General features: G+C 68.4%; 90 protein-coding genes, 2 tRNA genes and 1 pseudogene (1 of these 93 only partly in view). 36 read left to right on the top strand and 57 right to left on the bottom strand.

What is annotated here, in order from left to right; all coding sequences use genetic code 11:
* Positions 1-29: 29 nt before the first annotated feature.
* Together CRP45_RS34075 and CRP45_RS29270 are read right to left on the bottom strand one after the other, a co-directional pair.
* A complete protein-coding gene (locus CRP45_RS34075) occupies positions 30-185 on the bottom strand; it encodes a hypothetical protein (protein ID WP_179831051.1) in 156 nt (51 codons plus the stop codon).
* The gene (locus CRP45_RS29270) at positions 185-400 is read right to left on the bottom strand and encodes a helix-turn-helix domain-containing protein (protein WP_097247873.1); all 216 of its coding nucleotides are present in this window, start codon (positions 398-400) and stop codon (positions 185-187) included. Before CRP45_RS29270 ends, CRP45_RS34075 begins: the two co-directional genes overlap by 1 nt.
* A 211-nt stretch (positions 401-611) precedes the next feature.
* On the opposite strand from CRP45_RS29270, the gene CRP45_RS29265 reads away from it, so the two are divergent.
* Together CRP45_RS29265 and CRP45_RS29260 are read left to right on the top strand one after the other, a co-directional pair.
* A complete protein-coding gene (locus CRP45_RS29265) occupies positions 612-1427 on the top strand; it encodes a GntR family transcriptional regulator (RefSeq protein WP_097247922.1) in 816 nt (271 codons plus the stop codon).
* A 2-nt stretch (positions 1428-1429) separates the two neighbouring features.
* Positions 1430-2668: a beta/alpha barrel domain-containing protein gene (locus CRP45_RS29260; protein ID WP_097247872.1), complete on the top strand. Its 1239-nt coding sequence runs from the start codon at positions 1430-1432 to the stop codon at positions 2666-2668.
* Positions 2669-2699: 31 nt separating this feature from the next.
* Here CRP45_RS29260 and CRP45_RS29255 read toward each other — a convergent pair whose 3' ends face one another.
* Positions 2700-3536: a hypothetical protein gene (locus CRP45_RS29255; protein WP_097247871.1), complete on the bottom strand. Its 837-nt coding sequence runs from the start codon at positions 3534-3536 to the stop codon at positions 2700-2702.
* A gap of 911 nt (positions 3537-4447) precedes the next feature.
* Between CRP45_RS29255 and CRP45_RS29250 the strand changes: the two genes are divergently transcribed.
* Complete coding sequence (locus CRP45_RS29250; protein ID WP_067790586.1) at positions 4448-5413, top strand: acyl-ACP desaturase; 966 nt, start codon at positions 4448-4450, stop codon at positions 5411-5413.
* A 72-nt stretch (positions 5414-5485) separates the two neighbouring features.
* Here CRP45_RS29250 and CRP45_RS29245 read toward each other — a convergent pair whose 3' ends face one another.
* Positions 5486-6139 carry a hypothetical protein gene (locus tag CRP45_RS29245; protein WP_097247870.1) on the bottom strand — a complete coding sequence of 218 codons (654 nt, stop codon included), beginning with the start codon at positions 6137-6139 and terminating at the stop codon, positions 5486-5488.
* 234 nt (positions 6140-6373) lie between these two features.
* On the opposite strand from CRP45_RS29245, the gene CRP45_RS29240 reads away from it, so the two are divergent.
* From CRP45_RS29240 to phoU, 4 genes are all read left to right on the top strand, one after another.
* A complete protein-coding gene (locus CRP45_RS29240) occupies positions 6374-7216 on the top strand; it encodes an SDR family oxidoreductase (protein WP_097247921.1) in 843 nt (280 codons plus the stop codon).
* Positions 7217-7441: 225 nt separating this feature from the next.
* The gene (gene dusB, locus CRP45_RS29235; protein WP_097247869.1) at positions 7442-8584 is read left to right on the top strand and encodes a tRNA dihydrouridine synthase DusB; all 1143 of its coding nucleotides are present in this window, start codon (positions 7442-7444) and stop codon (positions 8582-8584) included.
* Positions 8585-8837: 253 nt separating this feature from the next.
* Positions 8838-11474 (top strand): LCP family protein, encoded by a 2637-nt coding sequence (locus tag CRP45_RS29225; RefSeq protein WP_245910544.1) that lies wholly within the window; start codon positions 8838-8840, stop codon positions 11472-11474.
* 159 nt (positions 11475-11633) lie between these two features.
* Positions 11634-12296 (top strand): phosphate signaling complex protein PhoU, encoded by a 663-nt coding sequence (gene phoU, locus CRP45_RS29220; RefSeq protein WP_097247868.1) that lies wholly within the window; start codon positions 11634-11636, stop codon positions 12294-12296.
* A gap of 261 nt (positions 12297-12557) precedes the next feature.
* Here the strand turns inward: phoU and pstB are convergent, their stop codons facing one another.
* The 6 genes from pstB to CRP45_RS29190 form a co-directional block, all read right to left on the bottom strand.
* On the bottom strand, positions 12558-13334 hold the full coding sequence (gene pstB, locus CRP45_RS29215; protein ID WP_067790438.1) for a phosphate ABC transporter ATP-binding protein PstB: 777 nt from the start codon (positions 13332-13334) through the stop codon (positions 12558-12560).
* An 18-nt stretch (positions 13335-13352) separates the two neighbouring features.
* Entirely contained in the window at positions 13353-14258 is a 906-nt protein-coding gene (gene pstA / locus CRP45_RS29210) for a phosphate ABC transporter permease PstA (protein ID WP_179831050.1), read from the bottom strand.
* Positions 14258-15232 (bottom strand): phosphate ABC transporter permease subunit PstC, encoded by a 975-nt coding sequence (pstC, locus tag CRP45_RS29205; protein WP_097247867.1) that lies wholly within the window; start codon positions 15230-15232, stop codon positions 14258-14260. The genes pstA and pstC overlap by 1 nt, the downstream gene beginning before the upstream one ends.
* A gap of 91 nt (positions 15233-15323) precedes the next feature.
* Positions 15324-16436, bottom strand: a complete 1113-nt coding sequence (gene pstS, locus CRP45_RS29200) for a phosphate ABC transporter substrate-binding protein PstS (RefSeq protein ID WP_097247918.1) — start codon at positions 16434-16436, stop codon at positions 15324-15326.
* 496 nt (positions 16437-16932) lie between these two features.
* Complete coding sequence (gene mshD, locus CRP45_RS29195) at positions 16933-17826, bottom strand: mycothiol synthase (protein WP_097247917.1); 894 nt, start codon at positions 17824-17826, stop codon at positions 16933-16935.
* 331 nt (positions 17827-18157) lie between these two features.
* Complete coding sequence (locus CRP45_RS29190) at positions 18158-18919, bottom strand: winged helix-turn-helix transcriptional regulator (RefSeq protein WP_067790574.1); 762 nt, start codon at positions 18917-18919, stop codon at positions 18158-18160.
* A gap of 175 nt (positions 18920-19094) precedes the next feature.
* Here CRP45_RS29190 and CRP45_RS29185 point away from each other — a divergent pair, with 175 nt between their 5' ends.
* The 6 genes from CRP45_RS29185 (at position 19095) to CRP45_RS29160 (ending at position 23265) form a co-directional block, all read left to right on the top strand.
* Positions 19095-19907 (top strand): LmeA family phospholipid-binding protein, encoded by an 813-nt coding sequence (locus CRP45_RS29185; protein ID WP_097247866.1) that lies wholly within the window; start codon positions 19095-19097, stop codon positions 19905-19907.
* Positions 19904-20350, top strand: coding sequence for a thioredoxin family protein (locus CRP45_RS29180; protein ID WP_097247865.1), 447 nt, complete (start codon positions 19904-19906; stop codon positions 20348-20350). Before CRP45_RS29185 ends, CRP45_RS29180 begins: the two co-directional genes overlap by 4 nt.
* Before the next feature lie 278 nt (positions 20351-20628).
* Positions 20629-21201 (top strand): DUF4395 domain-containing protein, encoded by a 573-nt coding sequence (locus tag CRP45_RS29175; RefSeq protein ID WP_097247864.1) that lies wholly within the window; start codon positions 20629-20631, stop codon positions 21199-21201.
* Between the two features lie 29 nt (positions 21202-21230).
* Positions 21231-22064 carry a sulfurtransferase gene (locus tag CRP45_RS29170; RefSeq protein WP_067790425.1) on the top strand — a complete coding sequence of 278 codons (834 nt, stop codon included), beginning with the start codon at positions 21231-21233 and terminating at the stop codon, positions 22062-22064.
* Positions 22065-22069: 5 nt separating this feature from the next.
* On the top strand, positions 22070-22375 hold the full coding sequence (locus CRP45_RS29165; protein ID WP_067790422.1) for a DUF1416 domain-containing protein: 306 nt from the start codon (positions 22070-22072) through the stop codon (positions 22373-22375).
* 185 nt (positions 22376-22560) lie between these two features.
* Positions 22561-23265, top strand: coding sequence for a heme-binding beta-barrel domain-containing protein (locus CRP45_RS29160; RefSeq protein WP_067790420.1), 705 nt, complete (start codon positions 22561-22563; stop codon positions 23263-23265).
* Positions 23266-23551: 286 nt separating this feature from the next.
* Here the strand turns inward: CRP45_RS29160 and CRP45_RS29155 are convergent, their stop codons facing one another.
* The 5 genes from CRP45_RS29155 to CRP45_RS29135 all read right to left on the bottom strand — a co-directional run bounded on the left by CRP45_RS29155 (position 23552) and on the right by CRP45_RS29135 (position 30767).
* Entirely contained in the window at positions 23552-25213 is a 1662-nt protein-coding gene (locus CRP45_RS29155) for an ATP-binding cassette domain-containing protein (protein ID WP_097247916.1), read from the bottom strand.
* Between the two features lie 77 nt (positions 25214-25290).
* The gene (locus tag CRP45_RS29150) at positions 25291-27171 is read right to left on the bottom strand and encodes an ABC transporter ATP-binding protein/permease (RefSeq protein ID WP_097247863.1); all 1881 of its coding nucleotides are present in this window, start codon (positions 27169-27171) and stop codon (positions 25291-25293) included.
* Between the two features lie 6 nt (positions 27172-27177).
* Positions 27178-28209: a cytochrome d ubiquinol oxidase subunit II gene (cydB, locus tag CRP45_RS29145; protein ID WP_097247862.1), complete on the bottom strand. Its 1032-nt coding sequence runs from the start codon at positions 28207-28209 to the stop codon at positions 27178-27180.
* Between the two features lie 11 nt (positions 28210-28220).
* On the bottom strand, positions 28221-29717 hold the full coding sequence (locus CRP45_RS29140) for a cytochrome ubiquinol oxidase subunit I (protein ID WP_097247861.1): 1497 nt from the start codon (positions 29715-29717) through the stop codon (positions 28221-28223).
* Positions 29718-29846: 129 nt separating this feature from the next.
* Positions 29847-30767 (bottom strand): aminodeoxychorismate lyase, encoded by a 921-nt coding sequence (locus CRP45_RS29135; protein WP_097247860.1) that lies wholly within the window; start codon positions 30765-30767, stop codon positions 29847-29849.
* Positions 30768-30925: 158 nt separating this feature from the next.
* Here CRP45_RS29135 and ygfZ point away from each other — a divergent pair, with 158 nt between their 5' ends.
* The 4 genes from ygfZ (at position 30926) to CRP45_RS29115 (ending at position 34141) form a co-directional block, all read left to right on the top strand.
* Positions 30926-32041, top strand: a complete 1116-nt coding sequence (gene ygfZ, locus CRP45_RS29130) for a CAF17-like 4Fe-4S cluster assembly/insertion protein YgfZ (protein ID WP_245910542.1) — start codon at positions 30926-30928, stop codon at positions 32039-32041.
* A 66-nt stretch (positions 32042-32107) separates the two neighbouring features.
* Entirely contained in the window at positions 32108-32806 is a 699-nt protein-coding gene (locus CRP45_RS29125; RefSeq protein WP_097247858.1) for an MOSC domain-containing protein, read from the top strand.
* Positions 32803-33753 carry an asparaginase gene (locus CRP45_RS29120; protein WP_067790400.1) on the top strand — a complete coding sequence of 317 codons (951 nt, stop codon included), beginning with the start codon at positions 32803-32805 and terminating at the stop codon, positions 33751-33753. Before CRP45_RS29125 ends, CRP45_RS29120 begins: the two co-directional genes overlap by 4 nt.
* Positions 33754-33928: 175 nt before the next feature.
* Complete coding sequence (locus CRP45_RS29115) at positions 33929-34141, top strand: DUF3073 domain-containing protein (RefSeq protein ID WP_067790397.1); 213 nt, start codon at positions 33929-33931, stop codon at positions 34139-34141.
* A 345-nt stretch (positions 34142-34486) separates the two neighbouring features.
* On the opposite strand, the gene purM is transcribed toward CRP45_RS29115, so the two are convergent.
* From purM to purF, 6 genes and pseudogenes are all read right to left on the bottom strand, one after another.
* A complete protein-coding gene (purM, locus tag CRP45_RS29110) occupies positions 34487-35563 on the bottom strand; it encodes a phosphoribosylformylglycinamidine cyclo-ligase (protein ID WP_067790394.1) in 1077 nt (358 codons plus the stop codon).
* Positions 35564-35996: 433 nt separating this feature from the next.
* Positions 35997-38015 (bottom strand): dipeptide ABC transporter ATP-binding protein, encoded by a 2019-nt coding sequence (locus tag CRP45_RS34790; RefSeq protein WP_097247915.1) that lies wholly within the window; start codon positions 38013-38015, stop codon positions 35997-35999.
* Positions 38016-38283: 268 nt separating this feature from the next.
* A pseudogene (locus tag CRP45_RS29100) lies at positions 38284-39144 on the bottom strand (ABC transporter permease); the annotation flags it as partial.
* Between the two features lie 83 nt (positions 39145-39227).
* Positions 39228-40220 carry an ABC transporter permease gene (locus tag CRP45_RS29095; RefSeq protein ID WP_097247914.1) on the bottom strand — a complete coding sequence of 331 codons (993 nt, stop codon included), beginning with the start codon at positions 40218-40220 and terminating at the stop codon, positions 39228-39230.
* A 113-nt stretch (positions 40221-40333) separates the two neighbouring features.
* Positions 40334-41950 (bottom strand): ABC transporter substrate-binding protein, encoded by a 1617-nt coding sequence (locus CRP45_RS29090; protein WP_097247913.1) that lies wholly within the window; start codon positions 41948-41950, stop codon positions 40334-40336.
* A gap of 557 nt (positions 41951-42507) precedes the next feature.
* Positions 42508-44088, bottom strand: a complete 1581-nt coding sequence (gene purF, locus CRP45_RS29085; RefSeq protein WP_067790386.1) for an amidophosphoribosyltransferase — start codon at positions 44086-44088, stop codon at positions 42508-42510.
* A 142-nt stretch (positions 44089-44230) separates the two neighbouring features.
* Here purF and CRP45_RS29080 point away from each other — a divergent pair, with 142 nt between their 5' ends.
* Entirely contained in the window at positions 44231-45574 is a 1344-nt protein-coding gene (locus tag CRP45_RS29080) for a YhgE/Pip domain-containing protein (protein WP_425436984.1), read from the top strand.
* 366 nt (positions 45575-45940) lie between these two features.
* Here CRP45_RS29080 and CRP45_RS29075 read toward each other — a convergent pair whose 3' ends face one another.
* The 4 genes from CRP45_RS29075 to CRP45_RS29060 form a co-directional block, all read right to left on the bottom strand.
* Positions 45941-46321 carry a sterol carrier family protein gene (locus tag CRP45_RS29075; RefSeq protein ID WP_097247855.1) on the bottom strand — a complete coding sequence of 127 codons (381 nt, stop codon included), beginning with the start codon at positions 46319-46321 and terminating at the stop codon, positions 45941-45943.
* A 178-nt stretch (positions 46322-46499) separates the two neighbouring features.
* A complete protein-coding gene (locus CRP45_RS29070; protein WP_067791347.1) occupies positions 46500-46922 on the bottom strand; it encodes a PPOX class F420-dependent oxidoreductase in 423 nt (140 codons plus the stop codon).
* 28 nt (positions 46923-46950) lie between these two features.
* Positions 46951-47625: a CPBP family intramembrane glutamic endopeptidase gene (locus CRP45_RS29065; protein ID WP_179831048.1), complete on the bottom strand. Its 675-nt coding sequence runs from the start codon at positions 47623-47625 to the stop codon at positions 46951-46953.
* The gene (locus CRP45_RS29060) at positions 47622-49355 is read right to left on the bottom strand and encodes an alpha/beta hydrolase (protein WP_097247854.1); all 1734 of its coding nucleotides are present in this window, start codon (positions 49353-49355) and stop codon (positions 47622-47624) included. The genes CRP45_RS29065 and CRP45_RS29060 overlap by 4 nt, the downstream gene beginning before the upstream one ends.
* A gap of 157 nt (positions 49356-49512) precedes the next feature.
* Between CRP45_RS29060 and CRP45_RS29055 the strand changes: the two genes are divergently transcribed.
* A complete protein-coding gene (locus CRP45_RS29055; protein WP_097247853.1) occupies positions 49513-49800 on the top strand; it encodes a YiaA/YiaB family inner membrane protein in 288 nt (95 codons plus the stop codon).
* A 58-nt stretch (positions 49801-49858) separates the two neighbouring features.
* Here CRP45_RS29055 and CRP45_RS29050 read toward each other — a convergent pair whose 3' ends face one another.
* The gene (locus CRP45_RS29050) at positions 49859-51592 is read right to left on the bottom strand and encodes an alpha/beta hydrolase (protein ID WP_097247852.1); all 1734 of its coding nucleotides are present in this window, start codon (positions 51590-51592) and stop codon (positions 49859-49861) included.
* An 18-nt stretch (positions 51593-51610) separates the two neighbouring features.
* Positions 51611-53905 carry a phosphoribosylformylglycinamidine synthase subunit PurL gene (gene purL, locus CRP45_RS29045; protein ID WP_067791338.1) on the bottom strand — a complete coding sequence of 765 codons (2295 nt, stop codon included), beginning with the start codon at positions 53903-53905 and terminating at the stop codon, positions 51611-51613.
* Positions 53906-54032: 127 nt separating this feature from the next.
* Between purL and CRP45_RS29040 the strand changes: the two genes are divergently transcribed.
* On the top strand, positions 54033-55358 hold the full coding sequence (locus CRP45_RS29040) for a glycosyltransferase 87 family protein (protein WP_097247851.1): 1326 nt from the start codon (positions 54033-54035) through the stop codon (positions 55356-55358).
* 8 nt (positions 55359-55366) lie between these two features.
* Here CRP45_RS29040 and CRP45_RS29035 read toward each other — a convergent pair whose 3' ends face one another.
* Both CRP45_RS29035 and CRP45_RS34070 read right to left on the bottom strand, forming a co-directional pair.
* Positions 55367-56842, bottom strand: coding sequence for an AAA family ATPase (locus CRP45_RS29035; RefSeq protein ID WP_245910540.1), 1476 nt, complete (start codon positions 56840-56842; stop codon positions 55367-55369).
* Positions 56843-56888: 46 nt separating this feature from the next.
* Entirely contained in the window at positions 56889-57041 is a 153-nt protein-coding gene (locus CRP45_RS34070) for a hypothetical protein (protein WP_179831047.1), read from the bottom strand.
* A gap of 330 nt (positions 57042-57371) precedes the next feature.
* On the opposite strand from CRP45_RS34070, the gene CRP45_RS29030 reads away from it, so the two are divergent.
* From CRP45_RS29030 to CRP45_RS29020, 3 genes are read left to right on the top strand one after another with little or no spacing between them, the layout of a single operon-like run.
* Positions 57372-58601 carry a helix-turn-helix domain-containing protein gene (locus CRP45_RS29030; RefSeq protein ID WP_245910539.1) on the top strand — a complete coding sequence of 410 codons (1230 nt, stop codon included), beginning with the start codon at positions 57372-57374 and terminating at the stop codon, positions 58599-58601.
* Between the two features lie 11 nt (positions 58602-58612).
* Positions 58613-59083 (top strand): NUDIX domain-containing protein, encoded by a 471-nt coding sequence (locus tag CRP45_RS29025; RefSeq protein WP_097247849.1) that lies wholly within the window; start codon positions 58613-58615, stop codon positions 59081-59083.
* Between the two features lie 21 nt (positions 59084-59104).
* Positions 59105-59578 carry an NUDIX domain-containing protein gene (locus CRP45_RS29020; RefSeq protein ID WP_097247848.1) on the top strand — a complete coding sequence of 158 codons (474 nt, stop codon included), beginning with the start codon at positions 59105-59107 and terminating at the stop codon, positions 59576-59578.
* Positions 59579-59587: 9 nt separating this feature from the next.
* On the opposite strand, the gene CRP45_RS29015 is transcribed toward CRP45_RS29020, so the two are convergent.
* Positions 59588-60871: a M18 family aminopeptidase gene (locus CRP45_RS29015; protein WP_097247847.1), complete on the bottom strand. Its 1284-nt coding sequence runs from the start codon at positions 60869-60871 to the stop codon at positions 59588-59590.
* Between the two features lie 133 nt (positions 60872-61004).
* Between CRP45_RS29015 and CRP45_RS29010 the strand changes: the two genes are divergently transcribed.
* Entirely contained in the window at positions 61005-62078 is a 1074-nt protein-coding gene (locus tag CRP45_RS29010; protein ID WP_097247846.1) for an ABC transporter substrate-binding protein, read from the top strand.
* 60 nt (positions 62079-62138) lie between these two features.
* On the opposite strand, the gene CRP45_RS29005 is transcribed toward CRP45_RS29010, so the two are convergent.
* On the bottom strand, positions 62139-62564 hold the full coding sequence (locus CRP45_RS29005) for a MarR family winged helix-turn-helix transcriptional regulator (RefSeq protein WP_067791327.1): 426 nt from the start codon (positions 62562-62564) through the stop codon (positions 62139-62141).
* 51 nt (positions 62565-62615) lie between these two features.
* On the opposite strand from CRP45_RS29005, the gene CRP45_RS29000 reads away from it, so the two are divergent.
* Positions 62616-63692 carry a substrate-binding domain-containing protein gene (locus tag CRP45_RS29000; protein ID WP_097247845.1) on the top strand — a complete coding sequence of 359 codons (1077 nt, stop codon included), beginning with the start codon at positions 62616-62618 and terminating at the stop codon, positions 63690-63692.
* Between the two features lie 189 nt (positions 63693-63881).
* Here CRP45_RS29000 and purQ read toward each other — a convergent pair whose 3' ends face one another.
* Positions 63882-64559 carry a phosphoribosylformylglycinamidine synthase subunit PurQ gene (gene purQ / locus CRP45_RS28995; RefSeq protein WP_067791323.1) on the bottom strand — a complete coding sequence of 226 codons (678 nt, stop codon included), beginning with the start codon at positions 64557-64559 and terminating at the stop codon, positions 63882-63884.
* On the bottom strand, positions 64556-64792 hold the full coding sequence (gene purS, locus CRP45_RS28990; RefSeq protein WP_067791321.1) for a phosphoribosylformylglycinamidine synthase subunit PurS: 237 nt from the start codon (positions 64790-64792) through the stop codon (positions 64556-64558). Before purS ends, purQ begins: the two co-directional genes overlap by 4 nt.
* Before the next feature lie 112 nt (positions 64793-64904).
* On the opposite strand from purS, the gene CRP45_RS28985 reads away from it, so the two are divergent.
* On the top strand, positions 64905-65549 hold the full coding sequence (locus CRP45_RS28985) for an MBL fold metallo-hydrolase (protein ID WP_097247844.1): 645 nt from the start codon (positions 64905-64907) through the stop codon (positions 65547-65549).
* A 53-nt stretch (positions 65550-65602) separates the two neighbouring features.
* Here CRP45_RS28985 and CRP45_RS28980 read toward each other — a convergent pair whose 3' ends face one another.
* Positions 65603-66964, bottom strand: coding sequence for a dipeptidase (locus CRP45_RS28980; RefSeq protein WP_097247910.1), 1362 nt, complete (start codon positions 66962-66964; stop codon positions 65603-65605).
* A 374-nt stretch (positions 66965-67338) separates the two neighbouring features.
* Here CRP45_RS28980 and gad point away from each other — a divergent pair, with 374 nt between their 5' ends.
* Positions 67339-68733 (top strand): glutamate decarboxylase, encoded by a 1395-nt coding sequence (gene gad / locus CRP45_RS28975; protein WP_097247909.1) that lies wholly within the window; start codon positions 67339-67341, stop codon positions 68731-68733.
* Between the two features lie 323 nt (positions 68734-69056).
* On the opposite strand, the gene CRP45_RS28970 is transcribed toward gad, so the two are convergent.
* From CRP45_RS28970 to CRP45_RS28960, 3 genes are all read right to left on the bottom strand, one after another.
* On the bottom strand, positions 69057-69758 hold the full coding sequence (locus CRP45_RS28970; RefSeq protein ID WP_097247908.1) for a DUF2334 domain-containing protein: 702 nt from the start codon (positions 69756-69758) through the stop codon (positions 69057-69059).
* Positions 69759-69857: 99 nt separating this feature from the next.
* Positions 69858-72008: a S9 family peptidase gene (locus tag CRP45_RS28965; RefSeq protein WP_097247907.1), complete on the bottom strand. Its 2151-nt coding sequence runs from the start codon at positions 72006-72008 to the stop codon at positions 69858-69860.
* A 10-nt stretch (positions 72009-72018) separates the two neighbouring features.
* Entirely contained in the window at positions 72019-72426 is a 408-nt protein-coding gene (locus CRP45_RS28960) for a MerR family transcriptional regulator (protein WP_067791315.1), read from the bottom strand.
* A gap of 54 nt (positions 72427-72480) precedes the next feature.
* Between CRP45_RS28960 and CRP45_RS28955 the strand changes: the two genes are divergently transcribed.
* A complete protein-coding gene (locus CRP45_RS28955; protein ID WP_097247843.1) occupies positions 72481-73569 on the top strand; it encodes an alkene reductase in 1089 nt (362 codons plus the stop codon).
* Between the two features lie 15 nt (positions 73570-73584).
* On the opposite strand, the gene CRP45_RS28950 is transcribed toward CRP45_RS28955, so the two are convergent.
* The 5 genes from CRP45_RS28950 to CRP45_RS28930 form a co-directional block, all read right to left on the bottom strand.
* Complete coding sequence (locus CRP45_RS28950; protein WP_097247842.1) at positions 73585-74544, bottom strand: alpha/beta hydrolase; 960 nt, start codon at positions 74542-74544, stop codon at positions 73585-73587.
* A gap of 135 nt (positions 74545-74679) precedes the next feature.
* Positions 74680-75114 (bottom strand): HIT family protein, encoded by a 435-nt coding sequence (locus tag CRP45_RS28945; RefSeq protein WP_097247841.1) that lies wholly within the window; start codon positions 75112-75114, stop codon positions 74680-74682.
* Between the two features lie 250 nt (positions 75115-75364).
* A complete protein-coding gene (gene purB, locus CRP45_RS28940) occupies positions 75365-76786 on the bottom strand; it encodes an adenylosuccinate lyase (RefSeq protein WP_097247840.1) in 1422 nt (473 codons plus the stop codon).
* Positions 76787-76792: 6 nt separating this feature from the next.
* Complete coding sequence (locus CRP45_RS28935) at positions 76793-77431, bottom strand: TetR/AcrR family transcriptional regulator (RefSeq protein ID WP_067791303.1); 639 nt, start codon at positions 77429-77431, stop codon at positions 76793-76795.
* Between the two features lie 129 nt (positions 77432-77560).
* Positions 77561-78730 carry a pyridoxal phosphate-dependent aminotransferase gene (locus CRP45_RS28930; RefSeq protein WP_179831046.1) on the bottom strand — a complete coding sequence of 390 codons (1170 nt, stop codon included), beginning with the start codon at positions 78728-78730 and terminating at the stop codon, positions 77561-77563.
* A 128-nt stretch (positions 78731-78858) separates the two neighbouring features.
* Here CRP45_RS28930 and CRP45_RS28925 point away from each other — a divergent pair, with 128 nt between their 5' ends.
* The gene (locus tag CRP45_RS28925) at positions 78859-79818 is read left to right on the top strand and encodes a M23 family metallopeptidase (RefSeq protein WP_097247838.1); all 960 of its coding nucleotides are present in this window, start codon (positions 78859-78861) and stop codon (positions 79816-79818) included.
* Positions 79819-79939: 121 nt separating this feature from the next.
* Here CRP45_RS28925 and purD read toward each other — a convergent pair whose 3' ends face one another.
* Positions 79940-81217, bottom strand: a complete 1278-nt coding sequence (gene purD / locus CRP45_RS28920) for a phosphoribosylamine--glycine ligase (RefSeq protein ID WP_097247906.1) — start codon at positions 81215-81217, stop codon at positions 79940-79942.
* A 225-nt stretch (positions 81218-81442) separates the two neighbouring features.
* On the opposite strand from purD, the gene CRP45_RS28915 reads away from it, so the two are divergent.
* The 3 genes from CRP45_RS28915 (at position 81443) to CRP45_RS28905 (ending at position 84590) form a co-directional block, all read left to right on the top strand.
* Positions 81443-81820, top strand: a complete 378-nt coding sequence (locus CRP45_RS28915) for a PH domain-containing protein (RefSeq protein ID WP_067791298.1) — start codon at positions 81443-81445, stop codon at positions 81818-81820.
* 31 nt (positions 81821-81851) lie between these two features.
* The gene (locus CRP45_RS28910; protein WP_097247837.1) at positions 81852-82277 is read left to right on the top strand and encodes an HIT family protein; all 426 of its coding nucleotides are present in this window, start codon (positions 81852-81854) and stop codon (positions 82275-82277) included.
* Between the two features lie 573 nt (positions 82278-82850).
* Positions 82851-84590 (top strand): glycoside hydrolase domain-containing protein, encoded by a 1740-nt coding sequence (locus tag CRP45_RS28905; RefSeq protein ID WP_245910535.1) that lies wholly within the window; start codon positions 82851-82853, stop codon positions 84588-84590.
* 61 nt (positions 84591-84651) lie between these two features.
* Here the strand turns inward: CRP45_RS28905 and CRP45_RS28900 are convergent, their stop codons facing one another.
* The 6 genes from CRP45_RS28900 to CRP45_RS28880 all read right to left on the bottom strand — a co-directional run bounded on the left by CRP45_RS28900 (position 84652) and on the right by CRP45_RS28880 (position 88304).
* A complete protein-coding gene (locus CRP45_RS28900; protein ID WP_342747048.1) occupies positions 84652-85710 on the bottom strand; it encodes an XRE family transcriptional regulator in 1059 nt (352 codons plus the stop codon).
* A 37-nt stretch (positions 85711-85747) separates the two neighbouring features.
* On the bottom strand, positions 85748-86422 hold the full coding sequence (locus CRP45_RS28895) for a hypothetical protein (protein WP_067791294.1): 675 nt from the start codon (positions 86420-86422) through the stop codon (positions 85748-85750).
* Between the two features lie 340 nt (positions 86423-86762).
* Positions 86763-86834: transfer RNA gene (locus CRP45_RS34065), tRNA-His, on the bottom strand.
* Positions 86835-86892: 58 nt separating this feature from the next.
* Positions 86893-86964, bottom strand: a tRNA-Thr gene (locus tag CRP45_RS28890).
* Between the two features lie 111 nt (positions 86965-87075).
* Positions 87076-87318, bottom strand: coding sequence for an MbtH family protein (locus CRP45_RS28885; RefSeq protein WP_011207082.1), 243 nt, complete (start codon positions 87316-87318; stop codon positions 87076-87078).
* Positions 87319-87470: 152 nt separating this feature from the next.
* Positions 87471-88304: an alpha/beta fold hydrolase gene (locus CRP45_RS28880; protein ID WP_097247835.1), complete on the bottom strand. Its 834-nt coding sequence runs from the start codon at positions 88302-88304 to the stop codon at positions 87471-87473.
* Positions 88305-88485: 181 nt separating this feature from the next.
* On the opposite strand from CRP45_RS28880, the gene CRP45_RS28875 reads away from it, so the two are divergent.
* The 4 genes from CRP45_RS28875 (at position 88486) to CRP45_RS28860 (ending at position 92975) form a co-directional block, all read left to right on the top strand.
* Positions 88486-88677 carry a hypothetical protein gene (locus CRP45_RS28875; protein WP_067791289.1) on the top strand — a complete coding sequence of 64 codons (192 nt, stop codon included), beginning with the start codon at positions 88486-88488 and terminating at the stop codon, positions 88675-88677.
* Positions 88678-88847: 170 nt separating this feature from the next.
* Entirely contained in the window at positions 88848-90428 is a 1581-nt protein-coding gene (locus tag CRP45_RS28870; RefSeq protein WP_245910559.1) for an alpha,alpha-trehalose-phosphate synthase (UDP-forming), read from the top strand.
* A gap of 64 nt (positions 90429-90492) precedes the next feature.
* Entirely contained in the window at positions 90493-91227 is a 735-nt protein-coding gene (locus CRP45_RS28865) for a response regulator transcription factor (RefSeq protein ID WP_097247834.1), read from the top strand.
* Positions 91228-91520: 293 nt separating this feature from the next.
* A complete protein-coding gene (locus CRP45_RS28860) occupies positions 91521-92975 on the top strand; it encodes a sensor histidine kinase (RefSeq protein ID WP_342747050.1) in 1455 nt (484 codons plus the stop codon).
* Between the two features lie 34 nt (positions 92976-93009).
* Here CRP45_RS28860 and CRP45_RS28855 read toward each other — a convergent pair whose 3' ends face one another.
* The 8 genes in view from CRP45_RS28855 to CRP45_RS28820 are tightly spaced (at most 2 nt apart) and all read right to left on the bottom strand, a layout consistent with a single transcriptional unit that may run on beyond the window.
* Positions 93010-93498 carry a h domain protein gene (locus tag CRP45_RS28855; protein WP_097247833.1) on the bottom strand — a complete coding sequence of 163 codons (489 nt, stop codon included), beginning with the start codon at positions 93496-93498 and terminating at the stop codon, positions 93010-93012.
* Complete coding sequence (locus tag CRP45_RS28850) at positions 93495-94439, bottom strand: hypothetical protein (RefSeq protein WP_143861568.1); 945 nt, start codon at positions 94437-94439, stop codon at positions 93495-93497. Before CRP45_RS28850 ends, CRP45_RS28855 begins: the two co-directional genes overlap by 4 nt.
* Positions 94436-95854: an MCE family protein gene (locus CRP45_RS28845; protein WP_097247831.1), complete on the bottom strand. Its 1419-nt coding sequence runs from the start codon at positions 95852-95854 to the stop codon at positions 94436-94438. Before CRP45_RS28845 ends, CRP45_RS28850 begins: the two co-directional genes overlap by 4 nt.
* The gene (locus CRP45_RS28840; protein WP_067791282.1) at positions 95851-97098 is read right to left on the bottom strand and encodes an MCE family protein; all 1248 of its coding nucleotides are present in this window, start codon (positions 97096-97098) and stop codon (positions 95851-95853) included. The genes CRP45_RS28845 and CRP45_RS28840 overlap by 4 nt, the downstream gene beginning before the upstream one ends.
* Positions 97098-98354 (bottom strand): MCE family protein, encoded by a 1257-nt coding sequence (locus tag CRP45_RS28835; RefSeq protein ID WP_425436986.1) that lies wholly within the window; start codon positions 98352-98354, stop codon positions 97098-97100. Before CRP45_RS28835 ends, CRP45_RS28840 begins: the two co-directional genes overlap by 1 nt.
* Before the next feature lie 2 nt (positions 98355-98356).
* Positions 98357-99421, bottom strand: a complete 1065-nt coding sequence (locus CRP45_RS28830; protein WP_067791277.1) for an MCE family protein — start codon at positions 99419-99421, stop codon at positions 98357-98359.
* Complete coding sequence (locus CRP45_RS28825) at positions 99418-100443, bottom strand: MCE family protein (protein WP_084483398.1); 1026 nt, start codon at positions 100441-100443, stop codon at positions 99418-99420. The genes CRP45_RS28830 and CRP45_RS28825 overlap by 4 nt, the downstream gene beginning before the upstream one ends.
* Positions 100440-100840: the 3' portion of an MCE family protein gene (locus tag CRP45_RS28820; RefSeq protein ID WP_097247829.1), read on the bottom strand. It continues 769 nt past the right edge of the window; 401 of the gene's 1170 nt are visible here — the last part of the coding sequence; its start codon lies off the right edge, out of view; it ends in the stop codon at positions 100440-100442. Before CRP45_RS28820 ends, CRP45_RS28825 begins: the two co-directional genes overlap by 4 nt.

The following is a 100840-nucleotide window of genomic DNA, read 5'->3' as shown; positions in this document are numbered from 1 at the left end:
GACCGGATCGTGAAACGGCTCAGGCGCGCTCATCGCCGCACCCCCAAACGCGACCGTCCGGCCACGCGCCACAGCGCGAAAACGGCCAGCAGCATCACCGTGAACCCGACCAACTCCGGCGCGGCCAGGACGAAGTAGCCCACGGCAACGGCCGCAAAGGCCAGATAGATCGTCCGCAGTCTCATCACGCCGCCCCGCCCTGGTGCAGCGGCCGGACCAGCGCGAGGACCTGATCGCGGTCGACCTTGATGAGGCGCGGGCCGACCTGAAAGCCCTCCAGCAGACCGCCGTCGACCCAGCGGCGGACGGTCCTCGGGTGGACCCCGCCAGCCAGTTCGGCTGCGTCGCGAAGGCTGATCAGGGTCTTGCGTCCACTGATCGAACTGCCTCGTCTGCTCATGATTGCCACTCCTTCGACGATTGATGAGACATCAGATGGCGTATCTGATGTCTTCAACAGTAAATCTGATGCCTTCTGATGTCTAGATATTCGCGCGTTTTTCGTCACAAATGAGCGGCGAGTGGAAGACCGTCCGACCCGCACAGGTTGTGTGGGTATCAACTGATAGGTTCGGTGGACCACGACGGGCGAAGGAGGCCATGTGGACGCCATGGGAGAAGCGCGGCATCGTCAGATCGCCCGCGAGATCCGCAACGAGATCGAAGCCGGGCGGCTCCGGCCCGGGCAGAAGTTGCCCAGCACCCGAGCGCTGGCGGAGCAATTCGGAGTGAGCGTCGCGCCTGTCAACGACGCGATGGCCATCCTGGAGGAGGAAGGATTGGTCGTTAGCCGACCGCGCTCGGGGCGAATGGTCAGCGACACCGCAACGCCTGGAGCTCCACGCCCGCGACGAGGACGTCCCCAAGTGATCTATGTCGGCGGCTACGCAGGTAGTGGAAAGACGGAGTTCGGGTGCGTTCTGGCGAGACTGACTGGGTGGGCAATGCTCGATAAAGACACCATCACAAGGGCTGTGGTCGACACCGCCCTGGTGCAGCTGGGTAGCACCGTTGCAGACCGGGAATCCCCGATCTACCTGGATCTTGTGCGGCCCGCCGAGTACGAGTGCCTTGCTGCGGCGGTTCGAGAGAACGTCCGTTGCGGAGTCTCCGTCATCGCGACCGCACCTTTCATCAGAGAGTTCGGCTCAGAAGCATGGTTTCGCCGGACAGCTGTCGAACTGGACACCATGGGCGCCGATATGGAGGTTGTCTGGATCCGTTGCCAGCCAGATTCGATGCACTCATACATCACCCGGCGTGGCGCCGCTCGAGACTCCTGGAAGCTCGCCAACTGGGACGACTACGTACGCGGCATCGACATCACATTCGAACCGCCCTGGCAGCACACCATCATCACGAACGACCCAGACTCGCCGCCGCTGCGCGAGCAGGCGCAGGCGCTGATCAAGTCGTTGAAGGACTGAACATGGACACGGCGATCGTGATGTACGGCCCGCCCGCAGCGGGCAAGGACACGGTGACGACCGCTCTCTGCGAACTCGGCAAGGAGTTTCGCCACTATCAGCGCATGAAGGTCGGCGTCGGCCGCACAACGGGGTACCGGATGGCCTCGACTACTGACCTCGCGCAGCTGGTCGCCGCCGATGAGGTCATCTACTCGAACAGCCGATATGGCTCGACCTACATCATCGACAGGCCTGAGCTGACCAGGATCATCGCCGCTGGCGAGATTCCGGTTCTGCATGTCGGCCAGCCGGAGGCGATAGACGCACTGCTCTCCGCGGCGCCGAACATTCGATGGGTCGTAGTAGAGCTGTGGTGCCCGCGTGACATCGCTGCGGCGCGGGCCGCTGCTCGAGGTACCGGCGACACCGTTGAGCGCCTAGCGGTCTGGGACGCGACTCCACGACTCACCGTCGCCGACATCCGGATTGACACGGCAACAGTCGATCCGGCTGACGCTGCTCGTCAGATCGTTGAGGCCGTCCACGCTGCACGGTGCGCCGTTGTCGTACCCACGATGCACCTCGTACATCCAGACGGATCACTGGATCTGGCCGCTACGCGCCGCTATGCAACCGCGGCTGCCGCCGGGTGGATCGACTTCTTCCTGATCAATGGCTCAACTACGGCGGGTGATGAGCTAACCGGTTCCGAGCGCACCGACGTCCTCGATATTTGGCTGGAGGCGGTCGACGCCAGCCGACTGCTCGCCTGTGCTTGGTCTGCCAACGACCTCGCCACCGCGGCCGATCGTCACGTAACGCCGATGGCAGTGCTGCGGGCCGATACTCGCTCCGCGGCCGAACAGTTTCTCCAAGCTCTGCCGGGCGAATCCACGATCTACAGTCACCCGATGTTCGGCTACACGTTCGACGCCGAGATGGCAGCGTGGGCCAAAACCGCCGGCCATCTCCCGGCCGGTGGGAAGCTCGCCAAGATCCAGCTGACCGAAATCGCCGAGATCCGACGTGCTGCGCCCGAGTTCGCGACGTGGGACGGTTCGTCCCGACGAATCCAGGAATCGATAGGCGCCGGTGCGGCTGGCGTGGTCGCTACGCCGCTCGCTGCCTTGCTCACTGACTTACCACCGCGCAGCCTTGCGCAGATTCAGTCCGCCATCGACACCGTTCAAACCGAGCTTGACCGGCTCCCGGATCGGGCAGCGAAACGCCGGTGGTTGCTCGATCAGATCGAGAACTGATCCACTGTCGACACCCGGTCAGTCGTCCCCCTTACCGTCGACGCGACCAGCATTGTGCATGGTCCTGCAAGTTCCACCATGCGACGAATTGAGCATCTTCGTCTTCGAGATTCCATTCAGTCGCGAGTTTGTCGAAAAAGGCGTCAGTGCCTGTCTTCCCGCCGCGCGGCTCGCCGATATAGATCAGCCGATCCCCGCCAGCACGCTCGTAGGACTCGAGCGCCTCGAGCGCCATCGGATCGCCCCAGCCCGGCGGCCAGCAGAGGAACAGCACCCGGTCGGACTCGACACCCTCTGCGCGAGCCGCTGCGAGTTCGTCGAGGTCGCCGACGTGACCCCAGACGGCGCCCCCGCGGAACGAGACGTTATCCACCTGGTCGGGCGGCTCCGAATCGTAGGCGAGCACGTCGACGCCGAGTCGCCGCAGTTGACCAGCCCAGTAGCCACGACCGGCGCCGACCTCGAGCAATCCGCGGCTGTCGCGAACTCGGTCGACCCACGCCAGCGTTTCGGGCGACGGGATCGCGTACGCGTACGCCTCCTGGAGGACGGTCTGCGCGAATCCGAGACGCGCGCTACCGCTTGGCCTACCGCCATCGACTCTCCGGCCCGACTGTGCAGCAATCGGCAAGCCAGCGGACGGGGCGACGATGTCCCAGTAGGGGTTATCACTCTCGCCGCCCGTCATGTAGTGGACCAGACGCAGATCGAATGCACGGTCGGCATCGTCGTCACCAGTTCCGGGCAGTCGCGGAGCGGTGTCGAGATATTCAGCAACCTTGGGATACGAAGTGCGAAAACGTTTTTCGTCGCCGAGAAGGTCGGCCAACTCGGCATGTCGCTCAGGCGTCAGCAGGAATCCCGTCACCCCTCGATTGTGACCATCGGTGCGTGCCGCCGTGGCTGGAACAGCGGAGCCCGGGACAATGCCTGTACGTGCCACGTGGGGCAGAACTGTCTACCGTGTGGGGCACTCGTGGGGCAGACAGCTGTACTCACATGTCCTCGGAGTGCGTTCATGCCACACGAACTCGACCTCTATTTATGCTGGCAGTGTGTGGTTTAATGTCCGCAATGTTGACGAATGTCCTGCGGGTTTGGTATAGAGGTTGAGCACGGACTTTTAATCCGCAGGTCGTAGGTTCGAGCCCTACTGGGGGCACACCGCCGCAGGCGCCCGGATCCGTCCGGGCGCCTGCGGCGTTTCCGGGGCCTGTCGCTTGCCGGAGCCGCTTGCGAGAAGGTTCTCGTCGCGGCCGATCAATTCCACGCTCACCCCGTCGCGGCTGGTGGTCGCGGTCACAGCGGTCGCGTCCGCGCGGTTGAAGTTCTGGTAAACCCCGCTGAAAACCTTTCCTCGACGCCCGAGGCATGGCGAAGGCGCCGGCGACGCGGATGGGCGCTTCGGTGCGACGGTGCCGGAGCCGGCGCCCGAGCAGATCGGTTGCGGCACAGCGTCCTGCGGTCGCATAGCGCCTGCGCGGGCGGCGGCGCAAGAGGACAGTGTCACCCGGCGCTAACGCCGAAGGCCTCGCGACGATAGACCAGACGCTGCGGGCCGACGTGTCTTCTGTCACCGGACGCCAGGCTCGACGCGGCTTACACTCGGGGGGTGCGCGGAGCGTCGACGACGACGTATGAAGTGCATCACCGGGCGCCGATAGTCGGCTGGATGCGTTTCGCATCACACCTACGGTGCCGTAAGGTATGGCCGCATCAGCACGGTCTACCCGGGGGGACGACCTGCAAGCGTGCACGCACTCAATGAAGGGCTATTACATGGCAAGGGATCTGACTCAACTCGAGCTGCTCACGGAGTTGGAGCCGGTTGCCGAACAAAACGTCAACCGGCACCTCTCCCTGGCAAAGGAATGGCATCCGCACGACTACGTCCCGTGGGACGAGGGCCGCAATTTCGCGGCACTCGGCGGTGTCGACTGGGACCCGGAGCAGTCTCGACTGAGCGAGGTCGCCAAGGCGGCCATGATCACGAACCTGCTGACCGAGGACAACCTCCCCTCCTACCACCGTGAGATCGCCGAGAACTTCTCACAGGACGGCGCGTGGGGCACCTGGGTGGGGCGCTGGACCGCCGAGGAGAACCGGCACGGCATCGTCATGCGTGACTACCTGGTGGTCACCCGCGGCGTGGACCCGGTCGCCCTCGAAGAGGCCCGCATGGTCCACATGACCAACGGCTTCGCCTCCCCCACCGAGGCGGACGCGGGCTTCCTGCACTCGGTGGCGTACGTGACCTTCCAGGAACTCGCCACCCGCGTCTCGCACCGCAACACCGGCAAGGTCTGTGACGACCCGATCGCCGACCGCATGCTGCAGCGCGTCGCCGCCGACGAGAACCTGCACATGATCTTCTACCGCAACATGTGCGGTGCGGCCCTCGACCTGGCGCCCGACCAGACGCTCGAGGCCATCACGCTGATCCTGGAGAACTTCCAGATGCCCGGCGCGGGCATGCCCAACTTCCGCCGAAACGGCGTGCTGATGGCCAAGCACGGCATCTACGACTTGCGCCAGCACCTCGAGGACGTCGTGGAGCCCGTGCTGAAGAAGTGGAACATCTTCGAGCGCGACGATTTCACTCCGCGCGGCGAGGCCGTCCGTGAGCGGCTCGGCAACTTCCTGGAGAAGCTGAGCAAGGACGTCGTGAAGTTCGAGGAGCAGCGCGACCGGATGCTGGCCCGGGAAGCCAAGAAGCGCGAACTCGCGGGTGCCGCCGCGATCTGATCGCACCCGTAAAAGCAAGCGCCGCCGCCGGAATCATTCCGGCGGCGGCGCTTGCTTTTGTCCGACCCGTATTCAGTTCAACGGCAATGCGCCGTCGGTGCCGCCGACATCGGTGATCTTCCAGTCGGAGTTCTCGTCCAGCGTGACGTTGTAAGTGACCGTGGTTTGCGCGCCTTCCGGGCTCTGCGCATTCGTGGAACTCACGTTCACGAAGACATTCACCTTGTAGACGCCGTTGTCCTCGGAAACGACCTTCGCGGAAATGGGCGAGGCGGTGGACGTCCACTTCAGCGGAACCAGAATCTGCTCCAGCTTGGGCGCTGTCGCGTCGAATTTGTTCGCCAGCTGCGGGGTGGTGTTGGCCTTCAGCTTGCCGATCCACGCGTTGATGTCCTGATAATTCACCGTCGCCGCGCCGACCGCGTAATCGGTGGCGACCTGTTCGGCGCGGCGATCGTCGGCGGCGCGCTGAGCTTGTTCGTCGAGATCGCTCTTGGCCGACCACCACAGCACGCCGAACAGCACGGTCAGCACGGCGAGAACGGCTACGGCCGCGCCCCACAGCACCGACGACACCGGGATCGAGACAGTGGCGCCGGACTTCGGGGCGGGGGTGGGATCGTCCTTCTTGTCGAGACGCACGTCCGACGTGCTCGCACGCTGTTCCGGGGTGGTGGCCTTGTTCTCGTCGCGAGACGCGCCCGATTCGATGTCCTCGGCAGGCAATGGGTACTCCGATGTCGTATTGATGGTGCGTTTGCGCTATAACCGCTGTTCACAGTGGGCGTCACAGCTGGGTTACCGATATCGCCACGGGCTGGGTCCGCGAGCGGTCGTCGGGTGACCCCCGCGACCCACTGTCCCAGACTAAGCCGTCGAGCGCATTCGGCCGCGCGCGAGGTGCCGCCGAAGTTACCGTGAGGTAGAAGATCGACGAGGGAGGCCGACATGGCTGCGGGCGTGGTTCTTGCGGGCAAGGTCGTGGCGATCACGGGCGGCGCGCGCGGCATCGGTCGGGCCACCGCCGAGGCGTTCCTTGCCGCGAAGGCCGCCGTTGCGATCGGGGACGTCGACGTCGAGCTGGTCGAGAAGACCGCGGCCGAACTCGGCGCCGACCCGGACGCCCGTGTCGTCGGCCTGCCGCTGAACGTCACCGATCGCGAGTCCTTCGCCGCCTTCCTCGACGCGGTGGAAGCCCAGCTCGGGCCGCTCGACGTCTTGGTGAACAATGCCGGGATCATGCCGACCGGACTGTTCGCCGACGAGGACGAGGCGATGACCGAACGGATCATCGACGTCAACCTGCGCGGCGTCATCCACGGCAGCAGGCTGGCCACCGAACGCTTCCTGGCGCGCGGCAGCGGCCACCTGATCAATATCGCCTCGCTCGCCGGGACACAGGGCTTCCCCGGCCTCGCCACCTACTGCGCGACCAAGCACGCGGTCGTCGGCTTCACCTCGGCCCTGCACCTGGAGTTGAAGGAGCACGGCGTGCAGGTGAGCGCGGTGCTGCCCGGCATCGTGCGCACCGAGCTCTCGGCGGGCGCGAACATGCCGAACTGGATCGAGCCGCTCACCACCGTCGACCCCGACCAGGTCGCGGCGGCGATCGTGGACACCGTGCGGCGGGCCCGTCCGCTGGTGACGGTGCCGCGCAGGCTGGCGGCGATCATCAAGTCCACCCAGCTGCTGCCCTACCGGGTGCAGCTCGCCGTGGCCAAGTTCACCGGCGCGACCACGGCGTACTCGCAGCCGGATCAGGCGGTGCGGGAGATCTATCACCGGCGACTGCGCGGGGAGTGAGCACGTGCCGCTCGCTCGGCGCTGACTCGTGGGGCCGCTCGCTCGGCACCGATCGACTGCGCTACTCGCTCGGCGCTGATCCGCGGGCCGCTCGCCCCACACCGATCGACTGCGCCACGCGCTCGGCGCTGATCCATGGCACGGCGCGCCCAGTGAATCAGCGCACGTCACGCCACGCTGCCGCCGGGTCGAGCACGCCCTGATGAGACACTGGAACGCGTGACGATGACTACCGAGGGGCCGACCACGCTGCGGATCGGGCCGTATCCGGTCGACCCGCCGGTGGTGCTCGCGCCGATGGCGGGCATCACCAATCTGGCCTTCCGCAAGCTGTGTCGCGAGTTCGGCAGCTCCACCTCCATCTACGTGTGCGAGATGATCACCGCGCGCGCTGTCGTGGAGCGCAACGAGAAGACGCTGCACATGATGTCCTTCGACGAGGACGAGCACCCGCGCTCGATGCAGCTCTACGGCGTCGACCCGGCCACGCTGGGCGAGGCGGTGCGCATCATCGTCGGCGAGGGCTGGGCCGATCACATCGACATGAATCTCGGCTGCCCGGTGCCCAAGGTCACGCGGCTCGGCGGTGGCGCGGCGCTGCCGTACAAGCGAGCGCTGTTCAGCAAGATCGTGCGCGCCATGGTCGCCGCCGCCGAACCGGCGGGTGTGCCGGTGACGGTCAAGTTCCGCATCGGCATCGATGACGAGCACCTCACCTACCTGGACGCGGGCCGCATCGCCGAGGCCGAGGGCGCCAAGGCCGTCGCGCTACACGCGCGCACCGCGGCCCAGCGCTACTCCGGCCAGGCCGATTGGTCGGCCATCGCCCGGCTCAAGGAGGCGGTGACCACCATCCCGGTGCTCGGCAACGGCGACATCTTCTCCGCCGACGACGCGGTGCGCATGATGGCCGAGACCGGCTGCGACGGCGTCGTCGTCGGGCGCGGCTGCCTCGGCAGGCCGTGGCTGTTCGCCGAACTGCAAGCGGCGCTGCGCGGCGAGGCACTGCCGGAGCCGCCGAATCTCGGCCGCGTCGGCGAGGTGCTGCACCGGCACGGCGCGCTGTTGTCCGACCATCTCGGCGAGGAGAAGGCCATGCGCGATCTGCGCAAGCACATGGCCTGGTACCTCATGGGCTTCCCGGTCGGCGCGGATCTGCGCCGCGCCTTCGCCACCGTGTCGAGTCTCACCGAACTCGGCGACCTGATCGGCAAGCTCGACCCGACCGCGCCGTTCCCGAAGGACGCCGAGGGACCGCGCGGGCGGCAGGGTTCGCCAGGCAAGGTCGCGCTGCCGCACGGTTGGCTCGACGATCCCGACGATCCGGCGGTGCCGACGGCTGCCGATGTGATGCACAGCGGAGGCTGATCGGGGGCGACTCCGCCGCCGCTGACACGGGCAAACCGACACACGTCGGAATCGTCCGAGTACCAGCTGTTTCGCCACTCGTTTCGCTACCATTCGGTTACCGATCAACAGCGAATTGGGATACGGCTTTGCGGCAATTCGATTTCGCTCCGGGGCTGGCCCGCCGTGGCGGAATCGTTATCATTGGCGAAATCGGTCATGCTGGTCGAGCTCGGCGCCGGCGGGCAGCAAAGACGAAAAGCGAGGTTCGTTGGTGGGTGACGATCGGCACGGGCGCACGCCACGGCCCGGAGGTCGCGCCCCGTGGGAGCGCTATCCCACGGCGGAGAACACCGAACGAGATGGCGCACGCACGTCCCGCCGTTCCCGGCACGCCGATGCCGCGGCCGACGCGGGCTCCGCGCCGCTGACGGTCCAGGATCTGGTCGAGAAGGTCGACAACGAGCGCACCGGCCGCAGGCGCCGCGCCGACAACGGTGGCGGCCACCCGAACCGTCGCGCCGAGACCGCGCCGGAGCACCCATCCCACGCCGCCGCACCCCGTCCCGCCGAGCCCCCGCGTCGCGCGCCCGAGAGCCCCGCCCCGCAGCAACGCCGCGCGCCGGAAGGTCCGCAGCGCGGTATGCACCAGGCTCCGCAACACAAGGCGCCGGAAGGGCCACAGCGCGGGGCGCACGATGGATCTCAGCGCAGTGCGCACGATGGATCTCAGCGCAGTGCGCACGATGGATCTCAGCGCAGTGCGCACGATGGGGCACAGCGCGGTGCGCACGATGGACATCAGCGCGGCGCGGTCGACGGGGCACAGCGCGGTGCACCGGCTGGGGCACCGCGAGCCGACGGACCCAAGCGCGCCGCCGAAAGCGCACAGCGCCCGGCCCACGAAGGACCACAACGCGGCGCACCGGCTGGGGCACAGCGGGCCGACGGCCCCATGCGCGCCCCGGACGGCCATCAGCGTCCCGCGCCGGACGCATCGCTACGCAACGCCGCTCAGCCACCCCGCCGCGCTCCCGAAGCCGCGCCCACCCGGTCCGCACCGGCGGGCAGGCCCGACGAGACCGCGAAGCGCCGAGCAGCGGCACCGGCGACACCGGCCAGGCAAGCGACACAGCGACGCGCTCCGTCCGCCGTCGTCGACGACATCACCGGCGCCTCACCCGCCGCCCCACCGCGCCGGGTCGCCGATCCGGCCGAGCCCGAAGAGGTCACGGACGTCCTGCCGCCGCTCGACGAGCCGCAGACGCCCGAAACCGCCACCGCGAAGTGGCCGACGACCGAGTCCGCCGCGACCCCCGCCGCCAAGTCGACGTCCAAGATCGCGGCGCCGCCCAAGGCCGTCGGCAGTCCCCCGCTGTCCCGGCTCGCCGCCTCGAAGCAGCGGCGCAACCGCCGGATGAAGACCGCGGGCCGGGCGGCCGCCACGCTGGTCGCGGTGCTGGTGCTGGTGATCACCGGCGGCGGCTGGAGCTACGTGCGTTCGACCACCAACAGCTTCACCCAGGTCTCCGCCCTCGACGAGAACTCCGAGGACATCGTCGATTCCAACGCCCAGCTCGGTGACGAGAACTATCTGCTCGTCGGCAGCGATACCCGCGCGGGCGTCAACGGTCAACTAGGCGCGGGCACCCTGGACGATGCCGAGGGATCCCGCGCGGACACCACCATGCTCGTGCACATCCCGAAGGCCCGAAACCGAGTTGTCGTCGTGTCCTTCCCTCGCGACCTGGATGTGACAAGGCCGCAGTGCAAGGGGTGGGACAACGAGAAAGAGCAGTACACCAACGAAACCTTCCCCGCCGCGATCGGCGACAAGCTCAACGCCGTCTACAACCTCGGCGGACCGAAGTGCCTCCTCACCACGATCCAGCGACTGACCGGCGCCTCGATCAATCACTTCATCGGCATCGACTTCGCCGGCTTCGAGACCATGGTCGACACGATCGATGGCGTCGAGGTCTGCGCGACCAAACCACTCATCGACGGTGTCCTCGGCACCATCCTGGAGCAGCCGGGCAAACAGCGCATCAACGGCGAGACGGCGCTGAATTACGTGCGCGCCAGGCACGTCTACGGTGAGGAACGCAGCGACTACGACCGCATCAACCGGCAGCAGCGCTTCCTGGCCTCGCTGCTGCGCGGCGCACTGTCCAGCAAGGTCCTCTTCGATCCAGGCAGGCTGAAGAACTTCATCGATGCGTTCAGCAAGCACACGTGGGTGGACGCGGTCGAACCCAACGACCTGCTGATGCTGGGACGTTCGCTGCAGAAGGTCGACGCGGGCGCGGTCACCTTCATCACCGTCCCGACCGCGGGCACCACGGCCTATGGCAACGAAATCCCCCGCGAGTCCGACATCAAGGCCATCTTCAAAGCCATCCGCGACGATCAGCCGTTGCCGGGCGAGAAGCCGACCGCGCACGACGATGCGCCGGCCAGTACCTCCGCGGCGCCGGAGCCGCCCAAGTACGTGGCGGTCGACCCCGGTACCGTCTCGCTGCTGGTGTCCAACGGCTCCGGGTACGACGGTCTCGCCCGCACAGCGGCCACCAAGCTGGACAACCAGGGCTTTTCGATCTACAACGTCACCAACTACGTCAACGGCACCTCGGCGACCACGAAGGTCCGCTACGGCGCCGGCCTCGAGGCCGCGGCGGCTACCGTGGCCACCGCGATCCCCGGCGCGACCATCGAAGCCGCCGACGACTTGGGCGGCATCGTCGAGGTCGTCATCGGAGCCGACTCGGCGAACGGCGTGACCGTCAAGGCACCGACGCCGGTCGGTGATCAGATCACCAATGTCGTGACGAGCGCCTCTACGGATTCGACGCCTACCGCACTGCCCTCGGACCTGGAACACGTCAACGCGGCCGACGAAATCTGCAAGTAGGCGATCCAGCGTAGCGGTGACACCGGTCACTCTCGCCCGCTCCTGAAGCTATCGACAACGTCTGCCGGCGCGTTCGGTGTAGCTGCGCGGACGCCGAGGCACCGGCCATTCACCCTCCGTTGGTGACTTGGACAGCGCCGGGAACTAGTGTCTGCTGTTATGCGTGTCATCTACAACGAGCAAATGGCCGATCTCGCCCACCTGCTGGGCGAGATGGCCGGTCTCGCGGGTACGGCCATGGACCGGGCCACCCAGTCGCTGCTACAGGCCGATCTCGCGCTCGCGGAGCAGGTGATCACCGAGTCCGACCGGATCGCCGAAATGATCACCGACGCCGAGGAGAAGGCGTTCGCGCTGCTCGCGCTGCAGGCGCCGGTCGCCGGTGACCTGCGCCAGGTGGTCAGCGCCATCCAGATCGTGCAGGACGTGAACCGGATGGGCGCGCTTGCCCTGCACGTAGCCAAGGTCACCCGCAGGCGCCACCCGAACCACGCGCTGCCGGAATCGGTGAACGGCTACTTCGCCGAGATGGGCCGCATCGCGGTGAACATGGGCGCGGGCGCCAAGGAAGTGCTCGAGACGCGTGACCCCGAGCGCGCCGCGCAGCTCAACCAGGACGACGAGGCGATGGACGACCTGCATCGCCACCTGTTCACCCTGCTGATGGACCGGGACTGGAAGTACGGCGTCGCCGCGGCGGTGGACGTCACCCTGCTCGGCCGCTACTACGAGCGTTTCGCCGACCACGCGGTGGAGATCGGCCGCCGGGTCATCTTCCTCGTCACCGGCGTGCTCCCCGCGGACCCCGACGCCGAAGCCTGAACGCGCCGCCCGACGCGCACTGCTGCCGGGCAACAGCAGAGGGCACGCGCGGATCGCGAACAACTTTCTCGGCCCCGGCGAACACGCCGGGGCCGAGCTGTATGCGGATCGACCAGTTCACTCGCACTCTGCACCGCCACGCATACGTCGCCGCCGCTGCGAACTCCATGCGAGGACGCACGCGGTCAGCGCCAGGCGCGCCTATCTGCGCAGACACGAAAGGCCCGCGCGGTTTCCGCGCGGGCCCTTGGTGTTTCGTTCCTAGCCGAAGCGACCGGAGATGTAATCCTCCGTCGCCTTCTGGCCCGGGTTGGAGAAGATCTTCTCGGTGTCGTCGATCTCGATCAGCTTGCCCGGCTTGCCCTGGGCCTCCAGGTTGAAGAAGCCGGTCTGGTCGCTCACGCGCGCGGCCTGCTGCATGTTGTGCGTGACGATGACGATCGTGAATTCCTTCTTCAGCTCGGTGATCAGGTCCTCGATCGCGAGCGTGGAGATCGGGTCGAGCGCCGAGCAGGGCTCGTCCATCAGCAGCACGTCGGGCGAGACCGCGATGGCGCGGGCGATGCACAGACGCTGCTGCTGACCGCCGGACAGGCCGCCGCCCGGCTTGTCGAGACGGTCCTTGACCTCGTTCCAGAGGTTGGCGCCGCGCAGCGAGCGCTCGGCGACCTCGTCGAGCTCCTTCTTGTTGCGCACGCCCTGCAGCTTCAGCCCGGCCACCACGTTGTCGCGAATCGACATGGTGGGGAACGGGTTCGGCCGCTGGAACACCATGCCGATGGTGCGGCGCACGCCGACCGGGTCGACGGTGGCGCCGTAGATGTCCTCGCCGTCCAGCAGCACGGCGCCCTCGACGCGGGCGCTCGGGGTCACCTCGTGCATGCGGTTCAGCGAACGAAGCACGGTGGACTTACCGCAGCCGGACGGGCCGATAAAAGCGGTCACGCTGCGCGGCAACACGGTGAGCGAGACATCGGCAACCGCGTGGAACTTGCCGTAGTAGATGTTCAGGTCTTTGACGTCGATGCGCTTGGCCATCTGAATATCCGTTCGCTTCTATCGGTTCCGCGTGAGCAGCTTGTTGACGCCCGCCGCCGCCAGGTACAGCAGCGCGATGAGCAGGATCAGCGTGAGCGCCGCGCCCCATACTCGCTCGCGGCCCGCCGCTTCGGGGTTGGCCAGCTCTTGGTAGATCAGCAGCGGCAGCGAGGCCATGTTGCCGTCGAAGAGGTTGGTGTTGATCGACTTCGCGTAGCCGACGAGCACGAGCACCGGCGCGGTCTCGCCCATGACGCGGGCGAGCGCGAGCAGGGTGCCGCTGATCATGCCGGGCGCGGCGGTCGGGATGACGATTCGCACGATCGTCTTCCACTTGGGAATGCCGAGGGCGTAGGAAGCCTCGCGCAACTCGTCCGGCACCAGCTTCAGCATTTCCTCGGTGCTGCGCACCACCACGGGCAACATCAGCAGCACCAGCGCCAGCGACACCGCGAAGGCGCTCTGCGGGGCGCCGAGCGTGGCGATCCACAGCGCGAAGATGAACAGCGCCGCGACGATCGACGGCACGCCCGCCAGGATGTCGACCATGAACGTGGTGACCTTGGCGAGCCTGCCGCGGCCGTACTCGACCAGGTAGACCGCGGCCATGATGCCGAGCGGCACGGCGATGATCGCCGCGACGGCCGACTGCACGATGGTGCCGTAGATGGCGTGGTAGACACCGCCGCCGAACTGGTCGGGCAGGATGCCCTTCTGCGACTTCTGCCACCAGTCGGCGGAGGCGATCGCGCTGATGCCCTTGCTGATCACCATCCACAGCACCCAGCCGAGCGGCACGAGCGCGATGGCGAAGCAGGCGGTGACCAGGCCGGTGGCGAAGTGGTTCTTCAGCCGCCGCGAGGTGCTCACGTGCCGGAAGGTCGGTGCCTTGACCGGCTGGTCGAACTTGGTCAGCGTTGCCATCAGCCGTTCACCTTTCCGCCTGCCGCGAGCCGGGCCAGCGCGTTGACAACGAACGTCAGCGCGAACAGCACGAAGCCCGCCGCGATGTAGGCACCGGTCGGCAGCGGCGAACTGAATTCCGATGCCGCCGAAGCGATCTTGGAGGCGAAGGTGTAGCCGCCGTCGAACAGCGACCAGCCGCCCGCCTGTGCCGAGGTACGCAGCACGACGAGCACCGCGATGGTCTCGCCGAGCGCGCGACCGAGGCCGAGCATCGAGCCCGCGATCACGCCGCTGCGCCCGTAGGGCAGCACCGTCATCCGCACGACCTCCCACTTGGTCGCGCCGAGCGCCTGCGCGGCCTCGATGTGCGAGACCGGCGTCAAGTTGAAGACCTCACGCGAGACCGAGGTGATGATCGGCAGGATCATCACCGCGAGCACGACGCCCGCGGTGAAGATCGTGCCGCCGCCGGAGATCGAGACGTTGCCGTCGGAGAACAGGAAGAACCAGCCGAGGTTCTCGTTCAGGAAGCGCTGCACCGGCTCCAGCTCCGGCGCCAGCACCAGAAATCCCCACAGGCCGAAGACGATCGACGGCACCGCGGCGAGCAGGTCGACCAGCATCGCGAACGGGCGGGCCAACCCTTTCGGCGCGTAGTGGGTCAGGAACAGTGCGATGCCGACACCGATCGGTACCGCGATCACCAGCGCGAAGATCGAGCTCAGCACCGTGACCATGAGCAGGTCACGGATGCCGAACCGCAGGTTGTCCGCATTGCTGGTGCTGAACTCCGTGCTGGTGAAGAAGTTCACCTGGTCGGCTCTGAGCGAAGGCACCGCGCGAATCAGTAGGAACAACGCGATCAACGCGATGGAAGCGACGATGATCGCGCCCGCGGCCGTCGCGAGCGAGCGGAAAACCACCTCGGCGCGCTGGCTGTGGGGCGGACGGCTCTTCACCGGGGCCGGCTCGGTGTTCGTATCACTCGGCATCTGCGCAGTATCTCCAGCCGCCGACGGGCCCGTCGAATCCGACGAGCCCGCGACGGTCACCTCAGGGTGCACGGTCATGACTGTTCTGCGATCAGGAGATGGCGTTGATCGCGGTGGTCAGGCGGGTCTTGAACTGCTCGGGGATCGGGATGTACCCGCCCTCGTCCAGGCCCTTCTGGCCGTTGGTGACGGCGGAGGTCAGGAACGCCTTGACGGCTTCGCCGGTCGCCGGGTCGCTGTACTTCGAGCACACGATCTCGTAGGTCGCCATCATGATCGGGTAGGAGCCCGCCACGGTCGGCTTGTAGAACGAGCTGGTGTCGAGGACCAGGTCGTTGCCCTCGCCCTTGATCTTCACGCCGTCGATGGCCTTGCCCGCGGTCTCGACCGACAGCTTCACCGGGTCCTTGCCCGCGGAGGTGACGATCTGCGCGACGGAGAGGTTCTGCGACTTGGCGAAGGACCACTCGTTGTAGGTGATCGAGTTCTTGGTGCTCTTGATCGCGGCCGAGGTGCCCTCGTTGCCCTTGGCACCCTCGCCGACGCCGCCGTTGAAGGTCTTGCCTGCGCCCTTGCCCCACGCGCCGTCGGAGGCGGCGTCCAGGTAGAGCTGGAAGTTGTCGGTGGTGCCCGACTCGTCCGAGCGGAAGATCACGGCGATCTTCTCCGAGGGGAGCTTGGCGTTCGGGTTGAGCGCCTTGATCTCGGGGGCGTCCCAGGTGGTGACGGCGCCGTTGAACACCTTGGCGGCGGTCGGGCCGTCGAGCACCAGGTCGGTCACGCCGTCGATGTTGTAGGTGATGGCGATCGGGCCGAAGACGGTCGGCAGGTTCCACGCCGGGGCGCCGCAGCGCTCCTGAGCCTTGGCGGGCTCTTCCTTCTTCGAGCTGAGCGGCGAGTCGGAGCCACCGAAGTCGGTCTGGCCGCCGATGAACTCGTTGACGCCCGCGCCGGAGCCGCTGGAGGTGTAGTTCAGGGTGTAGCCGTCGCAGTTCGCCTCGTAGGCGGCGATGAAGCGCTCCATGGCGTTCTTCTGCGAAGACGCACCGCTTGCCTTCAGCGACTTCTTGCCGCCGCAGGCGACGCTGGTGTTGGCGGCGTTGCTCGGATCGCCGGTGGTGTTGTCGTCGCTGCCACAGGCGGCAAGGGGCATGGCGACGGCGGCCAGCACACCGACCAGGGCGCTGCTGCGCTTGAGATTCACTATTCCTCCGGGAATCGCGTCCGACACGCCCGGTCCCTCACCGGCCCGGGCGGGTTTCGTGGTGCCGTTCGCGGGGAACTTGCGCACCAGGCAGCGGCTGCACTGCCCTTAAGTAACGTAAAGTCGCCCGGTTGACAGTTGGACCAAGCTGAGTGAACGCAAGGTGAACAGCCCTTCGCGATTGGGTCTGTTTTGTGTGACATTTGCCGCAGCTTTACTGGTCGGCCCCGGCAGGTCACTTTCGCGCCATGTCTCGTTGGTGTCGCTGTCGACTTTCGGCCGGTGGCCGGTTCCCGGTGACGATGCCCGATCCGGTCCTCCTGCCGCGCGAGCAGGGCCATCGACTCGGCTTCCTGTCCAGGGGCGAGCCGATCGCATCGGATGCGCGCGAGCCCGGACGGTCAGGTCCGATCCGGTTCGGCGTCGGCCGGTCGGCGGGAGCCTGTACGAGTCCGCTGGAAACGTTGAGGCTGCGGGCGGCTGTCCGCGGCCGGCCTCACTGTTCCGCGGCGTAAGCGACGTCGACGTGGGCGGTGGTGAAGCCGAGGCGGGTGTACGTGTGGACGGCGGCGGTGTTGTCGGCTTCGGTGTACAGCAAGACTTCCCGGAGACCACGGTCGCGCAGGTGGTGCAAGCCCGCGAGGGTGAGCAGGCGGCCGAGACCGCGGCCTTGGGCCGCGGGATCGATGCCGACGATGTAGACCTCGCCGACCGGGGGGTTCTCCTCGTGGTGCACCTTGGTCCAGTGGAAGCCGAGGATGCGCGAGGGGTCGTCGGCGGCGGTCGCGATGAACAGGCCTTTCGGGTCGAACCACGGTTCGGCGCGACGCACGTCGATTTCGCGCTCGGTCCAGCCGCCCTGCTCGGGATGCCAGCTGAAGGCGGCGTTGTTGACGCGCAGCAGTTCGGCGTCGTCGACGGGGCCCGAATAGGTGCGCAGAACGATTCCGTCCGGCACCGTCAGCTCGGGTAGCTCCGGCGTTGCCAGCGGGCGCCGCATCTGCCACAACTCGCGCGCGGTCACCAGGCCGAGCCGCGCAGCGACCACCTTGGCAGCGGGTCGATCGCCGTGCGCCCACACCCGTGTCCCCGCCCCGCCTTCCGCCAGCGAGGCGCGCACGAGTTCGGTTCCGACGCCTCCCCCGCGCGCCTCCGGATCCACGGCCACCTCCGTCATAGCTGGGTGATCACCATGCGCCGCAACGAGATTGGCGTACCCGACGATCACGCCCGCACGCTCGGCGACCAGATGCCGCGCCGCACCCCGCTCGCTCAACGAGAGCACGGCCTGCTCGGAAACGGGCGCCACGCCATCGACGGAGGTGGCCCGCCCGAGCAACTCCCGCACCGCCCGCGCGGCATCGGCATCCAGCTCGTCGACCCATCGCACCTCGACCACGACCTACCCCTCTCCCATCCGACGCCACCCAGAATGCCACGCCCCCACGCCGACCAAAGGCGCCCCCGAGCCAGTCGCACCCGCCAAAGGTGACATTCAATCCCCCGCGCCCCGTGTCGAGTGAAGGTGCCCACCAGTCGGTCCCGACCGGTGAAGGTGACATTCAATCCACCGCGCCCCGTGTCGAGTGAAGGTGCCCACCAGTCGGTCCCGACCGGTGAAGGTGACATCCAGTCCACCGCGCCCCGTGTCGGGTGGGGTGACCTCTAGTCGGTGTGGGCCGGTGGGGGTGACATTCGGTCGGGGTGGTTTCGCTCGGCCCCTACGGCACCGAACCGTTGACGGGCGTCAGGGTGGAGTCGTCGCCTTCGGAATCGTCGTCGGAGAAGGTGACGGGCTCGCCCTTGGCGGCGGTGCGGGCGGGGCGGACCGCCTTGTAGCCGACGTTGCGGACCGTGCCGATGAGCGATTCGTATTCGCTGCCGAGCTTGGCGCGCAGGCGGCGGACGTGCACGTCGACGGTGCGGGTACCGCCGAAGAAGTCGTAGCCCCACACTTCTTGCAGCAGCTGGGCGCGGGTGAACACCCGGCCCGCGTGCTGAGCGAGGTACTTGAGGAGCTCGAACTCCTTGTAAGTGAGGTCGAGTGGGCGGCCGCGCAGCCGGGCGGTGTACGTGCCCTCATCGATGACGAGCTCGCCGAGGGTGATCTTGCCCGTGTTCTCGGGGCTCGCCACGCCGCCGTTGCGGCCGACGAGCAGGCGCAGCCGAGCGTCGAGTTCGGCGGGGCCGGTGCCGGGCAGCAGGATGTCGTCCAGACCCCAGTCCGCGTTCACCGCGACGAGGCCGCCCTCGGTGAGCACCGCGACGACCGGTACCGACGAGCCGGTGCTGCCGAGCAGACGGCAGAGTCCACGCGCGGCGGCGAGATCGGTGCGGGCGTCGACCAGCGCGACATCGGCGGTACCCGCCTCCAACAGCGACGCCACCTCGGTCGGGGCGGGCCGCACGTTGTGCGCGAGCAGCGCGAGCGACGGCAACACCGACTCGGGGTTGGGGTCGGAGGTCAGCAGGAGCAGCTCCACAAGCCCTCCTCCCATCTCGTAGCGCCGGGGCAACAGCAGCGTTGCCGAAAGCCACATCGCTAATTCATAGGTAATCGAGTGCAAGATTAGCGCGTCGACCCCGATGACCTCGCCATCCGGGTGACCGGTGAGACCGTCGCGACCCCCGAGACGCCATCGCATTACTGTTCATGGCATGCGCAAGCTGATCATCGGACTGCTGTGTCTCGCGGGTTTGGCGGTCGTCGTCGATTTCGGCGCCGCCGCCTACTCCGAGTACCGCGTCTCGCGCACCCTGCGCGAGGGAGCCGATCTCAGCGCCGACCCCGAGGTGACCATTCACGGCTTCCCGTTCCTCGGCCAGGCCCTCGACGGCCGGTACCAGAGCATGGTGATCCGCGCGGCCGTCGTCCGCCCCGACATTCCCGGCGAGATCTCGGTGGACGCGACGCTCACCGGCGTGCACACGAGCATGAGCGACCTGGCCGACGGCAACGTGCGCAAGGTGCCGGTGGAGAAGGTGCAGGCGGCGATGCGCATCGAACCGGTCGAACTCGGTCGCCTCTTCAATATCCCCGATCTGCAAGTGCATTCGCGCCCTGCGGACAAATCGGACGGAACGGGCGGCTCCGGCGGCACCGGCATGACGACCGAGGGCGCCCTGGTGCTCACCGGCACACTGCCGGGCAGCACCGCCCAGCCCGGCAAGTCCGGCGCGCAGAACGGTGACAAGGTCGCGGTGCAAGCCGAGCTGACGCTCGACGGCGACCAGGTCAAGATCGTCGCCACCGGCTTCTACCGCAGCAGCGACACCGACCTGACCACCACGGCCGTCGTCCCCGAAGCCGACCGTCCCGCCGTCCTCGCGCGCTTCACACGCACTATCGATACGAAGGACCTGCCCTTCGGCGTGCGCCCGACCAAGGTGTTCGCGCTTGGCGGGCAGATCTTGGTCGAGGGCAAGGGAGAGAACGTGACGATCGACCTGGACCGGCTGCAGAGACCATGACCGAAATCACACTGCTCGCTTTCGTTCTGATCATCGCGCTCGCCGTCGGGCTGGCGCTGCGGGGCCGGCACGGCAAGTTGCGGGCGGCCGCTCCCAACGAAACGGGCTCCGCGCGCGCCGACCTGCTCGCCGCGGTGGGCGTCACCGGCTCGGGTCCGGCGGTGCTGCACTTCTCCGCCGACTGGTGCGGACCGTGCGACGCGGTTCGCCGGGTGGTTGCCGGAGTCGCGACGGATCTGGCGGAGACCCCGCGTCCGCCGCAGGACATCGAGGTCGACATCGACGCCGAACCCGCGCTGGCCAAGGAGCTGAACGTGCTGTCGCTACCGACGACGTTCGTCTTCGACGTCGAGGGCAAGGAGCGCTTCCGCATTTCGGGCGTGCCCAAGGCGGGCGATCTCCGCTCCGCGTTGGCCCCCTTGACGGGGCAAAACCAGCCCTGACGCCGTCGGATGGCGACTGTGACGTACCCCGGGTCCAATTCTCCGTCCCAATTGGGTAAACTGCCTCTCGTGCAAGCCAACCACGAGCTGATGCTCACCCGACGCCGCACAGTTGATCTGTGTCGGCTCGGTGGTTGTTGCTGCCTGTGCCGCTGATCGGTCGGCTTCTCAGTCTTTCCTGACGCCGACCGCTGCCCGCCGCGCGAGTGATCTCACGATCCCCCGGCGAACTGGCAACTTTCCAGCCAATCAACGCATTCAGCGCAGGAGTACGCACAATGTCCACCGAAACCCGGAACACTTCCGAAGATCAAGCCATTCCCCTCGCGAGCGACCGCGTCGACGTGCGCGGGCCGCGCTTCGCGGCCTGGGTGACCACCGCCGTCCTCGTCCTTGTGCTGCTGGCCGCGGCCGTCTCGCCCGTCGCCGCCGCGGTCCTGATCGCGCTGCAGGCGGTCGTCTTCGCGATCGGCGCGGCCGCCGGTCCGCGCAGGCACCCGTACGGCCGAATCTTCGCCACGTTCCTCGCGCCGCGCCTCGCTCCCGTCAGCGAGACCGAGCCGACGCCGCCGCTGCGATTCGCGCAGCTGCTCGGCTTCGTGTTCGCGGCCGTCAGCCTGCTGGGCTTCGCGCTCGGCTCCACAGTCGTCGGCGCGGTGTTCGCCGGCTTCGCCCTGTTCGCGGCGTTCCTGAACGCGGCGTTCGGGATCTGCCTGGGCTGCCAGATCTATCCGCTGGTGGCCCGCCTTCGCCGGAACAAGGTCCACGGCGCCGTCCGCGGGCCCTCCGTGGTTACGCAGGCTTCCGCCTCCGGGCCTGACGCTCCCGCCGCGGTCTCGGCACCGAACTGACCCTGCAAGTCATATCTGAAAGGAACACAATGGCTCGCTCCGATGTCCTGGTCTCCGTTGACTGGGCCGAAGAGAACCTCAACGCCCCCGGCGTCGTCTTCGTCGAGGTCGATGAGGACACCTCCGCCTACGACGGCGGTCACATCGAGGGCGCCGTCCGGCTCGATTGGAAGAAGGACCTGCAGGATCAGGTTCGTCGTGACTTCGTGAACCAGGAGCAGTTCTCCGATCTGCTCTCGGCGCGCGGCATCTCGAACGACGACGAGGTCATCCTCTACGGCGGCAACAACAACTGGTTCGCCGCGTACGCCTACTGGTACTTCAAGCTGTACGGCCACAACAACGTCAAGCTGCTCGACGGCGGCCGGAAGAAGTGGGAGCTGGACGGTCGTCCGCTGTCCACCGAGGCCGTGAACCGTCCCGCCACCCAGTACAAGGCGTCGGCGCCCGACCTGTCGATCCGCGCGTTCCGCGACGAGGTCATCGCGGCCATCGGCACCAAGAACCTGGTCGACGTGCGTTCGCCCGACGAGTTCTCGGGCAAGATCCTCGCTCCCGCGCACCTGCCGCAGGAGCAGAGCCAGCGTCCCGGCCACATCCCGGGCGCCATCAACGTGCCGTGGAGCAAGGCGGCCAACGAGGACGGCACCTTCAAGTCCGACGCCGAGCTCGCCGAGATCTACAAGGAAGCCGGTCTGGACGGCGAGAAGGACACCATCGCCTACTGCCGCATCGGCGAGCGTTCCTCGCACACCTGGTTCGTGCTGCAGGAGCTGCTCGGCCACCAGAACGTCAAGAACTACGACGGGAGCTGGACCGAGTACGGCTCTCTCGTCGGTGCACCGATCGAGTTGGGAGCGTAATCAATATGTGTGCAGCACCTACCCAGGGTCAGGCCATCCCCGCAGGCGTCGACGTGGAGAAGGAGACGGTCATCACCGGCCGTGTCCTGAGCACCGACGGTCAGCCGGTCGGCGGCGCGTTCGTGCGTCTGCTCGACGGCAACGGTGACTTCACCGCCGAGGTCGTCGCCTCCGGCACCGGTGACTTCCGCTTCTTCGCGGCTCCGGGCTCGTGGACCGTGCGCGCGCTGTCCGCCGCGGGCAACGGCTCGGCCGAGGTCCGTCCCGAGGGCGCGGGCATCCACGCCGTGGACGTCGCGGTCGCCAAGTAAGGCACGTCGAACCCCAACGGCCCCGGCGCTTCCCCCGCGGAAGCTCCGGGGCCGTTGTGTTGCCCGGAAGTGGCGCTCGTTAGACTCCGAGACGTGGTCCTCTTCTTCGAAATTCTGCTGGTCCTGGTGTCCGTGCTGATCGGCTGGTTCGGTCTGTACGTCTTCTACCGGCTGTTCACCGAATCATGAGTGACCTCGCGAGCGAAGGTTCCGATCCGGCCGAGCGAGCGAGTGAACAGATGAACGGCAGCGCTCCCGCCGAAGGGCAGCGGCGCAGCGGCGACCAGGCCGTGGCCGAGGCCGCCGAACGCGCCAAATCGACCGGCGCCCGCAACATTCCGGTGCTGCCGGACCTCCCGCTGCCCGAGGACACCGCGAACCTGCGGCTCGGCCCCGATCTGAGCGCCGCCATGCTGGCCCTGCTGCCCATGGTCGGGGTGTGGCGCGGCGAAGGCGAGGGCAACGACCCCGAGCGCGGGGACTACCGCTTCGGCCAGCAGATCGTCGTCTCGCACGACGGCGGCGACTACCTCTCCTGGGACTCCCGCTCCTGGGTCATCGAGGAAGACGGCAGCTACGGCGGACCCGATCTCCGCGAAAGCGGTTTCTGGCGGGTCGGCATCGACGGCAACGACGAGGTCATCGAGTTGCTGCTGACCCACAGCTCCGGCATCGTCGAGCTCTTCTACGGCACCGCGCTCACCCAGTCCTCCTGGGAGTTGGCCACCGACGTGGTGATCCGCAGCCAGTCCGGCGTCGTCGTCGGCGGAGCCAAGCGCCTCTACGGCATCATCGAAGGCGGCGACCTCGCCTACGTCGAGGAGCGCATCGTCGCCGACGGCCCCCTCGAACCCCGCCTCTCCGCCCGCCTCCAGCGCTACATCGGCTGAATCAGCCCCGCTCCCCGATCGTCGTCAGGTCGATGTCGATCGGAAAGGGCACGCCGATCTTCAGCCGATCGTGAAAGATGCCGACGAGCACCGCGCAAGCAGGGCTGCGGAAATGGAACGACCCCCGAGCCGTACCCGGCGGGTTCGGAACCTGCGCGGGTCCCGGTCGGACAAGACCGGGGGCTCGGGGGTCGGGTGACTGCCTGGTATTCGCTCGGCGCCTCGCGCGGGCGGATACCACCTGCAGCGGTGGCGCTAGCGGACAGCCACCTCACGTGTCCTGGAATTACTCATTCTTCGAACCACCTCCTTCCCGTGTACTGACGAAACTAGCGAAGGATCGGCAGGTCGGCAACGGATTTTCGCGCGCGGCGGAATCGGCCCGATATTCGACCGTGACCTGGGCTGATGCGTCGACGTGGACGACCGCGTCGGCCCGATGTAGGTCCGGCAGCTGATGTGTGACGACCACCACTGTGCGGTCCGCGTCGACCAGTCCGCTCGCGGGATCGAGCAGGGCGCGCAGCAGGTCGGCGCCGTCCTCGGCCTCGAGGTGTTCGGTCGGCTCGTCGAGCAGCAGGACACGGGCCGGTGCGAGCAGTGCGCGGGCGAGCAGGAGGCGGCGGCGCTGTCCGCCGGAGACCGCGGCCGCCCCGCCGACCAGCTCGGTGCGGATACCGTCCGCGAGCGAATCCAGCCAGTCGCCCAAACCGACCGCGCGCAGCGCCTTCTCGGCTTCGGCTTCGGTGATGTCGCCGCGAGCGACCCGCAGGTTCTCCAGGACGCTTGTGCCGAACAGGTGGGCGTCCTCGGCGAAGAAGGTGGTGTCGGGCCGAGGATTGTCGAACAGCCCGGCCCACGACATGAGCAGCGTGGTCTTGCCCGCACCGCTCGGACCGACGACGGCGATGCGGCGACCGGCGGGCAGCTCGGGCAGTTCGCGCAGTCCGGATTCTCGGCGCGGGTCGGCGGCCTCGGCGGCGGAGAGCCTGCGCAGCGCGGCCCGCGCGGTCGTGATGGCCTGCGCGGCGGCCGGTAGGGGCCCGACCGCTTCGAATGCCGAGAGCGGCAGCAGCACCAGGATGGTGAGCGCCATGGGCGTCATGGCGCCGGGCGCGCCGCCGTTCGGGCCGTAGATCGCGATGCCGATGAGCAGGGCGCCGAGCACGCTGGCCCCGATGGCGAGCGGTGTCGCCGCGGCGGCCGACGCGGTGTGGGACGCGGCTTTGTCCTCGGCGGCGACCGCGCGTTCGCCCGCCTTCTTCGCCGTCGCCAGCGCCGCGTCCAGTCGTCCGGCGACGCGCAGTTCGGCCGCGTGGTCCAGCACGGTGAGCGCTTGCGCGGTGAATTCGGCGCGGTCGGCGCGCACCGCGGTCTCGGCTTCCCGCGCGGCCCGCGCCGAGAGCCAGGGCGCGAGAATGCCCGAAACCCCGAGCGCCAGGGCGAGAATCACCGCAGCCGCGACAGAAATCGTGGCGAGCAGCCCGATCGCGGCGAACGCCAACACGATGGCGACCACGATCGGTACCAGCGCCCGCACCACGACCGCGCCGAGATCGTCGATATCGCTGCCGATCCGGACCAGCAGATCACCGCGCCGCAACCGCGCCGCACTCCGCGGCTCCGTATCGGTGCCGCGCGCCCGGCGCAACCACACATCCGACCCCGCCAGCGTGCGGTAGACGCTCGTACGCGCGGTGGTCATCGACCGCAGCGCGACATCGTGCGTCGCAAGCCTTTCCAGATACCGGCACAGTCCGCGCGAAATACCGAGCGCCCGCACCGAAACCACCGCGACGCTCAAATCCAGCACCGGCGGCATCTGCCACGCCCGCGCGATCAACCACGCCGCCAATGCCGCCAGCCCGAGCCCACTCCCGAGCGCCAGCACGCCCCAACCGACCGCCACCGCGACCCGCCACGGGGAAAGCTCCAGCAGACCCCACATCCTGCGGAAGTCGTCAGAGATCGACCCGCCCGCGGGACGAACGCCGTCCCCGGCGTCGGTCACCGCACGCGCGATACTCATGATCCGCTCACCACCCCGTCGAAGACCGACGCCCGTACGGGCACAACGTGATCGGCGGCGGCCAGGACCGTGGCGCGGTGGCCGATGACGACGACCGTGGCTCCGTCGCGTGCTTTGGCGCGGAGGGCGGCGAGGACGGCGGATTCGCTCGCGGCGTCCAGGTGGGCCGTCGGCTCGTCGAGCAGGAGGATGGGGCGGTCGGCGGCGAGCACCCTGGTCAGGGCGAGGCGCTGGCGCTGGCCGAGGGACAAGCCGGTGCCGCCCGCGCCGACGACGGTGTCCCAGCGCTGCGGCAACTCGTCCAGCACGGCGTCGAATCCGGTAGCGGCGCAAGCGGCTTCGAGGACCGCCCCGCGATCCGAATCGTCGGCCGCCCGCGCGCCGAGCAGTTCCAGGTTCTCCCGCAACGTCCCGGGCACCAGCACCGGCCGCTGCGGCAGCCAGGCCACCCGCGCCCACCACGCCTCGGCGTCCAGCTCGCGCACATCGGTTCCGTCGACCAGTACACACCCGCTCTCCGGCCGCACCAGACCGAGCATCGCGAGGAACGCCGTCGACTTGCCGCTCCCATTGGGCCCGGTCAGCACGGTCACCGCGCCCGGAAGCAACACCGCGGAAAGCCCATCCGGCGCCAACCCGTCCCGCGCCCGAACACCGAGTTCGCGAAGCTCGATGCGGCCGGGCGACTCGGTCTCCGATGCCGCGAACAGCTCAGCGCTTGCGACCACCGAGCGTCCGGCACCCAGGTCGGGTGCCTCGTCCGGCTCCAGAATGGCGAACGCCTTGTCCGCCGCCGCCATCCCGTCCTGTGCCGCGTGGAACCGCTCCCCCACCATCCGCAGCGGCAAGTACACCTCGGGCGCGAGAATCAGCGCGACCAACCCGTCGTACAGGCTCATCCCGCCGTAGACCAGGCGCAGACCGATGGATACCGCGATCAATGCCACGCTCAGCGTCGCGAGCAGCTCCAGCACCATCGAGGACAGGAACGCGATCCGCAGCGCCCGCATGGTGCGCGATCGCAGCGCGTCGCCGAGCTCGCGGACGCGATGCTCCATCGTCCGAGCTCGCCCGTCGCCTGCCCGACGCGCACCCTCCGACTCGGCATCCCGCCGCGCCGATCTCTCGTCCTGCCGCGCACGCGCCGAGCTCGTCTCCGATCGAGACACCGCCGCGCCTGGCTCCGCTGGCGAACCCGCGGCCGACTGTGCCGCGCCGCCTTCCCTCCCCAACGCGCGCAACGTCGGCATCCCGGCGAACAAATCCAGCAACTGGTCCGACAGTCGAGTCGTCGCCTCCAGCGTCGCCGCCGCCCGCCCCTGCGTCAGCAACCCGATCAGCACCATGAAGATCGGAATGAGCGGCAACGTGACCACCGCGATCCCACCGGATACCGGATCGTGTATCGCGATGACCGCCAACACGATCGGCGGCACCAGCACCGCGAGCAACAGCGCGGGCAGGTACCCGCTGAGATAGCCGCGCAGCCCCGAGAGACCGGTCCCGACCACAACAGCCAGCTCGGTTCTCCGGCTCTCCAATTCGCGCGGTGACAGTCGCGCACCGGCCGCCAACACCGCCGTCTCGAGCTCCGCGACCACCCCGGCACCGGATCGATGCGCCACCCTGGCCTGCACCCAACTCGCCGCCACCCGCGCACCGACCGATACGACCAGCACCGCGAGTTCGGTTGTCCACGAGCCGAACCCGCGTGCGCCCGGATCGGTGATGACCCCGGCAAGCACCCGAGCCAACGTCACCGCGGTGACCACGATCGACACCGTGATCACCACGGACAACCCGACACTCAGCACCAGATACCGGCGTGCCGAGCGGGCATACCGCCACAGGCGCGGGTCGACGGGCGGACGTGCCATGGCCGATCAGTCCTTGCCCGGCCTCGGCGGCAGACCGATGTGCGCCGGAATGTGGTCCACCGTCAGGCGTTTGCGGAAGACCCAGTAGGTCCACGCTTGGTAGCCGAGTACCACCGGCGTGACGATCACCGCCGCCCAGCTCATCACCTTCAGCGTGTACGGCGTGGACGACGCGTTGTCGATGGTGAGGTGGAAGGCGTCATCGATGGTGGAGGGCAACACGTTCGGGAACAGCGAGCCGAACAGCAGCACCGTGGCGGCCGCGATGGCGAAGGTGGTTCCGGTGAACGCCCATCCGTCGCGTTCGGCGAATACCGCCACCGCCGCGACCAGGAGCCCGAAAGCCGCCACGCCCAACGCGATCCAGGTCCAGTCGGCACCGTAGGCCAGCTGCGTCCAGAGGCCGAAACCGCCGACGACGAGCGCGGTCGGCGCGAGCAGCAGCCGCGCGATACGCACCGAGTCGGCCCGCACTTCGCCGCCGGTCTTGAGGTTGACGAAGATCGCGCCGTGCAGCAGGAACAGCAGGCCGGTGGTCAGCGCGCCGAGCAGCGCGTACGGGCTGAACAGGTCCGCCACCGTGCCGACGATCTGCTTCTCCTCGTTCAGCGGCACCCCGCGCACGATGTTGGCGAACACCCAGCCCCACGCGAGCGCAGGGACCCAGGAACCGATGCCGATACCGATGTCGCAGCGGGCCCGCCAGACCGGATCGTCGATCTTCGCGCGGTATTCGATGGCGCAGATGCGCAGGATCAGCGCGATCAGGATCAGCAGCAGCACGAAGTAGAACCCGGAGAAGAGGCTCGCGTACCACTCAGGGAAGGCCGCGAACATCGCGCCCGCCGCGGTGATCAGCCACACCTCGTTGCCGTCCCACACCGGGCCGATGGTGTTGAGCACCACGCGACGCCGGGTGTCGCTGCCCTTGCCGAGGATCGGCATCAGCATGCCGACGCCGAAGTCGAAGCCCTCCAGCACGAAGTAGCCGGTGAACAGGACGCCGATCAGAACGAACCAGAACTCTTGCAGATTCATCGTCGGTCTCCTCAGTACGCGAACGAAAGCTGTTCGACGGCAGGTTCTTCGGCGCCCTTGCGGTCGCCGGGACCGCCCGTGTCGTCCGGGCCCTCAGGTTCCTGCGCGTGCGGCTGCTCAGGACCGGCGATCACGTACCGCCGCATCAGGTAGAACCACACCACCGCGAGCACGCCGTAGAGCAAGGTGAACACCACCAACGAGGTGATCACGGTGCCCGCCGAGTGGTCCGAGACGCCCTGCTGCACCGTCATCCGCAAGTTGGGGTCACCGGTCGGGTTCGGCACAACGACCCAAGGCTGGCGGCCCATTTCGGTGAAGACCCAGCCCGCGCTGTTGGCGAGGAACGGCGTCGGAATGGCAAGCAGACTCAGCCACGAGTACCACCGCTGGTCCGGCACCCGCCCGCGCCTGGTGAGCCACAGTCCGGCGAGCACGAGCAGCAGCGAGCCCGCGGCGAGGCCGATCATCGCGCGGAACGACCAGTAGGTGACGAAGAGGTTGGGCCGGTAGTCGCCGGGACCGTACTTCTCGATGTAGGCCTTCTGGAGATCCTGCACACCGTCGAGGGTGACGTCGCTGAACTCGCCCTTGGCCAGGTACGGCAGCACGTACGGCACCTCGACGACGTGGGTGACGCTGTCGCAGTTGTTGTGCGTGCCGACGGTGAGCACCGAGAAGTGCGGATCGGTCGCGGTGTGGCACAACGATTCCGCCGAGGCCATCTTCATCGGCTGCTGCTCGAACATCAGCTTGCCCTGGATGTCGCCGCTGAGCACCAGCGCGAGACCCGAGACCACGATCACCCACATGCCCGCGCGCCCGCCCGAACGCCACATGGTGCGCGCCTCGGCCGCCTTCGCCGGGTCGCCGCTGCGCGCGTTGCGCACCATCCACCAGCCCGCGATACCCGCGACGAAGGTGCCCGCGGTGAGGAACGAGCCCGCGACCACGTGCGGGAAGGCCGCCAGCGTCGTGTTGTTGGTGAGCACCTCCCAGATGCTGGTGAGCTCCGCGCGCCCGCGTTCCGGGTTGTACCTCGCACCGACCGGGTGCTGCATGAACGAGTTGGCGGCGACGATGAAATAGGCCGAGGCGTTCACGCCGATCGCGACCATCCAGATCGCGCCGAGGTGCAAGAGTTTCGGCAGCCGCGTCCAGCCGAAGATCCACAGACCGATGAAGGTCGATTCGAGGAAAAAGGCGACGAGGGCTTCCAGCGCGAGCGGCGCGCCGAACACGTCGCCGACGAAGCGGGAGTATTCGCTCCAGTTCATGCCGAACTGGAATTCCTGCACGATGCCGGTGGCGACGCCGAGCGCGAAGTTGATCAGGAACAGCTTGCCGAAGAACTTCGTCAGCCGGTACCAGTGATCCTTGCCGGTGATCACCCAAGCGGTCTGCATGCCCGCGACGAGCGGGGCGAGCCCGATGGTCAGCGGGACGAACACGAAGTGGTAGACGGTCGTGATACCGAACTGCCAACGCGAGATGTCCAGCACACTCATCCGACCCTCCAGCAATGTCTACGACATGTCGTAGTAAATGCTACGTGCCGGGGTCCGGCAATCAACGTGCGTTAGGACACGGCGCCTCGGTAGGCGAAGGTTGTCCGCCCCGAAGAGGCGGACGTCACCTCACCAATCCCCGATGGCTCCCGCCCGATCGATACCGCGATCGACCAGGTCGATGATCTCCTGCGCGTTGTCCGGCGCGGACATTCGCAAACCGTCCAGCGAATTCACCCGCGCCGCAAGGCTGATGCTGGAGAGCATCCAGATGCTGTCGCAGGTCAGCAAATCCGCGGTGAAGAGCAACTCGTAGCTGCACGTCCAGCCCGCCTTCTCCGCCTCGGCGAACAGCGCGCGCTGGGTGACGCCGGGCAGCACACCGTTCTTCGCGGGCGGCGTGATCAGCTTCTTGTCGCGCGCGATCACCACCGTGGAGCGCGGACCCTCCAGCACCCGGTTCTCGGTGCTCGTGAAGATCACGTCGTCGGCGCCCATCCGGTGCGCGAACCGCAGCGCGGCCATATTCGTCGCGTAGGACAGGGTTTTCGCGCCGAGCAGCTGCCACGGCGCGGCCTGGGCCAGATCGATGGAGATACCGCGCGGCAGCGTCACCACCGAGACGCCCTCGGTGCGCGCCTTCGCCACCCGCTCGGGCACCGGCATCACCAGCACGTAGGAGGTCGGCACCGGAACCGCCGCGGCGAGATCGCCCGACTTGACGCTGGAGCGCGCGCCGGACAGCTCGCTGTCGCGACCGCGGGTCAGCACCAGCCGCATGATCCCCTCGTCCTCGGTGCCCCACTCCTTCGCCGCGGTCTCCACGGCCTCGCGCCAACGGCTCAGTTCGGGTTCCGGTAGTTCCAGCGCCTGCGCCGAGCGGCGTAGCCTGCCGAGGTGGAATTCGAGCGCACACGCGCTTCCACCGCGCACGAGCACCGTTTCGAAGACACCGTCGCCGCGCAGCACCCCGATGTCGTCGGCGTACAGCAACGGCGCGTCCGCGTCCTGGACGACGCCGTCGAGAGTGACAAGAACCCGATCTACCATGCGACGAGCGTAGGCGGTATGTGCTGCCCTTGCCTATGTTTGCCACGCCGCGAAACCCGAGGGCTCGCGCGTCGCGGACCACCGTTGTGGCCATGCCGCCGGTGCGCGCTTCGGCCGCGCGCGGACCGCCGTCCGGCTGTGCCACTACAGTGGAAGACGTGTCCGTGGTCGATGCACCCAGCCCTGTCCTTTCCGTTCCGGGCGCCGTCGCGGGTCCGCCCGGCACCCAGGATGCCGCCGTGGCGTGGCACTACGGCAATCCGTTCGGGGAGCAACGGGCCGCCGCCGAACGCGTCGCGATCGTCGATCGCTCGCACCGCTTCGTCCTGTCCATCACCGGCGCCGAACGCCTGACCTGGCTGCACACCATCTCCAGCCAGCACGTGGCGAACCTGGCCGACGGACAATCCGCGGAGAATCTGGATCTCGATCTCAACGGTCGCGTGCAGCACCACTTCGTGCTCACCGATCTGGACGACACGGTCTGGATCGACACCGAGGCCGACCACGGCCCCGCCCTGCTCGACTTCCTGCGCAAGATGGTGTTCTGGGCCGACGCCCAGCCGCGCGAGGCCACCGATCACGCGGTGCTGAGCCTGCTCGGTCCGCGTGCGCGCGACCTGACCGCAGCCCTCGGCGTTGCCGAACTGCCCGATACCTACGCGGCCGTCCCGCTGCCCGGCGGCGGTTTCCTGCGCCGCATGCCGTGGCCGACCGCCGACTCCTTCGATCTGGTGATTCCCCGCGAGCGGCTGACCGAATGGTGGGGCAAGCTCACCGAAGCGGGCGCCGAACCGGCGGGCATGTGGGCCTTCGAGGCGCTGCGGGTGACCGCACTGCGGCCGCGCATCGGCCGCGACACCGACGAACGCACCATCCCGCACGAGGCCCGCTGGATCGGCGGTCCCGACGAACACGGCGCCGTGCACCTGGACAAGGGCTGCTACCGCGGCCAGGAAACCGTTGCGCGAGTGCACAACCTGGGCAAACCGCCGCGCCACCTGGTGCTGCTGCACCTGGACGGCTCCGCCGACGAGCGGCCGACGCCCGGCACGGACGTCACCGCGGGTGGTCGCGCCGTCGGCAGGCTCGGCACCGTCGTCGACCACTACGAGCTGGGACCGATCGCGCTCGCCTTGATCAAGCGCGCGATCCCGGTCGACACCGCGCTGGTCGCGGGGCCGTCCGCCGCCTCCATCGATCCCGATTCGGTCCCCGCCGAGGACGCGCCGCAGGCCGGCCGTCTCGCCGTCGACCGGCTGCGCGGACGGTGATCCGCCCGAATTCGCTCGACGCCGAGCCTCGCGATCCCCACCCACTCGACGAAGGGAGCGGCGCCGATGCGCAGCGATGACACCGCCCGCGTGCTCGCGGTCTGCGTGGTGCACGCCGATCTGGAGGTGCCGACCAGGGTCGGTCGCACCGCCATCGACAAGCGACCCGTCACCGGTCGCGTCGGCGTGCGGGCCCTCGGTCTGGACGGCGATCACGTCTGCGACACCAAGCATCACGGCGGCGTGCACCAGGCGGTCTACGCCTACGCCGAGCACGACGCGCGGCGCTGGGGCGACGAACTCGGCAGGGAGTTGCCCGCGGGCTGGTTCGGCGAGAACCTGCGCATCAGCGGTTTGGCGGTGAGCGACGCGGTGATCGGCGCCCGCTGGGCGATCGGCGACACCCTGCTCGAGGTGAGCGCGCCGCGCGTCCCGTGCGCCACCTTCCAGCACTGGTCCGGCGAGGCGCAGTGGGTCAAGCGCTTCACGCTGCGCAGCGACACCGGCGCCTACCTGCGCGTTCTCACCGAGGGCACGATCGGCGCCGGTGATCCGGTCGAGGTGGTGCACGTCCCTGAGCACGGCATCACGGTGCGCGACGTGTTCACCGGCGACGACATGGACCGGCTCGCCACCCTGCTCGAGCACGAGTCCACCGTCTCCGACGACATCAGGATGCAGATCGACAGGCACGCCCGCCGGTACGCCAACGCCGCCCGCGCCGCCGAACGCCGCGGCGAACTGTCGACGGAGGGCGCGCGATGAGTATCGAACTCGTCGAGGTCGTCCGCTCCGGATTCCGCGAATGCGTGCACCGCGGATCCGTGGTGATCCTCGATGCCCACGGCGAGCCGACGCACCAGCTCGGCGAGGTGCACGTGCCGATCTTCCCGCGCTCGACCAACAAGCCGATGCAGGCGATCACGCTGCTGCGCAACGGTTTCGAGCCGGTCGACGAGGCCGAGCTGGCCATCGCCACCGCGTCGCACTTCGGTGAGCCCGACCACGTCGCCCTTGTCCAGCGGCTGCTCGACCGGTTCGGCTTTCCCGAGAAGGCGCTGGAGTGCCCGCCCGACCTGCCGTTCGAGGAGCGGGCCCGAGCCGCCGCGCTGACCGGCGACGAACCGCGCCGGATCTACATGAACTGCTCCGGCAAGCACGCCGCGATGCTGGCGACCTGCGCGATCAACGGCTGGCCGACCGAGGGCTACCTCGACGAGACGCACCCGTTGCAGCGGGCGGTGATCGCGAACGTCACCGAGCTCACCGGCGAACCGGAGACCGATCTCGGCATCGACGGCTGCGGCCTGCCCATCATCCCGGTCTCGCTGATGAACCTGGCCCGCGCCTTCGCGACCATGGCAACCGCCGAGCCCGGCACCCCGCCGCGCCGAGTCGCCGACGCCATCCGCGCCCATCCCCGAGTGATTTCGGGCACGAACGCGCCCGATTTGCTGGCCATGGCGGCTACCCCGGGGCTGGTCTGCAAGATCGGGGCCGACGGTGTGCACGCGGGCGCGTTGCCCGACGGAAGGGCTTTCGCGTACAAGATCGACGACGGGCACGACCGCGCGCGGATGCCCCTGACGCTGGCGATTCTGCAACGGATGGGCGTCGACTGGACCGAGGCGCACACCGAATTGGCGGCCCAACCGGTGCTCGGCGGCGGTGCTCGAGTCGGGGTGATCCGGACAATTCCCGGCGTACTCTAAGAGCCAGGACACACGGCGACAACCGGGCAAACGGGGTCCGTTCGGGAGTTCTTCCCCCACTCCTGGAAGCGCGACCGCCGGACACACGCTAAAGTGTCTGTCAGGAAGAGTATTAATTCGAACGGGGCCGCCAACAAACCCCAGGCCGCCCCGCAGTGACGCGAGGGGGTCAGCCATGGGCCGTGGCCGGGCTAAGGCAAAGCAGACCAAGGTCGCACGCGAGCTGAAGTACAGCTCAGCGCCGACCGACTTCGCGAGCCTTCAGCGTGAGCTCTCGGGAAGCCCTACCAGCCAACGCAGTGGTGGTGTGCTGTCCGATGAGCACGACGCGGACGTGCCCTCGTCCCGGTGGGACGAGGACGACGACTACGACGACTGGCGCCGCTGACTCGGATCATGCGTGACGAAGGGGGAGGCCGTCCGGGCCTCCCCCTTCGATCGTTGCCACCGAGACAGGGACATCGGCTTAGAGGCTTGCCGTACAACGAGATCAGCGTCCCGCATCCACGGATGCGGGACGCTGATCTCGTGTGAGCGATGTCGTGTGAGCGGGCTCTTCGCCGACCGATTCGACTCGCGCCGGTTGCGAGGGCTGTGCCAGGCCCGCCGCAGGGAGCGGACACACCCGCTGCCACCACGTCTCAGTTCGAAGACCGCGGATTGCAGGTGCGAACCAGGACTCGGAAGTGCTTCGGCGGCCGATCTCCGAAGTGATCGGCCGCCGACGAAGTGATCAGAAGCGCGGGTGCTCGCCGAGCAGGACGGCGCGGGCGGCGTCGGATTCCTTGGCCTTCTTCACGGTGCCGAGGGTCCAGCACTCGATGTGCCGGGCGGTGAGCACCGCGAGCGCGCGGTCGACGTCTTCCGGAGCGACGACGGCGACCATGCCGACTCCCATGTTGAACGTCTTCTCCATCTCGGCCCGCTCGACCCGGCCGCGCTGGGCGATCATCTTGAACACCGGCGCCGGATTCCAGGTGCCGCGGTCCAGCTCGGCCACCATGCCCGCCGGAATGACGCGCGCCAGGTTGGCCGCGAGTCCACCACCGGTGACGTGCGAGAAGGTGCGCACATCGGTCTCGGCGACCAGCGCGAGGCAGTCCTTGGCGTAGATGCGGGTCGGCTCGAGCAGCTCTTCGCCGAGGGTGCGGCCGAACTCCTCCACGTGCCCGGTCAGCGACATCCGGTCGATGTCGAGCAGCACCTTGCGCGCCAGGCTGTAGCCGTTGGAGTGCAGACCCGACGAACCCATCGCGATCACCACGTCGCCGGGACGCACCCGATCCGGGCCGAGCACCGCGTCGGCCTCGACAACGCCGACGCCGGTCGCGGACAGGTCGTAGTCGTCGGGGTCCATCAGACCGGGGTGTTCCGCGGTCTCGCCGCCGAGCAGCGCGCAGCCCGCGCGCACGCAGCCCTCGGCGATGCCGGAGACCAGCTCGGCGACCTTCTCCGGGACGACCTTGCCGATGGCGATGTAGTCCTGGAGAAACAGCGGCTCGGCGCCGCAGACGACCAGGTCGTCGACGACCATCGCGACCAGGTCGAGGCCGACGGTGTCGTGCTTGTCCATCGCCTGCGCGACCGCGATCTTGGTGCCTACGCCGTCGGTGGAGGCGGCAAGCAGCGGCTCACGGTAGCCGCCCTTGAGCGCGAACAGTCCGGCGAAGCCGCCCAGCCCACCCTGCACCTCGGGACGGGTGGCCTTCTTCGCCAATGGCCCGAACAACTCGACTGCGCGGTCACCTGCCTCGATGTCCACGCCTGCCGCGGCGTACGAGGCACCACCAGTGGGGGTCTGTTCAGTCATTTTCGGGGAGAGCTCCAAACCGAATCGGCGGATAGATGCCTGCTCACGCTAGCCTATCCGCCTCTCCGAGCCTCTTGCCGGTCGTCGGTGCCGTGGTGGTTGTGCTGCCGGGCCGGCGGTTGGGTGGGGGGTCGAGTTCTGGGCGTACCCGACGAGTTACCCGGATTCTCGCGAAATCAGTTGTCACGTCTCGATCCTGTTCACTTGCTGATCATTCTGCCCGGTTCGCGGGGAAAGCGGGCGGGTGTTCGGATCGAATCGAGAGCGCGGTGCACCCGGCGCGCTCGGGGGACGCGCTCACCGCGGCCTCGACAACGCACAACTCACGCTGCGCACCTGTCTGCCGATCATCGAACGGACCGGCAACATGGTCGAAACCGCCATCGGGCTCGGGCGAGCGGTTGCGCGCGGGGCGGCTTCGGGGACCGTTCGCTCACGCCTTGGGCTCCGATGTGAACAGGATCGCGGCCTCCGCGCGGCGTCGGCGTTGTTCGACCGGGTCCGGTACCGGGACCGCGGCGACCAGGCGGCGGGTGTACTCCTCGCGGGGGTCGCGCAGGATCGCGTCCCGGTCGCCCTGTTCGACCACCGCGCCGTCGCGCAGCACCACGATGCGGTCGGCCAGTTGGTCGACGACGGCGAGGTCGTGGCTGATGAACAGGCATGCCCAGCCGCATTCGCGCTGGAGTTGGGCAAACAGCTCCAGGACGGCGGCCTGCACCGAGACGTCCAGCGCACTGGTCGGTTCATCGGCGACGAGCAGGTCTGGATCCAGCGCGAGCGCACGGGCGAGGCTGGCCCGCTGGCGTTGGCCGCCGGAAAGTTCGTGGGGGTAGCGACGTTCCGCGCCCGCGGGCAGGCGGACGTCGTCGAGCAGCGAGCGCACCTTGGCGCGGATCGCCTCGGACTTGCCGACCTTGTGCACGATCATCGGTTCCGCGACGCAATCGCCCACGGTCATCCGGGGATTCAGCGAGCTGGCCGGATCCTGGAACACGAACCCGAACCGCCGCCGAATCGGCCGCAACCGCCGCTGCGAGAGATTCGCGATGTCTTGACCACGCACCCGCACCGCACCCGAGGTCGGCCGCTGCAACGCCGCGACGCATCGCCCGATGGTCGACTTCCCCGACCCCGACTCCCCCACGAGCCCCACCGTCTCGCCCGCCGCGATGCTCAGGCTCACCCCGTCCACCGCCCGGAACCGTGGACGTCCGAACGGCCCGGGGAACTCCACGACTAGATCGCACACCTCCAGCACCGGCACCCGCTCGCCGACTTCGGCGGTTCCATCCGAGGCGGGCGCACCTCCGACCCCGCGGGTCGCGCCGCCCGCATCGCTCGCCCCACGCACGCCGTACGCGCCGGTCCCGGTACCCACATCAGTGCCAGCAGCGATACCCCCGACGGTCTCGGCTGCCGCCGTAACCCCGACGGTCTCAGCGGCCGCAGTAGCCCCGGCGGTTTCGGCGGCCGCAGAGGTCCCGACATCCGCAGCGGTTCCCGTGCCAGCGGCCTCCCCAGCGGCCCCGGCCTCGGGGTCGGCCGTACCGGTTTCGGGGTGTGCGGGGTGGCTATTGGCTTGGGCCGTTTCCGCCCCGCGCGGTTCCGTGTCGGCCTGCGGCTCAGCACTTTTCACGCGCCGGGCCCCCAGGTGCGGGACCGCCGCGAGGAGGGCGCGGGTGTAGTCCACCTTGGGGCGGGCGAACAGGTCCTCGACGGGGGCCTGTTCGACGACCCGGCCGTCGCGCATCACGACGACGCGGTCGGCGAGGTCCGCCACCACGCCCATGTTGTGGGTGATGAGGACGATCGCGCTGCCGATGCGGTCGCGCAGGTCGCGCAGCAGGTTCAGGATCTCGGCCTGCACGGTGACGTCGAGCGCGGTGGTCGGTTCGTCGGCGATGATGACCTTGGGCTCGCAGGCGATGGCGATGGCGATCACCACGCGCTGCTTCTGGCCGCCCGACAGTTGGTGCGGGTAGTAGTCGACGCGGTGCTCTGGATCGGGCAGACCCACCAGCCGCAGCAGTTCCACGGCGCGCTCCTTGGCCGCCTTGCGCGACAGGTCGTTGTGCGCCCGCAGCGCCTCGGTGATCTGGAAACCGACGGTGAACAGCGGATCCAGCGCCAACCCCGGTTCCTGGAACACCATGGAGATCGCGCCGCCGCGCAGCGCGGTGAGCTGCCTTTCGGACATCCCGGTGACCTGCCGCGTGCCGAGCGTCACCATGCCCCGGACCCGCGCGGTGGACGGAAGCAGCCCCATCGCCGTCCGCGAACTCACCGACTTGCCCGAGCCGGACTCCCCCACGATGGCGAGCACCTCGCCGGGGAAGACCTCGTAGGACACGTCGGTCACCGCGTGCACCGGGCCCGCATCGGTGGCGAAGGTGACCGACAGTGCCTCGATCGCCAGCGCGGGCCGCCGCCCCTCGGCTACGTCAGGCATGACCACCCTCCCGTCTACTCGAAATGTTGTCTCCCACATCCGGTTCGGCGCCGCCCTTCGGCTTCTCCGGATGGCCGCCCGGCACCGGCGAAACACCCTCTCGCGCACACCCGGCACCGTCGTTCGGTTCCAGAGGCTCGCCGTCCGTTGATGATTCGGGTCCGTCCCCGGACAGGGCGACGTCCGGTTCGACCTCTGCGACCGGCATCTCCGGCTCTCCGCTCGCGCCGACCACCACATCGCTCCCCACCGCGACCGGCGCCGCGGTCCGCCGGGTGCGCAGCAGCGGGTTGAGCACCTCGTTCAAGCTCTCGCCTACCAGCGTCATCCCGAGCACGACGAGCACGATGGCGGTGCCGGGAAAGACCGCTGTCCACCAGATTCCGTTGGACACCGCCGCAAGCGACTTGTTCAGGTCGAATCCCCATTCCGCCGCCTGGGTGGACTCGATGCCGAAGCCGAGGAAGCCGAGCCCGGCCAGGGTCAGGATCGCCTCGGCGCCGTTGAGCGTGACGATCACCGGCAGCGACTGGGTGACGTTGGCGAGGATGTGCCGGAACAGAATTCGCGCCGTGGACGCGCCGGTGACCCGCGCGGCGTCCACGTACGGCTCCTGCTTCACCGCGACGGTGGCATTGCGCACCACCCGGAAGTACTGCGGCACGAAGATGGTCGTGATCGCCACGGCCGCGGAGAGCACGCCGCCGAACCCGCTCGACTCGCCGCCGGAGACCACGATGGACACCACGATCGCCAGCAGCAGGGTCGGAAACGCGTACAGCGCGTCCATGACCGTCACCAGCACCCGGTCCGGCCAGCGCCCCACGTACCCGGAGACCAGCCCGAGCGGCACACCGACGAAGAGCGAGAGCACCAGCGACACCACGATCACCCACAGCGCCGTCCGCGCGCCGTAGAGCACCCGGGAGAACACGTCCTCCTGCGCGACGGTGGTGCCGAACCAGTGCTGCGCCGAAGGCGGTTGGTACTGGCCGAAACCCACACCGTTCTCGGTGGTCTGGGCCAGCCCGTAGGGCGCGAGCAGCGGCGCGAACAGCGCGACGAAGAGGAACCCCGCGATCAACACCAGGCCGAGGATCAGCGTGACGCGCTGCATTCCCGCGGTCATCGAGAACAGCCGCAGCCCGAACCGGCCCCGGCGATTCGGTGCGAGCGCCGCGGTGGGTTCGGTCACCAATTCCGGTGCGGTCATCAGAACCTCACCCTCGGATCGATCAGTGCGACAAGGGCATCCACCACGAAGCTCATCACGGCGACGACGAGCGCGATGAACGCGACGATGCCCTGCACCGCCATGAAGTCGCGGGCCTTGAGGTATTCCGCGAGCTCGAAGCCGAGACCCTTCCATTCGAAGGTCATCTCGGTGAGCACCGCGCCGCCGAGCATCATGGCGATGTACATGCCCATCACCGTGACGATCGGGATCATCGCGTTGCGCACGGCATGTCGGCCGGTCACGACCCGCGCGGACAGCCCGCGCGCCCGCGCCGCGTCGACGTAGTCGCTGCGCAAGGTCTGGATGAGGTTGATCCGAACAAGCCGCAGGAACACGCCCGCGGTCAGCAGGCCGAGCGCGATAGCGGGCAGCACAGCGTGTTTCAGCACATCGAGCAGATAGGCGTTGTCGCCGTACAGGATCGCGTCGACCACCATGATGTTGGTCTTCGGCGAGACGTGCTGTAGCCGCAATTCGACGTCGGCGCTGGCCCGCCCGGAGACCGGCAACCAGCCGAGCCGCACCGCGAACAACAACTTGAGCAGCAGTCCCACGAAGAACACCGGCGCGGCGTAGGCCAGGATGGCGAACAGCCGCAGCGCGGCGTCGCTCGCCGAATCCCTGTGGGTGGCAGCGTATCTGCCGAGCGGGACGCCGATGGCGAAGGCGACGAGCAGCGCCCAGCACACCAGTTCCAGGGTTGCCGCACCGCGGGTGGCGATGATGTCGGCGACCATCCGGTGGTCCTGGGTCTGCCCGAAGTCGCCGCGCGCGAGGCCGGACAGGTATTCCCAGTACTGCACCAGGATCGGCCGGTTCAGCCCGGCCGCCTCGCGCCGCTGTTCGATCTGGTCCGGTGGCAGCCGCCCGCCGAGCGCGGCTTCGATCGGATCACCGATCACCCGCATCATGAAGAACACGGCGGTCACCAGGATCCAGGCCGTCACCGGGATGAGCAGCAGCCGCACGCCCAGGTATCTGGCGAGGGCGAGCCCGCGCGAATCCCCGCCCGCCGCCCGCCGGGGCAGCGCGAATCGCCGGGCCCGCGGCGCGATCGCCGCGGGCCCGGTCCCCTCCGACTTCACTTGCTCAGGACCGTGTAGCGGAACTTGAACGACAGGTCCAGCGTCTGCTCCATGCCCTGGACGTCCTTGCCCGCGACGCCGATCTGCTTGCCGGACAACAGCGGAACGATCGGCAGGAAGTTCTGCGCCAGGTCGCGCTGCACCTGCTGGATCTGCTGGAGCCTGCGGTCCTTGTCCGGCTGGGTCGCCTCACCGACCAATTGCGCGGTGATGCCGGGGTCTTCGAAGTGGGACTGGAGGAAGTTGTTGGGGCCGAAGAACGGCGAGAGGTAGTTGTCCGGGTCCGGGAAGTCGGGGAACCAACCGAACTGGTACAGCGGGTAGGCGTCGCGCGCCCGTTCCCTCTGGTAGCTAACCCATTCCGTGGATTGCAGGTTCACCCGGAACAGGCCCGTGGCCTCCAGCTGCGTCTTGATGGCCTTGTATTCCTCCGCGCTGCTGGAGCCGTAGTGGTCGGGGTTGTACTGGAGGTTGAGCTCCACCGGCGTCGCGACGCCCGCGTCGGCGAGGAACTTCGCGGCAGCGTCCTTGTTCGGACCGGCGCCGTAGATCTCCTTGAACGGTTCCGCCGCGCCCGGAATGCCCTGCGGGACGGACGAATACGCGGGCACGTAGGTGTCCTTGTATACGTCGCGAGCGAGCGCGACCCGGTCCAGCGACGACGCGATCGACTTGCGCACCGCCAGCTTCTGCTCCGGCGTACCGCCGGGCATGGTGTTCATGTTGAAGACGATGTAGCGCAACTCGCCGCCGGGACCGTCGAGCACCTTGACCTTGTCGCTGGCGCGTAGCCCCTCGATGTCGGTCGGCGTCAGCGAGCGGTAGCCCGCGTCGATCGCGCCGCTCTGCAAGTCGAGCTTCAGGTTGTCGGTGGTCGCGTAGTACTTCGCCGAGATGCGCGGCGTTTTCGGGGTGCCGAGGATGCCGCGGTACTCCGGATACGCCTGGTACTCGACGAGTTTGTTCTTGTCGTAGCTGGTGATCGTGTACGGGCCGGAGTAGCCCTTGGCGCGAACCACGTCCTCGTCGGCCATCACCCTGTCGGCGGGGAACACGCGCTCGTCCACGATCGGCCCGGCCTGCGTGGGCAGGATGGCCGGGAAGGTCTGGTCGTTGGCGACCTTCAGCGTGAAGGCGACGGTCCGCTCGTCGACCACATCGGTCTTCTCCAGATTGCCGAGCAGCGAGGCGGGACCGTTCGGGTCGTTGATGCCGAGCATGCGGTCGAAGGAGAACTTTACGCTGTTGGCGGTCAACGGATTTCCGTTGGCGAACTTCAATCCCGCCTGCAAGGTGCAGGTGTAGACCGTCGGCGTGGTGAACTCGCACTTCTCGGCGGCGTCCGGTTTCGGGGTGGGGTCGCCGGGCGCGAAATTCAGCAGGTACTGGTAGATCTGCGTCTCCGCGACCAGCGACCCGTTGTCGTAGGCGGCGGCCGGATCCAGCGAGAAGATCTTGTCGGTGGTGCCGACGATCAACCCGTCGCCGTCACCGCCCTCGCCCGTCCGTCCGGATCCGCAACCCGCGAGCACCGACGCGACCAGCGCAACGAGCCCAACCGCCGCAATGCCTTTCGCTCGCCTACGCCCGCCCGGCGTCCTCGAAACCCTCATCATCCGGCCCCACTTCTTCGAGCGCGCCGCACCGCGATACCTGGATCACAGGCCCGGTCCGGACGCGGTGAACTTTCGATATAGCTGGCGACCGTACCCACGAACCATTTCCGGCACATTGCGTTTTCAAAGAAAAATCACCGGGCTGTTGTCGTCCGTTGCGAACCATGCACGGCCGCACCGGCATCGCCCGGTCATATGTCCAGGTGCGCGGAAAGATCGCGTTGGCGGCGTCTCGAGCAGGCCACGTCACACCCACGGACACCGTTGCGCCGGTACCCATTTCGGTTGTTCACCAAACCACGCGCTGAAATCAGCAACCGCCACAGTCCTCGCAGAGTCTTCCGACGCTTCACAGCGGTTGCAGGCGCTGCGAACCGTGCGGAAGGCCTGCGAGGCCCGGTGTTGGGGTAGACGACAGACCGCGCGGGCTCGCCTACCTTCACCGCGCAATCGAACCGGGCGTTCCCGCGGAGGTTTCGCACGCCTCGCAGAGGTCGCAACCGCTGCGAACCGTACGAAAGGTCTGCGAAGTCGAGCCCGTCGCAGCAGAGGTGTCAGGGCCTGCTCAGGGCGCTCGCGTTGGCGTTCTCACCCAGCAGCACCGATTCCGGCTGACCCGTCAGCATCCCCTCGAGCAGGTTCTTGCCGATCGAGGCTTCCTGGGGCAGCGGGATCGGGTAGTCGCCGTCGAAGCACGCGGCGCACAGGCGGGTGCGCGGCTGCTCGGTGGCGGCGATCATGCCTTCGGTGGAGATGTAGCCGAGAGTGTCGGCGCCGATCGAGCGGCGCACGTTCTCGACCATGTCGTCGTAGCTGTCGTCGGCGCCCGCGCCGTTGGCGATCAGCTCCGCGCGCGAGGCGAAGTCGATGCCGTAGAAGCACGGCCACTTCACCGGCGGCGAGGCGATCCGGACGTGGATCTCCACCGCGCCCGCCTCGCGCAGCATCCGCACCAGGGCGCGCTGGGTGTTGCCGCGCACGATCGAGTCGTCCACCACGATGAGCCGCTTGCCGCGGATCACCTCGCGCAGCGGGTTCAGCTTCAGCCGGATGCCGAGCTGACGAATCGTCTGGCTCGGCTGGATGAAGGTACGGCCGACGTAGGCGTTCTTCATCAGGCCCTGCCCGTAGGGCACGCCGGAGCCCTGCGCGTAACCGACGGCGGCCGGGGTGCCCGATTCCGGCACCGGGATCACCAGGTCGGCCTCGACCGGATGCTCCTTGGCGAGCCTGCGGCCGATCTCGACACGGGTGGCGTGCACCGAGCGGCCCGCGATGGTGGAGTCGGGCCTGGCCAGGTACACGTACTCGAAGACGCAGCCCTTGGGCTCGGGGTTGGCGAAGCGCATGGAGCGAACGCCCTCGGCGTCGATCGCCAGCAGTTCGCCCGGTTCGATCTCGCGCACGAAGGCCGCGCCGACGATGTCCAGGGCCGCCGTCTCACTGGCAACGACCCAGCCACGCTCGAGCCTGCCGAGGCACAGCGGACGCACGCCGTGCGGGTCGCGCGCCGCGTACAGGGTGTGCTCGTCCATGAAGGTCAGGCAGAACGCGCCCTTCAGCGTCGGAAGCAGCTTCATGGCCGCCTGCTCGATGCTCGAGTCCGCGGCGGCGTGCGCCAGCAGCGCGGTCATCACGTCGGAGTCCGAGGTCGCGCCGACCGGCTGCGGGCGGCCGCCGGAGACCGGGTTGCCGATCAGTCCGAGTTCCCGTGCCCGGCTTGCCAATTCGGCGGTGTTGACCAGGTTGCCGTTGTGTCCCAGCGCGAGTCCGGAGCCGACCGCGGTGGTGCGGAAGATCGGCTGCGCGTTCTCCCACGTCACACCGCCGGTGGTGGAGTAACGACAGTGGCCGACGGCGATGTGGCCGGGCATGGCGGCCAGCGTCTGCTCGTCGAACACCTGCGAGACCAGCCCGAGATCCTTGAAGACCAAGATCTGCTGACCGTCCGAGACCGCGATGCCCGCCGCCTCCTGACCGCGGTGTTGCAGCGCATAGAGGCCGTAATACGTGAGCTTGGCCACGTCCTCGCTCGGCGCCCAGACACCGAAGACACCACACTCCTCGCGTGGCTCGTTCTCGTCCTCATCGGGGGTGGCTGCGAGGTTCTGCACCGGCACTTCGGCGTTGGTCACCGTTTGCTCCCTGTTCGGGCGGGCTGGGGGCACCAGTCATTCTACGGGTGAAAATTCGATCGCGATCACGGCCACCGCATCCCGGTAGCAATCACCGTGTCGATCACCCGAAATCCCACGGCCGCGGCGGTACCGTCCCTTCGTGGCGACTACGGACAGCACCGGCGGGACGGATCCGAACGCTAGGCGGCTCGACCGCCGTTCGCTACTGCGCATGGTCGGCGCGCCGATGATCGTGCTCACCTTGCTGACCACCCTGCTCGGGATCATGTACCTGGCCTACGTGGTCGATCCAGAGGAGAACCTGCACGACTTCCCGATCGCCCTGGTCAACCAGGATGTCGGCGAGACGTTCGGCCCACCGGGCCAGGAGCGCCGGGTGAGTTTCGGCGACCAGGTGGCCGACGGGCTGCGCAAATCCGTACCCGCCGACCAGATCGATCTGCGGGTCGTCGGGATCAGCGAGGCCGAGCGGCAGATGCAGTCCGGCAAGGTCTACGGCGCGATCATCATTCCCAGCGACTTCAGCAAGCGGCTCGGCATTCTCGGCGTCGGCAGCGTGGTGCCCGGCGATATCGAGCAGCCCATCATCACGCTCCAGACCAACCCGCGCGCCGGCACCTACGCCTCCTCGATCGTCGTCCGCGTCGGCGACCGGGCGTTCCCCGAGGTGAACAAGCAGGTCGGCGAGGAGCTGACCCGGCAGGTGCAGGCCCAGCTCACCGCGCCAGAAGGCGGGCAGGCGCCCGAACTCAGCGGAGCCACCCGCATCGCGCTGGCCAGCCCGCTGCAACTGATCGTCGAGGAGTACCGTCCGCTGCCCAGCAACACCGGTCAGGGTCTCACCGCGTTCTTCTACGCGCTGTTGCTGCTGCTCGCGGGCGTGATCGGTTCGATGACGATCCACACCATGGTGGACGCCAATCTCGGCTTCGTGCCCACCGAGTACGGGCCGTGGTACGTGCACTTCCCGCCCACTCCGATCTCCCGGTTCAAGACACTGCTGATCAAGTGGGGCGTGATGATTCTCATGGGCAACGTCGTCTCGTTGATCTACATGCTGGTGGCCAGGGCGCTCGGCATGCCGATCGACGATCCGCTGACGCTGTTCCTCTACAGCGCGTTCGCGATCATCGCGGTCGGCATCACCGGCCTGTCCATCCTCGCGGCCATCGGCTCGGCGGGTCTGCTGGTGAACCTGATCCTGTTCATCGTGCTCGGCCTGCCCTCCTCGGGCGGCACGGTGCCGATCGAGGCGACGCCCAAATACTTCGGCTGGCTGGCCCATTTCGAGCCGATGCACCAAGTGTTCCTCGCCGTCCGTTCTATCCTGTATTTCGACTCCAGCGGACCGGCCGGGCTGACGCGAGGCTTCTGGATGACGCTGGCCGGGCTCGTCATCGGACTGGTTCTCGGGGCGGTCATCACCCGCTACTACGACTACAAGGGTCTGCATCGCGGTCGGCCCGCGCCCGCGACAGCCTGATCCTCCCGCGGTGACGGGCGGCGGATGGTCGACGGCCGACCCTTCGCGTCCTTCGCGCCGAGGCCGATTCGCTGTCCCACAGAGCCGCCGACGCGAGCCGAATCACTCGGAGCCCCACAGCAGCGCGTACCGCGCGCCGAGTTCCCCTAGCCCGGTGGTGGCGGTCGCCCTCGAGCCGCCGTCACACCTCACTCGTCGGCGAGAAGCAGGATCGGCAACCAATGCGCGCCTCACCGGGTGTCGCCTTGGTCCGACCCATGCGGCGACGACATTCCGCCCGAATCACTCGGAGCCCACAGCAGCGCATACAGCGCGCCAAGTTCCCCTAGCTTGGTGTGGCAGTCGCCCTCAGTCCGCCGTCACAGCTCACTCGTCGGCGGGACGCAGGATCGGCAGCCAATGCGCGACCTCGGCGGCGCGGCTGCCGGAGGCGGTGAGCGCTCCGGAGTGGACCGCGGTGTCGAAATCGAGCAGTCCGGTGGCGAGCAGCAGCCAGGTGCGCGGGTCGGTCTCGACGACATTGGGCGGGGTGCCGCGAGTGTGACGGGGGCCTTCGATGCACTGCACCGCGACGAACGGCGGTACCCGCACCTCGACGGAATGGCCGGGCGCGTTCGCGGCCAGCGTGCGCACCGTCGTCTTGACCGCCGCCGCCAGCTCGGGCCGCGCGGGCTGCTCCGCGGTTTCGTCACGCAGCCAAGCACTCACCGCCGCCACCGCCGACCGGGTTTCCGCCGGGTCCACCATCGCTCGTCGTCCCACCCGGCCGAGGTTACCCACCGGCCCCGCCCGACGAGACACCGAAGCCACGCCTGGCACACACCTTTCGCACGCCTCACATAGGCGGTGGCTATGTGAGGCGTACAGAGGTTGTGTGGGACGCCGGGCGCGGTCCTGCGGGGAGAGCGCGCGGCGGGTGGAGCTGTCAGGAGGCCCAGGGGCCGATGCCGCCGACCTTCTCGATTCGGATGCGCGTGAGGAAGCCCTCCGGCGCGTCGTCGGGCGGGAAGCCGATGCCCGGCGCGGCCATCGTCCGCGCGAGTTCCCTGAGCAGCTCCGGCGCACCGCCCTCGACGACGCGCGCCGTTCCGGTCACCGAGAGGTACGGCGTCATGATCTCGCCGCGTTCCCTGGAGACGATGGTGAGCGCGACGCGGCCGTCACGCCGGACGTTGCGGACCTTCTTGTACTCGCCGAGGTGAGCGGTGACGAGCTCGTCGCCTTCGGGCGTCGAACGCAGCGCGACCCAGACCAGGCTGACCTGCGGGCTTCCGTCGGGATTGAGGGTGACCAGGGTGGCGTCGGCACCGGATCCGATCAGTGCGCGCGCGGCGTCGTCTAGTTTCACGAGTCGATCCAACACCGGCTCGCTTCATTCATTCCCGAATCGCACCGCGCGAGTCGCGATCGGGCCGCTCTCGGAACAGCGACTCCAGTGCGATCCGTCGCGCGACCACGCCGCCCGCGTTGATCGCGTAGTGCACGAGCGCGGGCGCGGTCGTGCTGCCGGTGCTGCGGCGCAGCAGACCGAAGAGCGCGCCGCCGAACGCGGTGAACAGCACCGTCGGCACAACGGGTTCGGAACCCGCGCGGGCGGGATGGATGTGCCACAGGCCGAAGGTGGCGGCGCCGAGCAGTCGGCCGAGGCGCGCGCCGAAAGCGTTGTCCAGCAGCGGTTCCAGCGTGGAGCGGAAGATCAGCTCCTCGCTGTAGACGGTGCCGATCGGAATGTGCACGGCGACCCACTCGACATCCGAAACCTCTTGTTCCGGTGCGGCGAACTCACGCAGACTCTCGCGGACCGCCGGAATCGCCACGGCCGCACCGTAACCGGCGAGGACCACTGCACCGGCCGCCGCGCCGACCCGCACCCCATCACCCGACCACCAGTTGGATCGTCCACCGAGTGCGAGCCCGTAACCGGTAGCGAAGCAGGCGTTCACCGCCGTACGCCCGCGCTGATCCAGTCCGAGCCCCGGCAGCACCAGGTTGCTCCACGCCAAGGCGAGGCCGGTTCCCGCGAGTGCCTTCAGAACCGGCCCGACGCTCACTTGGTCTCCCGCTCGAACTCCTCCGCCGCCTCCAGCTGGAACCGGATCCGCTCCGCCAGTTCGGCATTCCAACCGGGCGGCGCGGCGATGGCGGCCCAACCGTCCAGCACCAGGCTGCCGTAGCGGTGGCCGTGCCCGTCCGAAACACCTTGCGCGTTGGTGAGATCCGCGGCGACCTGCCAGAAGGTGACGAACGGCGCCCAGCGCATCTGCGAGGACACGTCCGAGCCGCGCGGCTCCGACAGCCAATCCGGTTGGGAGAAGATCAGATCCGTCGACCACCAGACGATCGGGTCGGAGGCGTGCATGAGATAGGCGATGCGCGGCGCTCGCCATTCGCCGTCCGGGCGCGCGAGATCGGCGGCGTCGTCGGCGAATCGGACGACCAGCCCGTCGGCGTACACCGGCTCCACTTCACGGGAACCTGGGTCGCGCCGCTCGACGAACTGCTGCCACAGCCGGTTGGAATTCGGCGGACCAACCCACAGCGCGCCGTCCACCTTGGCGCGCAGATCGGCGAGGCCGTCGAACGCGGCCTCCGACCCTTGCGAGCCCAGGCTCTCGCCGTACACCAGCAGCTTCGGCCGCGACTGCGGCGGGCGCGCCGACCAGTGCTCGTACACCGCGTCGAAGAGCCGCTCCCCCGCCGCGGCCGCCTTGCCGCGGTCCGCGAGGAACGAGAGCACGCTCGGCAGATACGAGTACTGCGTCGCGACGATGGCGCTGTCGCCGCCGTACATGTACTCGATCGCACCCGCCGCCAGGGAATTGACCCAGCCCGTGCCCGTGGTGGTGATCACGACGAGCACCTTCCGGTCGAAGGCCCCGGTGCGCTCCAGTTCCTCGACCGCGAGCGCGGCTTGCTCCGCGCCGCCGTCGGCCGACTCCAACCCGACGTAGGCCCGGATCGGTTCGCGCGCCGGCTGACCGGTCACCGCCGCGATGCGACTGCGCGAGGGTCCGTGCGAGACGAACCAGCGCCCTTCGAAGCCGAGCGTCTCCCACTTCGCCAGCGAGGCCGGGCTGCCCGAGCGCTCGGGCTGCTGCGGTTGCACCGCGTTCGGCGAGGTGTGGTCGTTGCGGACGCTGAACGCCGAGTTGGCGACGGCGAAGAACGCGCGCGAGGCGACGCCGTTGAACAGCGTCACGACGAGCACCACGAGCACCAGCGCTCCCGCGGCGGGCGCCAGCTCGCGCGGCACCCTGACCCACCGGTTCAACTGGCGGGCCAGGAACAGGATGATCTCGCGCACGGTCCGATAACCCGCGACCACCGCGGCGCCCACCGCCACGCTCAACAGTCCGGTGCGCAGGTAGGCGGGAGTCGTCGTGCCCTCCATGCCCATCAGCGCGGTGATCTCCCGCTGCCAGCGCGCCGACTGCACCAGCATCAGGGCGGCGGCCAGCGCGGAGGTGAGCAGGATCGCGGTCTTGAGCGCGTAGCGCACCCAGGTGGGCGGTCCGGGAATCTTCAGCCGCGGCCGCACCCAGATCCGGAACAGCCATTCGAGTACACAGCCGAGGCCGTAGCCGAGTGCCGCGTTGATGCCCGAGATCAGGCCCTGGAACAGCCAGTCCCTCGGTACGAGCGACGGCGTCACCGACAGCGCGAAGAAGACGGTCGCGACGATCAGCCCGACGTAGTTGAGGTCGATGATGTCCTCAGCCCGGCGCACCACGACGACGCCGCGGGCACGCAGCTTCGTCAGGGTGTCGGCCTTCTCGAGCACTCGAACAGTATGGCGCTCCGCACCGACGGGCGGGTTGCCCGTACCGCCACGCGGACGCGCGGAAGTACATCACAGCCGCGTCGCGCGGCAATTACCCACCGTGCTCGAGTAGTTGTACGCGGTCGCGCGGGCTGTTCGCACCGCAGACTCGTTGTCCATGAGCACACCAAACGCAGCGCCGAAAGCAACCTCGGCCTATGTCGCGCAGGCCGCGATCGCGTTCGGCGTCAGCTTGTTCGGGGCGGGCGTCGGCATCTTCTACCTTCCGCTGGACGTCTGGCAACGCGGCTTCCTCGGCATGACCGTGCTGTTCCTGGTGACCAGCACCTTCACCCTCGCCAAGGTGGTGCGCGACCAGCACGAGGCCGCCTCCACCACCAGCCGGATCGACGCGGCGCGGATGGAAAAGCTGATGGCCGAACACGATCCGTTCAAACCACTCTGATCGACGCCCATCCGATGCGAGCCCGGCGACGAGGGGTCCGGGCCCGCATCGGGTGCGGCTATTTCAGCGCGCGCTCGCGGTCGGCGGATTCCTCCAGGTACTGGCGGACGCGGTCGGAGAGTTCCGCCGTCCAGTCCGGCGGTTCGGCGATGGCGACCCACGCGTCGAGCACCAGCGTGCCGTAGCGGTGGCCGTGACCGTCGCTGACCCGCTGCGCGTTCGGCAGGTCGGCGGCGACCTGCCAGAACGTGACGATCGGATACCAGCCCATGCGCGGCGACACGTCCGGCCCGGGCGGCTCGCGCAGCCAATCCGGTTCGTCGAACAGCAGATCCGGCGACCACCACACCACCGGGTCCGTGGCGTGCTGGAGGTAGAGCACGCGGGGGTTGAGCCAGGTCGCGCCCGCCTGCCACAGGTGGGCGCGTTCGTCGGCGAAACGGACGACGAGACCGTCGGCGTAGGTGGGCAGGATCTCCGGCGAGCCCGGATCGCGCCGGGTGACGAACTCGCGCCAGATCCGGTTGGAATTGGGCGGTCCGACCCACAGCACGCCGTCGGTGCGCGTCCGCAGGTCGGCGAGGCCGCTGAAGGCGCCCTCCGAACCCTGCGAGCCCAGGCTCTCGCCGTAGACCAGCAGCTTCGGGCGCAACTCCGCCGGGCGCGCCGACCAGTGCTCGTAGACCTTGTCGAACAACAGCTTTCCGGCTTCGGTGGCCTTGGCCCGGTCCGAGAGGAACGAAAGCACGCTCGGCAGATAGGAATACTGCGTCGCGACCACGGCGGTGTCGCCGCCGAACATCATCTCGATCGATTCCACGCTGGTCGAGTCGACCCAACCGGTGCCGGTGGTGGTCACCACGACGAGCACCTTGCGCTCGAACGCCTTGGTGCGCTCGAGTTCGTCGATCGCCAATTCCGCCTGAGCCTCGGGATTCTCGGCCGATTCGAGCCCGGTGTAGACGCGAACCGGCTCGCGCGCAGGCTTTCCCGTGACCCGTTCGATCGCCGCGGCGTCGGGCCCGTAGGAGACGAACCAGCGTCCTTCCGAGCCCAGCGTGTCCCACGCCGCCAACGACGCTGGGCTGCCGGACTTCTCGGGCAGCTGCGGCTGGGTGGCGTTCGGCGAGGTGTTGCTGTTGCGCACGCTGAACGCCGAATTCGCCGCGTCGAAGAAGACGCGCACCAGCACGCCGTTGCCGAGCAGCACGGCGACCACGGCCACGGTGACGAATCCGATCGGCAGCGCGATCCGGCGCGGGATGCGCACCCACCGCACCAATTCGCCGGCCACCCAGCGGACCGACCAGCGCGCCGCGCGGAACAGCCCGATCACCAAGGCGACCACCGCCGCGCTCAACGCGCCCGTGCGCAGATAGCCGGAAGTGGTGGTCTGGTCCATGCCCATCAGCGCGGTGATCTCGCGCTGCCAGCGCGCCGACTGCACGAGCATGACGATCGCGACCACCACGCACGCGAGCACGACGAGTGTCTTGAGGGCCCCGCCGAGCCAGCTGGGCAGCCGCTGTGCCAGCGCCGCGGGCGGTTTCACCCGCGGCGCGATCCATTTGCGATAGGCCAGGTCGAGCAGGCAGCCGACGCCGTAGCCGATCGCGGCGTTGACGCCGCTGACCAGCCCCTGGAACAGCCAGTCGCGCGGCAGCAGCGAAGGCGTCAGCGACCAGCAGAAGAACAGGGTGGCGACGACGAGACCGACGTAGTTCGGATGGAAGAAACGCTCGACGAGGCCGACCAGTCGGCCGGCCCCGTCGCGTAGCTCAGCGGTAACCATCCGAGCCTCCCGGTGGGGTCAGATCGCGCTGGCTCCGAAGAGTTTCGGCAGCGTGCCCTCGTAGGCGTCGCGCAATTCGGCCATGGTAACCGAGAATTGGCCCTGCACCTCGACGGAATCCGAGCCCTGGTCGACGACGCCGATGCGCACCCACGGCAGCTCGCGCGCGTCGCACATCTTGGTGAACCGGGTCTCCTCCGAGCGCGGCACCGCGACGAGCACCCGGCCCGCCGATTCGGAGAACAGCGTGACGAACGGGTCGGCGCCCTCGGGAAGCAGGATGCGGCAACCGGTCTCGCCCGCCAGCGCGGCCTCCACCACGGCCTGCGCAAGACCACCCTCGGACAGGTCGTGCGCGGCGCTGATCATGCCGTCGCGCGAGCCCGCGGTGAGGATCTCGGCGAGCAGCTGCTCACGCGCGAAGTCGACCTTGGGCGGTTCGCCGCCGAGGTGGTCGTGGGCGACCTGCGACCAGATGGAGCCGCCGAACTCGTCGCGGGTCTCGCCGAGCAGGATCAGCGTCTCGCCCGGTTCGAGGCCGAGGCCGGTGGGGATGCGGCGGTGCACGTCGTCGATGACGCCGAGCACGCCGACGACCGGCGTCGGCAGGATGGCGTCCTGGCCGGTCTGGTTGTAGAAGCTGACGTTGCCGCCGGTGACCGGAATGCCAAGGGCCACACAGCCGTCCGCGAGGCCGCGCACGGCCTGCTGGAACTGCCACATCACGCCGGGGTCCTCCGGCGAGCCGAAGTTCAGGCAGTTGGTGACGGCCTTCGGGGTGGCGCCGGTGGTGGCGACGTTGCGGTAGGCCTCGGCCAGCGCGAGCTGCGCGCCGGTGTACGGATCCAGCTTGGTGTAGCGGCCGGAGGCGTCGGTCGCCAGCGCGATGCCGCGACCGGTCTCTTCGTCGATCCGGATGACGCCCGCGTCGGCGTGCTCGGCGAGCACGGTGTTGCCGCGCACGTAGCGGTCGTACTGCTCGGTGATCCACTTGCGGCTGCACAGCTGCGGGCTGGAGATCATCTGGAGCAGCGTCGCGCGCAGCTCCTCCGGGGTCTTCGGCCGCGAGAGCTTGTCCGGGGTGTCGGCGATCAGCGCGTCCTGGTAGTCCGGGCGCCGCACCGGGCGCTCGTACACCGGGCCCTCGTGCGCGACGGTGCGCGGCGGCACGTCCACCACGGTCTCGCCGTGCCAGGTGACCACCAGACGGTCGCCGTCGGTGACCTCACCGATGACGGTGGCGAGCACGTCCCACTTGTGACACACCGCCATGAACGCCTCGACGTTCTCGGGGGTGACCACGGCGCACATGCGCTCCTGGGACTCGCTGGAGAGGATCTCCGCGGGCGTCATGTTGGCCGCGCGCAGCGGCACCTTGGTCAGGTCGATGTGCATGCCGCCGTCGCCGGCGGCCGCGAGTTCGGAGGTGGCGCAGGACAGTCCGGCGCCGCCGAGGTCCTGGATGCCGACGACCAGCTTCGCCGCGTACAGCTCGAGACAGCACTCGATGAGCACCTTCTCGGTGAACGGGTCGCCGACCTGGACGCTGGGCAGCTTCTTGCGTCCGGCGCCGGACTCGTCGCCGGAGAAGGTGTCCGAGGCGAGCACGGAGACGCCGCCGATACCGTCGAGGCCGGTGCGCGCGCCGAACAGGATGATCTTGTTGCCCTTGCCGGAGGCGAAGGCAAGGTGCAGGTCCTCGACCCGCATCACGCCCGCGCACAGCGCGTTGACCAGCGGGTTGCCCTGGTAGGAGGCGTCGAACACGGTCTCGCCGCCGACATTCGGCAGGCCGAGCGAGTTGCCGTAACCGCCGACGCCGCGCACAACGCCGTCGACGACGCGGCGGGTGTCGGCCGCGTCCGCCGCGCCGAAGCGCAGCTGATCCATCACCGCGATCGGGCGCGCGCCCATCGCCATGATGTCGCGCACGATGCCGCCGACGCCGGTGGCCGCGCCCTGGTACGGCTCGACGTAGGACGGGTGGTTGTGGCTTTCCACCTTGAAGGTGACCGCCCAGCCGTCGCCCACGTCGACCACGCCCGCGTTCTCGCCGATGCCCGCGAGCATGGACTCGCGCATCTCGTCGGTGGTGGTCTGACCGAAGTAGCGCAGGTGCACCTTGGAGGACTTGTAGGAGCAGTGCTCGCTCCACATCACCGAGTACATCGCCAGCTCGGCGTCGGTGGGCCGACGGCCGAGGATCTCCTTGATGCGGGCGTACTCGTCGTCCTTGAGACCCAGCTCTTTGTACGGTTGCGCCACATCGGGGGTCGCTGCGGCTGCGCTGACGGTGTCGACCTGCGGAGTCACGGAGTACCAGGGTCCTTTCGGCCGGGCCGTTGTCACTGAGTTGCGGCGAGACGCCTGGCGCCCAGTCTAGAGGGCGGGTGACGCGGCCCCGCAGGTGAGGGGCACGGCCGCCCATTACGCTGTCCGGGTGAGCGAACGATCGGGGGTTGCGAATTCGGCCGAGGATGCCACGGAGGATGCGCACCCGGAGGTCGCCGAATCCGCTACCGGCTCGTCGCCGCGTTCGCCGATGTCATCGAGGCAGTTGCGCTGGCTGGGCGCGGCGCTCGCGTTGTTCCTGGTCTCCGCGGTCGTCTCGCTGCTGGTGCACTGGTGGGGCGGGTACATCGACCTGCGGGTCTACCGCAACGGCGCGCGCGTCTGGCTGGACGGCGGCGAGCTGTACGGCCCGATGCCGCCGGTGTTCGGCATCGGCCTTCCGTTCACCTATCCCCCGCTGGCCGCGCTGTTCTTCGCGCCGCTCGCGCTGATGCCGCTGCCGCTGGCCGAGGTGCTGGTGCTTGCCACCTCGATCGGCAGCCTGGGCATCACTCTGTGGCTGGTGCTGGCCAGGATCCGACCGGAGCTCGACCGGACGACCATGCTGCCCTTGGTGATCGCCGCCGTCGCGGCGGCGGGGTTCCTGGAACCGGTGCGGCAGACCTACGGCTTCGGGCAGATCAACCTGGTGCTGATGGCCGCCGTCGCGCTGGACTGCCTGGTGCGCAAGCCGTTCTGGCCGCGCGGCATGCTCATCGGAATCGCGGTGTCGATCAAGCTGATTCCCGCGGGTTACCTGCTGTACTTCCTGCTGCGCAGGGACTGGAAGGCCGCTGGCACCCTGGTCGTCTCGGCGATCTGTGCGGTCGGCCTCGGATTCCTCCTGTTCCCAAGCGATTCCGTGGACTACTGGTTCCACACCCTCTCCGACACCGGCCGCATCGGCCCGCCGTACTTCGCGGGCAACCAGTCGCTCAAGGGCATGGCCTTCCGGCTCGGCGTCCCCGATTCCGCGGCCACCCTGATCTGGATCACCCTCTCGCTGATCGCGGTCGCGCTGGCCGCCATCTGGATGCACCGACTCATCGCCGCGGGCAACACCGTCGCCGCGCTGCTGGTCAACGCCGCCGCGGTCCTGCTCGTCTCACCGGTCTCCTGGTCGCACCACTGGGTCTGGGTGGCGCCCGCCCTCGTCGTCGCCGCCGACGCCCTCGTCCGCGCCCGCGAGGGCCGCGCCCGAACCCCGCGCGGACGCTGGTTCCCCACGACCATCGCCTGCCTGACCATCCTCTTCCTCATCGGCCCCCAATGGTTGCTCCCCCACTCGAAGGATCGAGAACTCGACTGGGCTTGGTGGCAGCAGATTCTCGGCAGCAGCTACGTCCTCGTGACCTTCGCCATCCTCGTCTACGCGGTCTGCACCTACCGCCCCGGCGTGACCCGCACCACCGAAACCGCCTCGGCCACCGCCTGACTCGCCCGTCACATCCCGTAGAGGGTGTTCGAGTCCACCAGGACCACGTCCTCCGCGGCGGCGGCCTCGGTCAGCGCGGGCATGAACCCCCCACTGCTATAGCAAGCCAGCCGTGTTCGGCTTGTGTCGAACTTGGCCGAGAGCAGGTCCCGGATCCGGCGCAACCGGTCGAGATGACCCAGGCCCATCGTGTCGTTCCATTTGGCTTCGCCGATGGACAGCAGCGCTTCGCGCCCATCGGGAAGCTCGCCGAACACCGCGATGTCGACCTCGTGCGTCGTCTGCTGTGCGGGATCGTTGACCATTCCGCTGGCCACTCTGGTGACGTGACCCCCGAAGAAGTTCTCGGGTGCGTAGTCGGCGACCCAGGCGCGGCAGACCTCCTCGAAATGCGGACCCAGCACATTGCTTTCGAAGCGATGGCGCCGACGTTCCCACAGACGCACCGTCCGCCGTCCGCGTTCCCATTCGGTCCAGTCCGGGCGCTGCACGGCTTGATAGAACGCGACGAGCGGCTCGTTGATGCGGTAGATCATGCGGTTGCCACGAAACGCGTCGCGCTCGCGACGCAACAGGCCGCAGTCTTCGAGCACGGTGAGCGGATGAGTGATGTCGCTGGCCTTGCGTCCGACGTACGAGGCGATACCGCCGCTGGTCGAGTTTCCTTGGGCCACAGCCGCCAACACCGAGTGGTAGAGACCAGGGTCGCGTAATCCGGGTTCCTCGCTCAGGAGATACCTCGCCTCACGGAACAACGGACTCGACGGGTTGAGCACCGTTCGTAGCACCCAGTCGTCGAAATCCTCCAGACTCGCGGGCACGTCTCCTTCGACGAACTCCCTCCGATAAGCGGGTGTTCCACCGACGATCGAGTGCACCTGGATCGCCAACCGCGGATCGTCGATCCCCCAGAAATCCGCGGCGAGACGATAGTCCAGCGTCGGAACGATCAGTTCCAGCCCGGCTCGCCCGCGCAGCGGTGCGCCACCGGCCAGCAGCGAACCCATGAAGGACATCGCCGACCCACACAGCAACAACCTGGCCCGGGACCGCAGCCGTCCGGGCCTGCGCGGCGCCAACGCCGACTGAATGATCGACGGCAATCCCGGACTCGCCTTCACCAGATACGGGAACTCATCGATGACAACAGGGACCTCGCGGTTCTCGGTCACCGTCAGCAGCGCATCGACCGCCTGACGCCAATCCTCGAATCGAACCGGCAGCCCCGACCCACTGAACTCCGCCACCGCCGCGGCGAAATACCGCAACGACTCGGCCTCGGTGGCCTGGTCCGCGGCAAAGTAGAACCCCCCGGCCGCCTCACAGACCGCCTCCAGCAGAAACGTCTTGCCCTGCCTGCGCCGACCGGACACCACCCCCAGCGTCGCGTGCGGCTGACCACTCGTAACGAACCCCGCCAGCGCACGCCACTCCCGTTCACGATCGAACATGTCGGCAGGCTTCACCAGCAACGGGACCTCCATTATTTGAGGAAGTATATTTACACTAACTATACTTCCTCAAATATTGTCACGGTTCCAGGTTGAGCCGCTCGTTCGGAAGGCGCGGATACCGCGCGCCGTCCGCGAGGCTCACACTCACGGCATCCACATACCGCCGCTGCTGATGTTCCTGAAGGAACCACAGCGCAGCTGTCATGCACGCGGTGAAGTCGAACCGCATCCCACGTACGTACACCGCAAGGTGCACATCGAGTTCCGCCGGGCGCGGTGAACCGCTCACCCGAAGTGCGCCGCCGTCGTCCTCACGTTCCGCTCGCCCCATCCCCGGCGCCTCCCTGCTCGCTCGACAAGTGGTGAGCACCCGCCGCCGAGGAGTCGATCAGAAGCACCGCATCAAGCGGCGGGGCTGGTCGAGAAGGTAGGCGGCGTGCCGATGCCGGGCGGGTACGCTTCGTACCCCGATGCGGCACTGGCGAACTCGCTTCTCCGGCGGCCGGACGGTCGCCCCGCTACGCTGGAATCACCTGGTCAGCGACGGAAGGTTGCGGTCGTGCGTAAGCCCGATGACAGTGCGCCGATCGGCGAGCGGATCAAATGGCGGCGGGAACGAGCCGGGATGTCTCGGCCGGTGCTCGCCGGGCTCGTCGGGCGATCGACGGAGTGGTTGAAAGCAGTCGAGAACGGGCGGTTGCAGGCCCCGCGCCTGCCGATGTTGTTGCGGATAGCTCGCGCACTCGAGGTCGAAGACCTCGCCGAGTTGGCGGGTAATGACCATGCCGTGCCGGTATCGGTATTCGCGGGCGAACGGCACGCGGCGCTCACCGAGGTGCAATCGGCGTTGACGGGCTTCCGGCCGGCCTCGAAGGGCGCGGTCCGAGTCGAGCATCTGGCCGCGCGGTTGCGGCAGGCGTGGCAGGTGCGCCATTCGAGCCCGGACCATCGCACTCAGCTCGGTACGCTGCTGCCGGGTCTGATCAGGGATGCACAGAATACGGCGCGGGTGCGGGGCGACGACCGCCGCGCCGCACGCCGAATCCTCTCCGGCGTCTATCAGCTCGCCGACTTCTTCGTCGCGTATCAGCCCGCGCCCGAACTGGTGTGGCTCGTCGCCGACCGAGCGCTGAACGAAGCGTACGAGGCCGACGATCCGTACGTGATCGCCTGCGGTGCGTGGTCGATGGTGCAGGCGTTGCGGGATTCGGGCCGCTGGGACGAGGGAATCGCTCTGGCCCGCAGCGCTATCGGCCAAATCCAACCGTACTTGGACCGAGAAAGCACCGACGACGATTGGCGCGGAATCACGGGAGCCCTCGAGGCGGAGATCGCCTACATCCACGCCCGCCGAGGTCGCCACGGCGACGCGTGGGCGCACTGGGAGAACGCCGATGCGATCGCACATCAGCTCGGGCCGTCCTACCGTCACGTACAAACGTCCTTTTCGCTGCCGGTGGTGCAGGCCCACGCCACGACACTCGGTGTCGAGCTGCGCCGTACCGGCGAAGCGCTGCGCGCGGCACAGGGTTTCGACGCCGAGCGAATCGTCTCTGTACCACGTCGCAGCCGCCACTCCATCGAGGCCGCCCGCGCCCACTTCCAGCGCGACGAACCCACCGCCGCCCTCGCCCTGCTCGACAAGTCCGAGCGCACCGCCCCCGAAACGATCCGCTACAACGGATTCGCCCGAGACATGCTGCACGACCTCGCCAAACGTCCCCCTTCGGGTATGCGCGACGACGTCCGCGACCTGTGCCGCCGAGCCGGGCTCGCGCTCGCACGCTAGAGAATCGTGCTGTGCGGCGACGCGACTACTACCGAGATCCAGACGCGCCCAAGGCGAACAGCCTGGTGCCGGGCGGGTCCGCGCTGATCGTGGATGAGCGAGGCGCGATCCTCTTGCAGCGGCGCAGCGACTCCGGCAACTGGTCGCTGCCCGGCGGCACCATGGAGATCGGGGAGACGCTCGAGCAGTGCGTGATCCGGGAGACCAGGGAGGAAACCGGCCTCGATACCGAAATCACCGGGCTTCTGGGCATTTACACCGATCCAGAGCATGTGATCTTTTACTCGGACGGTGAGGTGCGCCAAGAGTTCAACATCACCTACTACGGCCGGGTGATCGGTGGGCGGTTGCAAGTCAGCGACGAATCCACCGACGTGCGGTATCTGAGCCTCGACGCGCTGGAGCACGAACCGGTGCACGAAACGGTCCGACTCAGGTTGCGCCACCACGCAGAAGGACGCGCGGATCCGTACCTCGGCTGACGCGCTCCGTAGGGTGACCGAATGACCGAGGGAAGTGACGAGTTCGCCCAGGCGCGGATGGCGGCGGGGGCGTTGTTCGTCAGGGGTGACGACGTGCTGCTCGTGCACAAGACGTACGGCGACGGGTGGGATGTTCCGGGTGGGTACGTCGAGCCCGGGGAGTCGCCGGCGGCCGCGTGTCGCCGTGAAGTGCGCGAGGAGCTGGGAATCGACCGCCTGCCGCGACGCCTCTTGGTGCTCGACTGGGCACCGCACCCGGGCGAAGGCGACAAGATCCTCTATCTGTTCGATTGCGGGGAACTCGGCGACGAGCGCGTCATCCTGCAGGCAGCGGAGCTCGACCGCTGGGAATGGGTGGCGGTCGACGAACTCGACGACTATGTCGTGCCACGGCTTGCCCGACGTATCCGGCAAGCCCGCATCGCGCATGTCGAGGGGTCCGCTCGGTATCTCGAACACGGCGAGCCCGCACCGAGTTTCGAGCCGCGGGGTTAGCGCAGCGGTCTACTCCACCGGCGTGAGGAACGCCGCTAGCGCCGCCGCGTAGGCGGGAACGTCGTTGGCGCCCATCAATTCTCGGGCCGAGTGCATCGCCAGTTGGGGGGCGCCGACGTCGACGGTGGGTATGCCGGTGCGGGCGGCGGTCATGGGGCCGATGGTGGAACCGCAGGGCAGGTCGGCGCGGTGGACGTAGCGCTGCAACGGAACTGCCGCCTGGTCGCAGGCGAGGGCGAAGGCGCCCGCGCCGGTGGCGTCGGTGGCGTAGCGGAGGTTCTGGTTGACCTTGAGCACCGGTCCGCCGTTGATCTCGATGCGGTGCGCGGGCTCGTGGCGCTCGGGGTAGTTGGGGTGGGTGGCGTGCGCCATGTCGCCGGACGCGCAGACCGAACCGGCAAGGGCCGCAAGGTATTCGGCGCGACCGCCACCTCGGGCGAGCACGATCCGCTCCAGCACGGCGGGCAGCAGATCGGACTGGGCTCCGCGATCGGACTGGCTGCCGACCTCCTCGTGATCGAACATGGCGAGCACCGGGGTCGCCGCGCCGGGATCCTCCACCGCGGCGAGGAACGCGCGCAGTCCGGCGTAGCAGGTGCCCTGGTTGTCCAGCCTGGGCGCGCTGACCAGATCGCGGTCCCGTCCGACCAGCCTGCTCTGCTCGAGATCGTGCGTCATCAGCTCCCAGCCGAGCACCGCGGACGGATCCACCGCCGCGCTGTCGGCGACGAAGGCGAGGAACGAGCGCGGCGTATCACCGACGCCCCACACCGCGTTCACGTGCCGCTGCGGGTCGAGGGTGACGCCGCGCCGGTCCTCGGAGAGGTGGATGGCCAGCTGCGGCACCCGCAGGATCGGGTCGTCGATGCGAATCAGCTGCTCGCGCACCCTGTTTCCGTCTCGCACCGTCAGCCTGCCGGAGATGCCGAGCTCGCGGTCCAGCCACGAGTTCAGCCACGCGCCGCCGTAGGGCTCGAGCCCGACGAGCTGCCAGCCCGCGGAGGCCAGATCCGGGTGCTGCTTCACCCGCAGGTTCGGGCTGTCGGTGTGCGCGCCGACGACACGGAACGGGGCGTTTTGGCCGGTCCCCGACCAGGCGACCAGCGAACCACCGCGCACCACGTAGCGGCGTCCGATCGTCTCGTCGGGCCAGACCGACGCCTCCTCGAGCCGGGTGAAGCCGTGCAGGTCCAGTTCCCGCGCGACCGTGCGGACCACGTGGAACGGCGAGGGCGAATCATCGATGAACGCGCACAGACCATCGGCCGTGGCGGCGGTGGTGGAAACCGGCATGGACCGATCCTAGGGCCCGCACCGTCTCGACCGCCGACATGGATAGGCGGCAACTTCCGCCGACGCCGCTAAACTAGCCCCCAGGCTGCGAACGAGAACATCCAGCAATCTCGCGTGAAGGGCAGGGGTTCGCATGACACTGCCGAGCGGGCGGCACCACGACGCCGTCGAGATCGTCAACATCGCACCCCTGCACGGCGCGGGCGCCATCATCGGACCGTCCTGCGTGGCGGCCGCGAACCTGGCCGTGGCCGAAATCAACAGCGGCACCGGCATTCTCGGCTGCGAAGTGTGCGTGACCACGATCGACGGCGGCGGTCCGCCGCAGCGCGTCTACGACGAGGTCTCGGCCCTGCTGGCGACCGGCATGGTGCACGCCGTCACGGGCATACCGATGCCGGAGAATCGCGCCGCGATCATGCGCGCGGCGGCCGGTCGCGCGCCGTGCCTGTTCGGTGTCGGCCACGACGGGCTCGCCGCAGAAGAACCGGGCGTCTTCATGATCGGCGAGCACCCCGGCATCCAGACGCTGGTCGCGGTCGACTGGCTCTACCGGGAGTTCGGCGCCCGGCGCTGGGCCGTGGTGGCCAGCGACTACCTCTGGTCACGCCGGATCGCGCCCGCGCTGCGCGAGGTGCTCGCACCGCGGCACTCGGTGGTCGCCGAACACTTCGTGCCGATCGGCGCCGAGGACTTCGACGCCGTGCTCGACGATCCCCGGCTGGACGCGGCCGACGGGGTGATCCTGCTGCTGATCGGCGCCGACGCGGCCCGCTTCAACCGGGCCTTCACCGCGGCGGGACGCGCCGACCGCCAGTTCCGCACCGGCCCGACCATCGACGAAAACGTCCTACTCGCAGGCGGACTCGACGCCAACCGCAATATCTACGTGCCCTCCAGCGTGATTCCCGATCGGCGCAGCGCGGGCCACCGCGATCTGCTCGACCGGTACCTGCGGCTGCATCACGGATTCGCCCCCGCCTTCAGCAGATTCGCCAACGGCGCCTACCGCTCGCTGCACGCGCTGCGGACCGCGGTCGACACCGCGGGCTCGTTCGAGACGGCGCGCATCCACCGCGCGCTGGCCGACCGTCCGGTGCTCGAAGGCCCGTCCGGCGAGTTCACCTTCCGCGGCGATCAGATCGTGCAGCCGACCTTCGTCGCGCGGGCGGCGGGCGTCGACTTCGAGACGCTCACCGTTGCGTGAGCAACCCCCCTTGACGCTTCTCCGCCGCGACGACCGTGCACGGGCGGACGACGGCGCCGACTACCCCTCGGCGACCAGCTCCAGCAGCCGCTTGAGCTCGGCATAGCGCCGCGCGCCGATCTTGTTCTGCAATTGACGCTCCGCGAGCTCCTCCTCGGCGCGCACCGACGCGACCAGCTCGGCCCCCAGCCTGCTCAGCCCGATCAGGATGCGCCGCCGATCCTCCTCCGCCGCCACCCGGAAGATCAGGCCGCGCTCGGCGAGGAAGTCGGCGTGCCTGGTCGCCGAGGACGGCGCCAGTTGCGAGCGGTTGGCCAATTCGCTCATCGTGATGCCGTTTTCGGTCGACAGATTGCACAGCATCGACCACTGATCCGGCGAAAGCTGCCTCGCGCACAATGCGGCATCGAGGTTGCGTAGCCAACGTCGTTCCGCGGCACGCAGCGCCCCATGCAGCGTGACATATCCGCTTAGAATGGTCGTCATTGATTTTCCCCGCCTGCTTTTGAATTCGTTCGAACAGAAGAAGAGTACCGAATGTCAGCGGTCGGCGAGAGCCCAGACGGCACGATAGAGATCCTGAACATAGTTCCCATGCAGGGACCAGGCGGTATCTTCGCGCCTTCCTGCGACGCCGCCATTTCGCTGGCCACGTCCGAAATCAACCGGGGCGCCGGAATTCTGGGGCGCGAAATTCGTACCACGAATATCGATGGCGGCAGGCCGCCCGCGGAGGTCGCGACCGAGGTCGCCGCGCTGCTTGCCACCGGTATGGTGCACGCGATCACCGGCTGGCACACCTCTGCGGTGCGGCGGGCGGTGGCCAAGGCGAACGACGGTCGGGTGCCGTATCTGTTCGCGGTCAGTCACGAAGGTCTGCCCGACGAACTCCCGGGCGTGCTGCTGGTCGGCGAGCACCCTGCAGGCCACACCGTCGCCGCGGTGCGCTGGCTCGGCAGGGAACTCGGCGTGCGCCGCTGGGCCATCATCGGCAACGACTACATCTGGCCGCGCGAGACGGCGAAAGCGGTGCGGCGCAGCCTGATCGACCCGGAGGCCATCGTGCTGGAACGATTCGTCCCGCTCGGCACGCCGAGCTTCGGCGAATTCCTGCTACACCCCGATCTGGACCGCGCCGAGGGCGTCATCATCCTGATGGTCGGCGCGGACGTCTCGCGGTTCAACCGCCAGTTCTGCGCGATGGGCCGGGCCGCCGACCAGGTGCGGGTCAGCCCGGCCGCCGACGAGAACGTGCTGCTCGCGGGCGGCGCAGGCGCCAACCACAACCTCTACGTGCCGTCCAGCTTCTTCCTGAACGAGAAGCTCACCGACGGCAGGGACCGCAAGGCCCGCTATCGCAGGATGCACGGCCGCTTCGCGCCCGCCCTCACCACCTTCAGCAACGCGACCTACGAGGCCATCCACGCGCTGCGCGGGTTGGCCGAGACCGTCGGATCGCTGGACGTGCCGAGCCTGCAACGCGCGCTCGCCGACGGCGTGCACTTCCAAACACCGGGCGGCCCACGGGGATTCGTAGGCAACCAAGCGATCCAGCCCGGCTATCTCGCAAGGGCCGACGGCGTCGAATTCGACATCATCGACCGGATCTGGTGAACCGCGGACCACCCGGACAGACCGGATCTGGTGAGCCGCGAACACGACCCACTCGGACAGCCCGGCTCCCGACGCGGAAAAGCGAAACGGCGCCGGATCATCCGGCTGTGGGTGCCGAAACGCGAAACGGCCCGGATCGACCGGCTTCCCGATGCGGGAGCCTGGATCAACCCGGGCCGTAGTGTCGCGTCAGGCCGAGACCAGCGTGTCCAGCACCGAGAGGAACAGTCCGAGACCGTCGTCACTCGGGCCGGTCAGCGGCTCGGTCGCGTGCTCGGGGTGCGGCATGAGACCGACCACCCGGCCGTTGGCCGAGGCGATGCCCGCGATGCCGCGCTGCGAGCCGTTCGGGTTGTCGCCCGAGTAGCGGAAGACCACCCGGCCCTCGCCTTCGAGCTCGTCGAGCACGGCGGCCGAGGCCTGGTAGCGGCCCTCGCCGGACTTCAACGGGACCAGGATCTGCGCACCCGGCTCGTAGCGGGACGTCCACGCGGTGGAGACCGACTCGACGGTCAGCCACTCGTCGCGGCAGATGAAGTGCAGACCCTCGTTGCGGGTCAGCGCGCCGGGCAGCAGACCGGCCTCGCACAGCACCTGGAAGCCGTTGCAGATGCCGAGCACCGGCATGCCCTGGCCCGCGGCCTGCACGACCTTGCCCATCACCGGCGCGAACCTGGCGATGGCGCCCGCGCGCAGGTAGTCGCCGTAGGAGAAGCCGCCTGGCACGACGACCGCGTCGACTTGCTTCAGATCGGCGTCGGCGTGCCACAGGTTGACCGCCTCGGCGCCGGCGAGACGCACCGCGCGCACAGCGTCGACGTCGTCGAGCGTGCCGGGAAAGGTGATGACCCCGATGCGCGCCGTCATGGGAGGCGAACCACCTTCCACTCCTCGATCACGGTGTTGGCGAGCAGGCCTTCGGCGATCTGCTCGAGCTCGGCGTCGCTGACGCTCTCGTCCACCTCGAGCTCGAATCGCTTGCCCTGCCGCACATCACCGATCCCGGCGAATCCCAGGCGCGGGAGCGCGCCGACAATGGCCTGCCCCTGCGGATCCAGGATTTCGGCCTTCGGCATCACCTCGACCACGACTCGTGCCACGCGTTGCTCCTCAGGTGGTGTGGGGGGTTACCTGAGCAGCCTAGTTGCTCAGGGTGGGCGAGCTACCTGCGGGGTCGGGTGAAAATCGACACGCTGCCAATAGCATGGCGGAATGCGTATAGCCCATTTCGGCCACTCCTGCATCCTCGTCGAGCTGCACGGCGCGAAGGTGCTCTTCGATCCGGGCACGTTCTCGCACGGCTTCGAGGGCATCACCGGCCTGGACGCCATCGCCGTCACCCACCAGCACCCCGATCACATCGACCCGAACCGCATCGACGCGCTGCTCGAGGCCAATCCACAGGCCAGGGTGCTGTCCGATCCGCAGACCGCGGCTCAGCGCGGCGGGCGGTGGGAGGCCGTGCACGCGGGCAACGTGCTTCGGCTCGGCGATCTGCAGATCACCGGAGGTGGCGGCAGGCACGCGGTGATCCATCCGGACATCCCGGTCATCGACAACACCGTCTTCCAGCTCGGCACCGCCGACGACCCCGCCCAGCTCGTGCACCCCGGCGACTCGCTCTGGGTGCCGCCGGTCCAGGTCGGCGTGCTCGCCATTCCCGCCGCCGCGCCGTGGATGCGGATCAGCGAGGCCGTCGACTACCTGCGCGCCGTCGCCCCGCGCACCGCACTACCTATCCACTACGGCATCATCCAGGAGGAGGCCCGCGGCATCTACTTCGGCCGACTCGCCGAAATGGGCCCCGACGGAACCGAATTCACCGTCCTCGAACCGGAGAACCAGCGCAAATTCTGACGACGGCCGACCGAAGGTCACCTCCAGCCCGTCACGCACGGTGCAGGTGACCTTCAGTCGTGACCGTAGCTGGTGAGGAAGATGGCTTCCGCCAGGGCCATGTGTTGGATTTCGGAGGGGTCCACACTTTCGTTGGGTGCGTGGATCAGGCATTTCGGCTCCTCGACGCCGATCAGCATGATCTCGGCGTCGGGATAGGTGTCGGCGAAGACGTTGCACAGCGGGATCGAGCCGCCCTGGCCCTGGGTGGTGGTGGGCTGGCCGTAGGAGGCGGCCAGCGCGGCGTCCATGGCCGCGCGGGCTGGGCCGCCGCTCGCGGAGCGGAACGGCGCTCCTTCGCCCTCCAGCTCGATGGTGAGCTTCGCGTGCAGCGGGGTGTTCGCCTCCAGGTGGGCGACCAGGGCGCGGTGCGCGTGCTCCGGAGTGATGCCCGGCGGAATGCGCAGGTTCAACCGGGCGCGGGCGGCGGGCTGGATCGCCGCCGTCGAGCCGACCACCCGCGGCGCGTCGATCCCGAGCACGGTGAGAGCCGGTCGGGCCCAGAGCATTTCGGCGACGGTGCCGTCGCCGGAGAGCTCGACGCCCGCGAGCACGCCCGCGTCGTTGCAGAAGCGCTCGGAATCGTATTGCACTCCGTCCCAGGTCTGCCGGTTGTCCAGCCCGGCGACGGTGGTGTTGCCGTCGACGTCGCGCAACGTGGCGAGCACCTGGATCAGCGCGGCGAGCGCGTCCGGCGCCGCGCCGCCGAACATGCCCGAATGCAGCGGTCCCGCAAGGGTTTCCACCGTGACGATCACATTCACGTTGCCGCGCAGGGTTTCCGTGAAGGTCGGCACGCCCGCCGCGAAGTTGCCGCAGTCGCCGATCACGATGGCGTCGGCGCGCAACAGATCCGGGTTGGCGACGACGAACTTCTCCAGACCGCCGGTCCCCTGCTCCTCCGAGCCCTCGGCGACCAGGATGACGCCGACGGGTAGCTCGGAACCGATGGCGCGCAGGGCCGTCAGGTGCATGACGATGTTGCCCTTGCAGTCCGCCGCGCCGCGCCCGTACCAGCGACCGTCCTTCTCGGTGAGCTCCCAGGCGGGCGTCCGCCACGCGGCCTCGTCGAGTGGCGGCTGCACGTCGTAGTGGCAGTAGAGGAGCACGGTCGGCGCGCCGGGCGGCGCGGGACGCGAGGCGATGACGGTCTTGCTGCCGTCCGGCGTCTCGTGCAACCCGACCTTGGTCAGCCCGACTGCGGCGAACGCGTCGGCCACCCACTGCGCCGCGAGCTCGCACTCCTCCGCGGGGAACTGCCGCGCGTCGGCCACGGACTTGAACGAAACCAGTTGCGCGAGATCGCGTTCGGCTTGCGGCATCAGCGCCGCGACGCGCGAGCGCAGGTCGGCGATATGCGGATCGTCGGAAGTCATGGGCAGCGGCCTCACTTCGTCGTGTCGGGTCGTTCGCACCTCGTCGAGGTTGGGTGCCGAGCCGGTCCGCACGGCGCTGGATCCGATTCGCACACCGCGCGGGAGCCGATTCGACGGCGATCACCGTATCGCGATCACCATTCACCGGGCGGTTGCCGGGCGAGGCGCGCCGTTAGTGCTCGCTCGATCCGGGCTCGGGCATCGGCGCTCTCCGGTCCGACCCGTACTGCGTCGGACCTATCCGCCGAACCTCGAGTATCTGTCCAGCAAGCGTCTGACTGGCTCGAATTGCCCGCTTGTACAAGCGAACCATTGCAGAATGGGTCGACACCCGATCCGCGGCAATCTATGAGCAGCCTTGCTGGGAGGCCCTGATGCCCGTTGAACCGGAATTCGACGATCTGTTCGCACTGCCCGCGATCGACCATCCCGCGCCGAAAGAGAGCTTCCCGGACAAGGAAGTACTTCCGCAGGTCGCCTATCAGATCGTGCACGACGAGCTGCTGCTCGACGGCGTCTCGCGGATGAACCTCGCCACCTTCTGCACCACCTGGGTCGACGACCAGGCGCGCAGACTGATGAACGAGTCGCTGGACAAGAACATCGTCGACAAGGACGAATACCCGCAGACCGCGGAGCTGGAGCGCCGCTGCGCGCGGATGCTCGCCGACCTCTGGCACGCCCCGGATCCCGCGACCACGCTCGGCACCTCGACCACCGGGTCCAGCGAGGCCGCGATGCTCGGCGGACTCGCCGCCAAGTTCCGCTGGCGCAAGCGCGGCGGCTCGGGCACGCCGAACTTCGTCTGCGGGCCCGTGCAGGTCTGCTGGGAGAAGTTCGCCCGCTATTTCGACGTCGAGATTCGCCAGGTGCCGTTGCGCGGCGACCGGCTCACCATGCACCCCGACGACGTGGCCGCGCACTGCGACGAGAACACCATCATGGTGGTCGCCAATTTCGGGCAGACCTACACGGGGCTTTTCGAGGACGTCGCGGGCATCGCGCGTGCGCTCGACGATCTCCAGTCAGCGAAAGGCCTGGACATCCCGCTGCACGTGGACGCGGCGAGCGGCGGTTTCCTCGCCCCGTTCACCGCATCCGACGTGGTGTGGGACTTCCGGCTGGAACGGGTGAAGTCGATCAACTCCTCCGGCCACAAGACCGGTCTCGCCCCGCTCGGCGCGGGCTGGGCCATTTGGCGCACGGCCGACGATCTGCCGGCGGAGCTGATCTTCGACGTCGACTACCTCGGCGGCAGCATGGCCACCTTCAACCTGAACTTCTCCCGCCCCGGCGGGCAGGTGATCACGCAGTACTACGACTTCATCCGGCTCGGCAGGCTCGGCTACACGCGGTTGCAGGAGGCGATCTACCGGGTCGCCGGGCACCTGGCGGCCGGGTTGACCGAATTCGAGGAGTTCGAGCTGATCCACGACGGCGATCCCAATCGCGGCATCGCCGCGGTGTGCTGGCGGCTGACCGGCTCGCCCGGCTTCAACCTCTACGACCTGTCCGATCGGCTGCGCACCCGAGGCTGGCTGATCGCCGCCTACCCGCTGCCGCCCGATCGCGGATCGGAGACTGTCATGCGCGCGGTGATCCGGCACGGCTTCACTCACGACATGGTGGACCTGCTGCTCGCCGACATCGACCGCAGCGTGCGGCAGCTGGCCAGCCACCCGATGAAGGTCTCGCTGAGCAGGGCGGAAGCGGGCGGCTTCACCCACAACGCGAAGCCCAAGGTCCCTGGCGCGAAACCCACCGCGTAGGCGTACCTCCGCCTCCGCTCCGGCCATTCGCGATCTGATGACGGACCGCGCCCGACTGCGCCCCCGTTCGGCGGACCGCCGCACCCTCCAGCCATGCGCAGGCGCCCGACGAACTCGTCCGGCCGCACCCGTCGGACGTACCCCGCATTCCGCGCGCGGCCTATCGACAGACCGCACCCGGACCGCGCCCACCAGGCGTATACCCGCTGCTGCCATGACGAGGCCGACCACAGCCGTTGCCCGACGGTGCCCCAGTGGACTGAGGTACGCCCGCCGCCATCGATCGCCATTCCCGGCGGCGGGCGTACCTCGGCCCGCGACCGTCAGGCCGCGCGCATCAGGTCGAACGGCTCCCAGCGATACACATCGCTCACCGCGCCGTGGAACAGCGCCAGATCCACCGCGTCGAGCATCGCCTGGCGCGGACCCGAACGCTGCAACTGCGCCCCGGAGATCGCCAAGCGCAGCACGCCGCCGCGCCGCGCGGTCCTCGCCGCGCCCATCACCAGGGCGCGGCACCACCACGGCTCGGCGCGGAAGCCTTCGCCGATGCCGTAGACGCGCGACTTCTGCGCCGCGTTGCGCTCCAGCTCGAGGATCGAGGTGAGCCCGAGCGCCAGCCGGAAACCCGTCTCGGGCAGCGCGGCGATGGCGCCCGCCGAGGCGTCCCAGCGCGGCGCGGCGAACAGCCGGGTGCGCAGTTCGACCTGCTCCAGCACCCGGTCGGCCGCGGTGAGCCGCAGCTTGGCCTCGTGCTTGGGCAGCGTGGCGAACTCGGCCCTGCGCCGCTTGGTCGCCGCTTGGTCGTAGCCGTGCAGCACGATGGCGTCGCCGCGGGCCCGCCTGCCGCGCAGCCATGCCTGCGTCGCCAGGTCGTCGACCAGCCGGTACTTGCCCTTCAACCGCGGCGCGACCAGCAGCGACAACCGCACGTCGCGACGATCCATCTCGGCGGCGAATTCGATCGCGGCGTCTCGAGTGGTGTCCCGAATACCCGACACGGACACGATCAGCTCAGCGTTCATGAACCAACGGTGCCCGACGCAGGTGTCATTCATGTGCAGCGAGCATGACCAGGGGACGAACAACCGAAGCACCGTCGGCGACCGGCTATGCCCCCGGCGTTACCTCTCGGCGAGTCCCACCGTGTCGAGCACCCACGCGTGCTCGAACGCCACTTCCTTCCACTTCTCGTATCGTCCGCTGACGCCGCCGTGGCCCGCGCTCATCTCCGTCTTGAGCAGCAGCGGCGCGTCGCCGGTCTTGGTCGCGCGCAGCTTGGCCACCCACTTGGCGGGTTCGACGTAGAGCACCCTGGTGTCGTTGAGGCTGGTGACGGCGAGGATCGCCGGATAGTCCTTGGCCTCGACGTTCTCGTACGGCGAATAGGACTTCATGTACTCGTAGACGTCCTTGTCCGCCAACGGGTTACCCCACTCGTCCCACTCGATGACGGTGAGCGGCAGCGACGGGTCCAGGATCGAGGTCAGCGGGTCGACGAACGGCACGTTGGCGAGAATGCCCTTGAACAGCTCCGGCGCGAGGTTCGCCACGGCGCCCATCAGCAGACCGCCCGCGCTGCCGCCGTCGGCGACCAGCCGATCGGGCGCGGTCCTTCCGGTGTCGATCAGGTGCCGCGCGCAGGCGACGAAGTCGGTGAAGGTGTTCTTCTTGGTGAGCGTCTTGCCGTTCTCGTACCAGAGCCTGCCCATCTCGCCGCCGCCGCGCACGTGCGCGACCGCGAACACCATGCCGCGATCGAGCAGCGAGAGCCGCGCGACCGAGAAGGACGGGTCCATGCTGGCCTCGTAGGAGCCGTAGCCGTAGAGCAGCAGCGGCTTCGGCTCGCCCTCGGCGACCGCGCCCTTCTTCCACACCAGCGAGATCGGGATCCGGGTGCCGTCGTCGGCGACCGCCCAATCCCGGTGCTGCTCATAGTCGTTCGCGTCGTAGCCGCCGAGCACCGGCTGCTCCTTGCGCAGCAGCAGCGCGCCGGTGGCAGGCACGTAGTCGAACACCTGCATCGGGGTGATGAACGAGGTCAGGCCGATGCGCAGGGTCGGCTGGGCCCACTCCGGGTTCGCGCCGGAGCCGACAGCGAAGAGCTCCAGATCGAACTCGAGTTCGCGCCGCTCGCCGTAGCCGGACTCGGTGAGCGGCCAGACCGCGACCCTGGTCAGCGCCTCGCGGCGGTAGCTGAGCACCAGGTGATCGGCGAACGCGTCGACGTCCTCGAGCCGCACGTCGTCGCGGTGGCCGATGAGCAGTGTCAGGTTCGACGGGTCGGCGACCGGCGCCTCGGCAAGCACGAAGTTCTCGGCCTTGACCCCGTCCACGACGTCGTTGTGCAGGATGAGGAAGCGGTCCTCGCCGCCGATCACGGCGTGCTCGGCCGAGTATTCGACACCCTCGCGCCGCGGCATGATGATCCGGAAATCGCCCTCGGGGTTGTCGGATTCGAGCACCCAGCCCTCGGTGGTGATCTTGGAGCCGACCCAGATCATCAGGTATTTCTCGGAGCGGGTCGAGCCGATGCTCACCCAGTAGCGCTCGTCGGGCTCGTGGAAGACCTTTACGTCGTCCTCGGTCGCGGTGCCGAGCCGGTGCCGCCACACGGTGTCGGGGCGCCAGGACTCGTCGACCGTCTGATAGAAGACGTGGCTGCCGTCCAGCGACCAGGTCGCGCCCGGCGCGGTACCGGTGATCTCGTCGGCGAGCGATTCGCCGGTGCGCAGGTCCTTGAAGCGCAGGGTGTAGCGCTCGTCGCCGACGGTGTCGACCGAGTAGGCAAGCAGGTTGCCGTCGTGGCTCACCGAGAACGCGCCGAGGGCGAAGTAGGCGTGGCCCGCGGCCAGCTCGTTGCTGTCCAGCAGCACCTGTTCGCCGGGGATCTCGGTGTCGACCTCGAGTCGCGGCGGAGTCCACGCGTCGATGCCCTCGGCCTGCGCATCGATGGGGCAGCGGCAGTGCACGCCGTACTGCTTGCCCTCGTAGCTGCGCGAGTAGTACCAGAACTCGCCCATCCGAGTGGGCACCGAGAGGTCGGTCTCCTGGGTGCGCGACTTGATCTCCTCGAAGATCTTCTCGCGCAGGTCCTGCAGGTGCGCGGTCTGCGCCTCGGTGTAGGCGTTCTCGGCCTGGAGGTGGGAGATGACCTCGGGATCCTCCTTGTCCCGCAGCCACTCGTACTCGTCGACGAAGACGTCGCCGTGATGGACCCGCTCGGTCGGCACCGTCTTGGCGATCGGGGCCGCCACCGCACTTTCGACAGACATGCGGTCCACCCTACTTGCGGGTCGTCGAATCCCCCGCGCGATGGAACTCCGCGGGCGGCGCCTCGCCGCCCGCCGCGCGGATGACGCCGTCGAGCACCTCGCAGGTGCGGTGCAGATCGCGCAGCGCGCGGTCGATCCTGGCCCGCTCCTCCGTCAGCTTCTCCACCAGGAACGGGGTGGCCTCGGCGCTGGGTGAGCCGTCGGTGTCGTGGATGCACGGGAGCAGTTCGGCGATGGTGTCGCTGGTCAGCCCCGCCGCGAACATCTCCTGGATCCGGTGCACCCGCTCGACGGCCACCTCCGGATACTCGCGCTGCCCGCCGGAACTGCGGGCGGCGGCCAGCATGCCCTTGTCCTCGTAGTACCGCAGCGACCGGACGCTCACCCCGGTTCGCTCGGACAGTTCACCGATGCGCACGTCACTCCTCGAGCTCTTGACCTGACATTGATGTCAGCTTCTAGCGTACCTCCTATGCAACTTCTGACGCCTTACCGCGACCACGAACTCGCCCTGCCGAACCGGATCGTCATGTCCCCGATGACCCGCCTGCGTTCGCTACCGGACGGCTCCCCCACACCCGACGTCGTCGACTACTACGCGCAGCGCGCCACCGCCGGGTTGATCATCACCGAAGGCATCTGGCCGCATTCGACCGGCCAGAGCGAGGCGTGGGCGCCCGGCCTGCAAACCGAAGCCCACGTCAGCGCATGGCGGCGGGTCACCGACGCGGTGCACGCGGAGGGCGGGCGGATCTTCGCGCAGCTGATGCACGGCGGACGCAAGAACCATCCGCGCGGTCGCATCGACGGATCCTGGCCCGCCGGACCTTCCCCGGTGCTCGATCCCGACCGGGTACATCTGATCGAAGGCGGCAAAGCCGATCCGATCAGACCGCGAGAGTTGAGTCACGCCGACATCGCCGCGGTGATCGGCCAGTACGCGGCCGCCGCACGCAACGCGATCGCCGCGGGCTTCGACGGCGTCGAAATCCACGGCGCCAACAGCTATCTGATCCACCAGTTCCTCGCCGACAACACCAACCGGCGCACGGACGAATACGGCGGTTCGATCGACAACCGGATGCGGGCGCCGCTGGCCATCGTCGACGCGGTGGCCGAGGCGATCGGATCGCGCCGCACCGCCATTCGGCTCTCGCCGGGCAATCCGCAGTTCAACATGTACGAGGCCGATCCGGCGCCGCTGTACCGAAAGCTGGTGTCCGAGTTGGATCGTCGTGAGCTGGCCTACCTGCACCTCATCGACAACCACGACTACCCGGCGCTGACCGATCTGCGCCCGCGCTGGCGCGGCACGCTGATCGCGAACATCGGCGAGAACCGCGAGCCGACCACCGCCGCGGAAGCGGAAGCCGTATTGCGGGCCGGCACAGCAGATCTCGTCTCGTTCGGGCGGGCGTTCCTCGCCAATCCCGATCTGGTCGAACGGATCGCGCGCGATCTGCCGCTGAACCCGATTCGCGAGGAGGGCCTCTACGGGCGGGGCGCGAAGGGCTACACCGACTATCCGGCCTGGTCGGAGAGCGCGTTGTCCCGGGCGTAGGTGGGCAGCGCCGGGTCAGGCGCCGATGGCCGAGCCGATGGTTGGCCACGAGGCGTGCAGAGTGTCCTGCCAGTAGGACCAGGAGTGGGTGCCGACCGGGCTGTAATCGATGCGGGCCGGAATGGCCAAGCTGCGCAGGCGCTGCTCGAAGGTGATCACGCAGGTGTTGATCCCCACCTCGACAGGGCCGCCGAGGAAGATGTTCTCGGCGAGCTGCGGCTTGATCTCCGTCTCGTGCGGACCGGGGACGCCGGTGCCGGTGGACAGATAGATCGTCTTGCCGCGCAGCCGTTCCGCCAGCAACGAGGGGTCGTGCTCGGCCCACGCGCTGGTGCCCGGCGCGCCCCACATATTGATCGGGTTGCCGCCGCGGTTGGCGATCGAGAACATGACGCCGCCCGTGGCCAACCCGGTGTCCGGGCAGGCGCTGTAACCCGCGATCGCGCGGTACAGGTGCGGGTGGCGGGCAGCAAGGATGAAGGCCGCGGTGCCGCCCATGGAGAGTCCGCCGATCGCGTTGACGCCGTTGCCGTCGAAGTTCTCGTCGATGAGCGGCGGCAGTTCGCGGGTCAGGAAGGTCTCCCACTTGTAGCGGCCGAAGCGCGGGTCGTCCTGCTGCCAGTCCGTGTAGTAGCTGGCCTGGCCGCCCACGGGCAACACCACATTGACGTTCTTGCCGCGGAAGAACGCCTCGGCGTCGGTCGCGTTGGTCCAAGTGCTCTGGCCGACGCCGGGGTCGAGCCCGTCCAGCAGGTAATAGGCGGGCCTGGCGCGGCCGCCCGCCGGGTGCAGCACTTGAACCTGAACCGTTCGGCCCATGGCCGGGGAATCGATGAAGACCGAGGAACGGGTCGGGCTCAGGGAATCGATCCGCACGATCTGGGCGGCGGAGGCGGGGGCTTGTGCGGCGACCAGCAGCCCGAGCATGGCGATCGCGCTGGCAAGCACTGCAACAGCAACTCTGGTACGCCGCACGTCCCACCCTCCATCACCGCGTGAAACTGGGATACAACGTAACTCAGTCCATGGAGTTGCGGAAGGGATCCAAGATCTCGGCTCTTTTACAGCAAACTGCCCAGTACGTAATGGATTTCACGGCGACCCCATCGGTCACACACCTCCGGCGCGCTCCAGTGCCCCGCGGATGGAGCCTGCGAGATAGTCCAAGTCGGCGCGGGGCGGGGTGGTCGGCCGCCCACGCAGACCGAACCCGTCACCCGGCGTGCGCGGAATGACATGCAGGTGCACGTGAAACACCTCCTGCCCCGCCGTCACGCCGTCGGCGAGAAAGAAATTGACCGCGTCACACCCCACCTCACTCGCCCGCAGCGCTCCCGCCAGCCGCTGCCCCACCTGAAACAGCTTGCCCCCGATCACCGGATCCAACTCCGCCAAACACCGCGCCGCCACCCGCGGCACCACAAGCAAGTGCCCAGGCGTCATCGGCCGAATGTCCATGAACGCGACGACATCGTCGTCCTCGTACACCTTGGAAGCCGGCGCCCGCCCGGCAATGATGTCGGCGAAAATCGAGTACGGATCCATCCCCGCACCCTAACCGCCCCACCGCCCACACCCACCCTGGCCCGCATCGAACAGGATGCCCGCCTGCAGTGCCCAGAAATTGCCTTGGCCCCGGCGCGACGATGCAGTTGAATCGAGCCAGCCCCGGCACTAGCCAGGGGAAGTGGACCCGGGTCCTGGCCGGACGACCAGCACCCGAGTTCCGCGTGAACCCGGCTCTTCTCCGGACGGTGGGCAGCCGGGTTTCGCGTTCCAGGAGAGCCCGCGGCCCCTACAGGATCGGGGAGGGGGTGTAGCGGGCGGCTTCGGGGTAGGTGTCGACGAGTTTTTGGACCTGGGCGATGACGTCGGCGGTTTGGGCGCCCGCGGCGCCGATGAAGGCGGACTTGTCGGCGAGGGCGGTGTCGAGGGCCGGGCGGTCCAGGGGCAGGCGGTGGTCGGCGGCGAGGCGGTCGAGCAGGTCGGGCTCGCGGCCCTGTTCGCGCATGGCGAGGGCGACGGCGACGGCGTGCTCCTTGATGACCTCGTGCGCGGTCTCCCGGCCGACGCCCGCGCGCACCGCCGCCATCAGGATGCGGGTGGTGGCGAGGAACGGCAGGTAGCGATCGAGCTCGCGGGAGATGACGGCCGGGTACGCGCCGAATTCGGCGAGCACGGTGAGGAACGTTTCCATCATGCCGTCGATGGCGAAGAACGCGTCCGGCAGCGCGACTCGGCGCACCACGGAACAGAACACGTCGCCTTCGTTCCACTGCGCGCCCGACAGCTCGGCGGCCATCGAGGCGTACCCGCGCAGCACCACCTGCAGACCGTTGACGCGTTCGCAGGACCGGGTGTTCATCTTGTGCGGCATGGCCGAGCTGCCCACCTGCCCGGGCTGGAAGCCCTCGGTGACCAGCTCGTGTCCCGCCATCAGGCGAATGGTGTGCGCGAACGACGACGGTCCCGCGCCAACCTGCACCAGCGCGGAGAGCACGTCGTGATCCAGCGAGCGCGGATACACCTGGCCGACGCTGGTGAACACCGTCGCGAAACCGAGATGCCGGGCGACCTGCTGTTCCAGCGTTGCCAGCTTGGCCGAGTCGCCACCGAGCAGGTCGAGCATGTCCTGCGCGGTGCCCATCGGCCCCTTGATGCCGCGCAGCGGGTAGCGGTCGATGAGCTCGCGCAGCCGGGTCAGCGCGATCAGCAGCTCGTCGGCGGCCGAGGCGAAACGCTTGCCGAGCGTGGTGGCCTGCGCCGCCACGTTGTGCGAACGACCCGCCATCACCAGCGTCTGGTACTCGGCGGCCCGCTCGGCCAGCCGCGCCGCGATGGCGACGCCGTGCGCGTGCACGTGCTCGAGCGAGAGCCGGATCTGCAGCTGCTCGACGTTCTCGGTGAGGTCGCGGCTGGTCATGCCCTTGTGCACGTGCTCGTGCCCGGCCAGCGCGTTGAACTCCTCGATGCGCGCCTTCACGTCGTGGCGGGTGACCCGCTCGCGCTCGGCGATGGAGGCGAGGTCGACGTGGTCGATCACCCGCTCGTAGTCGGCGATGACCCCGGCCGGGATGTCGATGCCGAGCTCCGACTGTGCCCGCAGCACCTCCAGCCACAGCCGCCGTTCCAGCACGATCTTGTGCTCCGGCGACCACAGGTGCACCAGTTCGGGACTGGCGTAACGGGTGGCGAGGACATTCGGGACGAGACTCACGTCTGGTCAGTCTAGTGCTCGGAACCTGTCCGCTTGCTGCGGCGTCGCCGGGGCGACGATATCGATCACCTCGAGCAGCGCGCCGCGCGCCATCCGCCGGGGTTCCGGGTTGCTTTCGCTCAGCGCCGCGACCACCGCGCCGTCCACCACCGCGACCAACCTGCGTAGCTGTTCGGGCCGCACCATGCGGTCCGAGCGCCGCAGCACGTCGGCGAGCAGCTCGTCGAGCTGCGCGCGCAGCCGTAGCTGGACCTCGCGTAGTTCGGGATGTCGCGCCGAGGCCACCGAACGCTCGTAGCGGGCGATCAGCTGACCGCGCGCGCCCTCGTCGGGTCCGTCGGAGCCGACCAACAGGTCGAGCACCAGGTCGACGGTCGCCTCGGCGCCGCGGCGGCGGTGACTCACCTCGCCGACCCTGCGGCGCATCGCGTCCAGCTCCGCGTTCCCACTGAACTCGACCGCGCGGGCGATCAGGTCTTCCAGGGACTCGAAGTAGTACGTGGTCGAGGCGAGCGGTAGATCCGCGCGCGTGGCAACCGAGCGATGCCGCACCGCATCGAATCCGCCTTCGAGTAACAACTCGGCGGCGGCCGCTACCAGAGCCTGGCGACGCCGTTCGCCTTTCGGGGTCGTCGCGGTTATCACCGTGCCATCGTGCCAGTCGTCATCAGTTCATCCGTGCGAAATCGAGAGTCGAAAGCCAGCAATCGTTGTTTTACCTCATCTGGGCGTTCCCGGTGCCGAACTGTGGAAACTTGTTGTCGGACTTGAGGTTCAGGCGCCCAGATAGTAGCCGAGCCGGAGCAGCGCCGCTTCGATATCCGCGGTTGCGCCCGCAAACGAGAAGCGAACGGTGCGATGCCCGGCCACGGTGTCGAAGTCGATGCCGGGCGCCAAGGCCACTCCGGTGTGCTCGAGCACTTCGGCGCACCACTTGCGCGAATCGTCGGTCAGGTGACCGATGTAGGCGTAGGCGTAGAACGCGCCGTCGGCGGGCGCCAGATCGGTGATGCCCAGCCTCGGCAGGCCGTCCAGGAGCAGCCGCCGGTTCACCGCGTAACGCTGGACGTGGCCGTCGAGCTCGGTTTTGGCCTCCGCGCCGAAGGCGTGCAGCGCCGCGTACTGGGAGATGGCGGGCGGGCACACCGTCATGTTGGAGGCCAGCCGTTGCAGCGCGGGCCGCAGCCTGCTCGGCGCGAGCATCCAGCCGAGCCGCCAGCCGGTCATCGAGAAGTACTTGGACACCGAGCCGATAACCACGGATTCGCGAGAGGTCTCCCACGCGGAGGAAGTCTGCGCCGCCGAGCCCGGGGTCTCGTAGGTGATGCCGTGATAGATCTCATCGGAGATCAGCAACGTCCCGTGCGTGTCGCACCAGCGGGCGAGTGCGGCGAGTTCGGCCGGGGTGATCATGGTGCCGGTGGGGTTGGCCGGGCTGGCGACGACCAGACCGGCGGGCGGCTCGGGCAGCGCTTCGAGCATGGCGACGGTCGGCTGGAAGCGGGTCTCGGGGCCGCAGTCCAATTCGACCACCCGGCAACCCAGGGCGGTGAGCGTGTTGCGGTAGGCCGGGTAGCCGGGCCGGGCCACCACTACGGTGTCGCCCGCGTCGAAGGCGGCGAGGAAGATCAGGGTGAACGCGCCGGACGACCCGGTCGTCACCACCACCTCGTCGGGGTCCACGTGGTAGCCGTAGGTGTCCATGTGGTGCTCGGCGATCGCCTCGCGCAGCTGCAGGATGCCGAAAGTCTCTGTGTAGCCGAGCAATTCGGCGTCGATCGCGGCTTTGGTCGCGCGCAGCACCGGGGCGGGGGCGGGCGTCGAGGGCTGACCGGCCGCGAGCACGAGCACGTCGCCGTGGGTTCGGGCGCGCTCCGCGGCGGCTTTCCAGACATCCATCACGTAGAAAGGTGGAATGGTCGACCGGCGAGATTCTCCTGACACCCGACAGACGGTAGACCCTCGGGCTCGGCGGCAGGTCGCCAACGCTCGGCTTTCGTCGAAGAGCTTTCTCGGCCGACACCTGCCCACATCCGCGCTTGCGGCCCGCGCGCACCGCTAAGGTCGGCGTAATGCTTGAAAAGGCTCGCCGCGCGGGGCTCGATCGGGTACGCGGAGTGGGTGGCATCGGCGTCATTCCGCCGGATTGGCGTGCCAAGGTGCGGGAGCGGTCCGATCGCGACCCGCGCCGCCTACTCCGCCGCGCCCGCACCGAATTCGCCGAACTGCGTCGCCGCCCCAGACCCGACCTGCGGGAACTGTGGACCGAACAGAAGCGGCAGGACTATCGGGCGCTGCTGCGCAAGCATCGGGTGCTGATCGCCGGTCTGGCCGCGACGCTGGTGCTCGCCGGTGCCGACACACCGTTCGACTGGGGCGTCAGCCACCGCGACCCGGGCCCGGACGAAGCCATGCGGGTGTTCTTCGCCCACCCCCAGGAAATGCAATCGACGCCGCCCTCGGTGCGCCGCTATCTCAACGCCATCGCAAGCGGCGAGCGGCGCCGCGAACAGGCCGTTGTCGCCGCCGCGGCGCGAGCGACTCTGGAGCGAGCCAAGGCCGAAGCCGCCGCGGCCGCCGCGGGCGAATGGCAGCCCTGGATGGGTGGCACCGCACCGCTGCCGCCCGGCTCGATCCTGCCCGGCGCCGGCGGTTTCGTTCTGCCGACCCGCGGCACCTTCACCTCCGGATTCGGTTCGCGCTGGGGCACTTTCCACAACGGCATCGACATCGCCGCACCCATCGGCACCCCGATCTACGCCGTCGCCAACGGCACCGTGATCGACGCGGGCCCGGCCCAGGGTTTCGGCCTGTGGGTGCGCATCCGCCACGACGACGGCTCGATCACCGTCTACGGGCACATGTACGACTTCTTCGTCTCCGTCGGCGAACGCGTCCCGGCGGGCATGCAGATCGCCCGCATGGGCAACCGCGGCGACTCCACCGGCCCGCACCTGCACTTCGAAGTGATCGTCGGCGGCCGCCACGTCGACCCGCGCGCCTGGCTCGCCCTGCACGGGCTCAACTTCTGACTAACGGCCCGAAGCTCACAGACCTTTCGCACGCTTCACACAGTCGGTGCCTATGTGAAGCGTGTGAAAGATCTGTGGTGCAGGAACCTTCGCCGGGTGTGCCTGGGTGGCGGGCCTCGACTTATCGGTTGGGGACTGCGATCCGGTTCTCGACGGCGGCGAGGCCGATATCGGTGCGGTAGTGGCTGCCGGGGAGTTTGATCGAGGCGATGCGGTCGTAGGCCTTGGCGCGAGCATCGGCGAGGTCGGCGCCGACGCCGACGACGCTCAGCACGCGCCCGCCCGAGGAGACCAGCGCGCCGTCTTCGCGCTGCGCGGTCCCGGCGTGCAGCACGGCCGCGTCGTCGGGCGCGCCTTCGCCGACACCGGTGATCACGTCACCGAGACGCGGACGGCCCGGGTAGTTCTCGGCGGCGACAACCACGGTGACGGCCGAACCGTTTCGCCAGCGCGGCGGAGCGACCTCGGCGAGGGTGCCGGTGGCTGTGGCGTTCAGCAGCTCGCCGAGCGGGCTCTCCAGCAGGGCCAGCACCGCCTGGGTCTCGGGATCGCCGAAGCGGCAATTGAATTCGACCACCGCGGGCCCGGCTGCGCCGATCGCCAGACCGGCGTAGAGCAGACCGGAGAACGGGCAGCCGCGGCGCACCATCTCGGCGGCGACCGGCTTCACCACGTCCTCGACGATGGCGGTGGCGGTCTCCTCGGGCAGCCAGGGCAGCGGCGTGTACGCGCCCATGCCGCCCGTGTTCGGGCCGGTGTCGCCGTCGCCGACGCGCTTGTGATCCTGCGCGGGCAGCAGCGGCACCACGGTCTCGCCGTCGACCAGGCAGAACAGCGAGACCTCCGGCCCGTCGAGGAACGACTCCAGCAGCACCGGGTGCCCCTGTTCGAGCAGCTCGGCGCCGTGATCGCGGGCCGCGAGCCGGTCGGCGGTCACCACGACGCCCTTGCCCGCGGCGAGACCGTCGTCCTTGACGACCCAGGTGGGTCCGAAACGATCCAGCGCCGCGTCCAGCTCGGCGGGGTTGTCGACGACCTCGCTGTGCGCGGTCCGCACGCCGGCCGCCGTCATCACGTCCTTGGCGAAGGCCTTGGAACCCTCGATCCTGGCAGCCGCGGCCGACGGGCCGAAGCAGGCGATACCTGCCGCGCGCACCGCGTCGGCGACGCCGAGCACCAGCGGCACCTCGGGCCCGATCACCACGAGGTCGGCGGCCAGCTCGGTGGCCAGCGCGACGACCGCCTCGGCCGAGGACGGGTCCACCGGACGCACCTGCGCGTGCTGCGCGATGCCCGCGTTGCCCGGCGCGGCGTAGAGCGCGCTCACCGCGGGGTCGCGGCGCAGGCTGAGGACGAGGGCATGTTCACGGGCTCCGGAACCGATGACGAGTACGCGCACGGCCAACAGCTTAGGTGAAGCGACTACCCGCCTCGTCGGGCATCGGCCTTCTGGTCGGCTCGCGTTCGGCGGCCGTTCGCCCAGCGTTCGGCAACCGCTCGCCGTCCGATCGCGAATTCGATTGTCGCCTTTCACCCCTCGCGACCGTGTCGCGTGGATCATGGGTGGGGAGGGTTCGGACCATCCGCCGAACCGCCTCTTCCCACCGCGAAGGACGTACAGATCATGGGTCTGATCGACGGACTGATGGGCAACGCCGGGCGCATAGATCCCGGCCAGGCACAGCAGGAGTACGCGAAGCTGCTCGGCAACGGCGAGCAGATCTACTCCGCCTACCTGCTGGTGCGCGACGCCCTCCTGTTCACCAACCGCAGGCTGATCTTGGTGGACAAGCAGGGCCTGTCCGGCAGGAAGGTGAGCTACCACAGCATCCCCTACCGTTCGATCACGCACTTCGCGGTGGAGACGGCGGGCACCTTCGATCTGGACGCCGAGCTCGTCATCTGGATCGCGGGCACGCACGAGCCGGTGCAGAAGCGGTTCAACCGGCAGGTCGACATCTACGAGGTGCAGGGCATCCTGTCGCACTTCGTGGCGGTGTAGCGCGCGGCCGTCCGCGGACTACGCTGCGGATATGGCTTCCGTCTTCAGTGCGATCATCGCAGGTCAGATCCCTGGTCGATTCGTATGGCAGGACGACGAATTCGTCGCCTTCCTGACCATCGCGCCGGTCACCCAAGGCCACACGCTGGTGGTGCCGCGCAAGGAAATCGACCACTGGCAGGACATCGACGCCGAGACCTTCGCGCGGCTCAACGGCGTCGCGCAGCAGATCGGCAAGGCGGTGCGCGCCGCGTTCGACGCGCCGCGGGCCGGTCTGCTCATCGCGGGCCTCGAGGTGCCGCACCTGCACGTGCACGTCTTCCCGGCCTACAGCCTCGGCGATTTCGATATCTCCGGCGCGGACCCGAACCCGTCGCCCGAGTCGCTGGACGAGGCGCAGGCCAAGATCAAGCAGGCGCTGCGGGATCTGGGCCACGGGGCCAACGTGCCGGACTGAGGCGGTCGGCGCGACGCTCGCCCACAACGACCCAGGGCGCTCGGCTTCGAAACCGAGCGCCCTATTCCGGTTTCATGACTGTTCAACGAACTGCTCTGTCCCGCAGCCGCACTGCTCTACACTGGACGGATAACCGTACCGTTGCTAGAAGACGGCGTTCAGACGTTGCAGCTCCGCACGAAACGAGTGGTGTCATGGGCGATAACCACGAGCAGTTCCCCGCTCCGGCAACAGCATTGCGGCTTCTCCGGAATCTTCTCCCGCGTCGCGGAAGACCCCTCGCCACCGACCGACTATCGACCGTCGGTCCGGCGCATCCCGCAGGGCGCCCTTGACGCCGCGCCGAAGGTGCCCTCCCCTCTCGCACTTTCACATGTCCGCGCGCATCGCTCGGCCGCCGCTCGGCGGTAGCCCTCCGTGACACAGGCACGCTCGACGCCGCGCTGAAGCGGCGATGCCCTGGCGATCCACGCACCTCGCGGCAGATCGGCTTGCGCACACCGGTCGATCCGCCGCGCGCTTCCGCACGATCCGGATTTCCAATCGCCCTGGAGGGCAACGATGGTCACAGCAGTGGATTACGCAGCACGCCAGATCGACCCGCGAGCCATCCGAGACGCCGGGCACGTCGCGGTGCTCGCCTACGTCTCGACCTCGCGTCCCGGCTCGAACTTCGGGGCGAAACCGCTCACCCGCGAGTACGCCGACCGCATCCGCGCCGCGGGCCTCGACATCGTCTCGATCTGGCAGTACGGCAAACCCGGCAATCCCGATGCTCCTTCCGACTACACCCTCGGCTTCGAGGGCGGCGCCCGGATGGGCCACGAGGCCAGAGAACGACACTTCGCCGCGGGCGGGCCCGGCTACTGCCCGATCTACTTCGCCGTCGACGAGGACATCGACGAGCACACCTGGAACACCAAGGCGGTGCACTTCTTTCGCGGCGTGAACAACGCCATCGGCCAGGAGTGGACCGGCGTCTACGGCCACGACGAGGTGTGCCTGTGGGCGATTCGTGACGGCGTCGTCGGGCGGTCGACCACGCCGGGGCGGTACTGGGCCTGGCAGACCAAAGCGTGGTCGGAAGGCGATATCGCCGAGGGGATTTCGCTCTATCAGCGCATCGTCGACACCCCGTCGACGCCAGGTCCGAAGATCGACGGCACATCCGTCGACGTGAACGACATCTACGCCGCTGACTACGGGCAGTGGTCGATCGACCGCGCGCCGAGGCCGGTGGCCAAACCCGAGTACGTCGAACTCGACCGGATGGGCAACTCGCGCAGCAGCCGCCACGGCGCGCGCGTCACCAACTTCCTGCTGCACACGCAGGAAGGCAACGGCACCGCGGAGTCGCTGGCGAACTACCTGAACAACACCGCGAACGGTGTCTCCTACCACTACACCGTGCGCGACGGCATCGTGTGCGACGTCGTCGACACCGACTACGCAAGCTGGAGCGTGCTCGACGCCAACCCGTTCACGATCAACCTGTGCTTCGCCGGCTCCCGCGCCGGGTGGAGCAGGGCGCAGTGGCTGGAACGCGAGGACGATGTCCGGATCGCCGCGTGGCTCGCGGTGCAGGACGCGCGCAAGTACGACTTCGAACCGGTCGTCATCCCGCCGCCGTACTGGCGCGGCGAGGGCATCTCGGACCACAAGTACGTCACCGAGGAACTGGGTATCGGCACGCACACCGACGTGGGCTACAACTTCATCTGGGACCGGCTGGAAACCTTCGTCAACGAGTACGCGGGCGGCGGACCCCCGCCCGGCCAGGGCAACGCCATCAACGACGCGGCCGCCGCCGCGCCGTGGCTCGGCAGGCGGATCACCCCGGGCGAGATCCCGACGCCGGACGGCGTCGGCCGCCGCGCCGAATTCGAGAACGGCCAGGTGTATTGGCATCCGAATACCGGCGCGCACGCCATACCCACGCGGTTGTTCGAGAAGTTCGCCGAACTCGGCTGGGAGACAGGCCCGCTCGGCTGGCCGATCACCGACCTGACCATCCTCACCGACGCCGCGGGCACCCGCGTCGGCGAAGTCCAAGGCTTCCAGGGCGGCGCCCTCTACCTCCGCTACGGCACCGACCGCCCGCCGGTCTGGGTCCACGGCGCGATCCGCGACCGCTGGAACCGCTCCGGTTTCGAAAACGGCCCACTCGGCTGGCCCGTCGCCGACGAACAACCCTTCGACGGCGGCGCCTACCAGCGCTTCGAACACGGAACCATCTACTGGCCCGGCCGCCGCAACACCGTCGCCCTACTCGGCACCGACGGCCCGGACATGCCCCTCCCCGACCGCGATTGAGATAGCGCAGAGCACGCGCCGCACACCGGGGCGGTGCGTGCAGCTTCGCAGGATCGCGCGGTCAGACCGCCCGCAGGCGGTATCGGCCGGTCGGTCGGCTGCGGTTCCCGTCGCTGGTGACCTCGGTCTCCTGCGCGGCCCGCAGTTCGGTGCCGAATGTCAGTGCGTGAACATCGCCCAATGGCAGGTCGAGTTCGTCGGCGATGATCCGGGCGGTCACCTTCTTGGTGTTGGACCGGCTCAGCACCTGCGGGAAAACTCGGGACATCTCGTAGTTCGGCATCCCACCGGGTTCGGATGATCGGAACCCCCGCGTGGAGAGCTCGATGCATATCTGACGGTAGATCCAGTCGCTGATGCGACCGGCCTTGTGCGCAGCGAAGGCCAAGGCCATGGCGGACACCTTGAACTGGTCGCGCACCTGGAGTATGTCGTCGACCGAGGGGGTCGGTGCAAGGTATTCGATGATACTTGCCGCAGGCATGAGGAATTCCGAGGCGAAGGCGTCGGCTTCACGTTCGACGGCGGCTGTCGCGCAGGGTTCGCCATCGTGCAAAACGAGATGCCCGATCTCGTGGGCCAAGTCGAACCGTATCCGTTCTGGAGATTTGCGACGCGCCAGGAACACGTACGGGATATCGGATCGCCACATCGAATACGCATCGACCGCATCGGCCAACGGCGGCAGGCTGTAGACGCGAACCCCGCGAGATTCACAGAGCTGCACAAGATTCGGCAGCGGCTTGGTCCCAAGGCCCCAGAAGCCTCGCAGCAACTGAGCGGCCGTTTTCGGGTCGTTGCCCGCCAACGAGGGCAGCGATACCTCAGGCAGCACGAACCGCGCGGAGATCCAGCGGTCGATCTCCATACCGGCAACCCCGGCCGCGACCGCCGCATCACGTTCGCGCGCAGTTGCTCGCCGCGCGGCGCGGAAGCGAACCTCGGTCGAATCGAATGCCGGTGCTCCACCACGAGCGAAGTACCCGGCCGGAAAATCCAGCGTTGCTGCGAGCGCCGCGGCAATTTCCCGCGGCGCCTCACCTGCTTCATATCGAGCGATCGTGCGAGGGATGACCGAAAGTTCTCGTGCCAGCTCGACTTTCGTCATTCCTCGACGCATACGTGCGATCCGGACTCGGTCCGGTTCGAGGTACGCCTCAGCCGACTTCGACGACTTGGAAGTCGACGTCCTGCCCTCCGATATCGCGCGGCGTGGCGCTGACAATTTCCGGCCTCCATTCATCGAGGATGACCCGCACTCTCCAACCTGTGAATTGACCGTCCTCGAAGCCTAGCGGCAGCGAGATTTCCATCCGCACCGACTCCTCGGCGCGGTGGTACAGGAGAAACCACCCACCGTGAGGTGGCCTGGTCCTGCCATCGCCGTCGCGGTCCACGACGCCCGCCCGCAGTGATTCGACAGTGATGAGCGGCGCGGTGCCATTGACCGCTTCGGCGGTGGCTCTCCCTTTGCGGCGCGCGGCGAAGGGGCCCCTCGGGTGGTCGGCGATGCCGGTGACCTCGTTACCCCCGACGGTGGACAAGGTGTACGGCTGACCGATCCGCTGGGAAATCGGCCGATTCTGCGGATCGTCGCCGATCCACAGGTTCGTCCCGGCCAGACGCTCACGCAATGTACCGACAACATAGATCCACCGGATGAGACCTGCGGCGGTCACCGGATGATGCCGGGTCATGTTTCCCGCCCAGGTCTCGCCCGCCTCGACGGCGTCGAGAACATCCGGAACTGCGATACCCATGTGACTGAGGTACGCGGCCGCGTCCGGGGGCTCGATGACGATCGGATGCTGAATCGGCAGTGGCCTGCTCATGCGCTGACACCTCCGGTACGCCTCAATTTTCTGTTGAAAACCGGTCAATCACCAGGTCACGGGCAGGTTAGCACACACACGAAGCATGATCGGCGAATCACGTGAGAACAGCGGAGCCAGAAGCGAATGGTGAAAATAGCTCGTGCACTGCGGTTCTCAGCGAGCGATCCCCAGAACGCCCTGCCGGGGGCAGCATGGGCGAGACCTCGGCGGTCGGGTCGATGCTGAACCGTCATGCACCGGAGCCGCAAGGACCGGCAGGGCTCCTCCACTGAGCTCGGCCGCGAAGCGGACGCACAAAGGGCGCCCGGTACGAAACCGAGCGCCCTTCGGGACTACGAGCCCCCTGTCAGGATTGAACTGACGACCTTTCGCTTACACAAACGACAGAGCCTCTACCACTGAGCTCGGCCGCGAAGCGGACGCACAAAGGGCGCCCGGTACGAAACCGAGCGCCCTTCGGGACTACGAGCCCCCTGTCAGGATTGAACTGACGACCTTTCGCTTACAAGGCGAGTGCTCTACCACTGAGCTAAGGAGGCGAGAAGCGGTGCCAATCATAGCCGGGCTCGCCCGCCGCGTGACACCGGCTTTACGGTGTCACGCGGTGGCGGCTCAACGAGATGTCCCGGCGCAGTATCGGATACCGCGGTTCAGGACTGGGCGCCCTGCCGGGCCGCGTCGTCGGCGGCCATCGCATCGCGCAGACTCTTCGGACGCATATCCGTCCAGTTCTTCTCGACGTACTCGACGCAGGCAGCGCGGCTGTCCTCACCGAACACGACTCGCCATCCGGCCGGAACCTCGGCGAACGCGGGCCACAGGGAATGCTGTTCCTCGTCGTTGACCAGGACGAAGAAGCGGCCGTCTTCGTCATCGAAGGGGTTGGTGCTCAATTTCACCTCACTGGATACTGGCGCTGTGTACGGGATCTGCTCCAGGGTCCGTCCGGCGCGGCGACCGTGCTGATCACGAGTCGTACACCGGAAGAACTCCCCGAGCGTTGTGTCGACCCTAGCAAGGGAGACGTTACGTGTAGGTGGTTACCTCAGGCCGCGAAGAAATCCAGGAGGATCTTGTTGACCGCCTCCGGCCGCTCCAGGTAGCCGAAGTGCCCGGCGTCGGGGATCTCCTGGTAGCGGGCGCCGGGGATGGCGTCGGCCACCTCCCTGGTGAGGTACGGGGGAATCATCCGGTCGTCGGCGAATCCGACGCCGAGGCACGGCACCGAGATCGCGCGGTAGGCCTGCACCCGGTCGAAATCGTGGTCCATCTTGCGCTGGGCGCGGATGCCGGGGGTGACCGGTCCGCCGGTGAATTCGAACAGGTCCAGCCAGTCGCGCGCGGAGTTGGTGTTGGCCATGGTGGCGGGCGAGAGGTTCATCACGGCGGTCACCGCGGCCTCGTACTTCGGCGGCAGTTTCACGCCGCTGGCGTCGAGATCGTGTTCGCCGAGGGAGAGCGTCTTCTGGAACTGGTCGAGCCGTCCGTGCCCGGCCATGAAGACGGCCTTGCGCACCAGGTCGGGACGGGCGAGCGCGAGTTCCTGCGCGACGCGCGCGCCCATCGAGGTGCCGACGACCAGCGCGGGACCCTCGTCGAGCAGTTCGATGAGGCCCGCGGTGTCGGCGACCAGGTCGTCGATGGTCATGCCGGAAGCCGCCTCGAAGGACGGCGCGATGCCGCGGTTGTCGAAGGTGCAGACCCGGTATCCGGCGGCGACCAGCGCGGGCACCTGGTGCAGCTCCCAGACCCGGCCTGGGCTGCCGGTGCCCATGATCATCACGACGAGCGGACCGCCGCCCTTGACGTCGGTGCCCTTCGCCCGGTCACCCTTGACCTGGTAGTTGAGGGAAATTCCGTTCACCGTCGCCAGCGGCATCTGTGGACCCTTTCGTGTGGTTTATGCTGCGCCCCACGGTATAGGCAAGGGGGTGAGGGTGCACCAGGCACTCGAGATAAGCGGGATACTGGTGCGGCGGCGCCGTTCCATACCGTGAAGCGGCTCCGAGACCTCGGGGGCCGGGGTCGCTTACCATTGACTATTCGTACGCACGAGCGTAATGAGCCGGGAGGACAAGAAGATGGCCGCGAAGGGCAGCGCGAACGATATCGCGGACGACGAACTGGAACCACTCGCCGACGAGACCGCACGTCAGGCGCAGCGGGTCGTCGCGGCCTACGCCGAGGACGCCGACGAATGCCGGATGCTGCTGTCGATGCTCGGCATCGGCCCCAGCGGACGCGGCGAGTAACGCCCGACCCTCGCTCGACGACAACGGCGCCGTCGACTCGACAGATCAACTCCAACGCCGAATCAGCGACGCGTGACCGCGGCGAGAGCGACGGGCCCGACCGGGAACCCGCGTGACCGCGAAGACACCGCGAACGCCGCCAACCAAATAAGGATGCGTGAGTGGACCAGATGACCGAACAGCCGTCCGACGACTCCGAGCACGCCCCCGAACTACCCGAACCCGACCAGCCGGAGTCCGGCGCACCGCGCGCCGTATCGATCGCTCCGGAGGGCGCCGGTTCGGGTTTTGTCGTTGTGGCCAACCGTCTGCCCGTCGACCTGGAGAAACTGCCCGACGGAAGCACCCGTTGGAAGCGCAGCCCCGGCGGCCTGGTGACCGCGCTGGAGCCGGTCTTACGCAACAACAAGGGCGCGTGGGTCGGCTGGGCGGGCGTGCCCGACGTCGAGGTCGAGCCGATCATCGAGGACGGCCTGGAGCTGCACCCGGTGCCGCTGTCGGCGCAGGAGGTGACCGACTACTACGAGGGCTTCTCCAACGGCACGCTGTGGCCGCTGTACCACGACGTGATCGTCCGGCCCACCTACGACCGCAGGTGGTGGGCCGCCTACGTCAACGTGAACCGCAGGTTCGCCGAGGAGACGGCCAAGGTGGCCGCCGAGGGTGCGACCGTCTGGGTGCAGGACTACCAGCTCCAGCTGGTGCCCAAGATGCTGCGCATGCTGCGGCCGGATCTGACCATCGGCTTCTTCCTGCACATCCCGTTCCCGCCGGTCGAGCTGTTCATGCAGATGCCGTGGCGGACCGAGATCATCGAGGGTCTGCTCGGCGCCGATCTGATCGGTTTCCACCTGCCGGGCGGCGCGCAGAACTTCCTGTACCTGGCGCGGCGACTGGCCGGGCAGCCGACCTCGCGCGGGACCGTCGGCGTGCGCTCGAAGCTCGGCGTCGTGCAGGTCGGTTTCCGCACCGTGCGCGTCGGCGCGTTCCCGATCTCGATCGCCTCGGCCGAGCTGGACGAGCACTCGCGGCGCCGCTCGATCCGGGAGCGGGCGGCCAAGATCCGCGCCGAACTGGGCAATCCGAAGAACATCCTGCTCGGCGTGGACCGGCTCGACTACACCAAGGGCATCGACATCCGGCTCAACGCGCTGGAGGAGCTGCTGATCGACGGCCGCGTCGATCCCGCCGAGACCGTCATGGTGCAGCTGGCGACACCCAGCCGCGAGCGCGTCGAGAGCTACATCCAGATGCGCGGCGACATCGAGCGCCAGGTGGGCCGGATCAACGGTGAGTTCGCGAGGGTCGGCTACCCGGTGGTGCACTACCTGCACCGGCCCATTCCGCGCGACGAGCTGATCGCCTTCTTCGTGGCCGCCGACGTCATGTTGGTGACGCCGCTGCGCGACGGCATGAACCTGGTCGCCAAGGAGTACGTGGCCTGTCACAGCGGACTCAACGGCGCCCTGGTGCTCAGCGAGTTCACCGGCGCGGCCGCCGAACTTCGCCAGTCCTACCTGTGCAACCCGCACGACCTGGACAGCGTGAAGGACGCGATCGTCTCCGCGCTGGAAGACAACCGCGACACCAAACGCCGCCGCATGCGCTCCCTGCGCCGCCAGGTCCTGGCCCACGACGTAGACCGCTGGGCGCGGGCCTTCCTGGAGGCCCTCGCCCAGGACCAGGTGGCGGGCAGTGCGCTGCTGACCGACGAGGACGTCTACCCGGAGTCGGAAAACCCCAGCCGCTGACGCCCACAGCTGGTTCCCAGGAATCCTCCAGCGTCCTCGCAGATACGTGGCGCACCATGAACGCATGAGTGGTGCGCCCGTGGAGCGGTCCCCCGAGGCCAGGGTGCTGGTGGTGGACGACGAGCCGATGATTCTCGAGCTGCTCTCGGTGAGTCTGCGCTACCAGGGCTTCGAGGTGGAGACGGCGATCGACGGTGCGCAGGCGCTGGACCGGGCGCGGAGCTTCCGTCCGCAGGCGATGATCGTCGACGTGATGATGCCCGGCATCGATGGCTTCGGCCTGCTGCCGCGGCTGCGCGCCGACGGCATCGACGCGCCCGTCCTGTTCCTGACCGCCCGCGACGACGTGCAGGACAAGGTGGCGGGGCTGACCCTCGGCGCCGACGACTACATCACCAAGCCGTTCAGCTTGGAGGAGGTGGTGGCGCGGCTTCGGGTGGTGTTGCGCCGCGCGGGGCACAGCGCGCCCGCGAAGGAGAGTTCGCGCCTGCGCTTCGAGGACATCGAACTCGACGACGACACCCACGAGGTGTGGAAGGCGGGCGAGCCGGTCGCCTTGTCCCCCACCGAGTTCACCTTGCTGCGGTACTTCATGGTCAACGCCGGAACCGTGCTGAGCAAGCCGCGCATCCTGGATCACGTGTGGCGCTACGACTTCGGCGGTGAGGTCGGGGTGGTGGAGACCTACGTGTCGTATCTGCGCAAGAAGGTGGACACCGGCGAGCAACGCCTGATCCACACGTTGCGCGGCGTCGGCTACGTGATGCGGGCGCCGCAGCGCGGTCGCGCGGGGCAGTGAGCGCGGATTCGGCGGACCCGCAGCGCGAACGGAAAGCGCCCGCCGCGAAGCGAATCCGACCGTCGCCCGCCCGTCGTTCAACAGCTAGCCCGTCGGCAGCGCGGGCATCGACGGCCGATCCGTCAGCAGGGCGCCCCAGAGGTCGGTCGGCACAGCCAGGCGCCAAGGCGGCGCAGCGTCCCGGCGGTCGGTCGACGCCACGCCCCGGCGATAGGTCGACACGTCGCCGCACGACCGGCGAAGCAGGCCGGATCCGCCGCGTCTGGGAGACGATCGGGCAGCGGCTGGCCGCGATCCCCCTGCGGGTGACGCTGGTGCTAGCACTCGTCGCGCTGGCCGGGCTCGGCCTGGTGGCTTCCGGGATGGCGGTCACGTCGTCGCTGGAGAGGTCGCTGCTGAGCCGCACCGATCAACAGTTGCGCGATGCCGCGATGACCCGCGTCCGGATGACGCGCCCGCCGCTGCCGCCGCCGAGTCCGCCAACGGATCAGCGAAGTGCGCCGAGCCCGTTCTACATCTTCACCGAGAACCACAACGGCACTGGCTCTTTCGTGTTGCAGCCCTTCGATGTCGAGGCCGCCCCCGCGCTGCCGGATCCGCCGTCGGCGCGACCGGTGACGGTGGGCTCGGCGGGCGACGCCGACGTCGAGTGGCGCGTGATGACCGTGCAGAGCCAGGAAACGACCGCCACCATCGCGCTGCCCCTCACCCAGAACCAGGAGACCGTGCGTCGACTGGTGATGTTGCAACTGGTGATCGGTCTCGCCGTGCTCGCCGCGCTGGCGCTCGCCGCCTATTTCGTGATCCGGCGCAGCCTGCGCCCGCTGCGCCGGGTGGAGAACATCGCGGCGGCCATCGCGCGGGGCGACCTGCACCGTCGAGTTCCCGTGCGCGGCACCAACACCGAGGTGGACCGGCTGTCCCGCTCGTTGAACGGCATGCTGGCGCAGATCCAGTCCGCGTTCGCCGCGACCGAGGCGTCGGAGGCGGCGGCCAAGCGCTCCGAGGCGAAGATGCGCCGTTTCGTCGCGGACGCCAGCCACGAATTGCGCACGCCGCTCACCACCATTCGCGGCTTCGCCGAGCTGTACCGGCAGGGCGCGAACACCGATCCCGCGATGTTCATGGACCGGATCGAACGCGAGGCGCAGCGGATGGGACTGCTCGTCGAAGACCTGCTGATGCTGGCGAGGCTGGACGCGCAGCGCCCGCTGGAGACCGGCACGGTGGATCTGCTCGCGGTCGCCAGCGACGCGGTGCACAACGCGCGCGCCGTCGCCGCGGCCGCCGACCCGGACGGGGCCCGCCGCCCGATCGCACTCGAAGTGCGCGAGGGTGCAGGCACTTTGGAGATCCAGGGCGACGAGGCCCGATTGCGCCAAGTGCTGACGAACCTGCTGAACAACGCACTCACCCACACTCCGCCGGACGCCGAGGTGACCGTTCGCCTCACCCCCGCCGACGACGAGGTGCTGCTCGAGGTGGCCGACACCGGCCCCGGCCTGCCGCAAGAGGAAGCCGATCGAGTCTTCGAACGCTTCTACCGCACCGACACCTCACGCGCCCGTGCCAGCGGCGGCACCGGGCTCGGGCTCTCCATCGTGCAAGCGCTGGTCCTCGCGCACGGCGGCATCGTGCGGGTCGCGAGCGTGCCCGGCGAAGGCGCCACCTTCACGGTGCGGTTGCCGCGCGGCGACCAGGCCAGCCGCGACGACAACGCGCGCGACAGCCGGACCCGCGACCACTGATCGGGCCGGTGCGGACGTACCTACCGCAGGCGCGCTAGATCGGCGTCACCGCATCCACGAGCCAACGATCGTCGGTCTTGTCCAGCGTGACTCGCACCCGGCTGCCGGTCGTCGTGCCCTGCGGCGACTCCTTGCTGGTGGTCACCTGATTCAGATACAGCATCACCACCGCGTGTTCGCGGTCGGCGGAGACCACGCCGCTCGCCTGGGTGGTTGCCTTGACAGTGAGCTGCTTCTCCTTGGCGCCCGGCGCGATGGCCTGGGTGATCAGCTTCAGGTAGTCCTCGCGGAAGTCGGCGGACAGGTTGTCCGCGGCCTTGGGCAGCTCGGTGTCCACGCTGGCGAAGTCGTAGCTGAACATGGCGGTGACGGCTCGGTCGGCCGCGGTGACCGCGTCCTGTCGCGCCCGCTCCTCCTGCCGGTCCGACCAGTACCCGAATCCGTTGATGGCCATGACGATCACCGCAGCCAGCGCCACCGCGCCCGCGGTTCCCGCGGCGATCAATCCCCGTGTTCCACTCATGGCACGAACTCCACATTCGAGGCGGACAGGCCGGAATCGGTGCGGCTCACGGTGACCCGGAACCGGTAATACCGCGTCTGCGGCTCGGCCTGACCCGCATTGGTCAGAGTCTGTTTGGCGGCGACGAGCACCTTCGCCGAATCGTCGGCGTCGCTCTCCAAGGCCGCCTCGACGATCTCGCCGTTGGAGACGACCTTGGCCTGCTGCACGACACTCAGGAACGGGTCGACCCGGCCGTCGAATTCGGACTTGAACTGGCCGGAGGCCATCGAGAGGATCCGGTCGATGTCCTCCTTGGCGGAGTCGGCCCGGATGGTGGTCAGGTTCAGAATCGCCTGCCGCGCGGTCTGCACATATTCGGTACGACGCGCGTCGCGCTGGTCGGCGGCGTTCGCGAGGAAGGTCGTGACGACAGCGCCAACCACCAGCGCGAGCACCAGGACCGCCGAGGCCGCCATCGCGAGGATGCGGCCGACGGCGGGCTTGTCGCGGCGGGAGTCCGCAGGAGCGTCGTCCGAGTCGCCGGAATCGGCAGGCTCCTCGGCGGTCACCGGCTTCTCCGATTCGGACTTGCCGAGGTCGACCGAGGCAGCGGAATCCGAATCCTTCGCCAGGTCAACAGCACCGGCCTCGGCTGACTCGCCGCCCTTTGCCGTCTCCACGGAATCGACAACGCCAGAGCTGCCACCATTCGAGGGCTTGGCGGAATCGGCGCTGTTCACGTCTTTCGCCACCTCGACGGAATCGACGGTCCGCACCGGAGCGGTGCCGACACCAGCGCTCTTCGCAGCCCCGACATTTCCTGCCCGCGCACTATTCGCGCCGGCACCGATCCGCTCGGTGACCTTCCCGGTCACCGAGGACGCGTCCTCCACCGGCGGGCCTGCCGACCGACTGGCCCGCCTGCGCGCGCGATGTGCATCTCCGTTGATTTCACTCATCGTTGCTGCTCCTCGAGCATCGCCTGCCAGCTCGACGGTACCGTGCCGGAACCGCCCGGTCCGATATCTCCCTGTCGGTAGGTGCGGCCGTCGGGACCGATGTACACGCCCGTGGCCGGATCGTAGGACTTCGCCGCCGCCGGCGTCTTGAACGACGCGGGCGCGACCTCGGTCCCTTCGGGCGCGGAACCGCTCGCGGGCGCCACCGGCTGCGGCGGGCCGAACGGCGGGTTGTCGCCCTCGGGCACGTAACCGGTGCGGCACAGCTCCGGCGTCGGCGCGCGCACGCCCGGGTATTCCATGCACGGCGTGTTGCGGATGCCGCGCACCTCGATGGGCGAGTCCTGCGGGATCTTGCAGTACAGGCCGGGCGGGGTGTCCACGAAGTCCAGTTCACTCGGCGAGCGGCGCTGGTCCTCTGGCAGGAAGCCGGTGGTGCACGCGGGCGGATCGTTCACGGTCATCATGAAGTCGACGAGCACGCCGTACTCGACCGGGCCGCGCACCGCGGTCATCAGCGCGGCGACCAGCGGCGGATACACGACGAGCAGCTGCTCGAGGCCCGCGTGGTAGATCGTGGAGACCTGACCGACGCTGACCAGGTTCGCGAGCACCAGCGGCAGTGTGGGTTTCAGATCCTGGAACTGTGTGCTCACCCGCTGCATGGCGGCCGGGCCGTCGCGCAGGATGCCGGTCAGCGCCGGGTCGTGGGCGCGCAACTGATCGGTGACGGTGGCCAGGTCGGCGGTCCACGACCGGATCGCCGCGTCCGAACGGATCTGGGTGTCCAGCAGCGGACCGATCTGCTCGATCAACTTCTTGGTCGGCTCGGAGCTGTTCTGCGCCTCCTGAACCAGCAGCGAGGCCGAGTCGATGAAGCGCTGCAAGTCCGGGCCAGCTCCGTTGAAGGCGCGGAAGGCCTCATCGATGACCTGCCGCAACCGCGTGTCGGCGACGCTGGAGAGCAGGCGATCGGTCTGGTCGAGCAGCGTGCCGACGTCTTGCGGCAGCTTGGTGCGGTCCTCCGGAATCACCGCGCCCGCGGCCAGATTGCCGCCCTTGGGGCTCTCCGCGGGAATCAGGTCGACGTACTGTTCGCCGATCGCCGAGACGCTGCGCACCCAGGCGTCGACGTCGGCGGGAATCTTGTAGTCGCTGTCGATGGACAGCTTCGCCTCGACACCCTCCGGCGTGAGCCGGACCTCGTCCACCTTGCCGACATTGGTGCCTCGGTAGGCGACGTTGGCGTGCGGGTAGAGGCCGCCGGTCGCCGCGAGCTGCACGGTGACGTCGTAGCGTCCGATGCCGAACATGGCGGGCAGTTGCACGTAGGTGCCCGCCATGATGGTCAGGCCGATCACGGTCAGCACGGCGAAGATGCCGAGTTGCACGCGGACGAATCGGGTCAGCTTCATCGGCCCGGACTCCCTTGCGGCGCAGTGTTTCCCGCTCCCGGCAGCGGCACGGTCAAACCCGGAATGGCAGGCAGACCGGGAATCGGCGGCAAGCCGGGGATGGTCGGCGTCGGCTGCTGGCCGGGCGCCGGGGTCTGCAACGGTCCGGTCGCCGGGTTGCCGCTGTCGCTCGCGGTGGGCGGGGCGAAGCTGCCGACCACGCCCTCGACGCCGCCGAACCGGCCGCCGAGCGGGGTGCCGGTGAGCCAGTTCGAGTCGAGGCGTTTGCCCGTCATGTCCACCGTCATGAACAGATTCAGGTAGTCGCCCTTGATCGCCTTGTCCAGGTTCTCCATCGGGAACGGGAAGGTGAGCAGGATCTTCAGCGACTCGATGAGGTTGTTCCCGGTGTCGGACAACTGCCGAAGCACCGGCTCGAGGCTGCTCAGGTTCGCCCTCAGGTTCTCGCCGCTGGTGCTGACGACCCGCTGGGTCACATCGCTGAGCTCGCCGAGCGCGGTGATCGCGTGGGTGATGTTCGCCCGCCGGTCGGCGAGCACGGTCAGCGCCGGGTGGATGCGTTCGATCGCGCTGCTGAGGACGTCACGCTGCTGCGCGAGCTGCCCGCCGAAGCGGTCCAGCCCCTCCAGCGCGGCGATGATGTCGCCGGTCTGCGCCTGCAAGTTCGTGGTCAGCTCGTTCAGCTGCGGAAGCAGGTCGCGGATCGCGTCCTCGCGCCCGCTCAGCGCGGCGTTCAGCTCGCGGGTGATGGTCTCCAGCTGCGCGACACCGCCGCCGTTGAGCACCACCGACAGCGAGGACAGCACCTGCTCGGTGGTCGGGAACGCACCGGCGCGGTCCAGCGGGATGACGTCGCCCGCCTTCAACTCGCCTTCCGCGGGCGCGTCGGTGGGTGGACCGAGTTCGATGTGGTTGCTGCCGAGCAGACTCGTCTGACCGATCTTGGCGACCGCGTTGGCGGGCAGTTTCACGTCGCGGTTCAGCGAGACGGTCACCAGCGCGTGCCAGTTCTCCACCTCGATGTCCGAAACCGTGCCCACCGGGACGTCATCGACGCGCACCGGCGAATTCTGGGTCAGCGTGGTGACATTCGGCATCTGGATGCGGATCTGATACGAGCCCTCACCGGTGCCTTCGGCCCCCGGCATCGGCAGCGAGTTCAGTCCGTCCCATTGGCAGCCGGTGACGCCGAGGGTCAGCGCGACGCCCATCGCGAGGACGGCCGTCTTCCGCAGCGGTCGCATCATCGCCCTCCTCCCGGAATGGCCAGGCCCGCGAGACCTTCTGGCACGGTGATCGGCGCGGGCTCCGGCGTCGACGTCGGCGCGCGCTCGGCCAGCTCCGGCGAGCTGTAGACGATCTGGTTGGGGAAGGCGTGCACGCCGGTGGCCGGGTTGGTCATGATCGGCACGTAGTTCATCGCCAGCGAGTCGATCACCGGCGCGAGGTAGGTGGCGCACAGGTCGGCGGAGCGATCGGACTCGTTCTCCTCCAGCGCGCGCACCGAGCCGCACAGGAAGCTCAGCGGGTCGGCGGTGTTGTTCAGCGCGACCGCGCCGGTGAGTGAACCCTGGGCCGGCTTGTAGAGCTGGTAGAAGTTCACCAGCGCCGTCGGTCCCGAGTGCAGCACCCGTTCCAGCTCGGGACGCTTGTCCACCAGGATCTGGGTGACCTCGGCCAAGCGCTGCACGCCCTCGGTGAGCTCGGCTCCGCTGCCGTCGAGGAAGCGCTTGACGTCGGCCATCGCGATATCCAGATTGTCCAGTCCCGCACCGAGATCCGAGGAGACACCGGCCAGCACCGAGGACACCGAGGCGAGCCTGCCGCCGAACTGCACGATCTGCTCGTTGCTCGCCGAGAGCACCTCGACGAACTGCTGCAGGTTGCGGATGGTGCCGAACAGGTCGGTGCGCCCGTCGGAGAGGGTGCTCAGGGTGGCCGAGAGTTCGCGCAGGGTCTCGCGCATCCGCTCGCCGTTGCCGTCGAGGTTGTCCGCCGCGGTGTTGACGAAGCGCCCGAACGAGCCCTGCTCGTCGTCACCGACCGGTCCGAGAGTCGTTGCCAGCTTGGACAACTCGGCCTTGATGTCGTCCCACTCCACCGGAACGGCGGTGCGCTCGATCGGGATGGTCGCCCCGTCGGTCAGCTTGGGTCCGCCGGTGTAGGCCGGGGCCAGCTGGATGAAGCGGGCCGAGACCAGCGAGGGCGAGATGATCACCGCGCGCGCGTCGGCGGGGATGTCGATGCCGCGATCGATGGTGAATTCGACCCTGACCTGTTCGCGGCCGGGCTCGACCTTGTCGATCCTGCCGACGGCGACGCCGAGCACCCGCACGTCGTCGCCGACGTAGAGACCCGAGGTGGACGGGAAGAACGCGGTGACGGTGGTGGTCCCGATCTTGGTGATGCCCCGATAGGCGCCAACGGCCACCAGCGCGACGACCAGCACGCCCGCGAGCACCAACGCCCAACGGGGGGTTTTCTGAACAACTTTCGGCATTTTCATCGCGGCGGCTCCTGGACCGCAGGCCCGATCGACGGGGGCGGGTTCAAGAAGAAGTTGCGCAGGTCGTCGGGCAGGTGCTGCGGCCACACCAGCGCGTCGACCAGCGGCTGCAGACCCACGGAGGTCGCGTTCACCACGTAGGCGTTGAACCACGGTCCGTTGCCGACCTGCTCGCCGAGCGCGGCGGCGAACGGGCCGAGTCCGTCGAGGGCCTGGGTGAGGTTGTCACGGTTGCGCTGGAGCAGACCGAGCACCGAATTCAACCGGTCCAGTGCGGGTTTCAGCTGCGCCTCGTTGTCGGCGACCAAACCGGACAGCTGCTGGGCGAGGCTGTTCACGTAGACGATCAGCTGTCCGATCGCGGTGCGGCGGCGGTCCAGCTCGCCGAGCAGTTCGTTGCCGTCCAGCAGCAGCGCGTTGATCTGGGTGCTGCGGTCGGACAGGATCTTGGTGACGTTCTGCGCCCGTCGCAGCAGCTCGGACAGCGCCTCGTCGCGCGCGTTGATGCTGCGCGAGAGCTGGGTGACGCCGTCGAGCGCGGCGCGCAGCGGCGCAGGCGTGTCGGCGAAGGTGGCCGAGAGGGCGTCCAGGGTCTCGTCGACCTTCTGCATGTCCAGTCCATGCACCGTGCCGGCCAGATCGCCGAGCGCCTCGTTGAGCGAGTACGGCGAGGTGGTCCGGTCCAGCGGGATCGTGTCGTCGCGGCGCAGCGCGCCGGAGCCCTGGGGCAGCAGCTCCAGCGACTTGCGGCCGAGCACGGTGTTGGTCTTGATGGCCGCGGAAGTCTTGTCGCCCAGGATGATCGACTCGTCGAGGGTGAACTTCACCAACACTTTCGCGCCGTCCAGCTCGACGTCGTCGACACGGCCCGAGCGCACGCCCGCGACCTGCACCGGGTCGCCGGGCACCAGCCCGCCCGCGTCGGCGAAGTGGGCGGTGTAGAGGGCGCCGCCGCGGATGAACGGCAGCCGGTCGAACTGCAACGCCGAGAGCGCCACCGCTATCGCGACGACGATGCCGACGATGCCGATCGTCACGGCCGGGGATCGCTGCTCGTTCATTCCGGGGCACACCTTCCCGTGTCCTGCCCGCCGGGCATGTTGATGTGCAGCGGCTGTCCGTTCGGCCCGTCGATGATGAAGTTCGTGCTACAGACGTAGAGCGCGAGGAACGAACCGTAGGAACCGATGCGGATCAGCTTCCGGTAGGTCTCCGGCAGCCGTTCCAGCACCCACTGAACGGTGTCGGAACCGTTGTCCAGGTTGGTGGCCAGGCGACCGGTCTGCTCGATGGTGCCGCGCAGATCCGGGCGGGCCTGCGCGAGCAGGTCGGTGAGATCGCCGGTGGCGCCCGCGATCCTCGGCAGCGCGTCGCCGATCGGATCACGGTCGGCGGCCAGACCGCTGACCAAACGCTGCAATTCGGTGAGCGTCGTGTCGAACTGCTCGCCGCGCTCGTCGATGGTGGCGAGCACCGCGTTCAGGTTGTCGATGACGCTGCCGATCAGCGCGTCGCGCTCGCCGAGCGTCTTGGCGAACGAGCCGCCGCTGTTGAGCAGCGAGACCAGCGTGCCGCCCTGGCCCTGGAAGATCTGCAGCAGCGCGTTGGTCAGGTCGTTGACCTGGCCCGGATCCAGTCCGCGCAGCAGCGGTTTGAAGCCGCCGAGCAGCATGTCCAGATCCAGCGCGGGCGCGGTCTTGTCCGTGCCGATGGTGCCGCCTTCGCGCAACTTGTCGGCCGAGCCCGGCCCGTCGAGGAGTTCCATGTAGCGGTCGCCGACCAGGTTCTCGTACTTGATCGTCGCCCGGGTGCTGGTCAGCAGCTGGTACTTGCGGTCGACGTCGAACTCGACGTGCGCCAGGTTGTCCTTGCCCACCTTCACCGAGGTGACCGAGCCGACCGGAACACCCGCGATGCGCACCTTGGCCCCTGGCAGCATGCCCGAGGAACTGGTGAACACGGCGTGGTACCCGTACTCGCGCGCGAAGCGCACCTGGCTGAACACGATGACAAGTCCGGTGAAGACCAGCGCCATCACCAGGGCGAAGATGGTCAGCTTCACCGTCGTCGCGGTATTCCTCACGGCGCGCTCACCCCCGGCAGCCCGGCGAACAGCAGTTGGAACACCTTGGGGCCGTTGAATTCGATCTGCATCGAGGGCACGTACGGCGCGCCCTCGTTGGTGTCGGTGACGAGGTAGTTCGCGTGGCTGCCCGGCACTCGGTCGTCGAGCCCCTCGCAGCGCGGGCCACCGGTGGCGTTCACCTTCGGCAGGTCCTCCGGATACTTGTACGGGTCGGCGCCGAACATGAAGTTGGTGTTCATCGTGACGCCGGGCTGCATGCCGCCGAACATGGCGTTCGCGACCGGCATCAGCCGCCCGATGGCGTTGATCATGCAGTTCAGGCCTGGCACGTACTCCTCGAGCAGCGCGGTGGTCGGGCGCAGCAGATCCAGCGCGGTGCCGAGGTTGTTCTCGT

This window comes from Nocardia amikacinitolerans (assembly GCF_900215415.1).
In the GTDB taxonomy this organism is placed as follows: Bacteria; Actinomycetota; Actinomycetes; order Mycobacteriales; family Mycobacteriaceae; genus Nocardia; species Nocardia amikacinitolerans.
The sequence above is the reverse complement of the archived record's forward strand: the minus strand, read 5'-3'. Positions and strand labels throughout refer to the sequence as shown.

Bases quoted from the DNA above. Each gene is read 5' to 3' on its own strand.
- CRP45_RS29120 (WP_067790400.1), top strand. From the start codon at position 32,803: ATGAGTATCGAACTCGTCGAGGTCGTCCGCTCCGGATTCCGCGAATGC.
- CRP45_RS28915 (WP_067791298.1), top strand. From the start codon at position 81,443: ATGGGTCTGATCGACGGACTGATGGGCAACGCCGGGCGCATAGATCCC.
- CRP45_RS28955 (WP_097247843.1), top strand. From the start codon at position 72,481: ATGCAACTTCTGACGCCTTACCGCGACCACGAACTCGCCCTGCCGAAC.
- CRP45_RS29265 (WP_097247922.1), top strand. From the start codon at position 612: ATGGGAGAAGCGCGGCATCGTCAGATCGCCCGCGAGATCCGCAACGAG.
- CRP45_RS28910 (WP_097247837.1), top strand. From the start codon at position 81,852: ATGGCTTCCGTCTTCAGTGCGATCATCGCAGGTCAGATCCCTGGTCGA.
- CRP45_RS29160 (WP_067790420.1), top strand. From the start codon at position 22,561: ATGAGTGACCTCGCGAGCGAAGGTTCCGATCCGGCCGAGCGAGCGAGT.
- CRP45_RS28870 (WP_245910559.1), top strand. From the start codon at position 88,848: ATGACCGAACAGCCGTCCGACGACTCCGAGCACGCCCCCGAACTACCC.
- CRP45_RS29055 (WP_097247853.1), top strand. From the start codon at position 49,513: ATGAGCACACCAAACGCAGCGCCGAAAGCAACCTCGGCCTATGTCGCG.
- CRP45_RS28965 (WP_097247907.1), bottom strand. From the start codon at position 72,008: ATGTCTGTCGAAAGTGCGGTGGCGGCCCCGATCGCCAAGACGGTGCCG.
- CRP45_RS29185 (WP_097247866.1), top strand. From the start codon at position 19,095: ATGCGCAAGCTGATCATCGGACTGCTGTGTCTCGCGGGTTTGGCGGTC.
- pstB (WP_067790438.1), bottom strand. From the start codon at position 13,334: ATGGCCAAGCGCATCGACGTCAAAGACCTGAACATCTACTACGGCAAG.
- dusB (WP_097247869.1), top strand. From the start codon at position 7,442: ATGACTACCGAGGGGCCGACCACGCTGCGGATCGGGCCGTATCCGGTC.
- CRP45_RS28985 (WP_097247844.1), top strand. From the start codon at position 64,905: ATGCGTATAGCCCATTTCGGCCACTCCTGCATCCTCGTCGAGCTGCAC.
- CRP45_RS29010 (WP_097247846.1), top strand. From the start codon at position 61,005: ATGACACTGCCGAGCGGGCGGCACCACGACGCCGTCGAGATCGTCAAC.
- CRP45_RS28925 (WP_097247838.1), top strand. From the start codon at position 78,859: ATGCTTGAAAAGGCTCGCCGCGCGGGGCTCGATCGGGTACGCGGAGTG.
- cydB (WP_097247862.1), bottom strand. From the start codon at position 28,209: ATGAATCTGCAAGAGTTCTGGTTCGTTCTGATCGGCGTCCTGTTCACC.
- CRP45_RS28845 (WP_097247831.1), bottom strand. From the start codon at position 95,854: ATGAAGCTGACCCGATTCGTCCGCGTGCAACTCGGCATCTTCGCCGTG.
- purQ (WP_067791323.1), bottom strand. From the start codon at position 64,559: ATGACGGCGCGCATCGGGGTCATCACCTTTCCCGGCACGCTCGACGAC.
- CRP45_RS29270 (WP_097247873.1), bottom strand. From the start codon at position 400: ATGAGCAGACGAGGCAGTTCGATCAGTGGACGCAAGACCCTGATCAGC.
- CRP45_RS28835 (WP_425436986.1), bottom strand. From the start codon at position 98,354: ATGCCGAAAGTTGTTCAGAAAACCCCCCGTTGGGCGTTGGTGCTCGCG.
- CRP45_RS29165 (WP_067790422.1), top strand. From the start codon at position 22,070: ATGTGTGCAGCACCTACCCAGGGTCAGGCCATCCCCGCAGGCGTCGAC.
- CRP45_RS29035 (WP_245910540.1), bottom strand. From the start codon at position 56,842: ATGGAGGTCCCGTTGCTGGTGAAGCCTGCCGACATGTTCGATCGTGAA.
- CRP45_RS34790 (WP_097247915.1), bottom strand. From the start codon at position 38,015: ATGCCTGACGTAGCCGAGGGGCGGCGGCCCGCGCTGGCGATCGAGGCA.
- gad (WP_097247909.1), top strand. From the start codon at position 67,339: ATGCCCGTTGAACCGGAATTCGACGATCTGTTCGCACTGCCCGCGATC.
- CRP45_RS29170 (WP_067790425.1), top strand. From the start codon at position 21,231: ATGGCTCGCTCCGATGTCCTGGTCTCCGTTGACTGGGCCGAAGAGAAC.
- CRP45_RS29005 (WP_067791327.1), bottom strand. From the start codon at position 62,564: ATGACGACCATTCTAAGCGGATATGTCACGCTGCATGGGGCGCTGCGT.
- CRP45_RS28875 (WP_067791289.1), top strand. From the start codon at position 88,486: ATGAGCCGGGAGGACAAGAAGATGGCCGCGAAGGGCAGCGCGAACGAT.
- CRP45_RS29125 (WP_097247858.1), top strand. From the start codon at position 32,108: ATGCGCAGCGATGACACCGCCCGCGTGCTCGCGGTCTGCGTGGTGCAC.
- CRP45_RS29180 (WP_097247865.1), top strand. From the start codon at position 19,904: ATGACCGAAATCACACTGCTCGCTTTCGTTCTGATCATCGCGCTCGCC.
- CRP45_RS28970 (WP_097247908.1), bottom strand. From the start codon at position 69,758: ATGAACGCTGAGCTGATCGTGTCCGTGTCGGGTATTCGGGACACCACT.
- CRP45_RS29000 (WP_097247845.1), top strand. From the start codon at position 62,616: ATGTCAGCGGTCGGCGAGAGCCCAGACGGCACGATAGAGATCCTGAAC.
- CRP45_RS28980 (WP_097247910.1), bottom strand. From the start codon at position 66,964: ATGACTTCCGACGATCCGCATATCGCCGACCTGCGCTCGCGCGTCGCG.
- CRP45_RS29050 (WP_097247852.1), bottom strand. From the start codon at position 51,592: ATGGTTACCGCTGAGCTACGCGACGGGGCCGGCCGACTGGTCGGCCTC.
- CRP45_RS29175 (WP_097247864.1), top strand. From the start codon at position 20,629: ATGTCCACCGAAACCCGGAACACTTCCGAAGATCAAGCCATTCCCCTC.
- CRP45_RS29075 (WP_097247855.1), bottom strand. From the start codon at position 46,321: ATGGTGGACCCGGCGGAAACCCGGTCGGCGGTGGCGGCGGTGAGTGCT.
- CRP45_RS28900 (WP_342747048.1), bottom strand. From the start codon at position 85,710: ATGCGTCGAGGAATGACGAAAGTCGAGCTGGCACGAGAACTTTCGGTC.
- CRP45_RS29260 (WP_097247872.1), top strand. From the start codon at position 1,430: ATGGACACGGCGATCGTGATGTACGGCCCGCCCGCAGCGGGCAAGGAC.
- CRP45_RS28830 (WP_067791277.1), bottom strand. From the start codon at position 99,421: ATGAACGAGCAGCGATCCCCGGCCGTGACGATCGGCATCGTCGGCATC.
- CRP45_RS29090 (WP_097247913.1), bottom strand. From the start codon at position 41,950: ATGAGGGTTTCGAGGACGCCGGGCGGGCGTAGGCGAGCGAAAGGCATT.
- CRP45_RS28880 (WP_097247835.1), bottom strand. From the start codon at position 88,304: ATGCCGCTGGCGACGGTGAACGGAATTTCCCTCAACTACCAGGTCAAG.
- CRP45_RS28895 (WP_067791294.1), bottom strand. From the start codon at position 86,422: ATGAGCAGGCCACTGCCGATTCAGCATCCGATCGTCATCGAGCCCCCG.
- CRP45_RS28850 (WP_143861568.1), bottom strand. From the start codon at position 94,439: ATGAGTGAAATCAACGGAGATGCACATCGCGCGCGCAGGCGGGCCAGT.
- CRP45_RS29250 (WP_067790586.1), top strand. From the start codon at position 4,448: ATGGCAAGGGATCTGACTCAACTCGAGCTGCTCACGGAGTTGGAGCCG.
- CRP45_RS28840 (WP_067791282.1), bottom strand. From the start codon at position 97,098: ATGCGACCGCTGCGGAAGACGGCCGTCCTCGCGATGGGCGTCGCGCTG.
- purM (WP_067790394.1), bottom strand. From the start codon at position 35,563: ATGACTGAACAGACCCCCACTGGTGGTGCCTCGTACGCCGCGGCAGGC.
- CRP45_RS29020 (WP_097247848.1), top strand. From the start codon at position 59,105: ATGACCGAGGGAAGTGACGAGTTCGCCCAGGCGCGGATGGCGGCGGGG.
- CRP45_RS28865 (WP_097247834.1), top strand. From the start codon at position 90,493: ATGAGTGGTGCGCCCGTGGAGCGGTCCCCCGAGGCCAGGGTGCTGGTG.
- CRP45_RS29140 (WP_097247861.1), bottom strand. From the start codon at position 29,717: ATGAGTGTGCTGGACATCTCGCGTTGGCAGTTCGGTATCACGACCGTC.
- CRP45_RS29115 (WP_067790397.1), top strand. From the start codon at position 33,929: ATGGGCCGTGGCCGGGCTAAGGCAAAGCAGACCAAGGTCGCACGCGAG.
- pstC (WP_097247867.1), bottom strand. From the start codon at position 15,232: ATGCCGAGTGATACGAACACCGAGCCGGCCCCGGTGAAGAGCCGTCCG.
- CRP45_RS29135 (WP_097247860.1), bottom strand. From the start codon at position 30,767: ATGGTAGATCGGGTTCTTGTCACTCTCGACGGCGTCGTCCAGGACGCG.
- pstA (WP_179831050.1), bottom strand. From the start codon at position 14,258: ATGGCAACGCTGACCAAGTTCGACCAGCCGGTCAAGGCACCGACCTTC.
- CRP45_RS34070 (WP_179831047.1), bottom strand. From the start codon at position 57,041: ATGCGGTTCGACTTCACCGCGTGCATGACAGCTGCGCTGTGGTTCCTT.
- CRP45_RS29015 (WP_097247847.1), bottom strand. From the start codon at position 60,871: ATGCCGGTTTCCACCACCGCCGCCACGGCCGATGGTCTGTGCGCGTTC.
- CRP45_RS28945 (WP_097247841.1), bottom strand. From the start codon at position 75,114: ATGGATCCGTACTCGATTTTCGCCGACATCATTGCCGGGCGGGCGCCG.
- CRP45_RS34075 (WP_179831051.1), bottom strand. From the start codon at position 185: ATGAGACTGCGGACGATCTATCTGGCCTTTGCGGCCGTTGCCGTGGGC.
- CRP45_RS29155 (WP_097247916.1), bottom strand. From the start codon at position 25,213: ATGTGGGGTCTGCTGGAGCTTTCCCCGTGGCGGGTCGCGGTGGCGGTC.
- CRP45_RS28855 (WP_097247833.1), bottom strand. From the start codon at position 93,498: ATGAGTGGAACACGGGGATTGATCGCCGCGGGAACCGCGGGCGCGGTG.
- CRP45_RS29150 (WP_097247863.1), bottom strand. From the start codon at position 27,171: ATGGCACGTCCGCCCGTCGACCCGCGCCTGTGGCGGTATGCCCGCTCG.
- phoU (WP_097247868.1), top strand. From the start codon at position 11,634: ATGCGTGTCATCTACAACGAGCAAATGGCCGATCTCGCCCACCTGCTG.